This is a genomic window from Micromonospora sonchi (assembly GCF_014646235.1).
GTDB classification, from domain to species: Bacteria; Actinomycetota; Actinomycetes; order Mycobacteriales; family Micromonosporaceae; genus Micromonospora; species Micromonospora sonchi.
In genome coordinates, this window is the sequence record NZ_BMNB01000011.1 from 1 (window position 1) to 115343 (window position 115343).

The 115343-nt window shown below is 71.5% G+C and carries 105 protein-coding genes and 1 pseudogene (1 of these 106 running past the window's edge); 76 read left to right on the top strand and 30 right to left on the bottom strand.

The window, feature by feature from the left end:
* The first annotated feature begins 448 nt into the window (after nt 1–448).
* From IEY61_RS13525 to IEY61_RS13540, 4 genes are all read left to right on the top strand, one after another.
* Entirely contained in the window at nt 449–883 is a 435-nt protein-coding gene (locus IEY61_RS13525; protein WP_189044117.1) for a phage holin family protein, read from the top strand.
* Nucleotides 880–1209 carry a DUF3618 domain-containing protein gene (locus IEY61_RS13530; protein WP_189044119.1) on the top strand — a complete coding sequence of 110 codons (330 nt, stop codon included), beginning with the start codon at nt 880–882 and terminating at the stop codon, nt 1207–1209. Before IEY61_RS13525 ends, IEY61_RS13530 begins: the two co-directional genes overlap by 4 nt.
* On the top strand, nt 1206–1475 hold the full coding sequence (locus IEY61_RS13535) for a DUF4235 domain-containing protein (protein WP_189044121.1): 270 nt from the start codon (nt 1206–1208) through the stop codon (nt 1473–1475). The genes IEY61_RS13530 and IEY61_RS13535 overlap by 4 nt, the downstream gene beginning before the upstream one ends.
* Nucleotides 1476–1772: 297 nt before the next feature.
* On the top strand, nt 1773–1976 hold the full coding sequence (locus IEY61_RS13540) for a cold-shock protein (RefSeq protein WP_189044124.1): 204 nt from the start codon (nt 1773–1775) through the stop codon (nt 1974–1976).
* Between the two features lie 177 nt (nt 1977–2153).
* Here the strand turns inward: IEY61_RS13540 and IEY61_RS13545 are convergent, their stop codons facing one another.
* Together IEY61_RS13545 and IEY61_RS13550 are read right to left on the bottom strand one after the other, a co-directional pair.
* Nucleotides 2154–2348 (bottom strand): hypothetical protein, encoded by a 195-nt coding sequence (locus IEY61_RS13545; RefSeq protein WP_189044126.1) that lies wholly within the window; start codon nt 2346–2348, stop codon nt 2154–2156.
* 41 nt (nt 2349–2389) lie between these two features.
* A complete protein-coding gene (locus tag IEY61_RS13550) occupies nt 2390–3373 on the bottom strand; it encodes an aldo/keto reductase (RefSeq protein WP_189044128.1) in 984 nt (327 codons plus the stop codon).
* A 217-nt stretch (nt 3374–3590) separates the two neighbouring features.
* On the opposite strand from IEY61_RS13550, the gene IEY61_RS13555 reads away from it, so the two are divergent.
* Nucleotides 3591–4613, top strand: a complete 1023-nt coding sequence (locus tag IEY61_RS13555; RefSeq protein ID WP_189044130.1) for an adenosine deaminase — start codon at nt 3591–3593, stop codon at nt 4611–4613.
* Nucleotides 4614–4876: 263 nt separating this feature from the next.
* Here the strand turns inward: IEY61_RS13555 and IEY61_RS13560 are convergent, their stop codons facing one another.
* Both IEY61_RS13560 and IEY61_RS13565 read right to left on the bottom strand, forming a co-directional pair.
* Nucleotides 4877–6277, bottom strand: a complete 1401-nt coding sequence (locus IEY61_RS13560; protein ID WP_189044133.1) for a HAMP domain-containing sensor histidine kinase — start codon at nt 6275–6277, stop codon at nt 4877–4879.
* A 29-nt stretch (nt 6278–6306) separates the two neighbouring features.
* On the bottom strand, nt 6307–6996 hold the full coding sequence (locus tag IEY61_RS13565; RefSeq protein ID WP_189044135.1) for a response regulator transcription factor: 690 nt from the start codon (nt 6994–6996) through the stop codon (nt 6307–6309).
* Nucleotides 6997–7068: 72 nt separating this feature from the next.
* Between IEY61_RS13565 and IEY61_RS13570 the strand changes: the two genes are divergently transcribed.
* Entirely contained in the window at nt 7069–7989 is a 921-nt protein-coding gene (locus tag IEY61_RS13570; protein ID WP_189044137.1) for an ADP-ribosylglycohydrolase family protein, read from the top strand.
* Here IEY61_RS13570 and IEY61_RS13575 read toward each other — a convergent pair.
* On the bottom strand, nt 7969–8769 hold the full coding sequence (locus IEY61_RS13575; RefSeq protein ID WP_189044139.1) for a DUF1775 domain-containing protein: 801 nt from the start codon (nt 8767–8769) through the stop codon (nt 7969–7971). The two genes, IEY61_RS13570 and IEY61_RS13575, sit on opposite strands and share 21 nt — an antisense overlap.
* Nucleotides 8770–8970: 201 nt before the next feature.
* Here IEY61_RS13575 and thrS point away from each other — a divergent pair, with 201 nt between their 5' ends.
* The 3 genes from thrS to IEY61_RS13590 all read left to right on the top strand — a co-directional run bounded on the left by thrS (nt 8971) and on the right by IEY61_RS13590 (nt 12872).
* Nucleotides 8971–10974 (top strand): threonine--tRNA ligase, encoded by a 2004-nt coding sequence (thrS, locus tag IEY61_RS13580; RefSeq protein ID WP_189044141.1) that lies wholly within the window; start codon nt 8971–8973, stop codon nt 10972–10974.
* A gap of 62 nt (nt 10975–11036) precedes the next feature.
* Nucleotides 11037–11549: an HIT family protein gene (locus IEY61_RS13585; protein WP_189044393.1), complete on the top strand. Its 513-nt coding sequence runs from the start codon at nt 11037–11039 to the stop codon at nt 11547–11549.
* Nucleotides 11550–11813: 264 nt separating this feature from the next.
* Complete coding sequence (locus IEY61_RS13590; protein WP_189044143.1) at nt 11814–12872, top strand: aldo/keto reductase; 1059 nt, start codon at nt 11814–11816, stop codon at nt 12870–12872.
* Nucleotides 12873–12886: 14 nt separating this feature from the next.
* Here IEY61_RS13590 and IEY61_RS13595 read toward each other — a convergent pair whose 3' ends face one another.
* Nucleotides 12887–15037, bottom strand: a complete 2151-nt coding sequence (locus IEY61_RS13595) for an elongation factor G-like protein EF-G2 (protein ID WP_189044145.1) — start codon at nt 15035–15037, stop codon at nt 12887–12889.
* Nucleotides 15038–15281: 244 nt separating this feature from the next.
* On the opposite strand from IEY61_RS13595, the gene pgsA reads away from it, so the two are divergent.
* The 6 genes from pgsA to pdxT all read left to right on the top strand — a co-directional run bounded on the left by pgsA (nt 15282) and on the right by pdxT (nt 20316).
* Nucleotides 15282–15914 (top strand): phosphatidylinositol phosphate synthase, encoded by a 633-nt coding sequence (gene pgsA / locus IEY61_RS13600; RefSeq protein WP_189044147.1) that lies wholly within the window; start codon nt 15282–15284, stop codon nt 15912–15914.
* Between the two features lie 13 nt (nt 15915–15927).
* A complete protein-coding gene (locus IEY61_RS13605; protein WP_189044149.1) occupies nt 15928–16806 on the top strand; it encodes a phosphatidylinositol mannoside acyltransferase in 879 nt (292 codons plus the stop codon).
* Between the two features lie 14 nt (nt 16807–16820).
* Nucleotides 16821–17981 (top strand): glycosyltransferase family 4 protein, encoded by a 1161-nt coding sequence (locus IEY61_RS13610; protein ID WP_189044151.1) that lies wholly within the window; start codon nt 16821–16823, stop codon nt 17979–17981.
* A gap of 35 nt (nt 17982–18016) precedes the next feature.
* A complete protein-coding gene (locus IEY61_RS13615; RefSeq protein ID WP_189044394.1) occupies nt 18017–18514 on the top strand; it encodes a hypothetical protein in 498 nt (165 codons plus the stop codon).
* 134 nt (nt 18515–18648) lie between these two features.
* The gene (gene pdxS, locus IEY61_RS13620; RefSeq protein WP_373293151.1) at nt 18649–19584 is read left to right on the top strand and encodes a pyridoxal 5'-phosphate synthase lyase subunit PdxS; all 936 of its coding nucleotides are present in this window, start codon (nt 18649–18651) and stop codon (nt 19582–19584) included.
* A gap of 126 nt (nt 19585–19710) precedes the next feature.
* Nucleotides 19711–20316, top strand: coding sequence for a pyridoxal 5'-phosphate synthase glutaminase subunit PdxT (pdxT, locus tag IEY61_RS13625; RefSeq protein ID WP_189044153.1), 606 nt, complete (start codon nt 19711–19713; stop codon nt 20314–20316).
* An 89-nt stretch (nt 20317–20405) separates the two neighbouring features.
* On the opposite strand, the gene IEY61_RS13630 is transcribed toward pdxT, so the two are convergent.
* A complete protein-coding gene (locus IEY61_RS13630) occupies nt 20406–21257 on the bottom strand; it encodes a helix-turn-helix transcriptional regulator (protein WP_189044155.1) in 852 nt (283 codons plus the stop codon).
* Nucleotides 21258–21358: 101 nt separating this feature from the next.
* On the opposite strand from IEY61_RS13630, the gene IEY61_RS13635 reads away from it, so the two are divergent.
* The 3 genes from IEY61_RS13635 (at nt 21359) to IEY61_RS13645 (ending at nt 23243) form a co-directional block, all read left to right on the top strand.
* Nucleotides 21359–21973 carry an NADPH-dependent FMN reductase gene (locus IEY61_RS13635; protein ID WP_189044157.1) on the top strand — a complete coding sequence of 205 codons (615 nt, stop codon included), beginning with the start codon at nt 21359–21361 and terminating at the stop codon, nt 21971–21973.
* Nucleotides 21970–22272, top strand: a complete 303-nt coding sequence (locus IEY61_RS13640; protein WP_189044159.1) for a hypothetical protein — start codon at nt 21970–21972, stop codon at nt 22270–22272. The genes IEY61_RS13635 and IEY61_RS13640 overlap by 4 nt, the downstream gene beginning before the upstream one ends.
* A gap of 221 nt (nt 22273–22493) precedes the next feature.
* Nucleotides 22494–23243: a YebC/PmpR family DNA-binding transcriptional regulator gene (locus tag IEY61_RS13645; RefSeq protein ID WP_189044161.1), complete on the top strand. Its 750-nt coding sequence runs from the start codon at nt 22494–22496 to the stop codon at nt 23241–23243.
* A 154-nt stretch (nt 23244–23397) separates the two neighbouring features.
* On the opposite strand, the gene IEY61_RS13650 is transcribed toward IEY61_RS13645, so the two are convergent.
* Nucleotides 23398–23835: a nuclear transport factor 2 family protein gene (locus IEY61_RS13650; RefSeq protein ID WP_189044163.1), complete on the bottom strand. Its 438-nt coding sequence runs from the start codon at nt 23833–23835 to the stop codon at nt 23398–23400.
* 11 nt (nt 23836–23846) lie between these two features.
* Nucleotides 23847–24167 carry a hypothetical protein gene (locus IEY61_RS13655; RefSeq protein ID WP_229705881.1) on the bottom strand — a complete coding sequence of 107 codons (321 nt, stop codon included), beginning with the start codon at nt 24165–24167 and terminating at the stop codon, nt 23847–23849.
* A gap of 88 nt (nt 24168–24255) precedes the next feature.
* Here IEY61_RS13655 and IEY61_RS13660 point away from each other — a divergent pair, with 88 nt between their 5' ends.
* Both IEY61_RS13660 and IEY61_RS13665 read left to right on the top strand, forming a co-directional pair.
* Nucleotides 24256–24447 (top strand): hypothetical protein, encoded by a 192-nt coding sequence (locus IEY61_RS13660; RefSeq protein ID WP_373293152.1) that lies wholly within the window; start codon nt 24256–24258, stop codon nt 24445–24447.
* A complete protein-coding gene (locus tag IEY61_RS13665) occupies nt 24444–25076 on the top strand; it encodes a ribonuclease FAU-1 family protein (RefSeq protein ID WP_229705882.1) in 633 nt (210 codons plus the stop codon). Before IEY61_RS13660 ends, IEY61_RS13665 begins: the two co-directional genes overlap by 4 nt.
* An 80-nt stretch (nt 25077–25156) precedes the next feature.
* Here IEY61_RS13665 and IEY61_RS13670 read toward each other — a convergent pair whose 3' ends face one another.
* The 8 genes from IEY61_RS13670 to IEY61_RS13705 form a co-directional block, all read right to left on the bottom strand.
* Complete coding sequence (locus IEY61_RS13670) at nt 25157–26203, bottom strand: ABC transporter permease (RefSeq protein ID WP_189044165.1); 1047 nt, start codon at nt 26201–26203, stop codon at nt 25157–25159.
* Nucleotides 26200–27093, bottom strand: coding sequence for an ABC transporter ATP-binding protein (locus IEY61_RS13675; RefSeq protein WP_189044167.1), 894 nt, complete (start codon nt 27091–27093; stop codon nt 26200–26202). The genes IEY61_RS13670 and IEY61_RS13675 overlap by 4 nt, the downstream gene beginning before the upstream one ends.
* Nucleotides 27094–27175: 82 nt before the next feature.
* The gene (locus IEY61_RS13680) at nt 27176–27895 is read right to left on the bottom strand and encodes a response regulator (RefSeq protein ID WP_189044169.1); all 720 of its coding nucleotides are present in this window, start codon (nt 27893–27895) and stop codon (nt 27176–27178) included.
* Nucleotides 27892–29199, bottom strand: coding sequence for a sensor histidine kinase (locus IEY61_RS13685; protein ID WP_189044171.1), 1308 nt, complete (start codon nt 29197–29199; stop codon nt 27892–27894). Before IEY61_RS13685 ends, IEY61_RS13680 begins: the two co-directional genes overlap by 4 nt.
* 58 nt (nt 29200–29257) lie before the next feature.
* Nucleotides 29258–31249, bottom strand: coding sequence for a M48 family metallopeptidase (locus tag IEY61_RS13690; protein ID WP_189044173.1), 1992 nt, complete (start codon nt 31247–31249; stop codon nt 29258–29260).
* Nucleotides 31250–31263: 14 nt separating this feature from the next.
* A complete protein-coding gene (locus IEY61_RS13695; RefSeq protein WP_229705883.1) occupies nt 31264–31860 on the bottom strand; it encodes a LemA family protein in 597 nt (198 codons plus the stop codon).
* Nucleotides 31861–31993: 133 nt separating this feature from the next.
* On the bottom strand, nt 31994–32944 hold the full coding sequence (locus tag IEY61_RS13700; RefSeq protein WP_189044175.1) for a permease prefix domain 1-containing protein: 951 nt from the start codon (nt 32942–32944) through the stop codon (nt 31994–31996).
* Nucleotides 32941–33282 (bottom strand): PadR family transcriptional regulator, encoded by a 342-nt coding sequence (locus tag IEY61_RS13705; protein ID WP_189044177.1) that lies wholly within the window; start codon nt 33280–33282, stop codon nt 32941–32943. Before IEY61_RS13705 ends, IEY61_RS13700 begins: the two co-directional genes overlap by 4 nt.
* A 263-nt stretch (nt 33283–33545) precedes the next feature.
* Here IEY61_RS13705 and dnaE point away from each other — a divergent pair, with 263 nt between their 5' ends.
* Together dnaE and IEY61_RS13715 are read left to right on the top strand one after the other, a co-directional pair.
* Complete coding sequence (dnaE, locus tag IEY61_RS13710; protein ID WP_189044179.1) at nt 33546–37079, top strand: DNA polymerase III subunit alpha; 3534 nt, start codon at nt 33546–33548, stop codon at nt 37077–37079.
* Nucleotides 37080–37245: 166 nt separating this feature from the next.
* The gene (locus IEY61_RS13715; protein ID WP_189044181.1) at nt 37246–38283 is read left to right on the top strand and encodes an aminotransferase class V-fold PLP-dependent enzyme; all 1038 of its coding nucleotides are present in this window, start codon (nt 37246–37248) and stop codon (nt 38281–38283) included.
* Nucleotides 38284–38860: 577 nt separating this feature from the next.
* On the opposite strand, the gene IEY61_RS13720 is transcribed toward IEY61_RS13715, so the two are convergent.
* Nucleotides 38861–39721 (bottom strand): SPFH domain-containing protein, encoded by an 861-nt coding sequence (locus IEY61_RS13720; RefSeq protein WP_189044183.1) that lies wholly within the window; start codon nt 39719–39721, stop codon nt 38861–38863.
* Between the two features lie 260 nt (nt 39722–39981).
* Nucleotides 39982–40575 carry a hypothetical protein gene (locus tag IEY61_RS13725; RefSeq protein WP_189044185.1) on the bottom strand — a complete coding sequence of 198 codons (594 nt, stop codon included), beginning with the start codon at nt 40573–40575 and terminating at the stop codon, nt 39982–39984.
* Between the two features lie 484 nt (nt 40576–41059).
* Between IEY61_RS13725 and IEY61_RS13730 the strand changes: the two genes are divergently transcribed.
* The 3 genes from IEY61_RS13730 (at nt 41060) to IEY61_RS13740 (ending at nt 44082) form a co-directional block, all read left to right on the top strand.
* Nucleotides 41060–42622, top strand: coding sequence for an MFS transporter (locus IEY61_RS13730; protein ID WP_189044187.1), 1563 nt, complete (start codon nt 41060–41062; stop codon nt 42620–42622).
* A 19-nt stretch (nt 42623–42641) separates the two neighbouring features.
* On the top strand, nt 42642–43241 hold the full coding sequence (locus IEY61_RS13735) for a TetR/AcrR family transcriptional regulator (RefSeq protein ID WP_189044189.1): 600 nt from the start codon (nt 42642–42644) through the stop codon (nt 43239–43241).
* Between the two features lie 139 nt (nt 43242–43380).
* Entirely contained in the window at nt 43381–44082 is a 702-nt protein-coding gene (locus IEY61_RS13740; protein WP_189044191.1) for a DedA family protein, read from the top strand.
* Nucleotides 44083–44129: 47 nt separating this feature from the next.
* Here IEY61_RS13740 and IEY61_RS13745 read toward each other — a convergent pair whose 3' ends face one another.
* Nucleotides 44130–46040: a helix-turn-helix domain-containing protein gene (locus tag IEY61_RS13745; RefSeq protein WP_189044193.1), complete on the bottom strand. Its 1911-nt coding sequence runs from the start codon at nt 46038–46040 to the stop codon at nt 44130–44132.
* Between the two features lie 23 nt (nt 46041–46063).
* On the bottom strand, nt 46064–46846 hold the full coding sequence (locus IEY61_RS13750) for a 3-hydroxybutyrate dehydrogenase (protein ID WP_189044195.1): 783 nt from the start codon (nt 46844–46846) through the stop codon (nt 46064–46066).
* A gap of 183 nt (nt 46847–47029) precedes the next feature.
* Between IEY61_RS13750 and ruvC the strand changes: the two genes are divergently transcribed.
* The 8 genes from ruvC (at nt 47030) to IEY61_RS13790 (ending at nt 56383) form a co-directional block, all read left to right on the top strand.
* On the top strand, nt 47030–47557 hold the full coding sequence (ruvC, locus tag IEY61_RS13755; protein ID WP_189044197.1) for a crossover junction endodeoxyribonuclease RuvC: 528 nt from the start codon (nt 47030–47032) through the stop codon (nt 47555–47557).
* A complete protein-coding gene (ruvA, locus tag IEY61_RS13760) occupies nt 47554–48156 on the top strand; it encodes a Holliday junction branch migration protein RuvA (protein WP_189044199.1) in 603 nt (200 codons plus the stop codon). Before ruvC ends, ruvA begins: the two co-directional genes overlap by 4 nt.
* Complete coding sequence (gene ruvB, locus IEY61_RS13765) at nt 48153–49253, top strand: Holliday junction branch migration DNA helicase RuvB (RefSeq protein ID WP_189044201.1); 1101 nt, start codon at nt 48153–48155, stop codon at nt 49251–49253. The genes ruvA and ruvB overlap by 4 nt, the downstream gene beginning before the upstream one ends.
* A gap of 118 nt (nt 49254–49371) precedes the next feature.
* Entirely contained in the window at nt 49372–49728 is a 357-nt protein-coding gene (yajC, locus tag IEY61_RS13770; RefSeq protein ID WP_373293153.1) for a preprotein translocase subunit YajC, read from the top strand.
* A 272-nt stretch (nt 49729–50000) separates the two neighbouring features.
* A complete protein-coding gene (gene secD / locus IEY61_RS13775) occupies nt 50001–51866 on the top strand; it encodes a protein translocase subunit SecD (RefSeq protein ID WP_189044206.1) in 1866 nt (621 codons plus the stop codon).
* Nucleotide 51867: 1 nt separating this feature from the next.
* Entirely contained in the window at nt 51868–53064 is a 1197-nt protein-coding gene (gene secF, locus IEY61_RS13780; protein WP_189044208.1) for a protein translocase subunit SecF, read from the top strand.
* 104 nt (nt 53065–53168) lie between these two features.
* Nucleotides 53169–53735 (top strand): adenine phosphoribosyltransferase, encoded by a 567-nt coding sequence (locus tag IEY61_RS13785; RefSeq protein WP_189044210.1) that lies wholly within the window; start codon nt 53169–53171, stop codon nt 53733–53735.
* A 197-nt stretch (nt 53736–53932) separates the two neighbouring features.
* Nucleotides 53933–56383: a RelA/SpoT family protein gene (locus IEY61_RS13790; protein ID WP_189044401.1), complete on the top strand. Its 2451-nt coding sequence runs from the start codon at nt 53933–53935 to the stop codon at nt 56381–56383.
* Between the two features lie 235 nt (nt 56384–56618).
* Here the strand turns inward: IEY61_RS13790 and IEY61_RS13795 are convergent, their stop codons facing one another.
* Both IEY61_RS13795 and IEY61_RS13800 read right to left on the bottom strand, forming a co-directional pair.
* Nucleotides 56619–57452 carry a peptidylprolyl isomerase gene (locus IEY61_RS13795; RefSeq protein WP_373293154.1) on the bottom strand — a complete coding sequence of 278 codons (834 nt, stop codon included), beginning with the start codon at nt 57450–57452 and terminating at the stop codon, nt 56619–56621.
* A 57-nt stretch (nt 57453–57509) separates the two neighbouring features.
* On the bottom strand, nt 57510–58430 hold the full coding sequence (locus IEY61_RS13800; RefSeq protein WP_189044213.1) for a peptidylprolyl isomerase: 921 nt from the start codon (nt 58428–58430) through the stop codon (nt 57510–57512).
* A 250-nt stretch (nt 58431–58680) separates the two neighbouring features.
* Here IEY61_RS13800 and IEY61_RS13805 point away from each other — a divergent pair, with 250 nt between their 5' ends.
* Together IEY61_RS13805 and hisS are read left to right on the top strand one after the other, a co-directional pair.
* Entirely contained in the window at nt 58681–59400 is a 720-nt protein-coding gene (locus tag IEY61_RS13805; protein ID WP_189044215.1) for an MBL fold metallo-hydrolase, read from the top strand.
* Nucleotides 59401–59454: 54 nt separating this feature from the next.
* Nucleotides 59455–60780, top strand: a complete 1326-nt coding sequence (hisS, locus tag IEY61_RS13810) for a histidine--tRNA ligase (RefSeq protein ID WP_189044217.1) — start codon at nt 59455–59457, stop codon at nt 60778–60780.
* A 107-nt stretch (nt 60781–60887) separates the two neighbouring features.
* Here the strand turns inward: hisS and IEY61_RS13815 are convergent, their stop codons facing one another.
* Entirely contained in the window at nt 60888–61718 is an 831-nt protein-coding gene (locus tag IEY61_RS13815; protein WP_189044219.1) for an SGNH/GDSL hydrolase family protein, read from the bottom strand.
* A gap of 247 nt (nt 61719–61965) precedes the next feature.
* On the opposite strand from IEY61_RS13815, the gene IEY61_RS13820 reads away from it, so the two are divergent.
* The 13 genes and pseudogenes from IEY61_RS13820 to mltG all read left to right on the top strand — a co-directional run bounded on the left by IEY61_RS13820 (nt 61966) and on the right by mltG (nt 78652).
* On the top strand, nt 61966–63018 hold the full coding sequence (locus IEY61_RS13820) for a S1 family peptidase (protein ID WP_189044221.1): 1053 nt from the start codon (nt 61966–61968) through the stop codon (nt 63016–63018).
* A 204-nt stretch (nt 63019–63222) separates the two neighbouring features.
* Entirely contained in the window at nt 63223–65046 is a 1824-nt protein-coding gene (gene aspS, locus IEY61_RS13825) for an aspartate--tRNA ligase (RefSeq protein ID WP_189044403.1), read from the top strand.
* 68 nt (nt 65047–65114) lie between these two features.
* Nucleotides 65115–65829: pseudogene (locus IEY61_RS13830) on the top strand (sugar nucleotide-binding protein).
* 177 nt (nt 65830–66006) lie between these two features.
* Nucleotides 66007–66621 (top strand): ArsR/SmtB family transcription factor, encoded by a 615-nt coding sequence (locus IEY61_RS13835; RefSeq protein ID WP_189044223.1) that lies wholly within the window; start codon nt 66007–66009, stop codon nt 66619–66621.
* Complete coding sequence (locus tag IEY61_RS13840; protein ID WP_189044225.1) at nt 66618–67934, top strand: MFS transporter; 1317 nt, start codon at nt 66618–66620, stop codon at nt 67932–67934. Before IEY61_RS13835 ends, IEY61_RS13840 begins: the two co-directional genes overlap by 4 nt.
* Before the next feature lie 195 nt (nt 67935–68129).
* Nucleotides 68130–68339: a hypothetical protein gene (locus tag IEY61_RS13845; protein WP_189044227.1), complete on the top strand. Its 210-nt coding sequence runs from the start codon at nt 68130–68132 to the stop codon at nt 68337–68339.
* 75 nt (nt 68340–68414) lie between these two features.
* Nucleotides 68415–69932 carry a replication-associated recombination protein A gene (locus tag IEY61_RS13850; RefSeq protein WP_189044229.1) on the top strand — a complete coding sequence of 506 codons (1518 nt, stop codon included), beginning with the start codon at nt 68415–68417 and terminating at the stop codon, nt 69930–69932.
* Between the two features lie 2780 nt (nt 69933–72712).
* On the top strand, nt 72713–73312 hold the full coding sequence (locus IEY61_RS13855; protein WP_373293156.1) for a hypothetical protein: 600 nt from the start codon (nt 72713–72715) through the stop codon (nt 73310–73312).
* A 147-nt stretch (nt 73313–73459) separates the two neighbouring features.
* Nucleotides 73460–73921, top strand: a complete 462-nt coding sequence (locus tag IEY61_RS13860) for a DUF948 domain-containing protein (protein WP_189044232.1) — start codon at nt 73460–73462, stop codon at nt 73919–73921.
* A 25-nt stretch (nt 73922–73946) separates the two neighbouring features.
* Nucleotides 73947–74252: a hypothetical protein gene (locus IEY61_RS13865; protein WP_189044234.1), complete on the top strand. Its 306-nt coding sequence runs from the start codon at nt 73947–73949 to the stop codon at nt 74250–74252.
* Nucleotides 74249–76927 carry an alanine--tRNA ligase gene (gene alaS / locus IEY61_RS13870; RefSeq protein WP_189044236.1) on the top strand — a complete coding sequence of 893 codons (2679 nt, stop codon included), beginning with the start codon at nt 74249–74251 and terminating at the stop codon, nt 76925–76927. Before IEY61_RS13865 ends, alaS begins: the two co-directional genes overlap by 4 nt.
* 73 nt (nt 76928–77000) lie before the next feature.
* A complete protein-coding gene (ruvX, locus tag IEY61_RS13875; protein ID WP_189044238.1) occupies nt 77001–77462 on the top strand; it encodes a Holliday junction resolvase RuvX in 462 nt (153 codons plus the stop codon).
* Entirely contained in the window at nt 77459–78652 is a 1194-nt protein-coding gene (mltG, locus tag IEY61_RS13880; protein WP_189044240.1) for an endolytic transglycosylase MltG, read from the top strand. The genes ruvX and mltG overlap by 4 nt, the downstream gene beginning before the upstream one ends.
* Before the next feature lie 70 nt (nt 78653–78722).
* Here mltG and IEY61_RS13885 read toward each other — a convergent pair whose 3' ends face one another.
* A complete protein-coding gene (locus IEY61_RS13885; RefSeq protein ID WP_189044242.1) occupies nt 78723–79982 on the bottom strand; it encodes an endo-1,4-beta-xylanase in 1260 nt (419 codons plus the stop codon).
* A gap of 124 nt (nt 79983–80106) precedes the next feature.
* On the opposite strand from IEY61_RS13885, the gene IEY61_RS13890 reads away from it, so the two are divergent.
* Nucleotides 80107–80934 (top strand): shikimate dehydrogenase, encoded by an 828-nt coding sequence (locus IEY61_RS13890; protein ID WP_189044244.1) that lies wholly within the window; start codon nt 80107–80109, stop codon nt 80932–80934.
* A 356-nt stretch (nt 80935–81290) separates the two neighbouring features.
* Here IEY61_RS13890 and IEY61_RS13895 read toward each other — a convergent pair whose 3' ends face one another.
* On the bottom strand, nt 81291–81641 hold the full coding sequence (locus IEY61_RS13895) for a hypothetical protein (RefSeq protein ID WP_189044246.1): 351 nt from the start codon (nt 81639–81641) through the stop codon (nt 81291–81293).
* 233 nt (nt 81642–81874) lie between these two features.
* Here IEY61_RS13895 and IEY61_RS13900 point away from each other — a divergent pair, with 233 nt between their 5' ends.
* The 16 genes from IEY61_RS13900 (at nt 81875) to IEY61_RS13975 (ending at nt 103793) form a co-directional block, all read left to right on the top strand.
* Nucleotides 81875–82693 (top strand): DUF5753 domain-containing protein, encoded by an 819-nt coding sequence (locus IEY61_RS13900; protein WP_189044248.1) that lies wholly within the window; start codon nt 81875–81877, stop codon nt 82691–82693.
* Complete coding sequence (locus IEY61_RS13905; RefSeq protein WP_189044406.1) at nt 82690–82884, top strand: DUF397 domain-containing protein; 195 nt, start codon at nt 82690–82692, stop codon at nt 82882–82884. The genes IEY61_RS13900 and IEY61_RS13905 overlap by 4 nt, the downstream gene beginning before the upstream one ends.
* 39 nt (nt 82885–82923) lie before the next feature.
* A complete protein-coding gene (locus IEY61_RS13910) occupies nt 82924–83976 on the top strand; it encodes a glycoside hydrolase family 26 protein (RefSeq protein ID WP_229705884.1) in 1053 nt (350 codons plus the stop codon).
* A 193-nt stretch (nt 83977–84169) separates the two neighbouring features.
* Nucleotides 84170–86110 carry a YncE family protein gene (locus IEY61_RS13915; RefSeq protein ID WP_189044407.1) on the top strand — a complete coding sequence of 647 codons (1941 nt, stop codon included), beginning with the start codon at nt 84170–84172 and terminating at the stop codon, nt 86108–86110.
* Between the two features lie 50 nt (nt 86111–86160).
* Nucleotides 86161–87774: a Wzz/FepE/Etk N-terminal domain-containing protein gene (locus tag IEY61_RS13920; protein ID WP_189044250.1), complete on the top strand. Its 1614-nt coding sequence runs from the start codon at nt 86161–86163 to the stop codon at nt 87772–87774.
* Between the two features lie 3 nt (nt 87775–87777).
* Entirely contained in the window at nt 87778–89127 is a 1350-nt protein-coding gene (locus IEY61_RS13925; RefSeq protein ID WP_229705885.1) for an O-antigen ligase family protein, read from the top strand.
* On the top strand, nt 89124–90737 hold the full coding sequence (locus IEY61_RS13930) for a lipopolysaccharide biosynthesis protein (protein ID WP_229705886.1): 1614 nt from the start codon (nt 89124–89126) through the stop codon (nt 90735–90737). The genes IEY61_RS13925 and IEY61_RS13930 overlap by 4 nt, the downstream gene beginning before the upstream one ends.
* A gap of 5 nt (nt 90738–90742) precedes the next feature.
* On the top strand, nt 90743–91645 hold the full coding sequence (locus IEY61_RS13935; RefSeq protein ID WP_189044252.1) for a sulfotransferase domain-containing protein: 903 nt from the start codon (nt 90743–90745) through the stop codon (nt 91643–91645).
* Entirely contained in the window at nt 91642–92901 is a 1260-nt protein-coding gene (locus IEY61_RS13940) for a hypothetical protein (RefSeq protein WP_189044254.1), read from the top strand. The genes IEY61_RS13935 and IEY61_RS13940 overlap by 4 nt, the downstream gene beginning before the upstream one ends.
* A 90-nt stretch (nt 92902–92991) precedes the next feature.
* Nucleotides 92992–93474 carry a glycosyltransferase family 28 protein gene (locus IEY61_RS13945; RefSeq protein WP_189044256.1) on the top strand — a complete coding sequence of 161 codons (483 nt, stop codon included), beginning with the start codon at nt 92992–92994 and terminating at the stop codon, nt 93472–93474.
* Nucleotides 93471–94082, top strand: coding sequence for a glycosyltransferase (locus IEY61_RS13950; protein ID WP_229705887.1), 612 nt, complete (start codon nt 93471–93473; stop codon nt 94080–94082). The genes IEY61_RS13945 and IEY61_RS13950 overlap by 4 nt, the downstream gene beginning before the upstream one ends.
* A complete protein-coding gene (locus IEY61_RS13955; protein WP_373293157.1) occupies nt 94031–94996 on the top strand; it encodes a glycosyltransferase family 2 protein in 966 nt (321 codons plus the stop codon). The genes IEY61_RS13950 and IEY61_RS13955 overlap by 52 nt, the downstream gene beginning before the upstream one ends.
* A 410-nt stretch (nt 94997–95406) precedes the next feature.
* Nucleotides 95407–101604, top strand: a complete 6198-nt coding sequence (locus IEY61_RS13960) for an RHS repeat-associated core domain-containing protein (protein WP_189044260.1) — start codon at nt 95407–95409, stop codon at nt 101602–101604.
* A gap of 40 nt (nt 101605–101644) precedes the next feature.
* The gene (locus tag IEY61_RS13965) at nt 101645–101953 is read left to right on the top strand and encodes a hypothetical protein (RefSeq protein ID WP_189044262.1); all 309 of its coding nucleotides are present in this window, start codon (nt 101645–101647) and stop codon (nt 101951–101953) included.
* A gap of 143 nt (nt 101954–102096) precedes the next feature.
* A complete protein-coding gene (aroC, locus tag IEY61_RS13970) occupies nt 102097–103275 on the top strand; it encodes a chorismate synthase (RefSeq protein WP_189044264.1) in 1179 nt (392 codons plus the stop codon).
* Nucleotides 103272–103793 carry a shikimate kinase gene (locus IEY61_RS13975; protein WP_189044266.1) on the top strand — a complete coding sequence of 174 codons (522 nt, stop codon included), beginning with the start codon at nt 103272–103274 and terminating at the stop codon, nt 103791–103793. The genes aroC and IEY61_RS13975 overlap by 4 nt, the downstream gene beginning before the upstream one ends.
* Nucleotides 103794–104489: 696 nt before the next feature.
* On the opposite strand, the gene IEY61_RS13980 is transcribed toward IEY61_RS13975, so the two are convergent.
* Nucleotides 104490–104687, bottom strand: a complete 198-nt coding sequence (locus IEY61_RS13980) for a helix-turn-helix transcriptional regulator (protein ID WP_189044268.1) — start codon at nt 104685–104687, stop codon at nt 104490–104492.
* 648 nt (nt 104688–105335) lie between these two features.
* Between IEY61_RS13980 and IEY61_RS13985 the strand changes: the two genes are divergently transcribed.
* Nucleotides 105336–105671: a hypothetical protein gene (locus tag IEY61_RS13985; RefSeq protein ID WP_189044270.1), complete on the top strand. Its 336-nt coding sequence runs from the start codon at nt 105336–105338 to the stop codon at nt 105669–105671.
* Between the two features lie 127 nt (nt 105672–105798).
* On the top strand, nt 105799–106023 hold the full coding sequence (locus IEY61_RS13990) for a hypothetical protein (RefSeq protein ID WP_189044272.1): 225 nt from the start codon (nt 105799–105801) through the stop codon (nt 106021–106023).
* On the opposite strand, the gene IEY61_RS13995 is transcribed toward IEY61_RS13990, so the two are convergent.
* Both IEY61_RS13995 and IEY61_RS14000 read right to left on the bottom strand, forming a co-directional pair.
* Nucleotides 106020–106820, bottom strand: a complete 801-nt coding sequence (locus IEY61_RS13995; RefSeq protein WP_189044275.1) for a cytochrome c oxidase assembly protein — start codon at nt 106818–106820, stop codon at nt 106020–106022. The two genes, IEY61_RS13990 and IEY61_RS13995, sit on opposite strands and share 4 nt — an antisense overlap.
* On the bottom strand, nt 106817–107365 hold the full coding sequence (locus IEY61_RS14000; protein WP_189044277.1) for a DUF2243 domain-containing protein: 549 nt from the start codon (nt 107363–107365) through the stop codon (nt 106817–106819). Before IEY61_RS14000 ends, IEY61_RS13995 begins: the two co-directional genes overlap by 4 nt.
* A gap of 133 nt (nt 107366–107498) precedes the next feature.
* On the opposite strand from IEY61_RS14000, the gene aroB reads away from it, so the two are divergent.
* The 4 genes from aroB (at nt 107499) to nusB (ending at nt 110140) form a co-directional block, all read left to right on the top strand.
* Nucleotides 107499–108575, top strand: a complete 1077-nt coding sequence (aroB, locus tag IEY61_RS14005; RefSeq protein ID WP_189044279.1) for a 3-dehydroquinate synthase — start codon at nt 107499–107501, stop codon at nt 108573–108575.
* A gap of 58 nt (nt 108576–108633) precedes the next feature.
* Nucleotides 108634–109062 carry a type II 3-dehydroquinate dehydratase gene (gene aroQ, locus IEY61_RS14010; RefSeq protein ID WP_189044281.1) on the top strand — a complete coding sequence of 143 codons (429 nt, stop codon included), beginning with the start codon at nt 108634–108636 and terminating at the stop codon, nt 109060–109062.
* Between the two features lie 86 nt (nt 109063–109148).
* A complete protein-coding gene (gene efp, locus IEY61_RS14015) occupies nt 109149–109706 on the top strand; it encodes an elongation factor P (RefSeq protein WP_189044283.1) in 558 nt (185 codons plus the stop codon).
* 23 nt (nt 109707–109729) lie between these two features.
* A complete protein-coding gene (gene nusB / locus IEY61_RS14020; RefSeq protein WP_189044411.1) occupies nt 109730–110140 on the top strand; it encodes a transcription antitermination factor NusB in 411 nt (136 codons plus the stop codon).
* Nucleotides 110141–110236: 96 nt separating this feature from the next.
* Here the strand turns inward: nusB and bldD are convergent, their stop codons facing one another.
* Entirely contained in the window at nt 110237–110725 is a 489-nt protein-coding gene (gene bldD / locus IEY61_RS14025; protein WP_117229180.1) for a transcriptional regulator BldD, read from the bottom strand.
* Nucleotides 110726–111038: 313 nt separating this feature from the next.
* Here bldD and pyrR point away from each other — a divergent pair, with 313 nt between their 5' ends.
* The 5 genes in view from pyrR to carB are tightly spaced (at most 55 nt apart) and all read left to right on the top strand, a layout consistent with a single transcriptional unit that may run on beyond the window.
* Nucleotides 111039–111626 carry a bifunctional pyr operon transcriptional regulator/uracil phosphoribosyltransferase PyrR gene (pyrR, locus tag IEY61_RS14030; RefSeq protein ID WP_189044285.1) on the top strand — a complete coding sequence of 196 codons (588 nt, stop codon included), beginning with the start codon at nt 111039–111041 and terminating at the stop codon, nt 111624–111626.
* The gene (locus IEY61_RS14035; protein ID WP_189044287.1) at nt 111623–112549 is read left to right on the top strand and encodes an aspartate carbamoyltransferase catalytic subunit; all 927 of its coding nucleotides are present in this window, start codon (nt 111623–111625) and stop codon (nt 112547–112549) included. Before pyrR ends, IEY61_RS14035 begins: the two co-directional genes overlap by 4 nt.
* The gene (locus IEY61_RS14040) at nt 112546–113823 is read left to right on the top strand and encodes a dihydroorotase (RefSeq protein ID WP_189044289.1); all 1278 of its coding nucleotides are present in this window, start codon (nt 112546–112548) and stop codon (nt 113821–113823) included. The genes IEY61_RS14035 and IEY61_RS14040 overlap by 4 nt, the downstream gene beginning before the upstream one ends.
* 55 nt (nt 113824–113878) lie before the next feature.
* Nucleotides 113879–115036 carry a glutamine-hydrolyzing carbamoyl-phosphate synthase small subunit gene (carA, locus tag IEY61_RS14045; RefSeq protein WP_189044291.1) on the top strand — a complete coding sequence of 386 codons (1158 nt, stop codon included), beginning with the start codon at nt 113879–113881 and terminating at the stop codon, nt 115034–115036.
* On the top strand, nt 115029–115343 hold the 5' end (the start) of the coding sequence (carB, locus tag IEY61_RS14050; protein ID WP_189044293.1) for a carbamoyl-phosphate synthase large subunit. 3039 nt of this gene lie beyond the right edge of the window; only the first 315 of its 3354 coding nucleotides appear in the window; its start codon is at nt 115029–115031; its stop codon lies beyond the right edge, outside the window. Before carA ends, carB begins: the two co-directional genes overlap by 8 nt.

Here is a 115343-nt window from a genome sequence, read left to right on the forward strand (position 1 = left end):
ACACTCATCCCCTGTCCGACACCCAACCCGTCCTGCACATCACCAGTGGATCGCCCTGCTGCGGGCGTCTCCTTGACAAAGGTCATAGGGACACCCCCCACCCCCCACCCCCACCCCACCCCCACCCCCCACCCCCACCCCCACCCCCACCCCACCCCCACCCCACCCCCACCCCCCACCCCCTCGTTGATCATGAGGTTAGCGGCAGTTTGAAGATCAACCACTGCCGCTAACCTCATGATCAACGCTGGGCAGGGTGGGCAGGGTGGGCAGGGTGGGTGGGGTGGGCAGGGTGGGCGTGTGTGGTGGGCGAGCGGGTTTGGGGTGGGGGTTTGGGGGGAATGGCGGCGTGGGTGTGCGGGGTGGGGTTTTGGTTTCCTGTTCTCGGGACAGGATTGCCGGGCGGCGACTTCGGGCATACAGCGCGGGAACGAGGAGAGGGGGCAGCATGGCTGATGTGGCGAACGTCCGTACCTCCCGCAACGGGAGCGAACCGTCCACTGCCGAGTTGGTCCAGCGGGCGGCCGAGCAGGTGTCCCGCCTGGTGCGCGACGAACTCGCGCTGGCCCGCGCGGAGCTGACCGAGAAGGGCAGGCGGGCCGGTATCGGCGTCGGTCTGCTCGCCGGCGGCGGCGCGCTCGCCTTCTTCGGTCTCGGCGCGCTGATCACCGCCGCGATCCTGCTGCTGGCCCTGGTGCTGCCCGCGTGGGCGGCCGCCCTGATCGTGGCGGCGGCGCTGTTCCTGGTCGCCGGCGTGCTCGCCCTGATCGGCAAGCGGCAGGTCGGTCAGGCGATTCCGCCGGTGCCGCAGGCGACCGTGCACAGTTTGCGGGCCGATGTCGACGTGCTCAGCGCCGCGGTCCGGGACAGGGGGCGGGTATGACGCGCAACGGCACCGGCGACACGGAAGCGCTGCGGGAGGAGATCCGGCGTACCCGGGTCGAGTTGAGCGAGACGATGGAGGCGCTGGCCGCCAAGGCCGACGTCAAGAAGCGACTGAAGTCCTCGGCGGACCAGGCCCGGGAGCGGATGCGGGAACAGGCCGCGCAGACCGTCGCGCGGGTCCGCGCGCAGGCCGGGCTCCGCCACGAGCAGGCGCGGCCCGGCGAGATCGGGCTACGGCGAAGTCCGGCGCCGTTCGTGGCTCTCGCGGCCGGCGCGATGGCCGCCGCGGTGATTCTGCTGATCATCAGAGGGAGGCGTGGGTGAGCAAGGGGATCGGCAAGGTCGCCTACCGGCCGCTCGGCATCGTGGCCGGCATCGCCGCCGGTGCGATCGCGGGCGCGATCTTTCGCCAGGTGTGGAAGATGACCGGCGACGGCGACGCCCCCAGCCCCACCGACGAGGACCGTCACTGGGGAGAGATCCTCGCGGCGGCGGCCTTGCAGGGGGCCATCTTCGCCGTCGTCCGGGCCGCCGTGGACCGCGGCGGAGCGGTCGGCGTACGCCGACTCACCGGCCGCTGGCCGGACTAGTTACGAGGAAAAACGCGCCCAGGCCCGCTCATCGGTTCGCTGGTGAGGGGGCCTTTCATCGTACCGGGCCACCCCTGCCCGGCGGAACTGACGCAACCTTCAGGTCACATGTCGGAGAATTTCGTCGGGTAGACTGTGCGAAGTTTTTGCGTACGTGGTTTGCTGTTCCACGCCGTTGCGAGATGGCGTGGGTTGAGAGAAGTCTCCTTTACCGGGGGCCGCCTCAGGCACCGCTGCTCGAAAACGGCCAACCGGCCGCACGGCGTGCTCGGCCGCCAGTTTTAGAAGGAGATACACATGGCGCAGGGAACCGTGAAGTGGTTCAACGCTGACAAGGGCTTCGGCTTCATCACCGTCGACGGCGGGGGTGCTGACGTGTTCGTCCACTTCTCGGCCATCCAGACCAACGGCTACCGGTCGCTGGAGGAGAACCAGCGGGTGGAGTTCGAGATCGCCCAGGGCCAGAAGGGTCCGCAGGCCGAGCAGGTCCGCCCCCTCTGAACGACCCAGCCGGCGACCGCCGGCGACGGGTGATCCGGCCACTCGGATCACGCGAAGCCCCGCATCCCGCATGGGAGGCGGGGCTTTCCGCATTCACCGCCGTGTTGCCGGCCCACAAGTTTCACTGCCGGTGTGCCGGCCAGCAAGTCTCACGGCTGGTGTGCCGGCCAGCAAGTTTCACCGTCGGTTGCGGGCCCGCACGCCGAGCCAGAGCAGCGCCAGGCCGACCAGCATCAGCACCGGGCCGATCACGGCCCAGATCCGCTGGTCGGTCAGCACGCTGCCCTCGATGTAGCCGAGGCCCTGCACCGTCCACAGCGCTCCGACGACCACGGCCAGCAGACCGAGGGCGAGCCGGAACCAGCCCCCCATCGCGACCTCCCTCTGCCGAGTCCCGCCGACGGCTGCGCCGCTCACCACCGGTGATGCACCTGTGGACGGATCAGCTCGTCGTAGACGGTGCTCACCTCGGCCAGCTCCGCCGTGGACAGCGGCGGTTGGCCGGCCACGGCGGCGTTGGCGCGGGCCTGGGCCGCGTCGCGGGCACCGGGGATGACCACGGTCACCCCCGCCTGGTCGAGCACCCAGCGCAGCGCGAACTGCGCCGTCGTACGGTCGTCGCCGACCAGCGGGGTGAGCCGACGGACGGCGGCCAGCCCGGTGGAGAAGTCGACGCCGGAGAAGGTCTCGCCGACGTCGAAGGCTTCACCGCGCCGGTTGAACGAGCGGTGGTCGTCGGCGGGGAAGGTGGTCTGCTCGTCGTAGCGGCCGGAGAGCAGGCCGCTGGCCAGCGGCACGCGGGCGATGATGCCGACCCCGGCAGCGGCAGCGGCCGGCAGCACCCGCTCCAACGGCTTGTGGCGCAGCGCGTTCAGGATGATCTGGACGCTGGCCACCCCGGGCCGGGCGATCGCGGTGAGCGCCTCGTCGCAGGTCTCCACGCTGACGCCGTACGCGGCGATCCGCTTCTCGGCGACCAGGGTGTCGAGCGCGTCGAAGACCGCGTCGTCGGCGAAGACCACCGTCGGCGGGCAGTGCAACTGCACCAGGTCCAGGGTGTCCACGCCGAGGTTGGCCCGCGACCGGTCGGTCCACCGGCGGAAGTTGTCCAGCGTGTACGCCTGCGGGGTCTGCGGCACGCGGCGGCCCATCTTGGTGGCCACCGTCAGCCCGGCGTCGGGGTGCGCCGCGAGGAACCTGCCGATCAGCTGTTCGCTGCGCCCGTCGCCGTACACGTCGGCGGTGTCCAGAAAGGTCACACCGGCCTCGATCGCGGCGCTCAGCACCGCCATCGCGTCGTTCTCGGTGACCGTGCCCCAGTCGGCGCCGAGCTGCCAGGCGCCGAGGCCGACCACGCCGACCTGCCGACCGAGTCGAGGAAATGTGCGTTGCTCCATACGGGTGAGCCTAGTGACCAGCCTTGCCCCACCCGTGGCCGGGCCATACGTCAAACAAAACGAACGTACGGTTTCCTGCCAGGCGGGAGGGGTGGGCTGAAGGCGTACCCCCAGGGCGGCCCGGGCAGGTGTATTTTCCGTTCCGCCGGATCTTCGTCGTCGCCCGTACCGGCGCCGCGTCCCGGTGAGCCGCCGCACCCCACGTTCAGGAGAACCCGTGACCGAGCTGCGTACCTTCATCGCCGGACTGCCCAAGGTGGAACTGCACGTGCACCACGTCGGCTCCGCCTCGCCCCGGATCGTGGCCGAGCTGGCCGCTCGGCACGAGGGGCGCAGTCCGGTCCCCGCCGACCCGCAGCTGCTGGCCGACTACTTCGTCTTCCGCGACTTCGCACACTTCGTCGAGCTCTATCTCAGCGTCGTGGATCTCGTCCGCGACCCGGAGGACGTCTGGCTGCTCACCCACGAGGTGGCCCGGGAACTGGCCCGCCAGCAGGTCCGCTACGCCGAGCTGACGGTGACGCCGTACTCGCACGTCAAGCGGGGCATCCCGGCACCGGCGTTCTGCGAGGCGATCGAGGACGCCCGCCGGCGCGCCGCCGCGGACTTCGGCGTCGAGCTGCGGTGGTGTTTCGACATTCCCGGTGAGGCGGGCCTGCCGGCGGCCGAGGAGACGCTGCGGATCTGCCTCGACGAGAGCCCCGACGGGTTGATCAGCTTCGGCCTGGGCGGCCCCGAGATCGGCGTGCCGAGGCCGCAGTTCAAGCCGTACTTCGACCGGGCCCGGGCGGTCGGGCTGCACTCCGTGCCGCACGCCGGGGAGACCACCGGCCCGCAGACCGTCTGGGACGCGCTGCGTGAGCTGGGCGCCGAACGGATCGGCCACGGCATCTCCGCCGCCGAGGACCCGCGACTGCTCGCCCACCTCGCGGAGCGGCAGATCCCCCTGGAGGTCTGCCCGACCTCCAACGTGCGGACCCGCGCGGTGGCCCGCATCGAGGAGCATCCGCTGCCTCGCCTGATCGACGCCGGGGTGCTGGTGACCATCAACTCCGACGACCCGCCGATGTTCGGCACCACCCTCAACGACGAGTACGCGGTGGCCGCCGACCTGCTCGACGCCAACCCGCCACAGGTGGCGAACCTGGCCCGCAACGCGGTGACCGCCTCGTTCCTCGACGAGGCCGCCAAGCGGCGGATCACCGCGGAGATCGACGCCTACCTGACCACCCACGACTGAGACATCGGGAGACTGCGCGGGCGGACCGGAAGTGGCGCGCGGCGGGAGGTGTGGTGTGGGGGGACCGTCTCTCCCGCCGCGCGCACGGCTCCACCGGACCGGTCTGCGCTGGGAGCGAAGGGCCGGTGGAACTACTGGGTTCGTTGACGATCCTGGCAGCCGGAGGCCGTCTGTGGGGCGGCGTTAACTCGGATCTAAGGAAGACTTGCGCCGGCGCACAGTCTGCGCCGACGGGATCACCGTGCGCCACCGGCGCGGGTCGGTCAATCGTCCGACGGCCGCTGGCGGGGCCACCGGCGCCCGCTGCTCTTGGACTCCCGAGCCTCCCGGGCCATTCGGCCCACCAGGCCGAACCGGCTGACCTGGCGCGGCGTCGCCTCCGGGTCGGCGAGCAGCATCACCACACTGGCCCCGCCCAGCCGGGCCCGGTCGATGCTGACCGAACCATCGGCCTGCAACGCCACCCGCTTGGCGATGTCCAGCCCCAACCCGGTGGAGCCCTGATCGCTGGCGCCACGGCGCAGGGCGCGATCCGGGTTGGCGATGCCGGGACCGGCGTCGTCGATCCGGATGGCCACGTACCCGTCGCGGCGCGAGACCGCCACCTCGAACGCGGTGCCCTGCGGCGTGTAGCGGAAGACGTTGCCGATCACCGCGTCCAGCGCGGCGGCCAGCTCGGCCCGGGCCACCGGCACGGGGATGCGCAGCTGAGCACCGCTGACCCGGTGCGGACGGTTCTGGTCGCCCGCCAGGGCCGCCCAGAAGACCATCCGCTCCCGGACCACCTCGCTGACGTCGCAGAGCGCCGGGCCCGCCTCGGTGGCCACCGTCTTGCGGGTGGTCTTGATCAGGGTGTCGATCTCCCCCTCCAGGGTGACGATCGCCTGCCGGATCCGCCGGATGCCGCGCCGGTAGTCCAGCTCCGCCTGGCTGAACGAGCCCACGCTGGTGTCGTCGGACTCCAACGCCTCCGCGTCCAGCCGCAGCACGGTCAGCGGGGTCCGTAGCCGGTGCGACAGGTCCGCCACCAGCTCCCGCTCCTCGGTGCGGGCTGCGACCAACCGTTCCGCCATCCGGTTGAAGGCGTGGCCGGCCTCGGCCAGCTCGCGCGGGCCGCTCGGCTCGACGCGTACGCCAACGTCGCCGTCGCCCACCGCGAACGCCGCCTCGATCAGGCCCCGGGTGGCGTCCACCGTCCGGGCCGCGACCCGGTCCACCACCAGCACCGCCGCACCCACCAGGGCGAGCGCCACTCCGGCCAGCAGCAGCCAGCTGTCCCGGTCACCGCCGAGCGCGGAGTCCGGGACGAAGACCTCGACCACGGCGATCTGGTCGCCGAGCACCACCGGGTCCAGCCGCAACGCGCCACCGTCGACGTCGACGACCAACGACCGCCCCTGCGTTCGGGCCCGCTCCAACTGCCCGGCGTCGGCCCGGCCGGCGGAGGCGTCCACCGCCAGGCCGTGCACGACCGGCCGGGTGGCCGGGTCGTCGCCGCTGGCCTCGATGGCGCGGGCCACCACGTCCGGCTCGGTGCTCGCGGCGAGCGAACCGGTGACCAGCGCGCTGCGGCGGGCCGCGTCCGCGATCGCCTCCTCGCGGGCCTGTCCGTCGAGGACCAGCCCGAGCGGGATCAGGAAGGCCAGCGCCAGCAGCGTGCCCATGCCGGCCGTCAGCAGGGCCAGCGTCCGTCTCAGTCCGGCGCCACCAGCCGGAAGCCCACTCCCCGCACGGTGCGCAGGTAGCGCGGCTTCGCCGCGGACTCGCCCATTTTGCGGCGCAGCCAGTACAGGTGAACGTCGATGGTCTGGTCCTCGCCGACCGATGGCTGCCGCCATACCTCCTCCAAGAGTTCCCGCCGGGACACTACCCGGCCGGGGCGGGCGGCGAGATACGCCAACAGGTCGAATTCCTTGCGGGTCAGCGCCAGCGCCGTCCCGTCGAGGTGAGCGCTGCGTTCGCCGACGTCCACCCGCAGCCCGCCCACGCTGTGCACGGCCGGCTGGACCGCCCGGCTGGCCCGGCCGACCCGGCGCAGCACGGTGGTGATCCGGGCGTCCAGGTGCGCACCGGTGAACGGTTTGACCATGTAGTCGTCGGCACCGGCCCGCAGCAGCCGGACCACGGACTGCTCGTCGTCGCGGGCGGTGGCGATGATGATCGGCACGTCGGTGATCCCGCGCAGCATCCGCAGGGCGTCGGACCCGTCCAGGTCCGGCAGACCGAGGTCGAGCACGACGAGGTCGGGGGTCTCCGCGGCGACCCGGCGCAACGCGTCCAGAGCCGTGCCGACCGCGTGCACGGCGTGACCCCGGTCGGTGAGTGACCGAAGCATCGCGCCGCGTACGACGTGATCGTCTTCGACCAGGAGAACGGTGGCCACCCAAGAACGGTACTCGCAGCGAAGGGCGGCGTCATTGCGGCCCACCCGAGGATCTGCGCAAGATGGCATGACATGGCTTTCACCCTCTATCCGGACACCCGGCTGGCCCTGGCCCGCGACGCACTCGCCGGCCTGTCGGTCGGCGACGCCCTCGGATCCCAGTTCTTCGTGCCCGGCCGCCGCCCGTCCGACCTGGTCGCCGGCCGGCTGCCACCCGCGCTTTGGCAGTGGACCGACGACACCGAGATGGCCTGCTCGGTGCTGGCGGCGCTCGCCGAGGCCGGCCGGATCGACCGGGACGCCCTCGCGCTGGCCTTCGCCGAGCGCTGCGAGCCGTACCGGGGGTACGGCCCCGGCGCCGTGCGCATCCTGCGTCTGATCCGCACCGGCACGCCGTGGCCGGTCGCTGCCGCGGCCGCCTTCGACGGGCAGGGTTCCTGCGGCAACGGCGCGGCGATGCGGGTGGCCCCGTTGGGGGCGTACTTCGCCGACTCGATCAGCCGGGCCGCCGCGCAGGCCCGGGCGTCGGCCGAGGTGACCCACGCCCACCCCGAGGGAATCGCCGGGGCGGTGGCGGTGGCGGTGGCCGCCGCGCTGGCGGCCCGCGCCCGCCTGGACGGCGACCGGCCCGAACCGGCCCGCCTGCTCGCGGGGGTGGCGGCCGCGCTGGACCCGGCCAGCGAGGTGCACCGGGGCGTACGCCGGGTCGCCGGCCTGCTCGGCCGCCCACTGGACGAGATCGTGGCCGCGGTGGGCAACGGGTCAAGGGTCACCGCCCAGGACACCGTCGCCTTCACCTGCTGGGTGGCCGCCACCCACCTGGAGGACTACCCGGCGGCCGTGCGCGCCTGCGTCGAGGCGGGCGGAGACGTGGACACCACGGCCGCGATCGCCGGCGGGATGGTCGCCGCGTACACCGGGGTGGGCACACCCGGCGGGGTGCCCACCGACTGGCTGGCCGCCCGGGAGCCGCTACCCGACTGGGCCGGCTGACCCCGGCGACGCCGCGTCGAGCACGGAGCGGTCGATCTCCTCGGCGGTGCCCCGGCGTCGCCGGCTGATCAGCCAGCCCACCACCGCGCCGCCGCCGAGGCCGGCGACCAGGCCGGCGGCGAGCAGACTGTTGGCGTTCGGGCCGCTGTCGGTGGCCGCCGTGGCCGGCGGTTCGGCGGCTGGCGCACCGCCGCCAGCGGGGGACACGCGGTGTCCGGCGTGTCCGGCGTGTGGGTAGGCCGGGTCGCCCGGCGTCAGGGTCAGCGCGGGCAGCGGGCGCTGACCGGGGCGCTCGCCCCAGTGCACCTGCAAGCCGTCCGCGTACGTCTGGGTCAGTTCGAAGGCCAGCCGATCGGTCTGCGGCAGCGGGGCCATCGAGAAGACCAGCCGGGCGGGGCCGTCGTCCGCCTGACCCGCGGCGCGGGTCCAGGTCAGCGCGGCGGTCACCACATCGGTGGCGGGCCCGTGCATGCCGGTCACCGGCGTGTCCAGCTTGCGGGTGGTGATCGCCGGAGCCCACCCCGACACCGACAGCGGCCACACCTCGGCGACGGGTGTGTCCGTCGGCATCCGGATGTCGATCCGTTCGGTACGCACACCTGGCCGCTCGTCGGGCACCACGAACTCGAGCTTGACCGAGTTGCCCTGCTGGGCCTCGGTCGGCGTGAAAGTCACCCCGTCCGCCCACGCCGTAGCGGGCCAGAGCAACACCCCGACCGTGGCCAGGGCAGCCACCAGCCCGCCCCGGCGTCGACGGCTCCCGCCGCACGTCATCGCCATCCTGGGTTCCCCATCCTGCGTCGGCAGGGCCGGAACGGGCTCCGGCCACACCCGGTAGTTCGGATGCCGGCCCGGAAAGGTTCAACGCCGGCGGTGATCCGGTGCTGCCGATATCGGGCGGCAGCACCCGACGGGCGACCGATAGCATCGCGGGTGAGCCGACGTCGGCACCTACCGTCACATCTGCCAGAGGAGTCACCCGTGTCCGCACCCCGTACCCCCGCCGTGGCCGACCCCGTCGTCGTCGCCGCCGGGACGACGGCGGCCGACGCGGTGGCCGCGGCCGGGCTGCCCAGCGCCGGCCCCAGGGCGATCGTGGTGGTCCGCGACCCGCAGGGCGTGCTGCGCGACCTGGACTGGAAACCCGCCGAGGAGACCGTCGTCGAGCCGGTCGCGCTGGACTCGCCGGACGGGCTCAACGTGCTGCGCCACTCGACGGCGCATGTGCTCGCCCAAGCCGTGCAGGACATCTTCGGAGAGGCGAAGCTCGGCATCGGCCCGCCGATCGACAACGGCTTCTACTACGACTTCGCGGTGGACAAGCCGTTCCAGCCCGACGACCTGGCCAAGCTCGAGAAGCGGATGCAGGAGATCGTCAAGTCGGGGCAGCGGTTCCGCCGCCGCCGCTTCGACAGCCTGGACGAGGCCAGGGCGGAGCTGGCCGCCGAGCCGTTCAAGCTGGAGCTCATCGACGTCAAGGGTGAGGGGCTGGACTCCTCCGAGGTGATGGAGGTCGGCGGGGGCGAGCTGACCATCTACGACAACCTCGCCGCCGACGAGGACAAGGTCTGCTGGTCGGACCTGTGCCGCGGCCCGCACCTGCCGAACACCCGGCTGATCGGCGCGTTCAAGCTGATGCGCTCGGCCGCCGCGTACTGGCGCGGGTCAGAGAAGAACCCGCAGCTGCAACGGGTCTACGGCACCGCCTGGCCGACCCGCGACGCGCTCAAGGCGTACCTGAAGTTGCTGGAGGAGGCCGCCCGGCGCGACCACCGCAAGCTCGGCGCGGACCTCGACCTGTTCAGCTTCCCCGACGAGCTGGGCTCCGGCCTCGCGGTCTTCCACCCCAAGGGCGGCATCATCCGCCGCGAGATGGAGAACTACTCGCGGATCAAGCACGAGCAGGCCGGCTACGACTTCGTCAACACCCCGCACATCACCAAGGGCCACCTCTACGAGGTCTCCGGGCACCTGGACTGGTACGCGGACGGCATGTTCCCGCCCATGGAGATGGAGGGCGCGAACTACTACCTCAAGCCGATGAACTGCCCGATGCACGACCTGATCTTCCGCTCGCGCGGTCGTTCCTACCGGGAGCTGCCGCTGCGGATGTTCGAGTTCGGCACGGTCTACCGGTACGAGAAGTCCGGCGTGGTGCACGGCCTGACCCGGGTGCGCGGGATGACCCAGGACGACGCGCACATCTTCTGCACCGAGGAGCAGATGGCGGGGGAGCTGAAGTCGCTGCTCGCCTTCGTGCTCGAACTGCTGCGTGACTACGGGCTGGACGACTTCTACCTGGAGCTGTCCACCCGCAACCCGGAGAAGTCGGTCGGCACCGACGAGAACTGGGAGCGGGCCACCGAGGCGCTGCGCTCCGCCGCGGAGGAATCCGGCCTGCACCTGGTGCCTGACCCGGGTGGCGCGGCCTTCTACGGTCCGAAGATCTCGGTGCAGGTCAAGGACGCCATCGGCCGCACCTGGCAGATGTCCACCATCCAGGTCGACTTCAACCTGCCGGAGCGGTTCGGCCTGGAGTACCAGGCGGCCGACGGCACCCGGCAGCGGCCGGTCATGATCCACCGAGCGCTGTTCGGCTCGATCGAGCGGTTCTTCGGCGTGCTCACCGAGCACTACGCCGGCGCGTTCCCGGCCTGGCTGGCCCCGGTGCAGGTGATCGGCATCCCGATCCGCGACGACCACGCCGACTACCTGCACGGCTTCGTCGCCGCGCTGCGGGCCGAGGGTGTCCGGGCCCAGGTCGACGCCGGTGACGAGCGGATGCAGAAGAAGATCCGCACCGCGCAGCAGCAGAAGATCCCGTTCATGGTGATCGCCGGGGACGACGACGTGGCCGCCGGCACCGTCTCGTTCCGCTACCGCGACGGCTCCCAGCGCAACGGCGTACCGCTCGCCGAGGCCGTCACCCACGTCCTCGACGTGATCCGCTCCCGCACCAACACCGGCCCATCCGCCGACATGTGAGGACGGGCGCGGGTCGTAGGATCGCCGGTGTGACTGGGGCGCAGGAGCACACCGACAGGGACATGACCGACGGGCTGGACCGGCTCTGGACGCCCCACCGGATGACGTACATCTCCGGTGAGGACCGGCCCGAGGGCGGCTACGACAAGCCGTCCGCGTGCCCGTTCTGCCTGGGCCCGCAGCGGCCGCCGGAGGAGAGCCTGGTGGTCGCGCGGGGCGGGCACGTCTTCGTGGTGCTCAACCTGTACCCGTACAACCCGGGTCACCTGCTGGTCTGTCCCTACCGGCACGTGGCCGACTACACCGACCTGGACGGGCCCGAGACCGCCGAGCTGGCGTCGTTCACCCAGACCGCCATGCGGGTGATCCGCAAGGTCAGCAACGCGCACGGCTTCAACCTGGGGATGAACCAGGGCGGGGTGGCCGGCGCCGGCATCGCCGCCCACCTGCACCAGCACGTGGTGCCCCGGTGGGGCGGCGACGCCAACTTCATGCCCGTGATCGGACGCACCAAGGTCCTCCCGCAACTGCTCGCCGACACCCGCGACCTGCTCGTCCGCGCCTGGCCCGACTGAGTTGGCCAGGCCGGCGGCTCTGCGTGCCAGGCCGGCGGGTCCGAGGGGGCGACGGGGCTGGGTGACGTGGCCGGATACGCTCCGTCAGCGCCGAAGGTATGAGGTGACTCGACGCCCACGACCCTGAGCTGCGACGGCACGGCCGGGCCGGTACCGCTGCGAAACCGGGCAGGTCCGCCGGTGATCCGGCGGGCCGGACGACCCGTACGGATGATCGTGATGGAGCTCTGCCACACCCGGCCCGCGACATGGCACGATGCGCCGATGGCACAGTCGACGCGGACACTCGGCCGCAGCGGCATCCAGGTCAGCGCCCTCGGCATGGGATGCTGGGCGATCGCCGGCCCGTGGGCGGAGGGAAAAACCCCACTGGGCTGGGGTGCCGTCGACGACGAGGAATCCGTCCGTACGATCCGCCGGGCGCTCGACCTCGGCGTCACCCTCTTCGACACGGCCGACACGTACGGCGGCGGGCACGGCGAACGCGTCCTCGGGCGGGCGCTGGCGGGCCGGCGGGACGAGGCGGTCATCGCCACCAAGTGGGGCTACACGTTCGACGAGCGGACCCGGCAGGCCACCGGGGCGGACGCGTCACCGGCGTACCTGCGCCGGGCCGTGCGGGACTCGCTGCGTCGGCTCGACACCGACCGGATCGACCTCTACCAGCTGCACCTGCCCGACCTGCCGGTCCCCCGGGCGCAGGCGCTCGTCGGCACCCTCGAGGAGTTGGTGGCCGACGGCCTGATCCGGGCGTACGGCTGGAGCACCGACCGGGCCGACCGGGTCGCCGCCTTCGGCCAGGACGCCCCGGGCGCCGCCGCCGTGCAGCACAGCCTGTCGGTGCTGCGCGACGCCCCGGAGCTGCTCGACCTCTGCGAGAAGTACGACCTGGCCAGCATCAGCTGCGGCCCGCTCGGCATGGGGCTGCTCACCGGCAAGTACCACCCCGCCTCGACCCTGCCCTACGACGACGTGCGGGGCATCACCTCGGGCTGGCTGGAATGGTTCCGCGGTGGCCGGCCCGCCCCGGAGTGGCTGCGCCGGGTGCAGGCCGTCCGGGCGGCGTTGACCGCCGACGGGCGCACCCTGGCCCAGGGCGCCCTGGGCTGGATCTGGGCCCGCAGCCCTCGCGCGATCCCGATTCCCGGCTGCCGCAGCGTCGACCAGGTGGCGGAGAACGCCGCCGCGTTGGCCCTCGGGCCGCTGCGCCCCGACCACTTCGCCGAGGTGGAGCAGCAGCTCGCCGCCCTGCGTGCCGCCGCCCTGCGCGAGGTCGACCGGCCGTACTGGCCCAGTCCCATGCTCCCCACCGCCCGCCCCTGACCCGCCTCCCCGGGTCAGCTGCCGGACTTGACGATCTGGTCGGCCAGGTGACCGGGGAGCGGCTCGTGGCGGACGAAGTGCCGGCGGAAGGTGCCCGCGCCGGCGGTCATCGCGCGGAGCTCGACGGCGTAGCGCAGCAGTTCCAGGGCGGGCACCTCGGCGCGGACCAGCGTCCGACCCTCGGATGCCGGGTCCGGCTCGGTGCCGAGCACCCGGCCACGCCGGCCGGACAGGTCGCCCATCACCGCGCCCACGTTGCCGTCGGGCACCCGCACGGTCACCTCGTCGATCGGCTCCAGCAGCGTCGGCTGCCCCCGCTCGGCGGCGTCGCGCAGGGCCAGCGCCCCAGCGGTCTGGAACGCCGCGTCGGAGGAGTCGACGCTGTGTGCCTTGCCGTCGACCAGGGTCACCCGCAGGTCCACCACCGGGTGGCCGGCGACCAGGCCGCGCTCCATCTGGGCGCGTACCCCCTTCTCCACCGACGGGATGTAGTTGTGCGGGACCGCGCCGCCGACGACCCGGTCGACGAACTCGAAGCCGGCGCCGCGCGGCAGCGGCTCCACCTCGATGTCGCAGACGGCGTACTGGCCGTGCCCGCCGGACTGCTTGACGTGCCGGCCGTGGCCACGCGCCGGCACGGTCAGGGTCTCCCGCAGCGCCACCTTCACCGGCTCGGTGTCCAGCTCCACACCGCCGGCGCGCAGCCGGTCGAGGACCACGTCGGCGTGGGCCTCGCCCATGCACCACAGCACCAACTGGTGGGTCTGCGGGTTGCGCTCCAACCGCATCGTCGGGTCGCCGGCCACCAACCGGGCCAGGTTGCGGGCCAGGACGTCCTCGTCCGCGCGCGACTTCGCCACGATCGCCACCGGCAGCAGCGGCTCCGGCATCTCCCAGGGGGCGATCAGCAGCGGGTCGTCCTTGGTGGAGATGGTGTCACCGGTCTCCGCGCTGCCGGACTTGGTGATCGCGCAGATGTCGCCGGCCACCGCGACGTCGACCTCCCGCAGCGTGGCGCCCAGCGGACTGTACAGGTGGGCGATCCGCTCGTCGGCGTCGTGGTCGGGATGGCCGCGCTCGGCCAGGCCGTGCCCGGAGATGTGCACCGCCTGGTCGGGACGCAGCGTGCCGGAGAAGACGCGGACCACGCAGACCCGCCCGACGTGCCGGTCGATGGTGGTCTTCACCACCTCGGCGACCAGCGGCCCGGCCGGGTCGCAGGTCAGCGGTGGGCGGGGCGTACCGTCCACCCCGGTGACGGCGGGCAGCGCGTGCTCCGGCGGTGTCGGGAAACCGGCGGTGAGCACCTCCAACAGCGCGTCCAGCCCGACCCCGGTCGCCGCGCAGACCGGCACCACCGGGTGGAAGTGCCCCCGGGCGACGGCCTTCTCCAGATCCTCGATCAGCAGGTCGGCGTCGAGCTCCTCGCCCCCGAGGTAACGGTCCATCAGGGTCTCGTCCTCGCTCTCGGCGATGATCCCCTCGATCAGCTCGTTGCGGGACTCGACGATGGCCGGCAGATGCTCCGGGTCGGGTTCGCGTACCTGCGGCGGCAGGCCGTCGGTGTAGTCGAACACCCGCCGGGTGATCAACCCGAGCAGGCCGACGGTGGACACCCCGTCGTCGCCGAGCATGGGCAGGTAGAGCGGGACCACGTTGTCGCCGAAGACCCGCTGGCACAGCGCCACCGCCTCGTCGAAGTCGGCGCGCGGATGATCCAGCCGGGAGACCGCGACCGCGCGGGGCATGTCGACCGCGGCGCACTCCTCCCACAGCGCGGCGGTGGCGGCGTCCATCCCGTCGACGGCGGAGACCACGAACAACGCGGCGTCCGCGGCGCGCAGGCCGGCGCGCAGTTCCCCGACGAAATCGGCGTAGCCGGGAGTGTCCAGCAGGTTGACCTTGAAGCCGTCGTGCAGCAGCGGAGCGCAGGCCAGCGACACCGAGCGCTGCTGGCGTACGGCCGCCGGGTCGTGGTCGCAGACGGTGTTGCCCTCGGTCACCGAGCCGGCCCGGGCGATCGTGCCGGTCGCCGCCAGCAGCGCCTCGACCAGGGTGGTCTTACCCGCTCCCGAGTGCCCGACGAGCACGACATTGCGGATCCTCGCGGGATCGGTCACCGCCGGTACACCGGTGACCCCCCTGTCCTGGTTCTTCTGCGCCATCGGGCGCACCTCCTCAGCCGGTGGTGGGTGGCGACCGCCGTGCGCGGCGGGGCTGCGACCCGGGGCGGGTACTGCGGCGACATCCTCCGGTGGTTCGCTTCGAGCCGGGCGGTCAACGGGCGGTCGGGTGATTCGGGTCACCCGCCTGGCTCGATCTCACACCCGATGACGAACCGGCACAACCCTCCCTGCTCGGACCGGCGCTGTCGCCGGTCCGGGTGCCGACCGATATCGTGGGACCGCCATGGCGAAGATCTTCCAAGTGTCGGCTCGCGCGGGGATGACCCGTGTCGTGGAGCCGATCGCACGCCGCCTGCTGCGCGCGGGCGTGTCCCCCAACACGGTCACCGTCGCGGGCACCCTCGGGGTGCTCGTCGGTGCGCTCGGCTTCGGCGCCCGCGGCCACCTGGTCGCCGGAGCGTTGATCGTGACGGTCTTCGCGCTCACCGACCTGCTCGACGGGACGATGGCCCGGATGAGCGGCGGATCCACCCGGTTCGGCGCCTTCCTCGACTCCAGCATGGATCGGGTCGCCGACAGCGCGGTGTTCGGCGCGGTCGCCTTCTACCTGGCCACCCAGGGCGATCGCGCGGGCCTGGCCGCCGCGCTGATCTGCCTGGCCGCGGGCGGGCTCGTCTCCTACGTCAAGGCCCGCGCCGAAGGGCTCGGCATGAGCGCCAACGTCGGCATCGCCGAACGTACCGAGCGGCTCCTGATCGTCGGCGTCGGCGGCCTGCTCGCCGGCCTCGGCCTCGAGCCGGCCCTGCCGATCGCGCTGTGGTTGCTCGCGGCGGTGTCGCTGTTCACGGTGGGGCAGCGGATGCGGCACGTGTACCAGCAGGCCCGGCAGGTCGACGTGCCGGGCGGTCGTCGGTGAGCGGTACCTGCCCGTGAACCTCACCGAACTCGGCTTCGCCGCCGGTTGGCGGGTGGTCCGCGCGCTGCCCCGACCGGTCGCCGCCGCGGCGTTCACCGCCGTCGCGGACCAGGCCCACCGCCGTCGCGGCGCCGGCGCCAACCGGCTGCGGGCCAACCTGCGCCGGGTGGTCGGCCCGGAGTTGCCCGAGGCCGAACTCGACGAGTTGGTCCGCCGGGGCCTGCGGTCGTACGCCCGGTACTGGATGGAGGCGTTCCGGCTGCCCTCGCTGAGCCGGGAGCAGATCCTCGCCGGGTTCCGGCTGGACGGGGCCGACATGCTCGCCGCCGACGTGGCGGACGGCCGGGGCGCGGTGGTGGCGCTGCCGCACGCCGGCAACTGGGACCTGGCCGGTGCGTGGGTGGTGGCCAACGGCTGGCCGCTGTCCACCGTCGCCGAGCGGCTCAAGCCGGAGGGGGTCTTCGAGCGGTTCGTGGCCTTCCGGGAGGGTCTGGGCATGGAGATCCTGCCCGCCACCGGCGGCGATCGGCCGCCGCTCGAGGTGCTCACCGAACGGCTGACCGCCGGGGCGGTGGTGCCGCTGCTCGCCGACCGGGACCTGTCCGCCCGTGGCGTGGCGGTGGAGTTCTTCGGCGGCCGGACCCGGATGCCGGCCGGCCCGGCCCTGCTCGCGCTGCGCACCGGCGCGCCGCTGTACGTGGCGTCGATGTGGTACGAACCGGACGCGGCCGGCGCCTCGATCGAGGGCCCGCTGCCGTTGCCGGGGCCGCAGGAGGGCACGCTCGACATGCGGGTCCGGACGCTGACCCAGCGGATCGCCGACGGTCTCGCGGCGGGCATCGCCCGGCATCCGCAAGACTGGCACATGTTGCAGCGGATGTGGCTGGACTGAGGGGGACGGGCGCAATGCGGATCGGCATCGTCTGCCCGTACTCCTTCGACGTGCCCGGCGGGGTGCAGAACCACGTCATGGACCTCGCCGAGGCGTTGATCGGGCTCGGACACGAGGTGAGCGTGCTCGCCCCCGCGGACGAGGACTCGCCGCTGCCGCCGTACGTGGTGCCGGCCGGCCGGTCGGTGCCGCTGCCGTACAACGGCTCGGTGGCCCGGATCGCGTTCGGTCCCGTCTCCACCGCCCGGGTACGCCGGTGGATCACCCGGGGCGACTTCGACGTGCTGCACGTGCACGAGCCGCTGGCGCTGAGCCTGTCCATGCTCGCCGTGCTCTCCGCCCGGGGGCCGGTGGTGGCCACCTTCCACACCGCGATGACCCGCTCCCGGGTGCTCGCCGCCGCGCAGGGCGCACTCCAGATCGTGCTGGAGCAGATCACCGCGCGGATCGCGGTGAGTGCCCTGGCCCGCAAGGTGCAGGTCGAGCACCTGGACGGCGGCGCGGTGGAGATCCCCAACGGGGTCGCGGTGGCCAAGTTCGCCGGTGTCGAGCCGCTGCCCGGCTGGCCGGGCGAGTTGGCCACGGGCAGCGGCGGAACCCTCGGCTTCCTGGGCCGGTTCACCGAGCCCCGCAAGGGGTTCCCGATCCTGCGCGACGCCTTCGTCGAGCTGGCCCGGCAGCGCCCCGGGTTGCGTCTGCTCGTGGCCGGCCCCGGTGACCCGGACGACCTGTTCGACCGGTTTCCGGCCGACCTGCGGGACCGGGTCACCTTCCTCGGGTTGGTACCCGAGCAGGAGAAGGCGCGCATGCTGCGCAGCGTGCACCTGTATGTCGCGCCGAACACCGGTGGCGAGTCGTTCGGCATGATTCTCACCGAGGCGCTGGCCGCCAGCACCACCGTCGTCGCCAGCGATCTCGACGCCTTCCGCCGGGTGCTCGACGGCGGCCGGGCCGGCCGGTTGTTTCCCACCGGTGACGCGGTGGCCCTCCGGCAGACGATCGCCGAACTGCTGGACGATCCGGACCAGCGGGCGGAGTTGACCGCCTGCGGTGACCAGGTGGTGGCAAATTTCGACTGGCCCGTGGTTGCCCGCCGGGTTCTGGAGGTATACGCAGCGGCGATCGAGGCGACCGATGGGCGGGTGATCGACCAGGAGTGGGTGGGGCCGGACTGACCGGGAGGAACGTGAGCAGCACTACGATGCCGAGCATGTGGTGGGTGGTGGGCGCGACGGTGCTTGTCGCCCTGGTCGCGGCGTACCTGATCTGGACCGCCGGCCGGGTCGAACGGCTCCAGTCCCGTGCGCAGCTCGCCGCCCGTGCCCTGGACGCCCACCTGCTGCGCCGGGCCGCTGCGGCGGCGGTGCTGGCCGAACGCCGCTACGGCGTCGAGCTGTACGCGGCGGCGCGCATCGCGCTCGACGCCCGGCCGGAGGAGCGGGAGGCGGCCGAGAACGACCTGACCCGCCAGCTGCGCACGGTCGAACTGGACCCCACCGACCCGGACTGCGAGGCGGTGATCGCCGCCAGCCGCCGCCTGGCCCTGGCCCGGCAGGTGCACACCGACCTGGTCCGGGACGCGCGGTCGGCCCGTGGCCGACCGCTGGTGCGGCTGCTGCGGATGGGGCGGCGGCACACCTGGCCGCGCTACTTCGACATCGACGACCCGACCCTCGCTGTGCCGACCGTGGACGCCACCACCAGGTGATCCGTGGACCTTGTCGGCTGTGGTGACGGCGACCACAGCGCAGGCCACCACGGGTCCGATTGGCTGTCGGCACGGCGACTGGCCGGACGTAGCATGTCGCTGCCCGTCACGACAGCCCGAGGAGCGATGAGCCCGTGTCCGAGACGACTTCCCCGAACGTCGGTGCCACCCCGATCGTCGGTGCCACCCCGATCGTCGGCACCGCCCGCGTGAAGCGGGGCATGGCCGAGATGCTCAAGGGCGGCGTGATCATGGATGTGGTCACCCCCGAGCAGGCCAGGATCGCTGAGGACGCCGGCGCGGTCGCGGTGATGGCGCTGGAGCGGGTGCCGGCCGACATTCGCGCCCAGGGCGGGGTGTCCAGGATGAGCGACCCCGACATGGTCGACGGCATCATCAACGCGGTCTCCATTCCGGTGATGGCCAAGGCCCGCATCGGCCACTTCGTCGAGGCGCAGATCCTCCAGGCCCTCGGCGTCGACTACGTCGACGAGTCGGAGGTGCTCACCCCGGCCGATTACGCCAACCACATCGACAAGTGGGCCTTCACCGTCCCGTTCGTCTGCGGGGCGACCAACCTGGGCGAGGCGCTGCGCCGGATCACCGAGGGCGCCGCCATGATCCGCTCCAAGGGCGAGGCCGGCACCGGTGACGTCTCCAACGCCACCACCCACATGCGGAAGATCCGCCAGGAGATCCGCCGCCTGGCGTCGCTGCCGACCGACGAGCTGTTCGTCGCGGCGAAGGAGCTTCAGGCGCCGTACGAGCTGGTCAAGGAGGTCGCCGAGACCGGCAGACTGCCGGTGGTGCTGTTCACCGCCGGCGGCATCGCCACCCCCGCCGACGCCGCCATGATGATGCAGCTCGGCGCGGAGGGGGTCTTCGTCGGCTCCGGCATCTTCAAGTCCGGCAACCCGGCCCAGCGGGCCGCCGCGATCGTCAAGGCGACCACCTTCCACGACGACCCGGACGAGCTGGCCAAGGTCTCCCGCGGCCTCGGCGAGGCGATGGTCGGCATCAACGTCGACGACATCCCCGTCCCCCACCGCCTCGCCGACCGCGGCTGGTGACGTGTAAGGAAGGGCCCCTTATTAACGCCTGCGGTAGAGGAAGGGCCCCTTATTAACACCCGGCAAGCCGGTGTGGCGACGCGGTGAGCGATGGGTGACGCGCTCCGCTCGGCGGAAGGAACGCACGTGACAGCACCGGTGATCGGTGTGCTCGCCCTGCAGGGCGACGTCCGCGAACATCTCGCCGCGCTGGCCGCAGTGGGCGCGCAGGCCCGCCCGGTGCGCCGGCCGGCGGAACTGGACGCGGTCGACGGCCTGGTCATCCCGGGCGGGGAGTCCACCACGATCAGCAAGATGGTCGAACTCTTCGAGCTACGCGAACCGATCGACAAGCGGATCGCCGCCGGCATGCCGGTCTACGGCTCCTGCGCCGGCATGATCATGCTCGCCGCCGAGGTCCTCGACGGCCGGCCGGACCAGCGTGGCTTCGACGGCATCGCGATGACCGTACGGCGCAACGCGTTCGGCCGGCAGGTCGACTCGTTCGAGGCACCGGTGGAGATCAACGGGATCGACGGCGGGCCACTGCACGCCGTCTTCATCCGCGCCCCCTGGGTCGAGCGCGTCGGCCCCGACGTCGAGGTGCTGGGCACGGTCACCGAGGGTCCGGCCGCCGGCCGCATCGTCGCCGTACGCCAGAACAACCTCCTGGCCACCTCCTTCCACCCAGAACTCACCCACGACCGACGCCTGCACGCGTACTTCGTGAACCTGGTCCGCCACGCTCGTTGATCATGAGGTTGACGGCGTTTTGGAGATCAACGCTGCCGTCAACCTCATGATCAACGGGCTGGGGCGGGGACCGGGCGGGTGCGGGTCGGTCAGCTGGCGAGCGGGTGGAGGGTGCGGGGGCGGGGGATCAGGAGGCGGGCCAGGGCCGCTGTGGTGGGGGCATCGGCAGGCAGGTGTACGACCAGTCGCTGCTGATCGTCGGGGAGTTCCAGGGTCTCGTACGCCAGGCGCAGCAGGCCGACCTCCGGATGCCGCAACCGGCGCACGGCGCTGGGTTGGGCCGCGACCGGGCAGCGCTGCCACCGCGAGGTGAAGGCTGCCCCCACGGCGCGGCCGAGCCGTTCGGCGAAGGCATCCGTGGCCGGGTCACCCTGGCGCAGCCGGTGCAGTTCGGCGACCTGCTGGTCGGCCAGCTCCGCCCAGTCGGGAAAGTGCTCCCGGGCGCGTTCGTCGGCGAAGACGAACCACACCAGATTGGGGCGGTCGCCGTCGAGCAGCCCGAGCGCGCGGGCCAGCCGGTCGAACGGATCGTTCCAGGCCAGCACGTCACCGACCCGGTTGAGCAGGTACGCGGGCCGGTCCCGCAGCGCGTCCAGAAGACTGCGGATCTCAGGGCGGACGGTACGCGAGACCGCCGGACGTCGTCCCGTGCACAACTGCCGGTGGTTCTCGACCGACGCCAGTTGTTGCAGGTGCCGCCGGTCGGCCTCATCGAGGCGCAGCGCGTTGGCCAGCGCGGCGAGGATCTCCGGTGAGGGACGATTGTCGCGGCCCTGTTCGAGCCGGGTCAGGTACTCCACGCTGACCTGCGCCAGCGTCGCGACCTCCGCCCGGCGTAACCCCGGCGTACGACGTCGGGGGCCGACGGGCAGCCCCACCTGCTCGGGGCGCACGGCCTCTCGCCGGCTGCGCAGGAACACGCCCAACTCTCCGTCCAGCATGCCTCCCAGTCTGCCGCGACCGTCGCCGGCAAGGGTGGCCCCGCCAGGGCTACCCTCCGGCCGGCCTTCCCGGAACACCGGCCCGCCGGTGAGGTGGAGTCATGAGACAGCAACAACCTTTCGTCGTCGGCGTGATCGTGGGCAGCAGCCGTCCGGGCCGACGGGGGCCGGCGGTGGCCGGCTGGGTGACCGAGGTGCTGGCCCAGCACCCGGCGGTACGGGCCGGTGAGGTGACGATCGAGCTGATCGACCTCGCGGAGCACCGCCTGCCGCTGCTCGACGAACCGGTCCCGGCACGGTTCGGCGACTACCGGCACGAGCACACCCGCCGCTGGTCGGCGGCGATGGCGGCGTGCGACGCCTTCGTCTTCGTCACGCCGGAGTACAACCACTCGATCCCCGCCGTCCTCAAGAACGGCATCGACTACCTGGACGCCGAGTGGCGCGGCAAGCCCGCCGGACTGCTCAGTTACGGCGCAGACGGTGGCGGTCGGGCGGCCGGACACCTGCGGGACATCCTCACCGAGGTGGGGGCGAGGGTCGTGGACGATCACGTCGAGCTGGGGCTCTTCGTCGACTTCGAGTGGCCGGGCGAGGACCTGTCCGACCCGACGGCCGCGGCGCGGATCGCGCCCGGGGAGGACCGGGCCGCGGCGGTGACGGCGCTGCTCACCGACCTCCTCGACGCCGCCCGCGACCTGGTTGCGGTGGCATGAGCATGGAGACGATCCTGATCAGGTACCGGGTCCGCCCGGACCGGCTCGACGAGCACCTCTCCCTGCTCGGTGCGGTGCACGAGGAACTGGCCCGGCTCGGACCGCCCGGGTTCCGCTACCTGACGCTGCGGCTCGACGACGGGCACAGCTTCGTCGACGTGGCGATGGGACCGGAACTACCGGGACCGCTGGCGACACTGGAGTCGTTCCGGAGCTACCGGGCCGCCCTGGAGGAGCGCTGTGAGCAGCGGGACGTCTCGGAGTTCACCGTGCTGGGGTCGTACGGCATGGGGGAATAGCCTTCGTCCGTTATGAGTCGTTCTGCGGTGATTGGCGTGGCGCGTGGTGTGCGGCGGGTGACGGTCACCCGCCGCACCTCGGTAGGATTGCCGAGATTCGGCAGGGCCATCTGCCGCCACGGCTTCCACCAGAGCTGACCGGCACCACCGTGTGCGCCGGTGCGAAGCGGGGCGGGCACGGTGCGGTCGATGCAGGCGGCGGGTAGCAACGGAGGTAACAGATGGCCGGCCACTCAAAGTGGGCGACGACCAAGCACAAGAAGGCGGTCATCGACGCCAAGCGCGGCAAGATGTTCGCCAAGCTGATCAAGAACGTGGAGGTCGCGGCGCGGACCGGCGGCGGTGACCCGGCCGGCAACCCGACGCTCTACGACGCCATCCAGAAGGCCAAGAAAAACTCGGTCCCCAACGACAACATCGACCGCGCGGTCAAGCGCGGCTCCGGCCTGGAGGCCGGCGGCGCCGACTACCAGACGATCATGTATGAGGGGTATGGCCCGAACGGCGTCGCGCTGCTGATCGAGTGCCTGACCGACAACCGCAACCGCGCCGCCACCGAGGTGCGCACCGCGCTGACCCGCAACGGCGGCTCGTTCGCCGACGCCGGCTCGGTGTCGTACCTGTTCACCCGCAAGGGCGTGGTGATCGTGCCGAAGGCGGGCACCACCGAGGACGACGTGATGCTGGCGGTCCTGGACGCGGGCGCCGAGGAGGTCAACGACCTGGGCGAGGCGTTCGAGGTGGTCTCCGAGCCGGGTGACCTGATCGCCGTACGCACCTCGTTGCAGGACGCCGGCATCGAGTACGAGTCGGCGGAGTCCTCGCTCATTCCCAGCGTCAACGTGCCGCTGGACGAGGAGGGCGCCCGCAAGATCTTCAAGCTGATTGACGTCCTGGAGGACTGCGACGACGTGCAGAACGTCTACGCCAACTTCGACGTCAGCGACGAGATCATGGCTGCCGTCGGCTGACGATCAGTAGCTGAAACGCCTCCCGGACATCCCTTTGTCCGGGAGGCGTTCTTCTGCTTTCAGGACCTGGCCGACGCGGAAGGTTTCCACTTCGATCAGTCCGACGAACCCGCCCCCAGCCAGCCGAGTCGCCGCAGATCTTGGACAGGTTCCGTTAGCTCCTAACGGAACCTGTCCAAGATCTGCGCAGAGGCCGGGGGAAGAGGGTGGTGGGTGGGGGGATGTGGCCCTCCTGGGTGTGGGAGTAGTCGCGGGACTCGGTGACCAGGCCGGTGGCGTCGAAGCGCAGCACGGTGCAGCCGGACGTCGTGAGCGGCCTGCCGTACGGGTAGGTCACCGCCCAGTACTCGACCGTCGCCAGGTCACCGTCGACCTGTGGTTCGGCGAACCAGACCTCGGCCGGACAGGTCTCCTCCTCGAAGCACTCCATGACGTAGGCGCGTAGCCCGGCCCGCCCTCGGCACCGGTGGAACATCGACGCCCAGTGGTCGCCCTGCTCCGCGTACAGGTTGACGATGCTCTTCACATCCTTGGCGGGCCAGCCGCGGGACCAGGCCTCCGTCCACCGCCGGACCGCTTCGCGTACGTCCATGGTTTTGCTCCTCACGTCGATGGGTTCACGGTGACCGGGGGAGCGCCCGGGGCGTTCCAGGCCAGGAAGCGCTCGAACAGTTCGCCCGGGGTGGGTGGTGGGGTCTCGCGCATCAGGTCCTCGGTGGCGTCGAAGAGGACTCCGGCCAGGTAGACCGAGAGACCGACCCGATCGGGGCCGTACTCGGCCCGCAGCAGCATCCGGGCCATCGGGCACGGCCAGGCAGCGCCACACGCCCGGCACCGCCAGCCGGGCCGCTCCGGCAGGTGCTGGTGCACCGGGTGGAGTCGGCTGAGCGGCTCACGGCCCAGCGGAATGTTCGGCAGGGTCACCTACTCATCCTGCACCCGCTGTTGCCGACCGTCAACCCTGATCAGTGTTAGCGGTCGAGCTGCGACCGCCGGTGCCTACCGTCAACATGTGGGCGAGTTCGTGGGGATCGCTGAGATCCGGCAGATGCTGGGCGGAGTCAGCCGCGCCCGCGCATCCGTGATTGCGTCTCGACGCGATTTCCCGGCCCCTTACCAAGTGCTGATCATGGGCCAAATCTGGCGGAAGTCGGATGTGGAGGCGTGGATCAAGGTGCATCGGCCGGAGTTGGCGGGCGAGTGACCCCGGGAGCAGCCGAAAATCGCTTCGCGCCGGGTGACGTGGTGGTCCGGCGGGAGATCCTGCGTGGCGAGGTGTGGTTCGGCTGCCCGACGATCTGCGTCGAGGATTCGCCTGATCTGCTCGCGCTCTACCTGCCGCCGGGAGCCGAGTTCGGCTTTCCCGACACCGGGAGCTTCCCGTGCGGCCGGCACCCGTGGCAGGTCGCCGGCCATACCGCCTGGACGGGGCACGGCAAGCTGATGTTGCAGCGTCCCGGGGAGGCGCACTCGGTAGACGTGTTCTGGTCCGGCCCGGCCCGGAGCTTCGCCGGCTGGTACTTCAACCTCCAGGACCCGTTCCGGCGTACGCCCATCGGGGTGGACACCCTCGACCATGAGCTTGACCTGTGGTGGGTGGCGGACGCCGACCGGTACGTCTTCAAGGATGTGGAGATTTTCGCCCAGCGGCTGGTGGAGGGGCGCTACCCGGGGATGGGCGAGGCGATCCGGGCCGAGGGCGACCGGATCGCCGCGCTGCTGGACGCGGGTGAGCGCTGGTGGGACGAATGCTGGGCGGCCTGGCAGCCCGAGCCGACCTGGATCGTCCCGCGTCTGCCCGCCAACTGGGCAGCGATCCCGCCGCACCTGTGATCGTCTGCACTTCAGTGACCAGGACAGCGGCGTGTCGAGGCACTGAAGTGCAGACGATCAAGCAAAGGGTCAGCTCACCGTCAGCCGCGCCAGGCGGTGCGCAGCGAGGTGCGGCCGTTGGTGCGCAGCAGCGACCCCTCGTACACCCGGGCCCCGGCGAGCAGGAACCCGACCGACGCCACCAGCAGCAGGGCCAGCGACACGAACGGCTCCCAGCCGGCCGCGTCCCCGGTGAACAGCCGCAGCGGCATCGCCGTCGGTGCCGAGAACGGCAGGTAGGACAGCACCCGCATGCCAACGGCGTTGTCGTTGAGGAAGATCACCGCAAAGAACGGCAGCATCACCGCGAGCTGCACCGGCATCGACACGCCGCCGATGTCCTCCAGCCGGTTGACCAGGGCGCCGGCCGCCGCCCACATCGCCGCGATCAGCACGAAGCCGAGCAGGAAGAACGGGATGAACCAGCCGATCGCCGGGGCGAGCAGCGAAAGCAGCCCGCTGTCGCCGCCGGACGCCACGCCGGCCAGCGCGACCAGGGCTACCAGCCCGATCTGACCGAGCGCCAGGAGCGTGCCGGCGAGCATCTTGCCGGCCAGCAGCGCCCGGACCGGCACCGCGGCGACGAGGATCTCCACGATCCGGGTCTGCTTCTCCTCGATGATGCTCTGCGCGATCTGCACGCCGAAGGTCTGCGAGGTGATGAAGAAGACGAAGGCGAAGGCGAACGGCACGATGAAGGCCAGCGTCGGATCCACCGCGTCGGGATCCAGCAGCCGGACCGGAGGTTCACTGCTCAGCGCGGAGACCACCTCGCCGGGGGCCTCCTTCATGGCGAGCACGGCCGGGCCGGCGACGACCGCGGCGTCCACGTCCCCGTCGCGGACCGCCTGCTCGGCGGCGGCGTCATCGGCGACCGTACGCACCTGAAGCCCCGCCGCGTGCAGCGGTCCGGCCGCCGCCTCGGTCGCCGCCACGGTGGGCGGTCCGCCGGCCAGCAGCGGCGGTAGGAAGGTCGCCGCCGCGGCGATCAGGAAGAAGATCAGCGTGCTGATCAGGAAGGTACGGTCGCGCAGCTTGACCCGGATCTCCCGGGCGGCGACCAGGCGGGTGGCCTCGAAGGTGTTCACTGGGTGACCTCTCGGAAGATCTCGGCGAGGGACGGGCTGACCGGACGGAACGCGCGCACCGGGCCGCGCTCCAGCGCCGCCCGCAGCACCGGCTGCTCGTCCGCGCCGGGCGCGAGGTCGAAGACGGCGCGGGCGCCGTCCAGGTCGACCAGGCTCACCCCGGGCTGGTCCCGCAGCCAGCCGGCGTCGGTCTCCACCACCAGCTCGAACCGGGGCGTGGTGTACGCCGCGCGCAACTCCTCCCGGCTGCCGGCGGCGCGGATCGTGCCGTCCGCGATGATCACCAGGTCGTCGCAGAGCCGCTCGACGACGTCCAGTTGGTGGCTGGAGAAGAGCACCGGCGCCCCGGCGGCGGCCCGCTCGCGCAGCACGGCGACGACCGTGTCCACGGCCAGCGGGTCCAGGCCGGAGAAGGGCTCGTCGAGCACCAGCACCTCGGGCTCGTGCACCAGCGCGGCGGCGATCTGGGCCCGCTGCTGGTTGCCCAGCGACAGCGTCTCGAGCAGGTCGTCGCCCCGCTCGCCGAGCCCGACCCGCTCCAGCAGCGCGTCGGTGGCGCGGCGGGCGCCCTCGGCGGTCAGCCCGTGCAGCCGGCCCAGGTAGGTCACCTGCTCGCGGACGCTCATCTTGGGATAGAGGCCCCGCTCCTCGGGCATGTAGCCGAACCGTCGCCGAGCCTCCCGGCTCAGCGGGGCGCCCTGCCACGTCACCTCGCCCGCGTCCGCGGCGAGCACGCCGAGGATGATGCGCATGGTGGTGGTCTTGCCGGCGCCGTTGCCGCCGACGAAGCCGGTCATCCGGCCTGCGACGACCTCGAAGGACACCTCTTTGAGCACCTGACGGTCGCCGAAGCTGCGGTCGACGCCGTCGAGGCGGAGCACACTGGTCACGGCGTAGACGCTAGGCCGTCGATGGTCGGCTGCCGTCCGCCCGCCGACGGAGATCATGACTCCCTCTCGCGACGGAGGTCGCTCACCCGCCGGGACGGACCACCCCGTGTTCGTACGCGAAGACCACCGCCTGCACCCGGTCGCGCAGGCCCAGCTTGGCCAGCACCCGGCTGACGTGCGACTTCACGGTCGCCTCGCCGAGGTGCAGCGCGCCGGCGATCTCGGCGTTGCTGGCACCCCCGGCGAGAAGGACCAGCACCTCCCGTTCCCGGGGCGTGAGGTCGCGCAGCGCCGCCTCCGGCGTGGTCGCACCGACGCCGGGGCCGCCCGGACGGGCGAAGGTGGCGATCACCCGCCGGGTGAGTTCGGGGGCGAGCAGGCCGTCGCCACGGGCCAGCACCCGGATCGCCTCGACCAGCGCCTCCGGCGTGCCGTTCTTGAGCAGGAAGCCGCTGGCCCCGGCGCGCAGCGCGGCGAACAGGTAGTCGTCCCGGTCGAAGGTGGTGAGGATCAGCACCGCCGGACCGCCCGGCTGGTCGGCGTCCGCGCTGATCCGCCGGGTCGCCTCCAGGCCGTCGACCCCGGGCATCTCCACGTCCATCAGCACCACGTCCGGGCGCAGCGCCCGGGTCATGGCGACCGCCCGTTCGCCGTCCGCGGCCTCGCCCACCACCTCGATGTCGTCCTCCACCTCAAGGATGACCCGGAAGCCGGTGCGGACCAGATGCTGGTCGTCGGCGAGCAGCAACCGGATCGGCCGACCCGCCTCGGGCCCGGCGTCGTCTGGGGTGACCGCGCTCATGCCGGACTCCCCAGACCGGCAGGGTGGGGCGGCGCGCCGCCAGCGACCGGCAGCGGGAAGCGGACCCGCACCCGCCAGCCACCGCCGCTACGCGGACCGACCTCGAGTTCGCCGCCGTGGGTGCCGACCCGCTCACGCATCCCGATCAGGCCCAGCCCATCGGCGTTCGCCGGGCGGGTGACCCGGCCGTCGTCGGTCACCTCGACCTCCACCTCCTGTGCCAGATAACGGATCCGCACGTCGAGCATGCTCGCGCCGGTGGCGTGCTTGAGCACGTTCGTCACCGCCTCCTGCACCACCCGGTACGCGGCCTGGGAGAGCGACCCGGGCAGCGGCCTCGGCTCGCCGTACACCCCGAGGGTCGCCCGCAGGCCGGCCTCGCGCGCCCGGTCCACCACGGCGGCGATCTGGTCGACCCCGGCGGGCTGCCCGGCACCCTCGCCGTCGCCGTCGCGGGCGCGTAGCACGCCGAGCATACGGCGCAGCTCGTCCACGGCCGTGCGGGCGGACTCCTCGATCGCGGTCAGCGCGGTCCGGGCCTTCGCCGGGTCCTTGTCGAAGACCCGGCGGCAGGCCGACGCCTGCACCCCCATCACCGACACGTGGTGGGCGACCACGTCGTGCAGCTCGCGGGCGATCCGGACCCGCTCACCGACCACGGCGTGCTCCCGCATCTCGGCCTGCGAGCGGCGCAGCCGCTCCGCCTGCTCGGCCAGCTCGTGCTGCCGGCGGGCGGCGACCCAGGCGGTCTCCCCGAAGAAGTACGCGAACGCGAAGTACAGCCCGTTGACCAGGAGACCGGTGACGACCGTGGCGAGCACCGGCGGCACCGGCCCGAGCGCCCCCGCGAAGGTCCCCTCGGTGAGGACGTCGTAGTTGATCGCGTAGGCGATCGTGAGCCAGCCGAACATCGCGGCGATGATGCCGATCCGCAGCCGCCGGGACAGCCGGTGGTCCCGCCCCCAGGCGCCGAGGGTGTAGATGGCGGCGAACAGCGCCCACCCGGAGAGCTGCCACTCGGGGACGGCGCGGATCTGCGAACCGATGAACGCGGCCGACACGACCAGCGCGGTGGCGGCCGGGAAGCGCCGTCGCCAGATCAGCGGCAGGGGCACCGCGACGGTCCAGAGGAGCTGTTCGAGGCCGGACGGCGGTGGCCCGAGCAGGAACGCTCCGGTGCTGCGGGCCAGCGTGAGGCTGAGCAGGGCCAGGGCCGTCGCGGCCAGCCCGGCGTAGAGGTCCAGCCGCTGCTGCTCGCCAGTGGGGCCGGGCCGCCGCCAGTCGTCCCCTGTCTCGGTGCTCACCCTGGCCAGGATGCCACCCGACGCTACCGAGCGTGGCTACCGGGGCCGCCGGGAATGCTCAGCCGAGGCCGTGGCCGGCCATCGGCGGCAGCGGGCAGTGCAGCAGGCCACAGATCGTGCGCAACAGCTCGACCTCGGGCACCGTCATCATCCCGTCGTGGCTGATCACCGCCACCACTGCCGCGACCAGCCGCTCCTTGTCGCCCGGTCGCAACCCGTCCAGCACCGGCCAGGCGGTCTCCAGGGCGAGCACGCCGTTCTCCGGCGGCGCGTACGGCAGGGTGGTCCCGGGCATCAGGGCGGCGACGCCGGCCTGGAAGGCCCGTTCGGCCTCGGCCTGCTCGGGGTGCCCGACCTGGGCGAGGAGCGCCAGCAGGGCAGCCGCCGCCGAACGGGCGTCGGTGAGGGTGCGCCGGTCGGTGCGCCAGCGCGAGTCCGGCCGCAGCGACTCCTGGATCTCGGCCAGCAGCAGCCGGGACAGGCAGTACTCGGTCACGTCGATCGCACCGTCGGCGTGGATCAGCGTGAACACGACGGCGAGCAGCGCCTCCAGCTGTGGACCCGGTCGGTCGCGCAGCGCCGGGAAGGTCAGCTCGGCCAGCGGCAGCCGCAGCGACGGGTGCAGCCCGGCCAGGGTGTCCGCCGCGCGCAGGGCGCCGTCGGCCAGGTCACGGCCGTGCTGCTGGGCCAGTGCGGCGTACTGGTGCTGCCGGACCTCCGGCTCGGCGCTGAGCAGCAGGCCGAGCAGGAGCGGTACGGCCGCCTCCCGGTTACGGGCCTGGCCGAGCAGCGGCTCCGGGATCCGGTCGAGGATCGCGGCGGCGTGCGTGTAGGCGGTCTCGGTGGGGGCGGCGACCCGGCCCAGCACCTCGGCTGGCGCGACGCGTACCCGCGCATCCTGCTCGGGCAGCCCCGGCGCGGCCTGCCGCGCCTGACCCGCCGCGCCGCCCTGGTGGCCTGGGGCGCCCTGACCCGCCGCGCCCTGACCGGTCGGGGCCAGGCCGAGCGCGATGTCCTCCTGCCGGCCCGAGGGCGGGGCCGCCGCCCACTGCCGCGAAAGCCGTTGCAGCTCGGCCGGGTCGAACGACGGCTCCAGCGCCCTGATCCGGGCGGCCAGCGGGGGATGGGTGGCGAACCAGGAGGCCCGGGCCGCCTCGCCGAAGAGCATGTGCCCGACCTCGTCGCGTTTCGGCGACTTCAGCTCGGAGCCGTCGGTCAGCCCGCCGATCTTCTTCAGCGCCCCGGCGATGCCCCGCGTCTGCCGGGTGTACTGCACGGCCGAGGCGTCGGCGAGGTACTCCCGTTGCCGGGACACCGAGGCCTGGATGAGCCGTCCGGCGACGACCCCGACGTAGCCGGCCACCAGCAGCGCCAGCCCTACCAGCGCCAACGGGTTGGCGCCGCCGCTGTTGTTGCGCTGCCGACCGCCGCCGCCGATGATGCCGGCGCGGGCCAGGCCACGGCCGATCACGGTCAGGAAGAGGATGCCGAACAGCAGGCCCATCAGCCGGATGTTGAGCCGCATGTCCCCGTTGACGACATGGGCGAACTCGTGGGCGATGACCCCCTGGAGTTCGTCGCGGTTGAGCCGTTGCAGCGCGCCCCGGGTGACCGCCACGGCCGCGTCGGCGGGCCCCCACCCGGCGGCGAAGGCGTTGATCGACGACTCGTTCGGCAGGACGTAGACCTCGGGGACGGGTACGCCGGAGGCCAGCGCCATCTCCTCGACCACGTTGCGCAGCCGGCGCAGCTCCGGGTCGGTGGTGTCCGCCGGCACCGGCACCCCGCCCAGCTCGCGCGCCACCTGCCCGCCGCCGCCGCGCAACGTGACGGTACGCACCAGCGCGGCCAGCCCGATCGCCGCGACCGTGACTACGCTGACCACGGCGATCAGCCCGATCAGTTGTCCCGGCGGGCCGGCGGTGGCGTTGAAGGCGAACACCGCGGCGACGTTCACCACCACCACGATGCCGATCACGGCCAGCACGAACAGCAGCACCAACCGGGTCGACAGCCGGCGGACCTGGCGCTGCCGTTCGAAGAAGTTCATCGGTCGTCGAGCCTCTAGAAGGAGACCTGCGGTGCCTGGCGCTGCTGCGGGTCGTCCGGCTGGAACAGCGCGGCCGGCCCGAACGAGAACATCCCCGCGAGGATGCTGGAGGGAAAGACCTCGCGCTTGTTGTTGTAGGCCATCACCGCGTCGTTGTACGCCTGCCGGGCGAAGGCGACCCGGTTCTCGGTCGAGGTCAGCTCCTCCGAGAGCTGCATCATGTTCTGGTTGGCCTTCAGGTCGGGGTAGGCCTCGGAGAGCGCGAAGAGCCGGCCCAGGGTGGCGGTGAGCGCGTTCTCCGCGCCGCTGAGCTGCTGCATCGCGGCCGGGTCACCGGGGGCTGCCGCGGCCGTGGCCTGCGCGTTGACGGCGGCGTTGCGGGCGGTGATCACCGCCTCCAGCGTCTCCCGCTCGTGCTTGAGGTAGCCCTTGGCGGTCTGGACCAGGTTGGGAATGAGGTCGTGCCGGCGGACGAGCTGCACGTCGATCTGGGCGAACGCGTTGCGGTACGCGTTGCGGGCCCGGACCAGCCCGTTGTAGATCGAGACGCCGAAGCCGAGGACCGCCACGACGATCAACGCCAGACACACCAAACCGATGATCAGTTCCACGGCCGCTCCCTCGGTACGCGTCGGTCCTGCCGTTCGTGATCGTACGTTCACGTGTCCAGACCTGCCCATTCTCCCTTCGGCGGACCGTCGGCGAGGACGGGATCTGCCTCCCGCCCTCGCCCGGCGCCGGCGGTCAGCGCGCGGCCCGGCGTGCCTTGATCACGCTGTCGACGGTGTCCCAGAGCACGACCAGGATCGTGGTGACCACCACCACGGTGGTGACGGTCTTCAGGTTGTGGCCCTCCCGGAGCCACTCGAAGCGGGCCACGAGGTCGGGGTTCAGCAGCCGGTCGGCCGACATCAGCCAGACCACCGGCACCGCGAACGCCAGGTTGAGCACCGCGTTCACCGCGACCAGCGGCCAGGTGAAGCGTCCGGCCCGGTACTTGGCGAACTCCAGCCCCACGGAGGCGACCAGCACGGCGATCAGGAACGGCAGCCAGAAGCTCCACAGCGCCGGGTCGAGGACCGGCAGGTTGCCGGCACCGTCGGCGGGGACGAACGACCGGAAGTGCTGCAGCGGCAGGTAGGCGATGAAGAGCGCCAGGAAGCCGATCGCCGCGGCCGTGTCGGTGAGCGTGATCTGCCGTTCGACCGGGGCCTCCGGGAGTTGGTCGACGCTCCAGTCGGGCAGGTGCAGGGGGGTGTTGGTCCGCTCCAACACCGCGAAGACCAGGGTGACCCAGAACGCGATCTGGACCGCGACCTCGAAGGCGCTGGCGAAGCCGGCGCCGACGGCGGCGCCGACGCTCTTCCCGTCGGTCGCCGCCACGAGGCCGACCACGAGGCCGACCATCGCCGGGATGAAGGAGAGCAGCAGCTTCAGCAGCCGCTCCCAGGCCAGGTAGTACCTCGGGCCGATGAGTTGCAGACGGCGGTCGGCGTAGCGGGCGGCGAGCTGCGCCGGGTCGCCCAGCTCGGTGAGCACCTCGCGCTCGGCGGCGGCGGTCTCCTCCCCGCCGTCCGTGCGGCCCTCGATCATGTCCTGGATCGAGGCGCGCAGCTCGGTGGCGATCTCCTCGCGGCGGGGGGCGGGCACCGAGCGCAGGGTGGCGGCGACGTAGCGGTCGGCCAGGGTGGTCATCGGTCGACTCCTTCGAGCAGGGCGGTCATGGAGGTCTGGACGGCGGTCAGGTCGGCGAGGAGTCGGTCGAGCATGGCTTCGCCGTCGGGGCTGGTCCGGTAGAACTTGCGCGGTCGGCTCTCTTCGGTGTTCCACTCGCTGGTCAGGAGCCCCTGCTCCTCCAGCCGGCGCAGCAGGGGGTAGAGGGTGTTGGCGTCGACCGGGAAGCCGTGCCCGGTGAGCCGTTGCAGCAGCGCGTAGCCGTAGTCGGGCCGGCGCAGGGCGATCAGGCTGGCCACCACGACCGTGCCCCGGCGTAGCTCCTGAAGGTGTGTCCGCAGGACGTCATCGCTGACCATGACACACACTATAGTGTGTGTCACACAGCATTGTCGAGGGCTGCAATACAGTCCGCCACCCAACACAGTCCGCCACCCCCCGTCGATCTTGCACTTCCTGTTGGGGCAAAGCCGTCTAAAGGGGATGTTTCGGCGACCAAAGTGCAAGATCGACGGGGAGTGGGGTGGCTTGGCGGGTCCGGGCGCGGCGCGGTGGAGTGGCGGCTGCGGCGGGGATAGGGTGGGCCCGACCGACTCGATCATCCGACCCGGGGGGCCTCCGCATGGGCGATTCGTTCGCGCATCTGCACGTGCACACGGAGTACTCGATGCTCGACGGGGCGGCCCGGCTGAAGGACCTGTTCGCCGAGGTCAAGCGGCAGGGCATGCCGGCGGTGGCGATGACCGACCACGGCAACATGCACGGCGCGAACGACTTCTACAAGCAGGCCATGGCCGCCGGGGTGAAGCCGATTCTGGGCATCGAGGCGTACGTGGCGCCGGAGTCGCGCTTCCACAAGCAGCGGGTGCGCTGGGGTCGACCGGAGCAGAAGAGCGACGACGTCTCGGGTAGCGGTGGCTACACGCACATGACGATCTGGGCCAAGAACCAGACCGGCCTGCACAACCTGTTCAAGCTCACCTCGCGCTCGTTCACCGAGGGCTTCTTCGTCAAGTGGCCCCGCATGGACGCGGAAGTGCTCGCCGAGCACGCCGACGGGCTGATGGCGACCACCGGTTGCCCGTCGGGCGAGGTGCAGACCCGGCTGCGGCTCGGCCAGTACGACGAGGCGCTCAAAGCCGCGGCCAAGTACCAGGACATCTTCGGCAGGGAGAACTTCTTCCTGGAGATCATGGACCACGGCATCTCGATCGAGCGCCGGGTCCGCGACGAGCTGATCGACATCTCCCGCAAGCTCGACATCCCGCCGGTCGTCACCAACGACTCGCACTACACCCACGAGGCGCAGGCCGAGGCGCACGACGTGCTGCTCTGCGTACAGACCGCGGCGAACGTGGCGGATCCGAACCGGTTCAGGTTCGACGGCAGCGGCTACTACATCAAGTCCGCCGACGAGATGCGTGGCGTGGACAACTCCGACATCTGGCTGGAGGGCTGCCGCAACACCCTGCTGGTCGCCGAGAAGGTCGACCCGGCCGGGATGTTCGAGTTCCACAACCTGATGCCGCGCTTCCCGGTGCCCGAGGGGGAGACCGAGGAGTCCTGGTTCCGCAAGGAGACCTTCGCCGGACTGGCCCGCCGCTTCCCCAACGGGATTCCCGAGGGGCACGTCGTGCAGGCCGAGTACGAGCTGGGCGTCATCATCCAGATGGGCTTCCCCTCGTACTTCCTCGTGGTCGCCGACTTCATCGGCTGGGCCAAGTCCCAGGGCATCGCCGTGGGTCCGGGCCGGGGCTCGGCGGCCGGTTCGCTGGTCGCGTACGCCCTGGGCATCACCGACCTGGACCCGATCCCACATGGACTGATCTTCGAGCGGTTCCTCAACCCCGAGCGGGTCTCCATGCCGGATGTCGACATCGACTTCGACGAGCGCCGGCGCGGTGAGGTGATCAAGTACGTCACCGACAAGTGGGGCGAGGACAAGGTCGCCCAGATCGCCACCTTCGGCACCATCAAGGCGAAGGCCGCGATCAAGGACTCGGCCCGGGTGCTGGGCTACCCGTACGCGGTCGGCGACCGGATCACCAAGGCGATGCCCCCGGCGGTGATGGGCAAGGACATCCCGCTCGAAGGCATCTTCGACCCGAAGCATCCCCGCTACGCCGAGGCCGGCGAGATCCGCGGCATGTACGAGTCGGAAGCCGACGTCAAGAAGGTCATCGACACCGCCCGGGGCATCGAGGGGCTGATTCGGCAGACCGGGGTGCACGCCGCCGGCGTGATCATGTCCGCCGAGCCGATCATCGAGCACGTCCCGCTGATGCGCCGGGACTCCGATGGGGTGATCATCACCCAGTTCGACTACCCGACGTGCGAGTCGCTCGGGCTGCTGAAGATGGACTTCCTCGGCCTGCGCAACCTGACCATCATCGACGACGCGGTGAAGAACATCGGGCTCAACCACGGCAAGGAGCTGGACCTGCTGGCCCTGCCGCTGGACGACAAGGCCGCCTACGAGCTGCTGTCCCGCGGTGACACGCTGGGCGTGTTCCAGCTCGACGGCGGGCCGATGCGCTCGCTGCTGCGAATGATGAAGCCGGACAACTTCGAGGACATCTCCGCCGTACTGGCGCTGTACCGGCCGGGCCCGATGGGCGTGGACTCGCACACCAACTACGCGCTGCGCAAGAACGGCCTCCAGGAGATCACCCCGATCCACCCGGAGCTGGAGGAGCCGCTGCGCGAGATCCTCGCCCCCACCTACGGCCTGATCGTCTACCAGGAGCAGGTGCAGCGCGCCGCGCAGATCCTCGCCGGCTACACCCTCGGCCAGGCCGACCTGCTGCGCCGGGCGATGGGCAAGAAGAAGAAGGAGATCCTGGACAAGGAGTTCATCCCGTTCCGGGACGGCTGCCGCGAGCGCGGCTACTCCGACGAGGCGATCCAGAAGGTCTGGGACGTGCTGGTCCCGTTCGCCGGGTACGCCTTCAACAAGGCGCACTCCGCCGCGTACGGCCTCGTCTCGTACTGGACGGCGTACCTGAAGGCGCACTATCCGGCCGAGTACATGGCGGCGCTGCTCACCTCCGTCGGCGACGACAAGGACAAGATGGCGCTCTACCTGTCGGAGTGCCGGCGGATGGGCATCCAGGTGCTGCCGCCGGACGTGAACACCTCGGCCGGCCCGTTCACCCCGGTCGGCAAGGAGATCCGCTTCGGTCTCGGCGCGATCCGCAACGTCGGCGCGAACGTGGTCACCTCGATCATGCGGTGTCGCGAGGAGAAGAGCGAGTACGCCGACTTCTACGACTTCCTGTCCAAGGTGGACGCGGTGGTCTGCAACAAGAAGACCATCGAATCCCTGATCAAGGCCGGCGCGTTCGACTCGATGGGCCACCCGCGCAAGGGGCTGCTCACCGTGCACGCCGACGCCATCGACGCGTACGCCGACGTCAAGCGCAAGGAGGCCGTCGGCCAGTACGACCTGTTCGGCGCGGGCTTCGGCGACACCGAGACGACGACCACCACCACGGTCATGCCGACCATCGCCGAGGGGGAGTGGGACAAGCGCGACAAGCTCGCCTTCGAGCGGGAGATGCTCGGCCTGTACGTCTCCGACCACCCGCTGTTCGGCCTGGAACACATCCTCGGCCCGGCGGCCGACTGCACCATCGCCGCCCTGTCCGAGGAGGGCAGCGTGCCCGACGGCGCGGTCGTCACCCTCGCCGGCATCCTCTCCGGCGTGCAGCGGCGGGTCACCAAGCAGGGCCGGGCGTGGGCCTCGGCCACCCTGGAGGACCTTGCCGGCGGGGTGGAGACCCTGTTCTTCCCGAACACCTACGAGGTGATCGGGCAGTACATCGCCGAGGACGCCATCGTGGTGGTCAAGGGGCGGGTCGACCGGCGCGACGACACCCCGCGCATCATGGCGATGGACATGTCCCTGCCCGACGTCAGCGCCAGCGCGACCAACAAGCCGGTCACCCTCACCATCCCGGTGACCCGCTGCACCCCGCCACTGGTGCAACGGCTGAAGGAAACCCTGGTGCTGCACCCGGGCGACGCCGAGGTGCACGTCAAGCTGCTCAACGGCAGCCACACCACCACCTGGCGGCTCGGGCCGGTGCGGGTGGCCGCGACCACCGCGCTGATGGCCGACCTGAAGAGCGTCCTCGGCCCGGCCAACGTCACCTGACCCGGGCGGATCGAGGTTGCCGCTCGCGCCGCCGCGCGTCGGGCTCGGGCGTTAAGAAGGGGCCCTTCCTCTACCGCAGGCGTTAAAAGGGGGCCCTTCCTTTCGTGCCACGAGGGTGGGATTGGCGCTCTGGGGGAGGGTGTCCGGGCGGCTAGCGTCGGTGGGCATGAAGCTGGAACAGGCGCAGCAGCTGTGGCAACCGCATCCGGGATGGTTGAACACCGCAACCTACGGGCTGCCACCCGACCCGGCCTGGGACGCGTTGCAGGAGGCGCTCGCCGACTGGCGTGTGGGCCAGGGAGCGTGGGAGGGCTGGAGCGAAGCGGCCGGCCGGACCCGGGACGCGTTCGCCCGGCTGGCCGGCGTGCCACCGGCCGACGTGGCGATCGGGGCCACCGTCTCCCAGTTGCTGGCGCCGGTCGCCGCCGCGTTGCCCGCCGGTGCCCGGGTGGTCGTCCCCGAGGTCGAGTTCACCTCCAACCTCTTCCCCTGGATGGTGCAGGAGATCCGGGGTGTCGAGGTCCGCACCGTGCCGCTGGACAAGCTGGCCGCATCGGTCGACGACGGCACCGACCTGGTGGCGTTCAGCCTCGTGCAGTCCGCCGACGGCACGGTGGCCGCGTACGACGACATCGTCGCGGCGGCGCGGGCGCACGGCGCGCTCGTCGCCGTCGACGCCACCCAGGCGTGCGGCTGGCTGCCGTTCGACGCGGCCCTGGCCGACGTGATGGTCGTCGGCGGCTACAAGTGGCTGATGGGTCCCCGGGGCACCGCCTTCGCCTACCTCGATCCCGCGCTGCGGGAGCGGCTGCGCCCGGACGCCGCCGGTTGGTGCGCCGCCAGCGATCCGCACACCTCCTACTACGGGCCGCCACTGCGGCTGAGCGACGACGCCCGCCGGTTCGACATCTCGCCGGCCTGGTTCGCCTGGGTCGGGGCGGCCCCGGCCCTGGAACTGTTGCTGAAGATCGGGGTGCCGGCGGTGCACGCGTACGACGTGGGGCTGGCCAACCGGTTCCTGGCCGGGCTGGGACAGCCGTCCGGGCACAGCGCGATCGTCAGCGTGGAGGTGCCCGGCGCGCGGGAGAAGCTCGAACGGGCCGGCGTCCGCGCGGCGGTCCGCGCCGGCCGCGTCCGGGCATCCTTCCACCTCTACACCACCCAGCAGGACGTAGACCTCGCACTCGACGCGCTGACCGGGTGAAAGGAAGGGCCCCTTATTAACGCCTCGTGTAGAGGAGGGGCCCCTTATTAACAACCGGCGCCGGCGCCGGCGCGACCAGCATCGCAGCTTGCCTCGTCGCTCACCGGCTCAGGCGACGGCGCGGGCATGTGAACGGTCTGCCCTTCATGTCCGTCCTCGGCGACCTGTGGCAGGGCCGGCCCTGTCGAGCTGACAGCGTGAACGGATCGCGGCCTTCGAACCGACAGTGACCGCAGTGACCGACAGTGACCGCAGTGACGGGCACCGACGAGCGCCGACCGGCAGTGACGGGGGCAGCGGCGGGCAGTGACAAGCGGAGCGACGGGCAGCGACCGCATCGACGGGCAGCGACGAGTGGCCCTTGCGTGATGGCGCCAACGGTTCAGCTCGACAGGGAGGCAGACGAGCATCCGGGGGCCGGGACCTGCGGGGAACCGATCGGCCCGGCAGCAGCAGCCCTCAGCCGTACGTTTCTCGCCAGCACCCATGGCGACCCGCGCAACACCGCAGGGCTCGACATTGCTTGCCGACGGGTGGACGTCCGCCCCCGCCATCTCGGATGGCGGGGGCGCGGAGTTTACTTGCCGGTGCCGGTGATGATGCCCGGGTTGATGCACAGCCCCGGGGCGCTGCCGTTCTTCTCGGAGATCTCCAGGCAGCGGGTCACCTTGTCCACCTTGGCGTTGGTCTCGGTGATCTGCTTCTGGATCTCGGCGTTGCGGCGGTCCTGTTCAAGATTGCGGGTCTGGGCGAGCTTGTCCTGGAACGCCTTGATGTTGCCCTCGGTCTTGTCGTCGTGGTTGACCCGGGTGATGGTGACCGACAGGATGTCCACGTCGTCGGCGAGGCGGCCCTCGGCACCGGTCTTGATGCTCTCGGAGAAGGGCTTGAGGTCGACGTTCAGGCTGCCGGTCTTCGCGTCGATGCGCTCCAGCGGGTTGTAGGAGGCGAACGCGTCGTTCACCGCGCTGTCGAGTTGCACGCCGACCCGCTGGCCCCGGAAGCTGTCGAAGTCACCCTTGTAGTCCATGAACTGCTGTGGCGCGTTCTCGGGCCGGACCTGCCACTCGACCAGCACTTCGACGCAGGCGTCGGCGAGCGTGCCGGTGCGCACCCGGACGCAGTTGGTGTCGCCGATGTGGTCGTACTTCTGCCGCCCGGCGTCCCACTCGCCGACCCGCTGCCACGGCGCGACCCACTTCAGTCCGGAGCCGGTCACCTCGCCGGTGGGCTTGCCGAAGCTGGTGACGATTCCGACCGACCGGATCGGCACCGAGTGGGCGCTCGACGTGACCGTGAGCACGAGCGTCACGATCAGGGCGGCGGCCGAGATCAGCGCGGCGCTCTGCCGCACGCTTCGTGCGCTGAGCAGGGCGACGGCGACGCTGATGGCCGCGATGACGGCGGTGGCGATCGCGAGGATGAAGCCGAAAGGCATGAGCGCCGAAACCTTCCATCGGAATGACCTGTTGAGTTGATCATCAACATAGTCGTCCGGGGCAAGGGCTCCGGATCCGGCATCTGGGGCAGCGGGATTGCCGTTGCGCAGCGCCGGGGCCGCCCCGGCCGAGGCGCAGCCGCCGTCGGGGCGCCCCGACGGCGCAGGACGACCCTCGCCGGAGACGCCGCTGGCCGGCACCCGGGTTCGGGTGCCGGCCAGCGGTTCCTGCTCCCCCTGTAGAGGAATGTCTTGTCGGGTCAGCTGTTCCAGTGCTGGGCGACCAGGTCGGCGGCCTGCTGCTCCCACTGGGCGTAGTGGTCGGGGTACGCCGATACCTGCACGGTCTGGGCGGCCATGGTCAGCGGCATGTCCTGCCAGCCGTTGACCTGCTTGAGGCCCTTCAGGAAGGCGGTGGTGGAGTACTCGGGGTCGGTGATCTGCTCGACCGTGCCCCACCCGCTGGACGGGCGCTGCTGGAACAGGCCCTGCGAGTCGTGGTCGTTACGGGCACCGAGGTGGCCCAGGTTCTCCAGCTTCGACTCCTGGAACGCGGTGGCGATGGCGACCACGGCGGCACGCTCGTCCATGCCGGTCTTCTTGGTCGCGGCGATGATCGCCTTGGCGTTGCCGACCTGCTCGTCGTTCAGGTCGATGCGCGACTGCTTACCCTGCACACCGTGCGGCATCAGCTTGCCGGCGTCCGGCTTGTCGGCCTGGGCGACGGCGGTGACCGGGTTGGTGGTGGTCGGGGTGGTCTCGGTCGTGGCGTGGTTCAGTGGGCCGGCGGCCAGACCACCGGCAACAGCCAGACCAGCGATACCCAGCACGGTCTTACGGATCATCGTGTTCATGAGAGAGGCTCCATTCGGGGGTTGGCGCACCCGCCGATGGGGGTCGGCTTTTGGATGCGCAAGCACCGTCCGGCGCTCAAAGAAAAAGGGGGGGGAAGGTCGTCCAGCGCGCGGGGCCAGGGCCTCTTCGCGGCGCCGGGACCATGTGTAACGACTGACCGGGGGCGGTGATTCCCAGGGGGCTGGCATCGGCCGCGTTTTCCGGGGGCATCGGCCGCCGCCGTGAGCGGAGCCGGTGCGGTCAGCCACCCGATCCAACGCCGCCGAGCCACCCGACATTCCGGCGAGGCCGTGGTCGAGAATGCGTATCATATCCGACATTCGGTGCAGGCGGTGCGAGGCTTCGTGCTTGGGTGGTCAGTTTGGGGGGGCGGTGTGTCGGCCGTCACAGTCGATACGGAACGGTTCCGTATCGTTAATGCCCACCCTACGCTCGAAGGGCGATTACGGACGAAGCCGTATCGAAAACCGGGGGGTGCCGGATATGCCACCGAATGAGAACACGGGACACCCGAGGAGGTGGGCGATCCTCGGGGTGCTGGTGATCAGCCTGCTCGTGGTCGTCCTGGACAACACCATCCTCAACGTCGCGCTGCGTACCCTCGCCGACCCGGTGCGCGGTCTCGGGGCCAGCCAGGGCGAGCTGGAATGGTCCATCAACTCGTACACACTGGTCTTCGCCGGGCTGCTGTTCACCTTCGGCGTGCTCGGCGACCGGGCCGGGCGGCGCCGGATGCTGCTGATCGGGCTGGCGCTCTTCGGCCTGGCCTCGCTGCTCTCGGCGTACGCGCAGAGTCCGGCCCAGCTGATCGCGGCCCGCGCGCTGATGGGGGTTGGCGGCGCGGCCATCATGCCGGCCACCCTGTCGATCATCTCCAGCGTCTTCGACCCTCGGGAACGCGGGCGGGCCATCGGGATGTGGGCCAGCGCGGTCGGGTTGGCGGTGGCCATCGGCCCGATCCTCGGCGGCCTGCTGCTGGAGCACTTCTGGTGGGGCTCGGTCTTCCTGATCAACGTGCCGGTCGTCGCGTTCGGCGTGCTCCTGGTGGCGCTGCTGGTGCCCGAGTCACGAGACCCGGCCCCGGGCCGGATCGACGCGTTCGGCGTACTGCTCTCGGTGGTCGGCCTGGTCACCCTGACGTACGGGATCATCGACGGCGGCGAGCACGGATTCGGTCGGCCGCTGGTCTGGGCCGCTCTCCTCGGTGGCCTCGGGGTGCTGGGCTGGTTCGTCTGGTACGAGCGCCGCAGCAGCCACCCCTCGCTGGACGTACGGCTGTTCCGGATGCCGCGCTTCGCCGCGCCGGTGGCGATGATCGGGCTGGTCTTCTTCGCCGCCATGGGCGTGATGTTCTTCAGTTCGTTCTACCTGCAACTGGTGCGCGGCTACAGCCCGCTGCAGACCGGCCTGCTCTTCCTGCCCTTCGCCGTCGCCCAGCTCTTCTTCGCCCCGCGCAGCGCGGCCATGGTGCGCAGGTACGGGGCCCGGGCGGTCTCGACGGTGGGGCTGGTGCTGACCGCGGTGGCGCTGGGCGCGTTCGCCTTCGTCGACGCGGCCACACCCATCTGGGTGGTGCTGGTCTTCTTCTTCCTCCAGGGCGCCGGAATGGCCAGCATCATGCCACCGGCCACCGAGTCGATCATGTCTGCGCTGCCCCGGGAGAAGGCCGGCGTCGGCTCGGCGATCAGCAACACCATCCGCCAGGTGGCCGCCGCCCTCGGCGTGGCGGTGATCGGGTCGGTGCTGGCCGCCGGCTACCGTGCCGGCATCGGCCCGGCCCTGGCGGACCTACCGCCGGCGGCGCGCGAGGCGGCCGGGGAGTCGATCGCCGGGGCGTACGCCGTGGCCGGGCAACTCGGGCCGGCGGCGCCGGGGTTGGTCGCGGCGGCCGACGACGCCTTCGTCTCGGCGATGCACTGGTCCGCGGCGTTGGCCGCGCTGGTGGCGGCAGCCGGCGTCCTGGTGGCGTTGCGCTGGCTGCCGGGGCGGCCAGGCCCCGTCACACCGCCGCCCGTCGGCGAGCCCGAGTTGGCCGGTGCGGCCTGACTTCGGCGAGAATGGCGAGATGACAGGCACGACGGATGCTCCGCGGTCGCCGGGTCGGCCGCGGAGCACCCGCGCGGCCGAGGCGATCATCGAGGCCACGCTGGACCTGCTCGCGGAGGGCAGCACGATCGAGGCGATCTCGATCGAGGCGATCGCCGCGCGGGCCGGGGTCGGCAAGGCCACGATCTACCGCCGCTGGCCCGGCAAGGGGGCCCTGCTGCACGACGCCCTGCGTACGCTCAAGGGCGCACCGCCGCAGCCGGTCGGCCGTTCCGTCCGGGAGGACCTGATCCTGCTGGTCGGCGCGGTCGGGCACAACCTCGACCCGCGTGCGGCGAAGATCATGCCGTGCCTGGTGCCCGAGGCGCAGCGCAGCCCCGAGCACTACGCGCTCTACCAGAACATCATCGAGCCCCGCCGGGCGGCGATGCGGGAGGTGCTGCGGCGGGGCATCCGTGCCGGTGAGCTCCGGGCCGACCTCGATGTCGAGGTGACCATGGCGATGCTCACCGGCCCGATGCTCATCCAGCGGGTGATGAACTGGAACCCTGACCTCGACGAGGCCGGCCTGCCCGAGAAGGTCGTCGACGGACTTCTGGCGGGCATCCGCGCCCGCTGACCGGCGACGCCGCGCTGAGGGCCGGCGACGCCGCGCTGAGGGCCGCTGACCGGCGACGCCGCGCCGGGGCCCGTTGCCGCCGTAGACTACGGGCGTCCCGAGCCGTGGGGCGGCTCGCCACAGTCATCGGAGGTCCCTCGTGTCGACGCCCGTCACCACCCTGGCCCTCGGGCCGGACTGGCTCGCCCCGGAATGGTTGATCTCGACGTTCGGGCTGCTCGGCATCCTGGCCATCGTCTTCGCCGAGTCCGGTCTGCTGATCGGGTTCTTCCTGCCGGGTGACTCGCTGCTGTTCACCGCCGGGCTGCTCGTCGCCGACGGCAGGTACATCACCTATCCGCTGTGGTTGGTGTGCCTGCTCATCACCATCGCCGCGATCGCCGGCGACCAGGTGGGCTACCTGTTCGGCCGGAAGGTCGGGCCCGCCCTGTTCCGCCGCCCGAACTCGCGTCTGTTCAAACAGGAGAACCTGCTCAAGGCGCACGACTTCTTCGAGAGGTACGGCGCCCGCTCGGTCGTGCTGGCGCGGTTCGTGCCGATCGTGCGGACGTTCACCCCGATCGTGGCCGGGGTCAGCCGGATGAACTACCGCACCTTCGTCACCTACAACATCATCGGCGGCGTCCTCTGGGGCACCGGGGTGACCGTCCTCGGCTACTTCCTCGGCCAGGTCCCGTTCGTCAAGACGAACATCGAGTTCATCCTGATCGCCATCGTGGGGATCTCGGTCCTCCCGATCGCGGTGGAGCTGCTCCGGGCACGTATCGCCGCCAAGCGGGGCGTCACGCCGCAGGAGCGGGCGGCGGCCGAGGCGGCGATCCACGAGACCCGCGAGCACTGAGCGGCGATCCACGAGACCCGCGAGCACGCAAGCACTGAGCAGGCGGCTCAACCCTCGGCGGTACGCAGCCGGTGCAGGCGCAGCGCGAGCTGTACCTCCAAGGCCCGGTCGGGGCGCTGCCAGTCCGGGCCGAGCAGCTGCCCGACCCGTTCCAGCCGCTGGGTCACCGTGTTCACGTGCACGTGCAGCTGCTCGGCGGCCCGGGCCAGGCTGCCACCCACCCCGAAGTACGCCTCCAGCGTCCGGACCAGGGCGGTGCCCCGCCGGGTGTCGTACTCGATCACGGGACCGAGGGTGGTGGTGAGGAAACGGCGTACGTCGGCCTCTCCGTCGTCGGCGACGGTGCCCAGCAGCAGACCGACGAAGCCCAGCTCGGCGCTGCTCGCCCCCTGCCCGGCCCGGCCCAGCGCGACCAGCGCGGTCAGGCAGCGGTCGGCCTCCCGGAACGCGGCGGCCGGCGACGCCGGCCCGCTGGACGGCCCGCTCGCCCCGGCGGTCACCGGCCGTCCGGTGATCCGCGACAGGTCCCGGGCCACCGCGCGGGCGCTGTCTCCGGCGTCCTGCCCGGGCAGCATCAGCGCCACCCGGCCGTCGCGCGCCGCCGCCAGCCCGCCCCGGGCCGAGGCGTACGTGGTGGCCCAGGAGAGCACCCGCTGCCGGGCCGAGCCGGTCGCCGCGATGGCGTCCTCGCCGACGGCCACCAGCACGTGCGGGGCGTCCAGGTCCACGCCGAGGCGGCGGGCCCGGCTGCGCAGGGCGTCGGCGTCGCGCAGCGGCCGGGCGATGAGGTCGTCGAGCAACTCGCCCCGCACCCGCCCCTCCGCCTCGGCGACGGTCCGCCGGAACAGCAGCAGCAACGCGGTCACCAGGGCTGCCCGCTCCAGGATCCGCTGGTCGGCGTCGGCGAGTTCGTCCTCGGGGTGCAGCACCAGCGCGCCCAGGTTCTCCGCGCCGGCCACCACGGCGGCGTACCACAGCGTGCCCCGGCGTACGCTGCGTCCCTCGGTCCGGGACGCGGCCACCGCCTCGATGATCTCCGCCCGGTCCGGCTCGTCGATCTCGCCGACCCGGGCCAGCCGCCGGCCCTCGGCGTCCAGCGCCAGCAGCGACCCGCCCAGCACATCGGTCACCGCCGCCGTCACGTCCTCCACCCCGCCGCCGCGCAGCACCAGCGCGGTCATCCGGTCGTGCGCCGCCGCGGCCCGCTCCACCGAGCTGCTGTGCGCCCGGATGGTGGTGTTGGCGGCGGACAGTTCGGCCAGCGCCGCGCGGGTCTCGGCCAGCAGTCGCGCGGTGTCGATCGCCACGGCGGCGTGCGCGGCCAGCGAGAGCAGCAGCGCCACCTCCTCGCGGGCGAAGGGCCGGGCCGAGCGGTTCGCCGCGTAGAGCACGCCGATGCTGGTGGAGCCGAGCCGCAGCGGCACCCCGAGGATGGCCACCAGCCCTTCCTCGCTCACCCCGGCGTCGATCTCCCGGGTGTGGTGGAAGCGCTCGTCCTGCGGGTAGTCCGCGGTCACGTAGGGGGCGCCCGACTGGGCCACCAGGCCGCCGAGACCGGCGCCCATGGGCAGCCGCAGCTGCTGGAACCGGGCCGAGACCGAGCCGTCGGTGACCCGCATGTAGGTGTCGCCGCGCTCGGCGTCGTTGAGGGTCATGTAGGCGACGTCGGCGTCGAGCAGGTGCCGGGCCCGGTGCACGATCGCCCGCAGCACGTCGTCCAGGTCCCGCAGCCCGGCCAGGTCGCGGACCGTGTCGTACAGGCCGGAGAGTTCGCTCTCCCGACGGCGGCGGCGTTCCAGCAGCGCGCGGACCCGCAGCGCCACGGTCTTGGCCCGCTCCAGTTCGGCGATCCGGTCGGTGCTAAGCCCGGCGGAGCGGGCGGCGACCAGCGGCCCCTCGAACTCGACCGCGGCCGCCTCCCGGGCGAGCAGTTCCAGGAACTCCACCGGCGACGACATGACGACATTGTCCGCACGCGTGATCAGTTCGCCGTCCACCCCCCGTCGAGTGCGATCGAGGCGCCGGTGAGGAACGCGGCGGGCGGCGAGCAGAGGTAGGCCACCAGCTCCGCCACCTCCTCGGGCTCGATCAGTCGTTTGATCGCCGCCCGGGCCAGCATGATCTTCTCGATCACCTCGGTCTCCGGGATGCCGTGGGTGGCCGCCTGATCGGTGATCTGGCTCTCCACCAGCGCGGTGCGCACGTACGCGGGGTTGATGCAGTTGGCGGTGACGCCGTGCGGCGCTCCCTCCAACGCCACCACCTTGGACAGCCCTTCCAGCGCGTGCTTCGCCGAGACGTACGCGGCCTTGTAGGGCGAGGCCCGCAGCCCGTGCACCGAGGAGATGTTGACGATGCGGCCCCACCCTTGGGCGTACATGTGCGGCAGCGCCCGCCGGACGAGCAGGAACGGCGCCTCGACCATCACCCGGTGGATGTACTCGAAGCGTTCGACGGGAAACTCCGGCACCGGGGCGACGTGCTGCAGCCCGGCGTTGTTGACCACGATGTCCACGTCGGCGTCGAGCCGGTCGACCGCCTCCCGGTCGGCCAGGTCCACCCCCTCGACCCGGCCGCCGGCCTCGGCCGCCACCAGCCTGGCCGCCGCCACGTCGCGGTCCACCACCAGCACGGTGGCGCCGGCCGTGGCCAGCCGCAGGGCGCAGGCTCGGCCGATGCCGCTGCCGCCGCCGGTGACGAGGGCGGTACGACCAGCGAGGTCGACGTTCACGACGTGGCGGACCGCCACGGGTTCTGCCGTCATGGCGCATCAAATTACGAGCTGTGCTGCCGGGCGCACATGGGGTCGTGGCACATACTCGTGCCGCACTCTGTGGCCGGAGCGGACATCAGGCGGCGGCGGGCGTGTCCCGGGGCGCGGCGGTGTCGCGGCCTCGGTAGGGTGTCGAACACATGTGCTGCCCGGGGCGGCGGGGAGGAGGGGCGCGTGCGGGTGCTCGGCGTCGACCCTGGGTTGACCCGGTGTGGGGTCGGCGTGGTCGAGGGGGTGCCCGGGCGACCGTGCACACTGGTCGCCTACTACGTCGTGCACACCGACCCGGCCGACGAGCTGCCGCTGCGTCTGCTGCACCTGGACCGCTCCCTCACCGACCTGGTCGCCGAGCACCGGCCGGACAGCGTGGCCGTGGAGCGGGTGTTCAGCCAGCACAACGTGCGTACGGTGATGGGCACCGCCCAGGCCAGCGGGATCGCCGTGCTCGCCGGGGCGCGCGCCGGGCTGCCGGTGCAGACGTACACCCCGAGCGAGGTGAAGGCGGCGGTGACCGGTTCCGGCCAGGCCGACAAGGCGCAGATGACCGCGATGGTCACCCGGCTGCTGCGGCTGCCCGAGCCACCCCGTCCGGCCGACGCCGCGGACGCCCTGGCGCTGGCCATCTGCCACGTGTGGCGCGGTGGCACGCGCTCGAAACTGGCCGCCGCCGCGGACCGGGTGAGACGAGGAGGCACGAGATGATCGCCAGTGTGCGTGGCGTGGTGACCGCCACCGGTGGAGACCATGCGGTGATCGAGGTCGGTGGGGTCGGCCTGGCCGTGCAGTGTGCCCCCGGCACCATCGCCGAGCTGCGGGTCGGCCAGCCGGCGCGGCTGGCCACCAGCCTGGTCGTCCGGGAGGACTCGCTCACTCTCTACGGCTTCGCCGACGACGACGCCAAGTCCCTGTTCGAGCTGTTGCAGACCGCCAGCGGGGTCGGCCCCCGGTTGGCGCAGGCGGTGCTCGCCGTGCACACCCCGGACGCCGTACGCAAGGCGATCGCCAACGCCGACACCGCCGCCCTGACCCGGGTGCCCGGGATCGGCAAGAAGGGCGCCGAACGCCTGGTGCTCGAGCTGCGTGACCGGATCGGCCCGGTGCCCGTGGGCGCCGACGGCGCGGCCGGGGTCACCGGCGGCGCCTGGCCCGAGCAGGTGCGCCAGGCGTTGATCGGGCTCGGTTGGACGGCCGGGCAGGCCGACCAGGCGGTGGCCGCCGTGGCGGAGACCGTCGACGGTCCCACCCCGCCGGTGCCGGTGCTGCTCAAGCAGGCCATCCGGCTGCTGGGCCGGACCCGATGACCGCGTCCGGCTCGCTCGGGCCGGCTGCGGCCGGGGCCGAGAGCAACCTGGTCTCGGCGTACGTCAGCGAGGCGGAACGGGACGCGGAGGTCAGCGTCCGGCCGAAGCGGTTGGACGAGTTCATCGCCCAGCACCGGGTCCGCGACCAGCTCGATCTGCTGTTGCAGGGCGCGATGCGCCGAGGCTCTCCGCCCGACCACATCCTGCTGTCGGGCCCGCCGGGCCTCGGGAAGACCACGCTGGCCAACATCGTCGCCGCCGAGCTGGGCACGGGCATCCGGGTGACCAGCGGCCCGGCGATCGAACGCTCCGGGGACCTGGCCGCGATCCTGACCAGCCTCGCCGAGGGCGACGTGCTCTTCATCGACGAGATCCACCGTATCGCCCGCCCGGCGGAGGAGCTGCTCTACAGCGCGATGGAGGACTTCCGGGTCGACGTGGTGGTCGGCAAGGGGCCCGGCGCCACCGCCATCCCGCTGGACGTCGAACCGTTCACCCTGGTCGGTGCGACCACCCGGTCCGGCCTGCTGACCGGCCCGATGCGGGACCGCTTCGGCTTCGTCGCCCACCTCGACTTCTACACCCCCGCCGAGCTGGAGGTGCTGCTGCGCCGCTCGGCGCGCATCCTCGGCGTACCGACCACCGACGAGGGGGCGGCGGAGATCGCCGGCCGGTCCCGGGGCACGCCGCGGATCGCCAACCGTCTGCTCCGCCGGGTGCGGGACTTCGCCGAGGTACGCGCCGACGGCGTGGTCACCGTGGAGACCGCCCGCGCCGCGTTGACCGTGTACGACGTGGACGCGCTCGGGCTCGACCGGCTCGACCGGGCGGTGCTGACCGCCCTGGTCGACTCGTTCCGGGGCGGCCCGGTCGGCCTGTCGACCCTGGCGGTGGCGGTCGGGGAGCAGCCGGACACGGTGGAGGAGGTCTGCGAGCCGTTCCTGGTGCGGGCCGGTCTGCTGGCCCGTACGCCGCGCGGCCGGGTGGCCACCGAGGCGGCCTGGCACCACCTGGGGCGTATGCCGCCGAATGGTACATTTGGCTCCGAAGCTCCTCCGACGCCCGATCTTTTCTCGATGGACACCGATGAGACGTGATCTGTTCGTGATCTGCGCCGCATTCGGCGTTCCCAGGTGGAGCGACTAGACTCGCCGCGGTCTGTACAGGATGTGAAAAGCCGCCTCCGCCCGGTGCCCAGTGCCGGCTCGGAGGCCAATGGGAAGGTCGACAACCGTGCACTACGCAGCAGACGGCGGAGGAGCGGGGAGCTTCACCCCGATCCTCATGATCGCCCTGCTCTTCGGCGTCATGTACTTCATGATGATCCGCCCGCAGCAGAAGCGCCGCCGCGAGGCCGAGGCGATGCAGTCCGACCTGTCGCCGGGCGACGAGGTGGTCACCATCGGCGGGCTGTACGGCACGGTCACCGGTATCGAGGACGACAGCGTCCTGCTCGAGGTCGCCCCCGGAGTGCAGACCCGCTACGCCCGCCCGGCGATCGCCCGGGTCGTGACCAAGGCGGAGCGCCCCGTCGAGCCGGCGGTCGAGGAGACCGACGCCGTCAAGGAATGAGCACCGCACCCACCCGGTTGGGCTCGACCGGGTGGGGGATCGCCCGCACGCGTCCCCGGCGGGCGACCGAGCAGCGGTGAGACAACTGGATAGCAGGCCGACGCCCGGCGTCGGAGCGCGCCGGTTCGGTCCGGTCCACGCACCCGCGTCGACCACCCCAGGCGGCGGCGTCAGCCCCGGGCGCCGCCATGTAGGCAGATCGTCGGCCGGAGTACCCGGCCGAACCGCCGCCGCGCCGCGGCGGCGCGACCGTACAGGGAGACAGGACAGCCGTGGCACCACCTCAGGGACAGATGCGCCCGGGACGGCAGTTGGCCGTCCTCGCGGGCATGCTCGTCGTCCTCTACCTTTTGGTGTTCTTCTCGGGCGATGCCAGCGGCGGCTGGAAGGACCGGCTCGAACCCCGTCTCGGTCTCGACCTCGTCGGCGGTACCCGGCTGACGCTGGAGGCGACCAACAGCATCGACGGCCGGGCCCCGACGGCGGCGAACCTCGAAGAAGCGCGTCGGATCATTCAGGGCCGGGTTGACGGCTACGGCGTCGCGGAGGCCGAGGTGGTCACCGAGGGCGACCGCAACATCGTCATCTCCCTGCCCGGCGAGAACCGCGACCTCACCGAGGTGGGCAGCGCCGCCGAGCTGCGGTTCCGTAAGGTCCTGAAGATCGCCGACGGCAGCGGTGCTATCCCGTCGCCGGCGCCCAGCCCGACCGCCGAGCCGACGCCGTCCGGCACCACCAGCCCGACCCCGGAGGCCGAGGTCAGCTCGTCGCCCTCCGCCGGCGGCCAGGCCGGCGGTGCGCCGACGCCCACCCCGGCCGCGACGCCGAGCGCCGCCCCGTCGCCGACGGCCAGCGAGGAGCCGGTGCCGCAGAGCATCGAGGAACAGCGCAAGGCCGTCGAGCAGAAGGTCGGCGCCGAGGCGTGGGCCGCGGCCAACGGGTTGCAGGCACCGGCCGACCTGAGCGCCGACCCGGCGCTGGCCGAGAAGCTCAAGCCCTTCGCCGAGCTGACCGGCCGCGAGGTGGCGGTGCTGCCGGCGCTGATGCAGTTCAACGTGCCGACCATCAACTGCGTCCAGCTCGACGATCGGCCCCCGGCGTCCATCTCCAACCCGGAGGTGCAGGTCGTCTCCTGTGAGGGGGGCTACGCGAAGAACCTGCTGGACGCGGCGAAGGTGCTCGGCACCGACGTCTCGGACGCCACCGCGGTGCGCGACCAGACCAGCCAGTGGGTGGTCAGCCTGAACTTCACCGGCTCCGGCCAGGAGAAGTGGACCGCGCTGACCCGGGAGGCGTTCAACAACGAGGGCCAGGCGTGTGACGCCTCCGCGCTCGGCGACGAGGGCAAGTGCCGGGTCGCGGTGGTGCTGGACAACGAGATCATCTCGTCGCCGCAGATCCAGGGCGTGCTCACCGGTAACTCCCAGATCACCGGCAACTTCGACAACGCCGAAGCCGCCGACCTGGCCGCGAAGCTGCGCTACGGTGCCCTGCCGATCACCTTCGATCAGCAGGAGCAGCAGAACGTCACCGCCACCCTGGGCGAGAGCCACCTGCGGGCCGGTCTGCTCGCGGCCGGTATCGGCATGCTGCTGGTCATCATCTACTCGTTCTTCTACTACCGGCTGCTCGGCTCGGTCATCTTCGCGAGCCTGGTGCTCTCCGCGCTGCTGCTCTTCGGCGCCCTGGTGGTGCTCGGCCGGCAGATCGGTTTCACGCTCACTCTCGCCGGCATCGCCGGCATCATCGTCTCGCTCGGTGTGGCGGCGGACTCGTTCGTCATCTACTTCGAACGACTCAAGGACGAGATCCGCGAGGGCCGCAGCCCACGCAGCGCGGTCAACCGCGCCTGGGTCCGGGCCCGCCGGACGATCATCTCGGCGAACCTGATCACGATCCTGTCGGCCCTCACGCTCTACATCGTCTCGGTCGGTACGGTGAAGGGCTTCGCCTTCGCCCTCGGCCTGGCCACCGTGCTGGACCTGGTCGTGGTCTTCCTCTTCCGGCACCCGATGATGACCATGCTCGCCCGCAGCCGGGCATTCCTGTCCCCGCGGGTCAGCGGTCTCGGCCGGGTCCTGCCGGCCCGGTCGGAGCAGGCCCAGTCCCGCAACCCGCGCGTCGTCAAGGAGGCCTGAGATGGCCGCTGCTGAGAATTCTCTGGCAAGCCGCCTCTACCGGGGCGAGGCCGGCCTCAACATCGTCGGCCGGCGCAAGATGTGGTTCACCGTGGCCGCCGTTCTGGTGGTGATCGCGCTGGGCAGCGTGATCTTCAACCGGTTCAGCCTGGGCATCGAGTTCGCCGGCGGCAACTCGTTCCAGGTCCCGACCAGCGTCGGCACCATGGCCGATGCGGAGGCCACCGCGGACCGGGCGCTGAGCGCCGCGGACGCGCACGTGGTCACCGCGCAGCAGGTCGGCGGTCCCGGCGGCGAGTTCTACGAGCTGCGGACCACCCAGCTCGACGCCGAGCAGGCCGAGGCGGTCCGGCACGCGATGGCCGAGCAGTTCGGCATCGACCCGGCGCAGATCAGCGCCAACCGGGTCAGTGAGGCGTGGGGCAGCCAGGTGACCAGCCGAGCCCTGCTCGGTCTGGTCATCTTCCTGGCGCTGGTGACGACCTACCTGGCCTTCCGGTTCGAGTGGAAGATGGCCGTCGCGGCCCTCTTCGCCCTGGTGATGAACCTGATCCTCACCGCCGGCGTCTACTCGATCGTCGGGTTCGAGGTCACCCCGTCGACGATCATCGGTTTCCTCACCATCCTGGGCTTCGCGCTCTACGACGTGGTGGTGGTCTTCGACAAGGTGCAGGAGAACACCAGAGGAATCACCGCGAACAACAACCAGACGTACGGCGAGGCGGCCAACCTGGCCGTCAACCAGAGCCTGATGCGTTCGCTCAACACCTCGGTGGTGGCTCTGCTTCCGGTCGGCGGCATCCTCTTCATCGGGGCCGGCCTGCTCGGCGCGGGCACCCTGAAGGACCTCGGCCTGGTGCTCTTCGTCGGTATGGCCATGGCGTTCCTCACCTCGATCCTGCTGGCCACCCCGCTGCTGGTGGTGCTGAAGAACCGCGAGCCGCGGATCCTGGCCCACAACAAGCGGGTGGAGGCCCGCCGGGGCACGGTGGGCGAGACGCCGGCCACCGGCAAGATCGCCGACGCCCCTTCCGACGAGCAGGAGGACGAGGAGGAGCCGGAGCCGGTGGAGAGCGGCGCCCTGGCCGGCGCCGCCGCTCCCAAGGCGGGTGCCCGGCCGGCCGGCAAGCGCTCGGTCGGTGCCCGGGGTGGACGTCCCCGGGGCGGCAACCGGCCCGGCGGCGGAAAGCGGCGCTGAGCCTCCGGGGCCGACCCGGTAGGAACGGATCCGACGGCGTCCGGCATGCTGTGCGAGCAGCGTGCCGGACGCCGTTGACGTGTGAAAAGGGGAGCGGAACTGCCGTGACGGAGACCCACAGCATCGGGGTGCGCGGAGACAGCGGCCCGCAGGTGGCCCGGCTGGTCGCCAGCCGGGTGCTCGACGTGCCCGACTTCCCCAAGCCTGGCGTCATGTTCAAGGACCTCATGCCGTTGTTCGCCGACGGTGACGCCTTCCGGGACGTGGTCGACGGGATCGTCGCGCACCACGGGCGCGACTCGTTCGACACCGTGGTCGGCATCGAGGCGCGCGGCTTCGTGATCGCCGCGGCCATCGCGTACGCGACCGGGGTCGGTGTGGTGCCGGTCCGCAAGGCCGGCAAGCTGCCCCGGCCCGCCTACGCCGCCTCCTACGCGCTGGAGTACGGCGAGGCCACCCTGGAGGTGCACCAGGACGCCTTCACCGCCGGGCACCGGGTGCTGGTGGTCGACGACGTGCTCGCCACCGGGGGCACCGCCGGGGCGACGCTGGATCTGGTGGAGCGGGCCGGTGGCACGGTGGCGGGATTCACCGTGGTGCTGGAGTTGTCCTTCCTCGGCGGCCGGCAGCGACTGGCGCCGCGTCCGGTGCATGCCCTGTTGACCGTTTGAGACGACGCCGCCACCGGGCGGAGCCGGCACGGACCGTCCGGCGGAGCGGCAGGGCACCTCCGGTGCGGGTAGCATTGCCCATTGCTGAGGCGGACGGTCACCCGTCCGAGCGGCGTGAGATCAGGCCGGCCGGCGGACGGTCGGTTCATTTCCGGCGAGCGGTGAGGAGGCCGGTGTCCCACGATGTCGCCCCTCCGGTGGAGGGCACGGTGCACCCGACAGGCGACGCGGACGGCTCGGTGACCGATCACAGCAGCGTCGCCCCGGCGTCCGGCGTCGGGCCCGGCGTGGTCCAGCCCACCGGCGATCTGGCACGTACAGCCGTCGGCGCCGACGTGGTGCCCACCGGGAGCACCGGTGACCCGTCGCCGAGCGGTGGCTTCGGGTTGTCCCACGCGCCCACCGGCCGGCGGGTCCGGGCGCGGCTGGCGCGGTTCAACGCGCCGTGGCAGTCGTCGCAGGTCAGCGAGGTGCTGGAGCCGCTCATCGCCTCGCACCGGGAAAACCACCCCAAGGCCGACGCGCGGCTGTTGCAGCGGGCCTTCGACACCTCGGCGCGCTGGCACTCCGGCCAGTACCGCAAGTCCGGTGACCCGTACATCACCCACCCGCTCGCGGTGGCGACGATCCTGGCCAACCTGGGCATGGACACCACCACGCTGGTCGCCGCGCTGCTGCACGACACCATCGAGGACACCGAGTACACCCTCGACCAGATGCGCGCCGACTTCGGTGGCGAGGTCGCCCTGCTGGTCGACGGGGTCACCAAGCTGGACAAGGTCAAACTCGGTGACGCTGCCAAGGCCGAGACGATCCGCAAGATGGTCGTCGCCATGGCCAAGGACCCGCGGGTCCTGGTGATCAAGCTGGCCGACCGGCTGCACAACATGCGTACGCTCTCCTTCCTGCCTGCGCCGAAGCGGGAGCAGAAGGCCAAGGAGACGCTGGAGATCCTCGCCCCCCTGGCCCACCGCCTCGGTATGAACACCATCAAGTGGGAGCTGGAGGATCTGGCCTTCGGCACGTTGTTCCCGAAGCGGTTCGAGGAGATCAACCGGCTGATCGGGGAGCACCAGCCGCAGCGGGAGGCGTTGCTGCGGCAGGTGACGCAGAAGGTGCAGATCGACCTGAAGGCCGCCAAGATCAAGGCGGAGACCACGGGCCGGCCGAAGCACCTGTACTCGATCTACCAGAAGATGATCGTGCGGGGTCGGGACTTCAACGACATCTACGACCTGGTGGGTGTGCGGATCCTGGTGGACACGGTGCGGGACTGCTACGCGGCGTTGGGGGTGATCCACGCGAACTGGCAGCCGGTGCCGGGCCGGTTCAAGGATTACATCGCCATGCCGAAGTTCAACATGTACCAGTCGTTGCACACCACGGTGATCGGGCCGACCGGTAAGCCGGTGGAGATGCAGATCCGCACGTACGCGATGCACCGTACGGCGGAGTTCGGCATCGCGGCGCACTGGAAGTACAAGGAGCACAAGGGCACCCAGATCGTCGGCCCGCCGGCGCACATCGACGAGATGACCTGGCTGCGGCAGTTGCTGGACTGGCAGCGGGAGGCGGCGGACCCGAGCGAGTTCCTGGACGCGTTGCGGTTCGACCTGTCCAGCCAGGAGGTGTACGTCTTCACCCCGAAGGGCGACGTGATCCCGTTGCCGACGGGGTCGACGCCGGTGGACTTCGCGTACGCGGTGCACACCGAGGTGGGGCACAAGTGCATCGGGGCGCGGGTCAACGGCAAGTTGGTGCCGTTGGAGTCGACGCTGTCCAACGGTGACGTGATCGAGATCTTCACGTCGAAGTCCGAGACGGCCGGCCCGACGCAGGACTGGTTGGGTTTCGTGAAGAGCCCGCGGGCGCGGACGAAGATCCGGCAATATTTCAACAAGGAGCGCCGCGAGGAGGCGATCGAGGAGGGCAAGGACTCGATCGTCAAGGCGATGCGCAAGCAGGGCATGCCGTTGCAGCGGATGCTCACCTCCGACAATCTGATGGCGATCGCCCGGGACCTGCACCTGCCCGACGTGGCGTCGCTGTACGCGGCGGTCGGCGACAGTCAGGTCTCCGCCCAGTCGGTGGTGCAGAAGCTGATGGCCACCTACGGCGGCGAGGAGGGCGCGGCCGAGGACATCGCCGAGACCGCCGTGGCCACCCGGCCGCCGCGCAGTCGGGCCAACAGCCACGACCCGGGTGTGGTGGTCCGCGGCGTCAGCGACGTGTGGATCAAGCTGGCCCGCTGTTGCACGCCGGTACCGCCGGACTCGGTGTTCGGCTTCGTGACCCGCTCCGGCGGGGTGAGCGTGCACCGCGACGACTGTGCCAACGCCGAGGACCTGCGCACCCAGGGGGAGCGGGTGGTCGAGGTGAACTGGAGGCTCACCTCCGCCTCGACCTTCCTGGTCGCCATCCAGGTGGAGGCCCTCGACCGGCACAAACTCCTGGCCGACGTCACCCGGGTGCTCTCCGAGGAGCGGGTCAACATCCTCTCCGCCACCGTCACCACCACCCGCGACCGGGTGGCGGTGAGCCGGTTCAGCTTCGAGATGGCCGACCCCAAACACCTGGGCCACCTCCTGGCCGCCGTCCGCAAGGTCGACGGCGTCTTCGACGCCTACCGCGTAACCTCCGGCTCCTAACCCTCACCCCCGCCCCCCTCGCCCCCGCCCTCACCCCCTGCGCCCCACCCTCGCCCCCGCGATCTTGCACTTTTGGTCGCCGCATATCGGGACAACAGGCCCATAAAGGCGACCGGAAATGCAAGATCGCCGCGAGCTGGGGTGGGTGGGTGGAGTGGGTGGGATGGGCCTCGCGGTGGGGAGATGTGGAAGCGCCCGCCGGGGGAGCCGGCGGGCGCTTGGGGATGCTCGGGGGTCAGGCGTCGGCCATGGTGAGGTCGGTGATGACGACCTCCTTCTTCGGGTGACCGCCGCCGGCGCTCTGGGCGAACGCGCCGTCGTCGCCGGCCTTCGCGACGTCCTCGACGATGTCCATGCCGCCGGTGATCGTGCCGAGCACGGTGTAGTCCGGGGGCAGCGGCGAGTCGCCGTAGACGATGAAGAACTGGCTGCCGGTGGTGGCGGGCTGATCGGACTTGGCCATCGCGATGACGCCCGCCGGGTATGGCGGACGCATCTCGGTCGGCAGATTCTCCTCGGCCATCCGGTAGCTCGGGCCGCCCATGCCGTCCGTGTCCCGCCAGCCCTTGCCGGTTGCGCTCGGGTCGCCGCACTGGAGCACCTGGATGCCCTGGGTCACCAGGCGGTGGCACTTGGTGTTGTCGAAGAAGTCCTTCTCGGCCAGGTGGGTGAAACTGCCCGCGGTGCAGGGCACCGCCGCCCGGTTGATCCGGGCCGTGATCGGGCCGAGGTTGGTGTTGATCGTCATGGTCTGGGTGCCGACCCGGCTCTGCTGGGTGTCCGGCAAACCGACATCCTTGGTCTGCGGGGTCCGCTCACCGGCCGGGAACTCGATCCAGTCACACTGCACCGAGGTCGCGTCCTGGGCGGCGTTGTCGGTGCCGCTGTCGTCGCCGGTCAGACTGCTGACCAGCCAGACCGTGCCGGCGACCACCAGCAGCAGGGCCGCGCCGCCCCCCACGATCGCCTGCGTCTGGCGGCGCTTGCGGGCCCGGGCGGACCGTTCGGCCATCTCCTTCTCGAGCCGGGCGCGGGCCGCCGCGCGCTGCCGCTCTCTGGTGGACGTCACGCCTCGAACCTCCTGGGACGGTATGTGGATGCCGCTGCTGTGCTGGGATTCGCTGGGTCAGCCGGCGTTCGCGCTGGCCTCGGGCGCGCCGGAAGCCTCGGAGCTCGGCGTACCCGTGGGGGTGGGATCGGCGGGCGATGCCGGGTCCAGCACCGGCTCACCGACGGTCAGGCTCTGGACGATCACGTCGTCGTTCTTCGGCTTGACCTTCTCCCCAGCCCCATTGTCTACGGTCGGCAGGGCCCCGATCTTCTCCACGACGTCGAGTCCCTCGGTGACCCGACCGATGATCGGGTACTGCGGCTCGTCGGTGGTGGTGTGGTCCTTGAAGAAGATCAAGAACTGGCTGCCGTTGGCGCCCGGCGGGTTCGAGATCATGGCGACCGTGCCCTTGGGGTAGGTCGGCGGCGCATCCGGGGCCGGGCTGGCGCTCGGCGACGCCTCCGGCGCGGTCGGCAGGTTCTCGCTGTGGAACGAGTACGTCGGGCCACCCAGCCCGGTGCCGCTGGGGTCGCCGCAACGCACCGCGCCCTCGGGCCTGATCTCGTGACACTTGGTGTTGTCGTAGAACGACTGGCTCGCCAGGTGGGCGATGCTCGCGGCGGCGCACGGGGCACTCGCCAGGTCCAACTCGATGGAGATCGGCGAACCCTGGTTGGTGACGACGGTCATCGGCCGGGTGCCGGTGACCGGCAGCCCGGTGGTGGCCGGCTCGCCCACGTCCTTGAGGTTGCTGTTGCCCGCGGTGTTCTGCGGGGTCCAGAGACAGACCTCGTCGGCGGCGTTGGTGTCCGTCGGCTCGGAGTCGAACGCGCCCAGCGCCCAGGCCGTGCCGGCGACGACCAGCACCAGGATCAGGGCGGAGCCGACCCCGGCGCGGATCTGCCGGCGGCGTTTGGCGGCGGCGGCCCGGCGGGCCAGTTGCCGGTCGAGCTTGGCCCGCGCAAGTTTGCGCTGCCGGTCCCTGCTGGAAGCCACCCGTGCTCCCCTTTCCTCTACCCTGGTCGTCAGCCGGTGGTCGCGTACCCCTCGGGCGGCAGGTGCGCCACGCCACACGCCCGCCAGAGTGTACGGGTACCGGCTGGGAAAGTGGTGTACGAGGTCGCCGCCGATGTGCGTTGAGGTAGTCCGGTGCCGGTTGGTGCAGCTGGGACGGATGTGCGGTCACCGGTCGGGACGCCGGTTAGGCTGCGGCAGGACGACAGTACCGACGGAAAGGGGAGCGGACGTGCTCGTGGCCGGCTTTCCCGCGGACGCCTTCGGCACCAACTGCTACGTGGTCGCCACCGCGCCGGGGGAGCAGTGCGTGGTGGTCGACCCCGGCATCGGGGTGATCGACCGGCTCGACGCGCTGCTCGCCGAGCATCGCCTGCACCCGGCCGCGGTGCTGCTCACCCACGGGCACCTCGACCACACCTTCTCCGTGGCGCCGGTCTGCGGGGCCCGCGGGATCACCGCGTACGTGCACCCCGACGACCGGGAGTTGCTGGCCGACCCGGCAAAGGGCCTGTCGGCGGACCTGGCCCAGCTGTTCGGCGGCCGGCTGCCGTACGCCGAGCCGGAGGACGTGGCCGAGCTGGCCGACGGCACGACGCTCACCCTCGCCGGGTTGGAGATCACCGTCGACCACGCGCCCGGCCATACCGGCGGGTCGGTGCTGTTCCGGCTGCCCGGCGCCGGCTCACCTTTTGAGGCGGAGCAGGTCTGCCTCTCCGGTGACGTGCTCTTCGCCGGCTCGATCGGCCGCACCGACCTGCCGGGCGGCAGCATGCCGGCGATGCTCACCAGCCTGCGGGACAAGATCCTTCCGCTCGCCGACGACACCGTCGTACTGCCCGGCCACGGCCCCGCGACCACCATCGGCCGCGAGCGCGCCACCAACCCGTACCTCGCCGAAGTGGCCGGGATGGGCGGCGCGCGACCGGCGGCCCCCACCCGCGGCCTGTAGCGGCCGCGCCCACGCTCACCCGCGCGGACCGTGCGGGTTTCCGAACGGAGCATCATGAGCAAGCCCACGCCCATCTCCGGCTTCCCGGAGTGGACGCCCGCCCAGCGGATGATCGAGCAGTTCGTCCTCGACCGGATCCGCGCCACCTTCGAGCTGTACGGCTTCGCGCCCCTGGAGACCCGGGCCGTCGAGCCGCTGGACCAGCTGCTGCGCAAGGGGGAGACCTCGAAGGAGGTCTACGTTATCCGGCGGCTGCACGGCGACCCGGAGGGCTCGGCCGGCGACGACACCCTCGGCCTGCACTTCGACCTGACCGTGCCGTTCGCCCGCTACGTGCTGGAGAACGCCGGCAAGCTTCCGTTCCCGTTCCGCCGCTACCAGATCCAGAAGGTGTGGCGCGGTGAGCGGCCGCAGGAGGGGCGCTACCGGGAGTTCCTCCAGGCCGACATCGACATCGTCGACCGGGACACCCTCGCGCCGCACCACGAGGCGGAGATGCCGCTGGTGATCGGCGACGCGCTGCGCTCGCTGCCGATCCCGCCGGTACGCATCCAGGTGAACAACCGCAAGATCTGCGAGGGCTTCTACCGGGGCATCGGGCTGACCGACCCGGAGGCGGCGCTGCGCGCGGTCGACAAGCTCGACAAGATCGGCCCGGCCGGGGTGACGGAGCTGCTGGCCGCCACGGCCGGGGCGAGCGAGGCGCAGGCCAAGGCCGTGCTGTCCCTGGCCGAGATCTCCGCGCCGGACGCGTCCTTCGCCGACGCGGTGCGCGCGCTCGGGGTCAGCGACCCGCTGCTGGACGAGGGCGTCGAGGAACTGGTCCGGGTGGTGGAGACCGCCGCCGCGCACTCGCCCGGCCTCTGCGTGGCCGACCTGCGGATCGCGCGGGGCCTGGACTACTACACCGGCACGGTCTACGAGACACAGATGATCGGGTACGAGCGGTTCGGCTCGATCTGCTCCGGCGGCCGGTACGACAACCTGGCCAGCGCCGGCAACGTCCGCTTCCCCGGGGTCGGCATCTCGATTGGGGTGACCCGGCTGCTCGGGCTGCTCTTCGGTGCGGGTGCCCTGTCGGTGTCCCGGGAGGTGCCGACCTGTGTGCTGGTGGCGGTGACCAGCGAGGAGTTGCGGGGCGTCAGCAACCGGGTCGCCGAGGGACTGCGCTCGCGGGGCATCCCCACCGAGGTGTCGCCGAGCGCGGCGAAGTTCGGCAAGCAGATCAAGTACGCGCAGCGGCGCGGCATCCCGTACGTCTGGTTCCCCGGCACCGACGGTGCCCCCGACGAGGTCAAGGACATCCGCTCCGGCACCCAGGTCGCCGCCGCCGGCGAGTGGACACCCCCCCGAGCGGACCTGAAGCCCCTGGTGAGCTGACCCCGCCCACCTTTCGCGATCTTGCACTTTCGGTCGCCGTTACGAGGCTTGTGCCCTGCTTTGGGCCGACCAAAAGTGCAAGATCGCGGGTGGGGTGGGGTGGGGGGCTACCAGGCGAAGCCGGCGGGGTAGGAGACGGTGGCCAGGACCTGTTGGCCGGTGGCGTTGGGGTGGAAGTAGTCCCAGCCGGAGAGCTGGGCGAGGGTGAACGGGTAGCCGAAGACGGCGTTGCCGTCGTACCTGCAGTTCGACCCGTAGGCGGCGCAGGCCGCGGCGAGCTGGCCGTTGAAGTCGATCACCCGCTGTCGGACCCGGTTGCGCCGGTCGACGTCGGCCTGGGCGGTCGAGGTCGGGTTGGCCAGGATGGACTGGCAGATGCCAAAGAGCGACCAGGCCGTACGGGCGCTGCTGCTGCCCTTGCCGGCCGACCAGAGGCGGTGCACGTCCGGGATGCTGATCACGTAGACCTTGGCGTTCGGCAGGCCGGACTTGAGGCGGGCCAGCGCGGAGTCGATGTTGGACCGGAAGGTGGTCGGCGAGGTCATCGTCGACTCGGCGCCGGTGCAGGCGTCGTTGGCGCCGATCAGGATGGTCACGTAGTCGACCCCCTGGCTGACCGCGGTGCCGGCCTGGCCGTACAGGTCGGCGGACTTTGCCCCGGTGCGGGCGGCGTTGTGGTTGCGGCCGTTGACGGCCGGGTTGACCCGGCGGATGCGCAGGTAGTGGCTGTTCACGGCGGAGTCGTCGCCGGTGCTGAACGAGCGGCTGGTGCAGTCGACGTACCACCCGCAGGCGTTGAAGCCCCGGGTGATGGAGTCGCCGAGGCTTGCCATCGAGGTCGGTGGTGGGCCGGGGTCGGCGGTGGCGGGACTGGTGGCGAGCAGGACGAGGGCGGTGACGCCGGCGAGGGTGGCCAGCGTGCGTCGGACGAGGGTCATCGTGGCCTCCGGGTGACGGTTGCCGGACTTGCGACGGTGACCTGAGCGTATAGACGACTGTCTGTGTCCACAATGTTGCGGAGTGATTACCTGGAGCCGGGGAGTGAATCCGGGCAAACAGGGGTCTTGCTTAGAATCTTAAATATGTGAATACTTGCCCTCGCTTGGCCATTTCCCCAGGTGGCTGAGTTGCCCCCTGCCCTGTCGCCATGACAGGGCCCCCAACCCCCAACCGGGAGGCTGTTACATGCGACCCACAAGGTCAATGCTGCGTCGTGTCGCCACCGTCGCCGCCGCCGGAACCCTGGTGGCCGGCGCGCTGGCCGGCGCGCCGGCCCAGGCGGCGCCCGCGTCCGCCTCGCCCGACGCCGCGGCCACCCTCGCCGAGCGGCCCGGCGACCGTGCCGCCGGCGCCTACGCCGACGCCGCCGGCACGATGGTCGTCGCGGTGACCGACAGCCTGGCGGCCCGCCAGGTGGCCACCGCCGGCGCGACTCCGAAGCTCGTCAAGCGCGGCGCCGCGGAGCTGAACCGGGCCACCGCCGAACTGGACCGCTCCGCCGCGATCCCCGGCACCGCCTGGTGGGTCGACCCGGCCACCAACCAGGTCGTCGTCTCCGTGGACAGCACCGTGACCGGCGCCAAGCTGGAGCAGGTCAAGGCCGCCGCGGCGCGTACCAACGGCGCGGTCCGCATCGAGGCCGAGGCCGGCGTGCTGAGCACCCGCATCTCCGGCGGCGAGGCCATCTACGCCCAGGGCGGCGGACGCTGCTCGCTCGGCTTCAACGTGCGGGCCGGCAGCACGTACTACTTCATCACCGCCGGGCACTGCACCAACATCGCCGCGAACTGGTACAGCAACTCGGGCCAGACCGCCCTGCTCGGCTCGCGTACCGGCACCGCCTTCCCGGGCACCGACTACGGCATCGTCCGGTACAGCAACCAGAGCACCGTGCAGCCGGGCAACGTCTACCTCTACAACGGCAGCTACCAGGACATCACCAGCTCCGGCAACGCGTACGTCGGCCAGTCCGCCCAGCGTTCGGGCAGCACCACCGGCCTGCGCGGCGGCTCGGTGGCCGCGCTCAACGCCACGGTCAACTACGCCGAGGGGCAGGTCCGGGGCCTGATCCGGACCAACATCTGCGCCCAGCCGGGTGACAGCGGTGGTTCGCTGTTCAGCGGCAGCGTCGCCCTCGGCCTGACCTCCGGCGGCAGCGGCAACTGCTCGACCGGCGGCACCACCTACTTCCAGCCGGTCGGCCCGGTGCTCAGCCGGTACGGCGTGAGCGTCTACTGATCTCGTCCTAGCACTTGACCCTCCGCCCGCGGGCCGCCGGATTCCTCCTCCGGCGGCCCGCACCACGTCCCTCGGGTTGGGGTGTTAAGAAGGGGCCCCTCCTCTACCGCAGGCGTTAACAGGGGGCCCTTCCTTACACCCGGGAAGTGGGGGCGGGCAGAATGCCGAGAGGCAACCGTGGAGCAGATGAGGGAGACACACGCCGTGATCCGTACCCATGACGCCGGCAGCCTGCGCGCGACGGACGCCGGCAGCACGGTGACGCTGGCCGGGTGGGTGGCCCGCCGGCGCGACCACGGCGGGGTCATCTTCGTCGACCTGCGGGACGGCTCCGGCGTGGTCCAGGTGGTGTTCCGCGAGGAGGACGCGCACGCGCTGCGCAACGAGTACTGCGTCAAGGTCGTCGGCGAGGTGACCCGCCGGCCCGAGGGCAACGAGAACCCGGAGCTGCCCACCGGCGAGGTCGAGGTGACCGCGACCGAGTTGGACGTGCTCTCCGAGGCGGCGCCGCTGCCGCTGCCGGTGGACGACCAGGTGACCGCCGGTGACGACGTCCGGCTCAAGTACCGCTACCTCGACCTGCGCCGCAGTGGCCCGGCGGCGGCGATGCGACTGCGCTCGCGGGCCAATCAGCTGGCCCGCACCGTGCTGCACGAGCGGGACTTCCTGGAGATCGAGACCCCGACGCTGACCCGGTCCACGCCGGAGGGCGCCCGCGACTTCCTGGTCCCGGTGCGCCTGCAGCCCGGCAGCTGGTACGCGCTGCCGCAGTCGCCGCAGTTGTTCAAGCAGCTGCTGATGGTCGGCGGCATGGAGCGCTACTACCAGATCGCCCGCTGCTACCGCGACGAGGACTTCCGGGCCGACCGGCAGCCGGAGTTCACCCAGCTCGACATCGAGATGTCGTTCGTGACCGAGGACGACGTGATCGACCTCGGCGAGGAGATCGTCACCACCCTCTGGTCCGACCTGGCCGGTCACCAGATCCCCCGGCCCATCCCGCGGATCACCTGGCACGACGCGATGGCGCGGTACGGCTCGGACAAACCGGACCTGCGTTACGGCGTCGAGCTGACCGAGCTGACCGACTACCTGCGCGGCACCCAGTTCCGGGTCTTCGCCGGCGCGATCGACGCGGGCGGGTACGTCGGCGCGGTGGTGATGCCCGGCGGCGCGTCCCAGACCCGCAAGGAGCTGGACGGCTGGCAGGACTGGGCCAAGGCGCGCGGCGCGAAGGGCCTGGCCTACGTGGTGCTCGACGCCGAGACCGGCGAGGCGCGCGGGCCGGTGGCGAAGAACCTGTCGGCCGAGCACCTGGCCGGGCTGGCCGACGCGGTCGGCGCCAAGCCGGGCGATGCGATCTTCTTCGCCGCCAGCCCGAACACCCGCGAGGCGCAGGAGCTGCTCGGCGCGGCCCGGATCGAGATCGCCAAGCGGGCCAACCTGGTCGACGAGAGCGCCTGGGCGTTCTGCTGGGTGGTCGACGCGCCCATGTTCGAGCCGGTCTCCGACCAGGAAGCCGGCGGGGCGGAGGGCTGGACGGCCGTGCACCACCCGTTCACCTCGCCCAAGGCCGAGTGGGAGGGCCGGTTCGAGGAGGCGCCGGACCGGGCCCTGGCCTACGCGTACGACATCGTCTGCAACGGCAACGAGATCGGCGGCGGCTCGATCCGTATCCACCGCCGCGACGTGCAGCAGCGCGTCTTCGACCTGCTCGGCATCACGCCCGAGGAGGCGCAGGACAAGTTCGGCTTCCTGCTGGAGGCCTTCAGCTACGGCCCGCCGCCGCACGGCGGCATCGCGTTCGGCTGGGACCGGGTCTGCATGCTCCTCGCCGGCGCCGACTCGATCCGCGAGGTGATCGCCTTCCCGAAGACCCGCGGCGGCTACGACCCCCTCACCGGCGCCCCCACCCCCATCACCGGCCAGCAGCGCGCCGAAGCCGGCATCGACGCCAAGCCCAAGCCCCAACCGGCTCCCCACACCGGCACCGCCGGCCCCGCCGCCCCCGTAGCCGACCCCACCTGACCCCAAGCCCTTTCCCGTTGATCATGAGGTTAGCGGCGATGTTGATCGCGAAACGTGCCGCTAACCTCATGATCAACAAGGCGGGAGGGGGTGGGGTGGGGGTGGTTGTGGTGGTGGGGGGTAGTGGGTTTTTGGGGGCGGAGGTTTGCCGGCGGGCGGTCGCGGCCGGACGGCGGGTGGTGGGCACGTACCACTCGGGGGCCGTCGGGGTGGCGGGCGTGGTGGCGCGGGAGCTCGACGTGACCGACCGGGCCGCGGCTGGTGTACATCTCCAGCGACGCGCTGCATGCGGGGCGCCCCGAGCCGTACGCCGACGACGATCCGCCCAGCCCGATCTTCCCGTACGGCGCGGCGAAGGCCGCCGCGGAGACGGCGGTACGCGCGCTCGACCCCGGTGCCGCGCTGGTGCGTACCTCGTTGATCGTGGGGGAGGGCAGCCCGCAGATCCGGCTCTGCCGGGACGCCCTGGCCGGGCGGGGAGCCCTCTTCACCGACGAGCTGCGCTGCCCGGTCGACGTCACCGACCTCGCCGCCGCCGTGCTCGAACTGGCAGCCTCGGATTACGCCGGCCCGCTCAACGTGGCCGGCCCGGACGGAGTCAGCCGGGCGGAACTCGGCCTGCTGGTGGCCCGCCAGGCGGGCCTGGACCCAGGTGCCCTGACCACCACCACCGCCACCGAGCGCGGTCTGGTCCGCCCCGCCGAGATCCGCCTCGACATCACCCGCGCCGCCGCTCTCCTGCGTACTCGCCTACGCGGCATCACCGAGCTCCTCACCCCCTGAACCTGCCCCGCCCCCTCTCTCCCCCTCCCTCCCTCCCTCTCCTCCGCGATCTTGCACTTCTCGTCGGAATGAATGCCGCAAAAAGGGGCATTTCGGCGACCAAAAGTGCAAGATCGACGGGCCGGGGTTGGGCGTAAAGGCTTGTGCATAGAAGTTGTGCATAACTATTGTGCAGGCATGGGGCGTGTGGAGCGGGGTGCGGTGCGGCGGGTGCGGATCGATCAACGGCAGGTGCGCGCGCTGGCGCATCCACTGCGTACCCGACTGCTCGGCGCGTTGCGAGTGAAGGGACCGGCCACGGCCACCGACCTTGCCGCGCTGCTCGACACCAACACCGGGGCGACCAGCTACCACCTGCGGCAGTTGGCCGAGGTCGGGCTGGTCGTCGAGGAGCCCGACCGGGGCACCGGTCGGCAGCGCTGGTGGCGGGCCGCGCACGACGTCACCAGCTGGGAGAACACCGACTTCGACGATGACCCGGACGCGCGGGCCGCGATCGAGTGGATCCAGGCCGAGCAGATACGCCACTTCGTCGAGCACGCCGAACGGTGGTTCGCCGTCCGCGACCAGTGGTCGCCGCAGTGGCGTGACGCGTTCGGCACGGGCGACATCTTCATGACCGTTCCGGCGGCCCGGCTGGAGGCGCTCAAGGCGGAGCTGTGGCAGGTTCTCGAGCGCTACCGCGCCGAGGCCGACCCAAAGGAGCCCGACGCCGAGCAGGTGCAGATCTTCCTGACCGCTCTGCCGCTGCTGCTGGGCGAGAAGTTGGCGCCGCCGAGGGGGAAGCCATGACGCGCGCCCTGTCCGTACGTCAGATCCGGCGACGCTATCTCGTCCTGCACGGCCTGCGCTGGCTGCCGGCTGGTCTGGTGATCCCGGTGAGCATCCTGCTCATGCAGGAGCGCGGTCTCACGCTGACCCAGATCGGGCTGGCCGTCGCCGCACAGGGGGTGGTGGTGCTCGCCTTGGAACTGCCGACCGGCGGCTTCGCCGATGCGCTGGGCCGCAAGCCCGTGCTGGTGGTGGCCACCCTGGTCGGTCTCGTCTCGACCGGGCTGCTGGTGGTGGCCGACTCGTTCGCCCTGCTGGCTGCCGTCTGGGCGTTGCAGGGGGTGTTCCGCGCCCTGGACAGCGGCCCCCTCGAATCCTGGTACGTCGACACCACCCTGGCTGCGGACCCGGATGACGCCTACGAGAAAGGGCTGGGCCAGGGCGGGACCGTGCTCGGGGTGAGCGTGGCCGCCGGTGCCCTGCTCAGTGGTGCCCTGGTGGCGCTCGGCCCAGTGGGCCCGGTCAGCGCGCTGACCGGGCCGGTGGTGGTCGCCGCCGGCTTTCAGGTGATCTCTCTGGTGGCGCTGCTGATGCTGCTGGTGGAGCGGCGACCGGTGACGGGCGCGGGTGCGCTGCACGCGTCGGTGCGGGCCGCCCCACGGATGATCGGCGAGGCGTTCGGCCTCCTGCGCCGGTCCCGGGTGCTGCTCGCCCTGGTCGCGGTCGAGCTGTTCTGGGGCTTCGGCATGGTCACCTTCGAGGGCCTGCTGCCGATCCGGCTGGCCGAGGTGATCGGCGACGCCGACCGGGCCGCCGCGCTGCTCGGACCGGGTAGCACCGTGGCCTGGCTCGCCTCGGCCGGCGGGGCGGCGCTCACGCCGCTGCTCATCCGCTGGCTCGGTGCCGCTCCGGGCGCCGCCCTGCTGCGCATCGTGCAGGGGATCACCGTGGTCGGCATGGCGCTGGTCGCCGGTCCGACCGGGATGCTGATCGCCTTCTTCGCCTGCTACGCGGTGCACGGTGCCGCCAACCCGCTGCACATGGGGCTGCTGCACCGCCAGGTCGACGGCCCGTACCGGACCAGCGTGATCTCGGTGAACTCGATGGTGGCCCTGCCCGCCGGCGCGCTGGGTGGAGTGCTGCTCGGCTACCTCGGCGACCGGGCCGGGGTGAGCACGGCGATGCTGGTCGGCGCGGTGGTGCTGGCCGTCGCCGCGCCGTTGTACCTGCCGGCCTGGCGAGCCGCCCACCGGCCCGTGGAAGGTGGGCGGCAGCAGCCAGCCCACGGCACCGTCGCGTCGCCAGCCCCGAATCGGTTGGTCGGGCGGCAGTGAGTGCCGGACGAAAGGGTGGTGGTCCACGGCCGCCAGGATGTTCTCCCGCCCGTCGAGCACCTCGTCGACGCCGGTCATGGCGGGCAGCCTGGTCGCGACGCCGGGAGGGCCGGGCGATCCACGGTGGAGATTGGCGGGCCGACCGATCGGGTACATCCCGCGCCAACCTACTGGAACCCCCACCGGAGGAACGCCATGTTCGCCATCGCCGCCGCCGCGGTCTTCGGCTTCGCGCTGCTGCTGGACCTGCTGGACACCAACCTCGGAGCGCCGGGCCTGTTCAACTGGAACACCCTCGTGCTGATCGGCCTGCTGCTGCTCTCGCTCTATTTCGCCGGCGTCGGCCGGGGCGCGGGCGGTGGCGGTGGCCGCTGGTACCGGGGCCGCCGACCGGGACGCGGCTGACCGAAAAGGATCATCTCGGGCTCGGTCGGTGGCGCGATTCCGGCGCTGTCGGCCGAGCCCGGTACTGTTCTCGTGATGGAGTCTGATGCCCTCTTCACCCTCGGTGAACCCGCCGCAGCGCCCAGTGCGCAGACGGGTTCCGGTGGCGTCGGCGGCTTCACCGCGGTCGGGCCGGACGCGCCACTGCCCGTCCGGATGCGCCCGGCGAATCTGGACGAGCTGGTCGGCCAGGAGCATCTGCTCACCCCCGGGTCGCCGCTGCGGCAACTCGTCGCCGGCAACGCGCCCATGTCGGTCATCCTCTGGGGGCCACCGGGCAGCGGTAAGACCACCATCGCCCACCTGGTGGCCGGAGCCACCGACCGACGCTTCGTCGCCATGTCAGCGCTGTCGGCGGGGGTGAAGGACGTCCGGGCCGTCATCGACACCGCCCGGCGGCAGCGGCGCTCCGGTGGCCCGCCGACCGTGCTCTTCATCGACGAGGTGCACCGGTTCAGCAAGACCCAACAGGATTCGCTGCTGGCGGCGGTGGAGGACCGCACCGTCACGCTGCTCGCGGCCACCACGGAGAACCCGTACTTCTCCGTCATCTCCCCGCTGCTGTCGCGATGCGTGCTGCTGACGCTCCAGCCGCTCGACGACGCGGCGGTCCGCGCCCTGCTGCGCCGCGCGTCGACCGACGAGCGGGGCCTGGCCGGGGCGCTCACCCTCGACGCCGATGCCGAGGAGCACCTCGTGCGGCTGGCCGGCGGCGACGTACGCAAGGCGCTCACCGCGCTGGAGGCGGCCGCGGCGTCGGCCACCGCGCTCGGCGCCGGGCGGATCGACCTGACCACCGCCGAGCGTGCGGTGGACACGGCGGCCGTCCGCTACGACCGCGCCGGTGACGCCCACTACGACGTGACCAGTGCCTTCATCAAGAGCATGCGGGGCTCGGACGTGGACGCCGCGTTGCACTGGCTGGCCCGGATGCTGGTCGCCGGGGAGGACGCCAGGTTCATCGCGCGTCGGCTGGTCATCTTCGCCAGCGAGGACATCGGCATGGCCGACCCCGGTGCCCTCGGCGTGGCCACCGCCGCCGCCCAGGCCGTCGAGTACGTCGGCCTGCCTGAGGTACAGCTCAACCTCGCTCAGGCCGTGATCCACCTGGCCACCGCGCCCAAGTCGAACTCGGCGACCACGGCGATCGGCGCCGCGATCGCCGACGTACGGGCCGGCCGGGGCGGCCCGGTGCCCCGCAGCCTGCGTGACGCGCACTACGCCGGCGCCCGCGGGCTCGGCCACGGCACCGGGTACCGCTATCCCCACGACGACCAGCGGGGCGTGGTCGGTCAGCAGTACGTACCGGACGACCTGGTCGGCGTCGACTACTACCGGCCGAGTCAGCACGGCGCGGAGCGATCGGTGGCCACCCGGCTGCCGTTGCTGCGCCGGATCGTCCGCGGGCTGCCCACCCCCGCGGTCAGGGAAACGTCGACGGCGAACGGCCGGGCGCCGACGTCGCCCGCAGGCGACGGCGGCCGGCCGACGGCCACGCAGGTCGACGCGGCCGATCAGATCGGTGGCAGCGCCGACGGAAAGGGTCAACAGTGAGATCGCCTGGTTCGGAGCGACCGGAGGACGGCCCGGACGAGCGGCGTGGCAAGGGCCGCCGCTGGGGCCGGGGCAGGCCCGAGGCCACCCCGGAGGAACCAGCAGCCGGCGAGGACCTCGGCTGGATCGACGACCTGCGATCGGCCAAGCAGCAGCGCGGCGATCTCGGCCCCGGCGGTACGCCGGCACCGGACACGCCGCCCGGCCCCGAGTTCGCCGGCCAGATGCCACCCGGTCGTCCCGTCCCGCCCCCCGTCGGCCGCCCGGCGCCGGAGCCGCCCGGCGGCCCCGTCCCGCCGGTGGCCCCCGGTGGTCGTGCGGCGGGGCCGGGTGGGCCGGTTCCGCCCGGCGGTCGAGTACCGGTGGGGCCCGGTGGGCCTGTCCCGCCTGCGGGCCCCGGTGGTCGCGCGCCGGGGACGCCGAGCCGTTCCGTGCCGGTGGAGCCGACCGCTGGCCCGCCCACCACTCCCCCGCCGACCACCGCCCCGCCGACCACCGCCCCGCCGCGCCGGGGAGTCGCCGAGCCGCCCCGGGCTCGGCCGGTCGATGGTCCCTGGCCGGGTGCCCCGGGCCCGCACCCTCCGGCTGTCCCCCCGAACGTCGGTGGCCCCCGACCGGCCGCCGGACCTGTGCCCGCTGGTGCCGGGCCCCGGCCGGACGCCACTGGCCGGCAGCAGCCACCCGTCGCCCCGCCATATTCCGGTCCGCCGCCGGCCGGTCCGCCGCCGGCCGGTCCGCCGCCGGCCGGTCCCGTCGGGCGTCGCGACACCGGCGCGCCGAACACTCCGCCTGGCGGTTGGCCGGCGGCTGACGCCGCTGCGCCCGCCCGGCGGACGCGTTCCGGTCCGCCCGCCGAGCCGGCCTCCGGTCCGCCGACCGGCCCGATCTCCGGTCCCCCCGTCGGGCCCTTCTCCGGGGTGCCGGCCGGTCCCGTGTCGGGCCCGCCCGCACCGCGCCGGATGCCCGACCGTCGGCCGGACGGGGTGCCCGCCGGCTCTCGGCGGGCGGCGCCCGGCGGAGTCGAGTCTCCCCGCATCCCGGCGACCCGCGAATCCGACGCCGGGGGGTCGCCGGCCGGCCCTCCGGACCCGCTGGCGGCTCGACGCGGCCGACGCGCCGCGGCAGAGCCCACGCCCGCCACGGACCAGGTGGGCCGCGGTCCGGGTCGTCCGGTGCCGGGGATGACGTCCGCACCCGAGGGCCCGACCGACGGCCGACATGCCGGCCGTCGGCGCGCCCCTGACGACGGCCAACCGGTGGTGCCGCTCTCCGGCAACGCACCGCCGATCCCCGGTGTGCCGTCCGGCGGCGCCACTGCCGCCTCCGATGGCGGTGCCGGGGTACGCAGTGGCCGCCGTGGCCTGCCGGAGGATCCGGCGATGCCGGTACCGGGCGACCGGACGGGGCCGCGGGCGCCGGACGCCGGACGCCGTTCGGCCGATGCCACGGACCTGCCGTCACGGGGTCAGCACGGGACCGACGCCGGTTCGCCGTCGCGGGACACGGGGCCGACGCCGGGCCGCGAGCGGCGGGCCGCCGAGGAACCGTTGCCCGGAGGGGGTCGGACGGGTGGTGACACCGCCGAACGCTCGACCGTGCCCCGGTCCGGCGCCGGCCGCGCCGGCCGCCCCGAGCGACCGGCCGACTGGCTGCGACAGGCCGGCCGTACCCACCACACCGATCCGGCACTGTCGACGATCAAACGGCGCGGGACATCACCCGGAGACCCGGCCGGGCGTGCCGGCGGAACACCGTCGGGCGGCATCCCGGTGCTCGGTGAGCGCGGCGCGGAGCCGCCCACCGGCCCCGCCACCGTCCGGCCGGACGGTGGCACCGTGCCTGGCCGTCCCCTCGGTGACGGACGCTCCGCCGGCCCCGGCCCCGGCCCCGGCCCGGGACGTGCGGGTGCCGCCGTGCCGCGCCGTGCCGAGGAACCGCCCACCGGGCGGGGGCGTGCCGTGCCCGACTCCGGGCCACCCACCACCGGCCCGGCGACGAACGAGCTACCGGGCGGGCGCGCCGGATCCGAGGCGCCCCTCGGGCGCCCCCGGGCGTCCGCCCGACCCGACGGTGCGCCGGCTGGCCCGCCGCGCGGTGCCGTCCGCCCGGATGGTGCGCCGGCTGGCCCGTTGCGCGGTGCCGTCCGCCCGGACGGTGCGCAGGCCGGCCCGCGCGGTGCAGCCCGACTCGACATGCCGCCGGCGGGGCCGCCGAGGGCGAGCCGTCCCGACGGTCCGCCGCGCGGTGCCGCCCAGCCCGAGGGCCCGATCGGCGGTCCCGGCCGCCCGGGCGGCATGCCACCGGGTCCCGCCCGCGCTGCGGCCCGCCCCGGGACCGACCCGGCCCGGCCCGACGCGGGTCCGCCCCGGTTGGATGCGGGCCTGCCCCGGCCGGGCGCTGCCCCGCCGATCGGTCCCGCCCCGGGACGTCCGGCCGGCGTCGCCGCGGAACGGGGCGAACCGTCACCGACCGTGGCCCGTGCGGCCACCCCGCCCGTGCGACCCGATGACCGGCTGGCCGGGCGGGCCGCGCCACCCCATCGGACCCCTGAGCCCGCCGGCCCACCGGGGCCCCCGCCGCCGCGTGCCGGTGAGAACCCGGCGGTGGCCCGGGCGGCCGTGGCTCCCGTCGACCCGGTCGGGCAACGGTCCGGTCCGGAACCGTCGCTGCGGCGGCCCACCGAGCCGGAGCAGCCGGACTCCGACCGGCCCGGGGACGAGCTGTCCGACGTCGGCCCGGAACCGCGCCGGCAGGCCGGTGGCGAGCAGCGGGTACGGGCGATCATCCTGGCGGTGGTCAGCGTGATCCTGCTCGGCGGTGTCCCGGCCTTCTTCGGCGTACAGGCGATGAGGCAGGATCCGGTCTTCGTCTCGCTGGACGAACTGGACGTGCCAGACTGGGCCGCCGTCGAACCGGTCGACGACGTCAGTGGCAGCCGCTGGTGCCTGCTCGACTGCCGGCTGCGGGAGCGCACCGTCAACTCCGAGCGGTCGCCGGAGGATACGGCCGAGGTCTACGAGGCCGCGCTGAGCCAGGATGGTTGGCAGCGGTGGACGCCGGCCTACTGCCCCGAACAGGAGGAGAAGGGCAGCTACACCTGCTGGCGACGGGACGAACTGACCCTCGACCTCTGGGTCCGGGCACCCGCCTGCGTGCCGCCGCCGGTGGACGGCGAGCCGGCGGTGGTGCCGGAGCCGGACCCGTCGACCGCGGCGGAGGAGTGCGCCGGATCGTTGGTGTCGGTGAAGGTGCGTAACGCGATCGACGACGAGCGGACCCGGCCACAACCGACCACGGACCCCTCGCTGACCGGTGTGGATCCCTATCCGACTCTGGGCGAGGACCCGCTGGGCGAGTTGACCTCGTCACCACCGTCCTGAGCCGATTGTCATCACGGACGGTAGGGTCTGCTTCTGGCGGCCCGTGTGCGTGCGCTGGTCCGGGCCTGCCGGGCGTTGTCGTGGGCGAGACGGTCGTGCGTCTCGGGACCGTCGAGGTCCCGGGGCATCTGCTTGAGGAGGACAGGCGTGGGCTTTCTGGAAGTCGCGGCGTTGGTCGCGGCGATCGCGTTCGCGATGCTGGTGCTGATCCTGACGCTGCCCATCCTGCGGTTGCGACACACGGTGGACGCCACCACCCGGATGATCAACGACCTCAACGACCGGACCGGCCCGCTGCTCGGTGACGTCAACGCCACCGTCCGCAACGTCAACATCACGCTGGAGCAGGTTCAGACGTCGCTCGACGGCGTGAACCTGCAACTGGCCAAGGTCGACACGATGACCAGCCACGCGCAGAACATCAGCGCCAACGTCGCCAACCTGGTCACCGTCGTCTCGGCCGCCGCGGCCAACCCGTTGGTCAAGGTGGCCGCGTTCGGCTACGGGGTGCGCAGGGCGGCCGCCGCCCGGCGGCACGCGGAGACCGAACGCGAGGTCCGCGACACCATCAAGGCTCAGCGGCGCGCCAACCGGCGCGGGAACCGCTGACCGACGCGAAAGCGGAGGTACGAGCATGAGGCGCCTGTTCTGGCTGGGCATCGGGCTGGCCGTCGGCGTGGTGGTGGTCCGCAAGGCGACCCGCGCCGCACACGCGTACACCCCGGCCGGCATCGCCGACAACCTGTCACAATCCGCTGGCGGTCTGGTCGAGGAACTGCGTAGCTTCGTGGCGGACGTACGCGCCGGGATGGCCGAGCGGGAGCAGGAGATCCACGAGGCGTTCGCCCAGGGTGAGGCGTTCGACGACCAGTTCGCCGAGTTGCGGGAGGACCCGCGGATCGGTGACCGAGAAATCTTTCCGGAGGAACCCCAGCGATGAAGACGGCGGAGATCAAGCGGCGGTACCTCGCCCACTTCGAGGCGAACGGCCATGCCGTGGTGCCGTCCGCTCCGCTGCCCGCCATCAGCGACCCGAACCTGCTGTTCGTCAACGCCGGCATGGTGCAGTTCGTTCCCTACTTCCTCGGCCAGCAGACGCCACCGTACTCGCGTGCGGTGAGCGTGCAGAAGTGCATCCGTACGCCGGACATCGACGAGGTCGGCAAGACCAGCCGGCACGGCACGTTCTTCCAGATGAACGGCAACTTCTCCTTCGGTGACTACTTCAAGGACGGGGCGATCCCGCTCGCCTGGGACCTGGTGACCAAACCGGTCGATCAGGGCGGCTTCGGGCTGGACCCGGAGCGGATCTGGGCGACGGTCTACCTCGACGACGACGAGGCGTACGACATCTGGCGCCGCACCGGCGTGCCGGCGGAGCGGATCGTGCGACGCGGCAAGGCGGACAACTTCTGGTCGATGGGCATCCCGGGGCCGGCGGGCCCCTGCTCCGAGCTGTACTACGACCGGGGCCCGGCGTACGGCGCCGAGGGCGGTCCGGAGGTGGACGAGGACCGGTACCTGGAATTCTGGAACCTCGTCTTCATGCAGTACGAGATCGCGGACGTGACCAGCAAGGAGCACTTCCGCATTGTCGGTGACCTGCCGAAGAAGAACATCGACACCGGCATGGGCCTGGAGCGGATGGCCTCGATCCTGCAGGGCGTCGACAACCTCTACGAGATCGACGAGGTCCGGCCGATCCTGGACCGGGCGGCCGAGCTGACCGGCAAACGGTACGGCGTGCACTCCGGCCAGGCCGCCAACCAGTCGCACCCGGACGACGTACGGCTGCGGGTGGTCGCCGACCACGTGCGTACCGCGCTGATGCTGATCGGTGACGGGGTGACCCCGAGCAACGAGGGCCGGGGCTACGTGCTGCGGCGGATCATGCGACGGGCGATCCGGGCGGTGCGGCTGCTCGGTTGGCAGGAACGGGCGCTGCCGGAGCTGCTGCCGGTCGCCCGGGACTGCATGGCCGCGTCGTATCCGGAACTGGCCACCGACTTCGAGCGCATCTCGGCGTACGCGTACGCGGAGGAGGACGCCTTCCTCGCCACGCTGCGCGCCGGCACCACGATCCTGGACACCGCGATCGCCGAGACCCGCACCGCGGGTGGCCGGGCGCTCTCCGGTGACAAGGCCTTCCAGCTGCACGACACGTACGGCTTCCCGATCGACCTGACCCTGGAGATCGCCGCCGAGCAGGGGCTCGACGTCGACCAGGAAGGCTTCCGCCGGCTGATGGCCGACCAGCGGGCCCGGGCCAAGGCCGACGCACAGGCCCGTAAGACCGGGCACACCGATCTGTCGGCGTACCGCTCGGTGCTCGACGCCGGCGGGCCGGTGACCTTCACCGGCTACACCGAGACGACCCGCGAGTCGACGGTACGGGCGGTGCTGGGCACCGCCGGTCCGCGCGCGGCGGCAGTCGAGGGCGACGTGGTGGAGCTGGTGCTCGACACCACCCCGTTCTACGCCGAGGGCGGCGGGCAGCAGCCCGACCACGGAATGATCACCGTCGGTGGCGGTCAGGTCGAGGTCCTCGACGTGCAGCAGCCGGTGCCGGGGCTGATCGTGCACCGGGCCCGGGTGATCCGGGGCGAGGTGCGGGCGGGGGAGACCGGCTACGCCGAGATCGACACCAGCCGTCGGCGGGCCATCTCCCGGTCGCACACCGCCACCCACCTGGTGCACCAGACGATGCGCAACTTCCTCGGCGAGTCCGCCACCCAGGCCGGCTCGCTGAACGCCCCGGGTCGGCTGCGCTTCGACTTCAACACCGCGACCGGGGTGGCGCCGAGCGTGCTGCGCGACGTCGAGCAGCAGGTCAACGAGGTGCTCCTGGCCGACCTGGAGGTGCACGCCTTCGTCACCTCGCTGGAGGAGGCGCGCCGCATCGGCGCAATGGCGCTGTTCGGCGAGAAGTACGGCGAGCAGGTCCGGGTGGTGGAGGTCGGCGACTACGCCCGCGAGCTGTGCGGTGGCACCCACGTGTCCCGTTCCGGCCAGCTCGGCCTGGTCAAGATCCTCTCCGAGGCGTCCATCGGGTCCGGCGTACGCCGGGTCGAGGCGCTGGTCGGCATGGACGCGTTCAACTTCCTGGCCCGCGAGCACCTGCTGGTCGCCCGCCTCGCCGAGCTGTACCGGGTCCCCTCCGAACAGGTCGCCGAACGGGTCGAGCAGACGGTCACCCAGCTGCGCGACGCCGAGAAGGAGTTGGAGAAGCTGCGCGCCCAGCTGGTGCTCGGCGGCGCCGCGGCGCTGGCCGCCCAGGCCAGGGACGTGCGGGGGGTCGCGTACGTCGGCACCGAAGCGCCCGAGGGGGCGGCCGGCAACGATGTGCGGACCCTCGCCCAGGAGATCCGGGGCCGGATCGATCCCGCCCGGCCCGGAGTGGTCGCGGTGGCGGCCCGCTCGAACGGCAAGGCGTCCCTGGTGGTGGCGGTGAACCCGGCCGCCCGCAGCCGAGGGCTGGCCGCGAACAACCTGGTCAAGGCCGCGTTCTCGGGGCGCGGCGGCGGCAGCCCGGATCTCGCCCAGGGCGGCGGGCTGCCCGAGTCGGAGGCGCCGAACCTCCTGCTCACGGTCGAGAAGGCGATCGCCGAGGCGTGAGCCACCAGCGAGGCGGGTCAGGGCGGGCCAATCCGGTCCGCCCTGACCCGTTTTTTGCGAAAGGTGACGCGGCGTGACTGATTTGCCTCGTGGCGTGCGGCTGGGCGTGGACGTCGGTCAGGTCCGGGTGGGGGTGTCCCGGTCCGATCCGCACGGGGTGCTCGCCACCCCGCTGGTCACCCTCGCCAGGGAGCAGAACCCCAGGTCAGACGCGGTGCCGTCGGACATCGCCGAGCTTGCCGCGCTGGTCGCCGAGCACGAGGCGGTCGAGGTGGTGGTGGGTCTTCCGATCAACCTTGCCGGCAAACATGGACCCGCGGCGGAGCACGCGAAGGCGTACGCTCGACTTCTGGCTGGTGTGATTTCGCCGGTACCGGTGACGCTGACCGACGAGAGGATGTCCACGGTCGTGGCGAGCCGCAGGCTTGCCGAGCGGGGTGTCCGGGGGAAGAAACAACGCGCGGTGGTCGACCAGGCCGCCGCGGTGGAGATTCTGCAGAGCTGGCTGGATGCGCAGCGGAGGCCGACGCGATGATGGACGAGCTGGATCTCGGGTTCGACGAGCGTGAGAGGGGCGACAAGGGCAAACACCGACGCGGCCGTAAACGCGACGGCCGATCCGGTGGTGGTCGGGGCAAGACCATCTTCGCCCTGCTGCTGGCGCTGGTGCTGCTCGGCGGCATCGGCGGCGGTGCCTTCTACGGTTTCGACCGGATCCAGAATTTCCTCACCACCCCGGACTACGACGGTGCCGGCACCGAGGAGGTGACGGTCCAGATCCCGCAGGGCGCGTTCCTGGCCGACATGGCCGTGGTGCTCTACGAAGCCGACGTGGTCAAGAGCACCAAGGCGTTCACCAACGCCGCCAACGACAACTCGCGCAGCCGCAACATCCAGCCCGGCACGTACAAGCTGCGCAAGCAGATGAGCGGCGAGAACGCCCTGGCCGCGATGCTCGATCCGGCCAACCGGATCGTCAACGGGATCACCATCCCCGAGGGGCGCTCCGCGACGAGCATCTTCAAGCTGCTCAGCAAGCACACCGACATTCCGGTCAAGCAGTTCGAGACCGCCGCGAAGAACCCGGAGAAGCTCGGCGTGCCGGACTGGTGGTTCAAGCGCACCGACGGCAAGAAGTCCAAGAAGTCGATCGAGGGTTTCCTCTTCCCGGACACCTACGAGATTCCGCCGGACGCCACCGCCGAAACCATTCTCAAGCAGATGGTCGACCACTTCCTCACCGTCACCGGGCAGATGGAGTTCGCCGACCGGGTGGAGAAGGAACGCGGCGGGATCAGCCCGTACGAGGCGTTGATCGTCGCCTCCCTCGCCCAAGCCGAGGCCGGCACCAAGAAGGACCTCGGCAAGGTCGCCCGGGTCGCCTACAACCGGGCCTACGGCGAGTTCCCATGCAACTGCCTGGAGATGGACGTCACGGTCAACTACTACCTGGAGATGACGGGGCAGAAGACCAAGACGTCGGCTGAGATGACGCGGGACGAGCTGCTCGACACCAAGAACCCGTACAGCCGCAAGCTGCGGGGGATGATCCCCACCCCGATCAACAATCCGGGCAAGGACGCCCTCGAAGGCGCGATGGATCCGCCGAAGGGGAATTGGTTCTACTTCGTGGCCGTCGACAAGGAGGGCAACTCCGAGTTCGCCGAGACCTACGAGCAGCACGAGAAGAACAAGGCGAAGGCCCGGGAGGCCGGGATCATCTGATCCGGCGGCGGCTCATGCGGTGGGGTGGAGATGATCTGCACCCCACCGCACGTCGGGGCCTGAGTCGTGGTCAGGCCAGGTCGATGGTTGCCGCGGTGTCGGCGGCATCGATGGTGAAGCGCGCGGTGCGGTCGCCTGCCGAGACGGTGTAGTCGCCGAGGAAGCCCTCGACGGTGACGGTGCCGTCCGCGTCGGTGCGCATGGTGGTGGGCGGCAGCCACCACTCGCCCTTGATGAGGGCTTCCAGGGCGTCGTACGACGGCTTGCGGCTGCCGTCGGCGCGGACCAGGCCGGCGGGGGCACCGAGCCACGCGCCCCGGTCGGTGAGCCCCCAGTAGTTGATCGACTCGACGGCGGGGTGGGCGAGCAGCGACCGGTAGTGCCGGGCGATGTCGTCGGCCTGCCGCGCCTCGCCCTCGGGGGTGCTCGGCCACTCCGGGATCTGGTAGTCGTTGAGGTCCACGATCTCGGGCGGCATGAGGTGGCCGGAGACCAGCGTGGTCTCGGTCAGGTGCAGCGGCAGACCGTAGCGCGCGAACCGGTCGAGCAGCTGCTGCATCTGTTCCTCGCCCCGGTACCCCTGGTGCATGTGGGTCTGCAGCCCGATCGCGTCGATGCGGATCCCGGCTTCGAGCACCCCCTCGATCAGGCACTCGTAGGCCGAGCTGAGGTCGAAGTCGTTGAGCAGCAGGGTGGCCGCCGGGTTGGCCGCGCGGGCCTCCTCGAACGCCATCCGCACCATGTGGATGCGGCCCCGGGCCCGGGCCAGGGGGGTGATGGCGTTGTCCCCGTTGGCGAAGACGGGCATGATGACCGCCTCGTTGATCGCGTCCCAGGTGTCGATCAGGCCGGCGAACCCGCCGACCAGGTCACGGATGCGGGCCCGTTGCAGCCGTTCGACCTCGTCGAGGTCGACGCCGAGCAGCCACGGCGGCTGCACGGTGTGCCAGACGAGCGGGTGACCCTTGACCGTCACGCCGCGCTCGGCCAGCCACCGCGCCGTCTTCGTCAGGCGCTCGGTGTCGGGGGCGCCGCGCCGCGGCTCGTAACTGCCCCAGTAGAACGGCAGGGTCGCGGTGTTGAACAGGTTGAGCCACAGCTCGCCCAGCCGCTCCAGGTCCACCTGGTCGGTACCGCCGAAGGGCTGGCCGTCCGCCTCGGGGCGGGGGCCACCGACCAGGTCGACGAAGTCGAAGCCGATGTTGCCGAAGCCGAAGGCGTGCCGCTGCTGGGCGACCGTCACCGGCTGCTCGGGGAGCGGCTGCCCTTCCGGCCCCCGGACGACGAGCGTGGTCTTTCCCCTGCGATGCCGCAGGCTGGTGTCAGACATGCCTCTCCTTCGCGTGGCCCGGCCGTGAACGACGTTCATGATCCCGCAGAGCGGGGGCCTGCCGCAGCGGTCGGTTCGGTGTTGAATACCGTTGACGGTTGGCACTGCGGTTTGGGGAGGATCGTTGGCTGTGTCGGCGCACAAGGCGGCGGTGGTGGGCAAGCCGATCGCGCACTCGCTCTCCCCGGTGATCCACAATGCCGGCTACGCCGCCGCCGGGTTGACCGGGTGGTCGTACACCCGGATCGAGTGCGCGGCGGAGGAGTTGGCGGGCCTGGTCGCGGGCCTGGGGCCGGAGTGGGCCGGGTTGTCGGTGACCATGCCGAGCAAGGAGGCGGCGCTCGCGGTTGCCGCCGAGGTCTCGCCGGTCGCCGCCGCGGTGGGTGCGGCCAACACGTTGGTACGCCGCCCCGACGGTTCCTGGTACGCCGACAACACCGACGTCTCCGGCATGGTCGAGGTGCTGACCGAGGCGGGCGTACGCTCCGGTGCCACGGTGACCGTGCTGGGCGCGGGCGGCACCGCGCGGGCGGCGCTGGCGGCGGCGGCCCGGCTGCACGCATCGGCGGTGGCCGTGGTGGCTCGCCGACCGGCGGCGGTCGCCGAGCTGGCCCCGGTGGCCGGCCGGCTGGGGCTGGCCATGACCGCCGCCGGCTGGTCCGAGGCGTCGACGCGAGCCGAGGCCGACGTGGTGATCTCCACGGTGCCGAAGGGCGCCGCTGACGACCTTGCGGACACGGTGTGCTGGCGGCCGGGCACCGTGCTCTTCGACGCGATCTACGACCCCTGGCCGACCCCGCTGGCCGCCGCGGCGGGCGCGGCCGGCTGCCGCATCGTTTCCGGCCTGGACCTGCTGCTGGCCCAGGCGATCGGCCAGTTCGAACAGTTCACCGGCGTCGCCGCCCCCCGCCCCGCCATGTCCGCCGCCCTCGCCGCCGCCCGCGCCGGCTGACCCAGTTCGGATCGAGCGGTCGTCCGCGCGGATGCGCTGCTGAAGCGTGTCTCCGGGAGACCCCTTCTATGCCGACCTGGAAGCCGACCAGCGCCAGTCAGCTGTCCGTCCTGGTCATGAGCCGGGCAGCGGACGCGCCATCGCCGCACCAAGCCGAACGCTGGCGGCGACGCGCTGCGGGCGGCCGATCCGAGATCTTGGACAGTTGCCGTTAGCAGCTAACGGAAACTGTCCAAGATTGACACTTAGATCGCCGTTTCGCCGTAATGGTGGTGTCCCGACCGCTTGGACACGGCCGTACCGACGAAACGGAGTCGATCCGCCTCGGCCCTATCGCCGCCCTATTGCCGGTCGCTTCATCGGGGCTCGAAATTGGTGTGGCGGGACCAGGCGAGGAATCGGGTGAAGAGGGCGGCCGGGTCGGGGGCGTCGTGTGGGTTGAGGTGGTAGAGGTCGCGCATGGCCTCGTACATCAAGCCGGCGAGGTAGATCGACAAGCCGGCCAGATTGCCGTCGTACTCCACCCTCAGCAGCAGTCGAGCCTCGCCGCAGGGCCAGGGCTGCCCGTCGGCCCGGCAGCACCACATCGGCCGCATCGGGGTGTGCGGCAACCCGCCACCGGTGACGTGCGGACGATCGGGGTGAGGGCCGCGCTTCGGTGGCGACAGCCGGTTGGTGATCACCGCTGGCCTATACACACCCGCCATGGTTGGCCTCCATTCCGCATCTGGATGGGGTCGCCCGTGCACGGGGGAAGTTCGCGGGCGACCCCGATGCAGGAACCACCCCGTCCCTTCCTGGATAGGAGCGGCTCCGCTGCGTGACAGTTTGGATAGAACGCCCTACTGTCGGTAGGCGCGCACGGCATCCGCGCATGCACCAGGGGTAACTGGGCGTAACTGGCGAATCGTCGAGCGGAAACGGGCAGGAGTGAGGATCGATGGGCAGCGCTGTCGATTACGTCCGCGAGGAACTGCGGCTGCTGCGAGTGCATCTCAGGTTGAGTCAGGACGACTTCGGTCGCGGCATCGGCTATTCCGGGTCGCACGTCAGCTCGGTCGAGACCGGTGGTCGACCACCCACCAGGGATTACATGGTCTCCGTCGACCGTGCCCACGACCCGGCCTTCGATGCGGAAGCTGGGGAGGGACGCTTCACCCGGATGCTGCGGGAACTGTCGAAACTGGAGCAGACGCCCGCCTGGCTGCGTGAGTGGATCGAGCTGGAACGCGAGGCAGCGCTCCTGCGCTGGTACGAACCGGCGTTCGTCCCCGGTCTTCTTCAAACGGAGACGTATGCGCGAGGCATGATGAACAACGGCCTGCTCCTTCCGGGCCAGATCGATCAGATGGTGGCGTCCCGGCTGGATCGGCAGGCGATCCTTACCCGCGACGTGCCGGTACCGCTGGTGGCGATCATCGATGTGATGGTGCTCCGCCGGCCGGTCAATCAGCAGCCCGACATCATGCGGGAACAGCTCGAACACCTGGTCAAGATGTCCGAGCTGCCGCACGTCCAGATACTCGTGGTGCCCGAGGAGGCGGGGATTTACCCTGGCTTGCAGGGCGGCTTCATCGTGGCGACCCTCGGCGACGGCTCGCTGGTGGCACACCTCGATCACCAGGTGCGCGCGCAGGTGGTCAGCCAGACCGATGACCTTGCTACCCTCCAGCGGACGTGGGAGGCGGTCCGAAGTGAAGCACTCCCGCGCCGGCAGTCACTCGAGCTGATCAAGGAAGTGGCGCAGACATGGACATGACCGGGGCCAGTTGGCGCACGTCGACCTACTCGGGCACCAACGGCGGATCCTGTGTCGAGGTTGCCGACAATCTGCCCGGCGCGGTGCTGGTGCGCGACACCAAGGACCGGGACGGCGGCACCCTTGCGTTCACGCCAGGCTCCTGGCAGTCCTTCGTCGACCTGGCGAAGCGGATCGCTCCGACGAGCTGACCCGCACTGGCGGTGAGAGCGGGCCCTCGGCGTACCGCCATGGTCCTCGGCATCCTGGGCGCGGTGTTCAGGGTGGCGGTCGTGGGCTTGGTGGCGCTGCTTGCGGCCGACGCCGCGCCCGGCCGTCCGCTGGCCGGGTCGGACGGCTCGGGGCGGTGCGGGAGGGTCTCGGCGAAGCTGGTTCCGTCGTGCGGCGCCTGGTGGGGGATCTACTCGCCGACCGACCCTGCGACCTGGGACCACGGCCGGGCGGTGACCGACGTGGAGGCGCAGGTCGGGCGGCGCTTCGACATCGTCCGCCGCTACCACGACTTCTCCGACGTCGGCAGCAACGGCGCCTTTCCGGACGCCTACCAGCAGCGGCTGATGCGCGACGGGCGGATCATGTTCTTCGCCTGGGAGACCCGGATCTTCTCCTCCGGTGCCGTGTTGACCTGGCGGGACGTCCACAGTGGCCGGTACGACGCGACGATCGACGCGGTCGCCGGGCGGATCCGGGCCGCCGGGGTGCCGGTCTTCCTCGGCTTCGACCACGAGCCGGAGGACGAGCCGGCCAAGGGGAGCGACGCGGACTTCGTCCGGGCCTGGCGGCACGTGCACGACCGGTTCGCCGCGGCCGGGGTCCGCAACGCGGTCTGGGTCTGGACGGTGATGGGCTGGTCCGGCCACTACCACCGGTACGCCGGGCTCTACCCCGGTGACCGCTACGTGGACTGGGTGGCCTGGGATCCGTACAACTTCCACGTCTGCACCGGCAGCCCGGTCTGGAAAAGCCCGAGCGACACCATCGGCCCGTTCTATCGCTGGTTGGACGAGCGCGGCATCGGTGCGGGCAAGCCGCGCATGCTGACCGAGTTCGGCACGAACTTCGACGCCGGTGACCCGAGCGCCAAGCGGCGCTGGTTGGAGCAGTTCCCGGCGGCGTTGCGCGCCCACCCCAAGATCAAGGCGGCGATCTACTTCAACTCGCCGGGCGTGACCCGGACGACGAGCACCTGCGACATGACCATGAACCACGACGCGTCGGCGCTGGCCGGGTTCACCGCCGCCGGGCGCGACGGCTACCTGCGTCAGCCCACGAGAGGGCGCTGACCGGGTGCGCAACGTGGACCGGATGGAGAAGTCGACCCGCCCCGCTGTCTGATTCCGGATCCGCTAAACGGCCAATCGGCTGATATCGCCCTCCGTTGCCGACGGGGGACGCTACGTGAATCGTAGTCCACTCTGGAGGCGTAGCGTGCCCAGAATCTCCTTCCCGTGGCGTCCGGCCCGGTTCCGAGCCGGACTGATCGCGGTGGTGACCGTGGCGGCCGTGCTGGCCGTGTCCGCCGCGACGGCCACGGCGGCCGTGGTGCCGGTGCCGACGCCGGGCACGCTGGTGTCGACGGATCCGGCCAACCACACCCCGCACGCCCGCGACGGTGAGGCCCGCGCCTTCGCGCAGGTGGGCGAGGTGGTCTTCGTCGGCGGCAGCTTCACCCAGATCCGGCAGACCGCCAGCTCGCCGTGGGTCGCCCGGGCCTACCTGTTCGCGTACCACCGCTCCACCGGGGCGATCTCCACGACCTTCCTGCCGGTGCTGGACGGCGCGGTCAACGCGCTCGTCGCCGGGCCCGGTGGGACGTTGATCGTCGGCGGGGCGTTCAAGAACGTCAACGGCGTCGCCCGGCGCAACCTGGTGGCGCTCGATCCCGCCACCGGCGCGACCGTCGCCAGTTGGGTCGGCCGCTCGGACGGCGGGATGATCCGCGACATGGTGCTGCACCAGAACCACCTCTACCTGGCCGGTGCCTTCAACTGGATCAACGGCACCGCCCACTCCGGGCTGGCCCGGCTCAACGCCACGACCGGCGACGTCGACCCGACCTTCACTGTCGACGCGACCGTCGGCCGGCACGGCACCGGGTCGTACGCCTGGGCCATCGACATCACCCCGGACGGCCGTACCCTGGTCGCCGGGGGCAACTTCCAGTACGTCGGCGGCCTGTCCCGCAACCAGCTGGCGCTCATCTCCCTCACCGGGACGCCGAGCGTGATCGACTGGAGCAGTGACAAATTCGTGCCGCCGTGCGCGGCCCCGGAGACGTTCACACACTACGTGCAGGACGTCCGCTTCGGCGGGGACGGCAGTTGGTTCGTGGTCGGCACCAACGGCGGCGCCGGCTGGCCGGCGGCGTACTGCGACGTGCTGGTCCGCTTCGAGACCGCCGCCCGCGGCGCCAACCAGCTCGGCACCTGGGTCAACTACACCGGCAACGACACGATCACCTCGGTGGAGGTGGCGGACAACGTCATCTACCTCGGCGGGCACTTCCGCTGGCTGAACAACCCCAACGCCAGCGACGCGGCCGGTCCGGGCGCCGTCGACCGGCTCGGCATCGCCGCGGTCACCCCGGCCACCGGCATGCCGGTGAACTGGAACCCCGGCCGCCGGGGCGGTAGCTCGCTGCCGGCGGGCGCCAGCAACTGGGGCTCCCAGGTGCCGGTGCTCTGGCGGGGCAGCGACGGCCTCTACTTCGGGCACAACTCCGACGGGATGGGCAACGAGTACCACGGCCGGCTCGGTGTCTTCCCCCTGGCCGGCGGGCGCGGCGTGGTGCTGCGGAACCCACCCACCGCGACCACCGGTCACCTCTACCTGAGCGTCGGCGAGGGACGGCTCGCGAAGGTGCCGTTCAACGGTACGACTCTCGGCGCCGCCACCACCGTCAGCCAGCCGAACTACACGCAGGCGGGGGCCACCTGGCGGGTGGACGACCGGATCTACTGGTCGCACCGGGTGGCGGGCACGCCGACCGGTAGTCGGATCGACATCTCGATGTTCAACGGTGGTGACATCGGGGTCCCGTGGGAGTCCTCCGGCTACAACGACTGGTTCAACCCGGCCCAGCTGACCGGCGCCTTCTATCTCGACGGGCGCCTCTACTACACCCGCAGCGGCGCGAACCAGCTGTATTACCGCTACTTCGAGCCGGACGGCAACTACCTCGGCGCCACCGAGTTCAGCCTGCCCACCACCGGCGTCACCTGGTCGTCGGTGCGGGGCATGGCCTGGGTCGGCGGGCGGATCGTCCACGGCGGCGCCGACGGTTCGCTACGCAGCGTCCCCTTCGACCCGACCGCGGCACCGGCGGCGGTGGTGAACGGTACGCAGAGCACGGTACTCAGCACCGGGAGTTCGGGGTTAAGCTGGTCCACCCCATCGATGTTTTTCTCGGTGCAGTGAGCAGCGTCGGAGACCTCCGCACCGGAAGACCTGACCGACGGTGAAGCCGGATGACTGACCCCTCGCACGGCCCCTGGCCCGCTGGCCCGCCCGCCGTCGAGGGGGCGTCGGAGCGGACGCTGACCCTGGGCGACCTGCTCCGCGTACCGCTGCAGCGGATCGGACTGGTGGCGGCGACCGCCGCGGTGGGCCTCGTCGTGGCGCTCGGATATCTGTTCCTGATGCCCGGCCGGTACACCGCGAGCGCGGTGGTGGCGGTCCGTCCGGTCGTCACCGACGCCTTCAGCCCCAGCGGGGCCGCCGCCGACCGGGCGGTGAACATGAACGTGGAGAGCGGCATCGCCACCGGAACCGAGGTGGTACGCCGGCTGGCCGAGCGCAGCGGGCAGGACCAACGGGACGTGCGGGACGCCCTCGACGTCGAGGTGCCGACCGGCGGACAGATCCTGCGCTTCTCCTACCGGGCGAGTTCGCTGGACGAGGCGGTGCGCAGCGTCAACCTGGCCGCTGAGTCCTATCTGGACATCCGCCGGACGATGTACGAGCGGCAGCGCACCGAGATGCTCCGCTCGTACGACGAGAGCATCGCCAAGGTGGCCGCGCAGCAGGCGGCGGTGCGCAAGCGGATGGCCAACGCCGGCTCGGGCGGCAACGAGGCGGCGGCGGCCGAACTCACCGGGATCAACAATCAGCTGACCCAACTGAACTCCGCGCGTACCGAGATCGCCGCGGTGGACGTCAACCCGGGCTGGGTCACCCGGGCCGCCGAGCCGGCGATGGCTTCCTCCGGCGGCGGCCGGCAGGCGCTGTTCCTGCTGGCCGGTCTGCTCGGCGGAGCGCTCGTCGGCGGGGTGCTCGCGTACGCCTGGGAATCGGTGGACCGGCGGATCCGCTCCGTCGACGACGCCCGGCGGGTGAGCGGTCTGACCCTGCTCGGCACGGTCCGTGGCCGGGGCGGCATCGCCGGCCGTCGAAGCCCGGACGACGCCGACGTCAGATACGTCGCCATGGCGATCGCGGAGCGGATCCACCAGCCGGCCCGGGTCACCCTGCTGAGCGCGCAGGAGGATCCCACCCCGATCACCGCCCGGCTGGCCGTCGCGCTCGCGGTCGCCGGTCGGGAGGTCTTCGTCGCCGACGACAGCGGTCGTCTGGACCGCCTCCGCGACGCGGTGCTCGCCGACCGGGAGCGGCTGCCGGCGTACGTGGACCCGACGCGGCAGCCCCTGCCGAGACCGCGCCCGCCGACCGACGCCGACCCGATCACCGAACGGATCCAGGCCGTGCGTCGCCGCCCGTCGCCCCACCCGATCGGTACGCGTACCCCGGCCGACCCGGACGCCACCCTCACCCTGCCCAAGGCGGCGACCGCCGAGGGCGGGCCGAACGGCCGGGCCGCCCGTGACGACGGGCTCCGGGTGGGCGCCGGACGGATCCTGCTCGGCACGTTCCGGCACGGGGCCCGCCACCCGCTGCTGCTGTTCAACGCGCCGCCGGCCGAGTCCGACGAGCGGGGAGTCGCGGCCGCCCGCCAGGGCAGCGCGGTGGTGGTGGTGGAACGGGACCGGACCCGACAGCGCGAACTGCGCCGGCTGGTCGAGCGACTGCGGGCCGCCGGGGTGAACACGCTGGGCATGGTGCTGACCCGCGACGGGCGGGGCTGATCCGTGCCCGTCACCCGCGCGCCGGCGGCGACCGACCCGGCCGGCGACGGGTGGCCGGATCCCCCGCGCCCCGAGCCGCCCGCTGCGGTGCCCCGGCTGCCCGGCTGGCCGCTGATGCTGATGTTCGGCCTGGTGCCGCTCTGGTGGTTGCTCGGCGCCTTCTACCTCGGCTGGTCGCTGCTCGGCGCGCTGCTGTTCGCGATGCTGCTGGTGCGGGGGCGCGTACCGCTGCCGCCGGCCACCGGGCTCTGGCTGCTCTTCCTGGCGCTCGTCGTGATCAGCGCCACCCGCCTGCCGGCACCGGCCGCGCTGGCCCCGTTCGGACTGCGGCTGGGCTTCTACGTCACCGCCCTGGTGGTCGGCGTCTACGTGTACACCCGGGCCCGGGAGACCGCCGACCTCGCGCAGGTGCTCGTGCCGCTCTGCGTGTTCTGGTTCGGTCTGGTCGCGCTGGGTTGGCTGGGCGTGCTGGCGCCGCGGTTGGCCCTCACCACCCCGGTGGAGCTGCTGCTGCCCACCGGGCTGGCCGACAACGACTACCTCCGTGACCTGGTGCACGTCACGGCCTCCGAGTACAGCCTGCGGGCAGCGGATCCGGTCTACCGGCCGGCGGCGCCCTTCCCGTACACCAACAACTACGGCAGCGCGTACGCGATGACGCTGCCCTGCGCGGTGGCGTTCACCATGCTGCGCCGGCGGGGTGCGCTGCGCTGGGCGGTGCTGGCGTCACTGCCGCTGTCGCTGGCACCGGCCTTCCTCACCCTGAACCGGGTGATGTTCGCCAGCCTCGGGGTGGGCCTTGCGGTGCTCGGCGTCCGGGCCGCGCTGCGCGGCAACGTGCGGGTGGGTTTCTCCGTGCTGGGCGTGCTGTGCGCGGCGCTGCTCACCGCCCTGTTCATTCCGGTCGCCACGTTGATCGGTGACCGGGTCGCGGCCAGCGACACCAACGCCGACCGGTTCGCGCTCTACGCCGAGGTGGTGCGCCGGATCGGCCACTCACCGTGGCTCGGTTACGGCGCGCCGGTCAGCGCGGACACCGTCGCCGCGCAGGTGCCGGTCGGCACCCAGGGCCAGCTCTGGATGGTGCTGTTCAGCCATGGCGTACCGGCGCTGGTCTGCTTCCTCGCCTGGTTCGTGGCGGCCACCGTGATCTGCGCCCGCGCCTCCTGCGCCGCCGGGCAGTGGCTCGCCGTGGTGCCGGTGATCTGCCTGGCGCAGCTTCCGTTCTACGGGATGGCGAGCCCGACCATCTCCGTGGCCTGCTTCGCCGTGGCCCTGTCGATGGCGCTCGTCGCGCGCCAGGCAGCGGCACGCCGGCGTACGCGCACCGACGCGGTGGCGGTGCCCGGATGATCGGCGCGACCCGGAGCCCCGCCGCCGTCACGCCGCACCTGCCCGGGGACGACCACGCGTCGGCACCCGAGTCCGTGCGGGAGACCCGGCGCAGCGCGCGCGCCGCCTCGGCCGCTCTGCTCGGCGCAGCGGTCAACGGGCTCCTCGGCTTCGTCCTGGTGGTGGTCATCACCCGCGGCTACGGTCCCAGCGGGTCGGGGGCGTTCTTCGCGGCGATCGGAGTGGTGACGGTGGCCGCCGCCGTCTGCACCCTGGGCGCGGAGACCGGGCTGATCTGGATGCTGCCGCGACGGCGTACCGGCGCGGCGGGCGACGCGGCGCGGCTGCTGCCGGTGGCGCTGATTCCGCCGCTGTCGGTCGCCCTCCTGGTCGGCGTGCTCGGGGTGCTCGGGGCGACGCCGGTCGCCGCCCGGCTGCTGGACACCTCCACCGGCGACGGTGCCGTGCTCGTCGCGCTGAGCTGCGCCGCGATCCCCGTGGTGGTGGCCATGACGCTGCTGCTGGCCGCCCTGCGCTGCGTCCGGCCGCTGCGCGCCTACCTCGCCGTGCAGTCGGTGCTGCTCCCGCTGGCCCGGCCCGCGCTGGTCGGCCTGGCGGTGCTGGCCGGCTGGGGGCTGGTGGCCGGGCTGGCCGGCTGGCTGGTGCCGGCGGCGCTGGCCCTCCTGCTCTGCCTGGCCCTGGTCGCCGGCCCGCTCGGCGTCGGCCGGGGCGCCGCGCTCCGACCTGCCCCGGGGGACTGGCGTACGTTCTGGCGTTTCGCGCTGCCCCGGGCCGCCTCGGCGGCGATGGACTCCGGTGCCGTCTGGGTGGGCGTGCTGCTCACCTCGATGCTCGCCGGCCCGGCCGAGGCGGGTGTCTTCGGCGCGGTCGGCCGCTACATCCTCGCCGGCCAGTTGGCCATGCACGGGCTGCGGGTGGCGGTGTCACCCCAGTTGTCCCGGCTGCTCGGTCAGGGGCGGCGGGCCACGGCGGCGGCGGTGCACCGGCAGATGACCGCCCTCGCCGTGCTGCTCTGCTGGCCGGTCTACCTGCTGCTGGCGCTGCACGGCGCGACGTTCCTGGCGGTCTTCGGGGCGGATTTCGCCGCCGCCGGCACCACCGGCGTGGCTGTGCTCGCGGCGGCCATGCTGGTGAACACCGGGGTGGGCAACGTGCAGAGTCTGCTGCTGATGAGCGGGCGCAGCGGGCTGCATCTCGCCGCCACCTCGGCCGGGCTGCTGGTCACCGTCTCACTCGGCCTGCTGATGATCCCCGGTCGGGGGGCGACCGGCGCGGCGCTGGCCTGGGCGACCGGGATCGTGGTGGAGAACCTGGTCGCGTACTGCTGTGCCCGGACGGTGGTCGGCCAGCCGCTCGTCGACGCCGCGCTGGTCCGCGTCGCCGGGCTGGTCGTCCTGGCGGTGGGTGCCGCGGCGCTGCTCGGCCTGCTCGTGCCGGGAGGTGGCCCGGTCGGCCTGGCGGTGGCGGTGGGCCTGCTGGCACCCGCCTCCCTCGGCCTGTTGACGCTGCCCCGGGTACGCGCCCGCATCGGCGTTGCCCTGGCACAGATTCGTGAGCGCGAGCCGGCTGGGCCTGCCGCCGCGCCAGAGCCGTCGATGAAGGGTAGGTGAGGGTCGTGCCGCCGCTGCGGGACCGGGTGAAGCAGGTGATCCCCCGCCAGGTGACCAACCGGGTACGGGAAAATCTGGTCGACTACGGCGTACGCACCAGCGACCGCCGGCCGCTGCCGGACTTCCTCATCATCGGCACCAAACGGGGCGGCACCACCTCGCTGTGGAACTACCTCATCCGGCATCCGCTGGTGCCCCGGCTCTTTCCCGCCTGGAACACGAAGTCGTCGCACTACTTCGAGGAGAACTGGCGGCGTGGCGAGGCGTGGTACCGCTCGCACTTCCCGACCGTGCGCCAGCGGGAAGGGCTGGAGGGTCGCCACGGCGGGCCGGTGCGGGTCGGCGAGGCGGCGCCGCTGTACATGTTCCACCCCCTCGTCGCGGGGCGGGTCGCCGCGCTGATGCCGTCGGTGCGCCTGATCGTGCTGCTGCGGGACCCGGTGGAACGGGCGTACTCGCACTGGAAGGAACGGCGTGTCAACGGCGTCGAGCCGTTGGACTTCGCCGCCGCGCTGGCGGCCGAGCCGGAGCGTACGGCGGGGGAGCGGGATCGGCTGATCGCCGAGCCGGAGTACGTAAGCGCGCCCTACGACTGGTACACCTACCGGGCCCGGGGCCGCTACCTGGAACACCTGGCGCCGTGGCTGGAGCGTTTCGACCGGTCCCAGTTCCTCTTCCTGCCCAGCGAGGACCTCTACCGCGACGCGCGGGCGGCGTTCCGGCGGACCCTGCAATTCCTCGGCCTGCCCCCGGTCGAGCTGCCCGACTTCACGGTCCACAACCGCACCCACTCCGCGCCGTTGGACCCGGCGTCGCGGGCGGAGCTGACCGAGTACTACCGCCCGCACAACGAGGCGTTACGCCAGCGGCTGGGGCTGGCCCTCGACTGGCCGGACCGGGTGGCGTGACGGTGGCCGGCCGCGCCTCGACCGACCCCCGATGCCGGGACGACGGGCTGGGCTGGGTGAGCCGGGCGCTCTTCGGCGACGAGCGGATCGCGTTGACCGTGGGCGTCGAGCCGCCGGCCGGGTCCGCCGTCGCGGCGCGGTACGCGGTCGTGCCGTCGGTCGCCCGGGCACGTTTCCTGCTGCCGCTCGGGGCACCCCGGGTCACGGCGGCGGCGCTGCTGGCGTACAACGGGCTGCGGCCGGCCACGATCCGCCTGATCCGCGCCGCGCTCGGCGTCGCGGCCCGGGTCGGCGCGGTGGACCGGGCGCCGTTCCCGGTCCTGACCGTCGCCCTGCCCGCCGGACTGCACCCGGCCGAGGTGCTCCTCGCCGACCGGCTCGCCGCCCTCCTCGGCGGCGGCGCGCGGTACGCGGCGTGCGGCGTCCGCCCGCCGGACCCGAACCACAAACCCACACTGCAACTGTTCGACGGTGCCGGACGGCCACGCGGGTACGCCAAGATCGGGTGGAATCCGGCGACCCGGGCGCTCGTCGCGGCGGAGGCGGCGGCGCTGCGGGAACTGTCCGGGGTGGCCGGAATCGACGGCCATCCCCGGGTGCCCCGGCTGCTCGCCGAGGCCGACTGGGACGGGCGGGCGGTCGCGGTGGTCGAACCGCTGCCGCCGCAGGTCCGGCGGGTGCCGGCGGGCGCGGCACCCGATCCGGTGGCGCTGCTCGCGGTGGCCCGCCGCCACCGGCCACCGGCCGAACCCCGGCCGCTGGCCGGCTCGCCCTTCCTGAGCCGGCTGACCGCCGAGGCGCGGCGGTCAGCCGCCACGACCCCCGGCGGGTCCCGGGCGGTGCGGGCCGTCGCCGCGCTGACCCGCCGACACGGCGACGTCGCGGTCGAGTTCGGGCACTGGCACGGCGACTGGGTGCCGTGGAACCTCGGCCGGCAGGGCGGTGACCTGGTCGCCTGGGACTGGGAACACAGTGGGCCGGACGTGCCGGTCGGCTTCGACCTGGCCCACGACGCCTTCCACCGCGCGCTGGTGCTGCGTGGTGAGCCGGTCGCCCCCGCGGTCGCCCGGATGGCGGCGGCGCTGGCCCGGCACGGCGCGCGCCTGGGCCTGGACCTGCGGCGACAGCGGCTGGTGGTCGACGCGTACCTGCTGGAGCTGTGGCTGCGCGCCTGGCGCCTGGCCGATGCCGGCGCCGGCTGGAACCGGCGACTGCATCCCGCGCTGCTGGACGTCGTCGAACAGTCCGGCGACTGATCGGCGACAGCACAGGGTGGAAAGAATTCTGTAAATGCGATAAGTGTCGATGACCTGACGGAATCCAAGCGAACTTTTGTGGGGAGTCGCATGGACGCGAAGACTCGGAAGCCCGGCCAACCGCCAGTGTTGCTGCTGGTCGGCTCCAGCGGTGGGCACCTCGCCCAGCTGCTGGCGCTGCGGCCCTGGTACGAGAAGTGGCGGCGCTGCTTCGTCACGTTCGACACGCCGGACGCGGTGTCGCTGCTGGCCGGCGAGGAGATGGTCCTGGCCCACCATCCGACCACCCGGAACCTGCGCAACCTGCTGCGCAACGGGGTGCTGGCGGCCCGGGTGCTGCGCCACCGGCGGGTCGCCGCGGTGGTCACCACCGGGGCGGGCGTGGCCGTCCCGTTCGTCGTGCTCGCCCGGCTGCGGGGCATCCCGACCGTCTACATCGAGGTCTACGACCGGATCGACACGCCGACGCTGACCGCCCGGCTGTGCCGCCCGTTCCTGTCCACGATGCTCGTGCAGTGGGAGGAGCAGCGCCGCCAGTACCCGGAGGCGACCGTCGTCGGGACGCTGCTGTGAGCGGTACGCTGCCGCCCGTCGACGCCCGGCCGCAGCTGCTGGTGACCGTGGGCGCCGACCGGCATCCCTTCGTCCGGCTGGTCGACTGGCTGCAACAGTGGTACGCCGAGGTGGCCGGTGAGGTCATCCTGACCGTGCAGCACGGCTACACCCCGGTCGCGGACCTGCCGGACGCGGTGCAGTTCCTCGGGCACGCCGAGTTGCAGAAGGCGATGGACCAGGCGGATCTGGTGGTCTGCCACGGCGGGCCGGCCACCATCCTGGAGGCCCGCCGGCACGGGCACCTGCCGATCGTGGTGCCCCGGGACCCGGCCCACGGCGAACACGTCGACGACCACCAGCAGCGCTTCGCCCGCCGGCTCGGCGCGGCCGGGCTGATCGCGCTCTGCGAATCCCGGCAGGCCCTGCGGGACGCGCTCGCCGCCGGCCTGTCCGACCGGTCGCGGTTCACCGTGGCGGCGGACCCCGAGTCGGTCGACCGGCAACAGGCCGCGGCATACCGGGTGGGACTGATCGTCGACGACCTGGTCGCCACCGCGCAGCGCCGGCACCGACCCTGGTGGCCGCCGTGGCGGGGACCGGGACGCGACGAGGGACGACAGCCGTGACCCGGTACCCGAGGGTGAGCGTCGTGATACCCACCCGCGACCGCCCGGAACTGCTGTCCGCCGCTATCCGGGCCGTCGTGACGCAGGACTACCCGGGGTCGGTCGAGGTCATCATGGTGTACGACCAGTGCGAGCCGGACCGCCCACCGCCCGCGCCCGCCGCACCGCACCGGTCGGTTCGGGTGCTCGGCAACACCCGTACCCCGGGCCTGGCCGGCGCCCGCAACACCGGTGCCCTGGCCGCCACCGGCGAGCTGATCGCCTTCTGCGACGACGACGACGAGTGGCTGCCCGGCAAACTACAGGCCCAGGTCGACGCCCTGGCCGCGTCCGGCGCCGCGTTCGTCACCTGCGGCATCCGGATCAGCTACCAGGGGCACACCGTCGAGCGGGTGCTGGACCGCGACTCGATCACCCTGGCCGACCTGCTGCGGGACCGGATGACCGAACTGCACCCGTCGACCTTCCTCGTCCGGGCCACCGCGCTGCGCGACAGGATCGGACTGGTCGACGAGGAGATCCCGGGCGGCTACGCCGAGGACTACGACTTCCTGCTCCGGGCCGCCCGCGCCGCCCCGCTGGTCAACCTGCCCGCCGCGTACGTGCTGGTGCGCTGGCACCGGCGGTCGTACTTCGCCCAGCGCTGGGACACCATCGCCGAGGCGTTGCAGTGGCTGCTGGAGCGCCATCCCGAGTTCGCCACCCAGCCGGCGGGCCAGGCCCGGATCGCCGGGCAGATCGCCTTCGCCCGCGCCGCGTGCGGCGATTCCCGCTCCGCGCTGCGCTGGGCCCGGCGCACTCTTCGCGGCAACCCGCGCGAAGCGCGTGCCTACCTGGCCCTGGCCGTGGCCGGGCGGATGCTCCGCCCCGACACGGTGCTCCGCACCCTGCACCGCCGAGGTCGAGGAATCTGACCGGGGTGGTTCGCTGGCCTTCAGCGGCCTGTGTCATCGTTGGCGATGAATGACCCGGCATCCCTCTGATTTGTCCGTTGCGTGACACGCTTGATTGATTGCGGTCGGTCGTGGTCGATGAAATTTTGTCTGGCCGCATCGGCGACGAAGCATCACCGAAAGTGTTCGCGGACGCGGCTTCAGGCTTGTCGCCTGCTCGAATATTGGCGAGTCCAGCGGTGCGTCCTAGCTCAAAGTTACGATGTACCAGACGGCTTCTCTCTGCCTATGATCCCTCATCATGCCTGCACGGGGGAAGTTGGTCCGCAGTGACACCTACGCATTTTCGAACGAAAAATTCCATCGGTGATGGCCTAAGGGTGGTCCGATCCCGTTCGGAGCGGATCCTGGCCGCGAGTTTAGCTGTCGTCATGGCGCTCACCATTTCCGACATTCCCGTGGAATCAAGTGCTGCGGCGGCGGCGACCAAGCCGGCTGCCGACGAGATTTTGGAGCGGCCCGATGAAATGGCGGCGCTCGTAACGGCACGCACGTCCGGCAAGAAGGTCCGGATTTCCGGCATGACGACCGACTCCGCCGAATATGTGGCGCACCCGGACGGGAAAATCGAGGCCACGGTCCACGCCGGACCGGTGCGCATGCAGCGGGACGGCGGTTGGGTCGAGATCGATCTGACGCTACAGCCGGCCGACGACGGCTCGGTACGCGCAAAGGCCCATCCGCTGAACCTCTGGATCTCCGGTGCCCGGGGCAAGGGCGGTGACCTGGCCGCCGTCGGCGAGGGGGACCGCCGACTCACGCTCGGCTGGCCGGGAGAGCTGCCGGCTCCGGTGCTGCTGGACAACAGGGCGACGTATCCGGAGGTGGCACCCGGCATCGACCTCGTGGTGGAGGCCACCCGGACCGGGTTCTCCCAGTACCTCACGGTCAAGAGCCGCTCAGCGGTGGATCGGCTGCCGGCACTGGATCTTCCCTTGACCGGGAAAGGGTTCGCCTCGTTCCACCAGGGTAGTGGCGGTGAGCTGACGCTGAAGGACGGGAAGGGCCGGTCGATCGCGGTCGTCCCGGCGCCGGAGATGTGGGACGCCCGGCGTGCCGCCGGGACGGAGCAGCCCACTCGCCGGACCCTGGTCGGTGCGCGTTCCGAGCGAGCGAAGGGTGCCCGCGACGGCGGCCTGGTCATGCGGCTGCGGCCCGACCTGACCTGGTTGAAGGACCCGGCCACCCAGTACCCGGTGACCATCGACCCGCAGATCAACCCGCTCTACACCTCCTTCGACACCTATGTGAAGGAAGGAGACAGCGTGGACCGCAGCGGTGCGAGCGACCTCCAACTCGGTCTGCTCGCGACCACCCCGGCCGTGAAGACGCGCTCCTTCGTGCACTGGCCGGTGTCCGCTCTCGCGGGCAAACAGATCACCGCAGCCACCGTTTACTTCTGGAACTGGTGGTCGCACAGCTGCACGGCGAGCTCGTGGGAGATCTGGACCACCGGTTCCGCCTCCTCCGCCACCCGATGGGGAACGCAGCCGACCTGGATCCAAAAGGAGGCGACCTCGACCCAGACGAAGGGCTACTCGTCGGCCTGCGACGACGGCTGGGTCAGCATCAGCGGCACCAACTTCTTCCAGCGCGCCGCCACCGCCGGCCAGACCACGGCCTACATGGGCGTACGCGGCACCGACGAGACCTCGACCAACAGCTTCAAGCAGTTCCGCTCGCGGAACGCGGCCAGTTCGAGCCAGGTGCCGTACGCGACGGTCACCTACAACTCGTACCCGACCGTCGGCACCCGCTCCACCGTGCCGGCCACGGCCTGCGTCACGGGATCCTCACGGCCGAAGATGAACACCGCCACCCCCCAGCTACGGTCGGTCATCGCCGATGCCGAAGGATCGCCGGTCACCGCGGAGTTCGAATGGTGGACGCTGACCGGTACCACCAAGCTCGGTAGCGTGATCACCTCGGCCGGCGCCTCCGGTACGACCTTCACCGCCACCGTTCCCGCCGGCGTCCTGGCCCACGGCAGCTCCTACCGGTGGCGGGTGCGCGGCAACGACGGCACGGTCAACGGCACCTGGTCCTCGTTCTGCGAGTTCAACGTCGACACGTCGATCGGCAGCCCGCCGATCATCACCTCCGAGACGTACCCGGAGAACGCCTGGGGAGGGGACGCGGGGGTGGCCGGGCAGTTCACCTTCGACGCGAACGGGGTCGCGGACGCGGTCGCCTACGAGTACAGCCTGGACGTGCAGCCACCGAACCGCGTGGTCAACACCACCGCGCCAGGCGCCCCGGCGACGGTGAACATCACTCCGCTGACCCCCGGCTGGCACAACATCTGGGCCCGGACCCGTGATTCCGCCGGTAACGTGACCCAGTTGCGGTCATATCCGTTCAAGGTGGGCTCCGCGGCGATGACCTCACCCAAGACGGGTGACATCAGTGGGGCGAAGAGCGTGCTCAGCTCCATCTCGGCGTCGTCGTTCACGGAGGTCACCTACCAGTGGCGCCGCGCAGGCTCCGACAGTTGGGTCCAGATCCCGAACTCGCACGTGACCTACACCGCTGGTGGTGGCGCGGTCACCTGGCCCGTCCCGGTCACGGGAGGCACGGTTCCGAAGCTCAACTGGGACATCGCCGCCACCCTCGCCGCGGTCGACGGGCAGGGCGTGCCACGCGACGGGCCGCTACAGGTGCGCGGCTACTTCAACCCCAACAACAACGGTGCGCCCAGCGACCCGGTGAAGATCCGCTTCGATCGCAACCTCGCCTCCGCGACCACGGCACAGGTCGGACCCGGATCGGTCAACCTGATCACCGGCAACTACCAGCTCTCGCACGCCGACGTCTCGGTGGCCGGACTGGTGGTGTCCCGGACGCTCAACAGCCGTCGGCCCTCGGGTAACGCGGATCCGCTCTTCGGACCGGGCTGGATCTCCGGCACCGTGGTCTCGGACGCGCAGGCCCCCTACACGCGGCTCACGACGTTCGGGAGCCTCGTGCAGGTCAAGCTCCCGGACGACTCGACGATCGGCTTCACGAGGATCGACGCCGGCGGGACCAGGTACGAGCCGGAGGTGGGCTCGGAGAACCATGTACTGACCTTCAACAGCGGTACCAGCACCTTCACCCTGGCCGACCGGGACGGGAACGTCGTGACGTTCACCCGGGCCGTCAACGATCCGCCCAACGTCTACACGCCGACGGCCGCCACTGCCCCAGGGTCGGGCAACACCACCACCTACTCCTGGGAAAAGGTCGTCCTCGGATCGAGCGAGGTGATGCGCCCGACGCGGCTGTTGGCGCCCGTTCCCAGCGGTGTCACCTGTACCACGCTGGTCCGTGGTTGCCGGGCCATCACCTTCACCTATGCGAACACGACGACCGCGACCGGCTTGGCGGACGGCACGTGGGGTGACTACTCCGGCCGGGTCAAACAGATCTCGTACATCGCCTGGGACCCGGACCTTCCGACGCCTGCCATGCGCACGGTCGTCCTGGCCCGCTACACCTACGACAGCGGCGGGCGGTTGCGTACCGTCTCCGACCCGCGACTCGACCACCAGAGCGGTGGCAGCAGCCACCAGGTGCGCACCGTGTACTACTACAACGGCGACGGCATCATCACCTCGATCACGCCGCCGGCACAGGAGCCGTGGCTGTTCTCCTACACCACCGTCCCGGGTGATCCCGGTAAGGGCCGCCTGCACAAGGTCACCCGCTCCGCCCTGTCGGCGGGCACCGCCGTGCAGACGGTGGTGTACCAGGTACCCGTCTCGGGCAGCGGAGCACCCTACAATCTCGCTGCCGGTGAAACCGCGCGGTGGGGCCAGGCGGATGCGCCGACGGACGCCACGGCGATCTTTCCGGCCACCCAGGTACCGGGCGGCGATCCGTCCACCGGTGTCCTGCCCGGTTCCTATGAGCGGGCCACGATCAGCTACATGGACAGCAACGCGCGGACGGTGAACACGGCCGAGCCGAACGGCCACATCGACGCTGTCTGGTACGACCTTTCCGGCAACGTGATCGGTGAGCTGACGGCCGGCAACCGTAAGCGGGCGTTGGAGGCATCCGGCACCGACAGCGCCGCGGCGGAGGCCGAGATCGCCTCTCGGCTCTCGACCGTCACCCGGTACTCCGACGACGGCCAGACGATTCAGGAGATCTTCGGTCCCGAGCACGACGTGCTGTTGTCGACCGGAACCGTGGTGCGAGGCCGCGCGCACACCTCGTACACCTATGACGAAGGTGCCCCGTCAGGTGGTGAGGCTCCTGGCCTACCCACCACGGAGCGGGTCTCGGTCAGCCACGTGGTCGGCGGGCAGACGGTGGACGAGGATGTCCGCACCACCAAGACGGAGTATGACTGGACCCTGAAGCTGGCCACCAAGACGATTGTCGACCCCGGCGGTCTGGACCTGGTGAACCGGACGGAGTACGACGCCTCGGGCCGGGTGGTTCGCAGTACCCAACCTGCCGGCGGCAGCGCCGACTCCACACCAGCCACCCGGGTGAGCGTTTACTACGGTGCCGGGGCCAACGCCAGCCATCCGGAGTGTGGGGGACGGGCTGAGTGGGCGGGGCAGGTATGCCGCACCCATGCGGGTGGCCCGGCGGAAAGTGCGCCCGAGCTGTTGGCGATGGTGACGACGTACGGTTTCTATGGACAGAACCGGGTCGTCACCGAAAAGAACACCGCGGGCGTGCAACGGACGAACAGCACCTCATACGACGAGGCGGGACGACCGTTCGAGTTGGTGGTTTCCGGCCCGGGTACACCGGTCAACCGCAGCCGCAACATCTACGATCCCGTCAGCGGGGATCTGGTCCGGACGCAGAGCGTCGACGCCGGTGGTGCGGTGGTCGCGGAGGTGATTCGTGGCTACGACAGCCTTGGCCGACAGACCAGCTACACCGACGCTGACGGCAATCAGACCACGACGGGCTTCGGCGTGGCGGGCACGGTGGTGTCAATCGGTGATCCGGTCGCCAGCCAGGCCGTGACGTACGACGGTGCAACGGAGCGGCGTGGCCTGCCCACCACCCTGGTGGACTCCCAGGCGGGGACCTTCCAGGCGACCTACGACGCCGACGGCAACATCGTCACGCAGAGCATGCCGAACGGCGTACAGGTGACGCTCACCATCAACGAGATCGGTGCGGCTACCGGCATCCGGTACGACCAGCCGGGGTGTGGCCAGCCGTCCTGCTCCCTCTTCGTGGACAGTGTGGTGCCGTCGGCCGCCGGGCAGTGGGCGGCGAGGGCGACCAGTCTGTCCGAGCAGAAATTCACCTACGACCAGGCTGGACGGATTTCGACCGTGTCCGACACGGTCAATGGCCACTGCGTCGTACGGCAGTACGAGTTCGATGCCGGCGCCAACCGCACACGACTGATGCAGTCCGCAGCCGGAACCGGCGGCTGTCAGGGGGCAGTTCCAGCCGACGAGAAGGTCTGGGCGTACGACAACGCCGACCGAGCCACTGGCGACGGCTACACGTATGACGTGCTCGGACGGACTCTGACGCAACCCGGAGTGGACTCCGCCATCGCCGGCGGCGGACCGGCGACCATGTCTTACCACGCGAACGACATGGTGCGGACGATCTCGCAGGCGGGCCGTACGGCCACGTACACCGTGGACGTGGTGAACAACCGCATCAGGTCGTGGGTCACGACCACGCCCGGCGGTCCGAGTGTCACCAAACGCCATCACTACTCCGCGGACGACGATTCGCCGGTCTGGACGGATGAGGGTGGTGGCAGCATCACCCGTCCGATCGGAGCCCTGCTCGGCCTGGTCGGCATCTTCGCCACGGGTGTCGGCGTCACCTGGCAACTGGTGGATCTGCACGGCAACGTCGTTGCCGGGATGGCACAGAGCGGGACCGGGCTGCTCTACACGCGGGAGTTCCTCGAGTACGGACAGCCACGTGATGCGGCTGCCGCGAACCCGCCCCGGTACGGCTGGCTGGGCTCGGCGCAACGCGCCGCCGACACCCCGAGCGGGGTCATCCTGATGGGGGCCCGGCTCTACAACCCGGCCACCGGTCGGTTCCTGTCGGTCGACCCAATTGTCGGCGGCAACCTGAACGCCTACGAATACTGTGGGGGAGATCCCACGGGTTGCACCGACACATCGGGTATGGCAAGCAACACCTGCCGCGACAGTTGGTGGAGCCAGCACTTCACCGACAGGTGGACGACGAATTATCCGAAATATATGCCGTACTACAAGATTTCGAACAAGCGGGTCGGCAAGACGCTCAACATCAGGTGCAGCCTGACTCACAACACGACGCTGCGGATGTTGGGTTATGGAACTCCCGCGATCGGAGGGGCGATCGGTGCATTGCTCGGCTTCCTGTGTGGTCCCTGGTGCGGCGTCGGCGGAGCGGTCGTCGGAGTTTTGATCGGGCAGATTGGGCCAGTTGAGTACTCAGCTCGCTGCAAGAAGCAGCGCGGAATCAAAGTGCGGGCCACCCTCAAGACCAGAATCACGTACACCACGATTTATTGGCGCTGGTGGGCAGGGGGTGGCACGAGCTCGTTCGCCACGCCGTACTCCTACGGGTGGCCGCTGGGCTGGCAGTGTCTATGAGTGGTTGCTCTCTTCGAGGACCGGGGTAGGTGACGATCGGATGGCAGGAAGGCTGGCCGTGATCGTGGTGCTGGCGGCACTGGTGGTACTTCTGGGTGCGCTGGTCCGGACCGGGAGGATCGTGCCGGGAGCGCGGGGCGACACCGCCGCTGCCCGTCGTTCCGGGGCCCTGATCGTCGCCGCTGGTCTGCTGGGAATTCTCCTGGCGGTGGTCACCCTGGTGCAGAAGTGGATGTCCTTGCCGGCGAACGTGGGATCGGCTGTCCGGATCGCCCTGGCGGTGGCGATGGGAGGGGCGATGATTCGAGCGGCCTGGATCCTCCGGCGCAGCCGGGAGGGCAGCCGCTAGCTGCACGGGAGTGGTGCGGTGGGTAGTGGACCCGACCGAAATGGTTGCGGGCTGCTACCCACCGCTGCCGTTGTCGTGTCCGCAGGGCGGGACGCGCCGGGCGGTGCGGGGCGGCGGGCACCGGGCGTGACAGACTGACCGCTGTGTTGCGCTGGTTGACCGCAGGAGAATCGCACGGACCCGCCCTCGTCGCGTTGCTGGAGGGGGTGCCGGCCGGCATCGAGGTGACCTCCACCGAGATCGCCGGGGAGTTGGCCCGCCGCCGGCTCGGCTATGGCCGGGGCGCGCGGATGGCCTTCGAGCAGGACGAAATCGAGATCATCGGCGGCCTGCGGCACGGTGTGACGCTGGGCAGCCCGGTCGCGATCCGGGTCGGCAACTCCGAGTGGCCCAAGTGGCGCACCGTGATGGCCGCCGACCCGGTGGACGCCGACGAGTTGGCCGGGCAGGCCCGCAACGCCCCGCTCACCCGACCCCGGCCCGGCCACGCCGACCTGGCCGGCATGCAGAAGTACGGCCACACCGATGCCCGGCCGATCCTGGAGCGGGCCAGCGCGCGGGAGACCGCCGCCCGGGTCGCCGTCGGCACCGTGGCCAAGGCGCTGCTGCGCCAGGCGCTCGACGTCGAGATCGTCTCGCACGTGGTGGAGTTGGGCCCGGTCGCCGCCAAGCCGGGGCTGCGGCCCCGCCCGGAGGACGCCGAGCGGATCGACGCCGACCCGCTGCGCTGCCTCGACCCGGAGGCCAGCGCCCGGATGGTCGCCGAGGTCGACGCCGCGAAGAAGGCCGCCGACACCCTGGGTGGCGTGGTCGAGGTGCTGGCGTACGGCGTACCGCCCGGCCTGGGCAGTCACGTGCAGTGGGACCGCAAGCTCGACGCCCGGCTGGCCACCGCGTTGATGTCGATCCAGGCGATCAAGGGTGTGGAGATCGGCGACGGCTGGCAGCAGGCCCGGTCCCGGGGCTCCGAGGCGCACGACGAGATCATGCCCACCGCCACCGGGGTCCGTCGGGTCACCGACCGGGCCGGTGGTCTGGAGGGCGGCATCACCACCGGCGAGCCGCTGCGGGTCAAGGCGGCGATGAAGCCGATCTCCTCCCTGAACCGTGCCCTCGCCACCGTGGACGTCACCACGGGCGAGCCGGCCACCGCGATCAACCAGCGCTCCGACGTCTGCGCGGTGCCTGCCGCCGCCGTGGTCGCCGAGGCGATGGTGGCGCTGGTGCTGGCCGAGGCGGCGGTGGAGAAGTTCGGCGGTGACTCGATCGCCGAGATGCGCCGCAACCTGGCCGGCTACCTCGACGCGCTGGTGATCCGGTGACCGGTAGGACCCGCCCGGTCTGCGTCCTGGTCGGGGCGCCCGGCTCGGGCAAGACAACCATCGGCGAGATCCTGGCGAAGACCTTGGGCGTCGAGTTCCGGGACACCGACGCCGACATCGAGCGCCTCGCCGGCAAGCCGATCCCGGAGATCTTCATCGACGAGGGGGAGGCGCACTTCCGTACCCTCGAACGGGCGGCGGTGGCGGCGGCGCTGGCCTCCTGCTCCGGGGTGCTGGCCCTCGGCGGCGGCGCGGTGCTGGCCGAGGAGAACCGCGCTGCCCTGGTCGGGCACCGGGTGGTTCATCTCGACGTCGGACTTTCCGACGCGGTGAAGCGGGTCGGTCTCGGTGTCGGTCGGCCGCTGCTGGCGATCAATCCTCGGGCCACCCTCAAGCACCTGATGGACCAGCGCCGCCCGCTCTACGCCGAGGTCGCCACCCTCACCGTGCACACCGACGGCCGCACGCCCGAAGAGATCGCCGCCGAGATCGCGCAGTTGCTGCGCACGGATAGCTAGGCCCCGGCGGACGAGGATCCCGACCTGGATCCCGGTCGGCGAGCGGCCGTACGACGTCCTGGTCCCGACCTGCTCGATGCGCTGCCCGGTCTGCGCCACGCGGGTGGCGGTGCTGCACGCGCTGCCGCCGAGGAGTTGGTCGACGCGGTGGTCGCCTCAGCCGCCGCGGCCTGGCTGCCCATGACCTTCTCGATCGTTGGCAGCTCAGCAGCGCGACACGCCGGTTATCGGTGCTGCTGAACTGCCAACGATCAAGGTTCACTCGATCTCCTCGGGCCGGCGGGCGGTGATCGGGACGGAAAGCCTTCCTCGAAGTGCCCGACAGGCTCTTTCGGATCGCCTCTGCGAGTTGCGCGGGCTGACGATCGATCCCTGGCATCTCTACCTGCTGTCGCGGACTCACGACTGGTTTATTGTGTCCGGCATTCCGCTGTGGGCCGAGCCCTTGGGGGATCTTGGTACGAGAACGCCTCAAACATCGGCTGGTCGAGGGAAGCGTCGGCCCGACGACCCTGACGGAGTGGATGGGTCAGCGCCCGCCCACCCACCCCCTCCGCTGCCTCCTTTGCTCTGCTTCAACCCATGCAACGGTTTCGGCAGCAACCGGTGCGTGGGTTGAAGCAGAGCAAAGCGGCCACAACAAACACAGCTGAGAACCTCGTCGGCAGCCACCCACTTTCGCCCGGTGCCGCGTGACTAGTCCGCTTGCTGGTGCGGGCGGTGTTCCCGGATCCACGCGATCACGTCGGCCCGGTCCCAGATCCGGCCGGTCGCCAGGATGTCGATCGGTTCGGGAAACGTCGGCCGCCGGATGATCTCGGACGCGCGCTGGCGGGAGACGCCGCCGAGTAGTTCGGCGATCTCGGCCAGGCCGGCGAGCCGCTGACGCTCCATGCACCCGGACAGCAGGCACCCGCACCCCTGCAGGGTGCCTACTCCCCATGCATTCAACTTGAAGGGTTGACAGTTGGCACCCATCAAGGGGAGGCTGATGGGGTCGCCGGGCTTTGGGGCTAATCACGTGATATCGGAGGTTGTCTTATTTCTAGATGATAGGCGGCCATCGATTAAGATGTCCGGTTCGCTCGAGTCGGCGATTGATCGATGGAGCGATGCGAGATGACTGTCGTGAACGAGGCTTCCGAAGCCACGGTGACCGAGGCCGAGGAAACCCGACCCAGCCGACCGAAGTCGAGAACGGTGAGAACGAGCAGGCCGCGGAGAGCCCGCCGGCCGATGACGAGGCGGGCAAGAAGGCGCGGATCGAGGCAGGCGAGCAGCCTGATCCGCCCAGGCGACAACGGCGAACCGGTCGTAACGATCATGCACCCGCACGAGGACTAGTGATGAATCGATAGCGGTCCGGGACCGGAGTTCGCCGCTCTGGTCCCGGACCTAGATCCACTGCGAAGGAGTGGACCCATGAGCAACCGTATGTTGCACCCGAGGTGGTGTGCACCAGGGTGTCAGGTCAACCCAAACCATCCGTCAGGGCCACACGTCTCACGTCCCGTCACGATCACCGCCAGCAACCAGGAGCTCGTGCATCTCCGGCTGGCGTTGAACATCGCGCACACGCCGATGGACGCGCCGCTGCTGGTCCTGCTGGAGACCTACGACACCAATCCTGAGGTCAGGCAGCCAGCCTCAGCGTTCCCGCTGTCGATCCGGCAGGCTGGCGAACTGTCTCGTGGGATCACGGGACTGCTGCGGCTTGCCCAGCACACCACCTGGTGCGACCAGCCACAGGGCAGTGCTCAACTGCTGTTCACCAAGCTGGTCGAGGCGCAGCGAGGGCTGTCTGACGAGGAGATCGAAAAGTTCCTGGCAACGGGTCGAAAGCCTGACCTGTCCGAGTCAGCGGAGGATGACCAGTGAACCTGCGTCCGCCGTACCCCGACCAACGAGCGCAACTTCTACCTGACCGGCATCCCCTGTCTGACCTTCAGCCTGGGGTGTACGCCCTCAGGTCGATCGTCTAGTGGACCTGCCTCCGGGGGTAAACGTGCCAACCTACCCACTTCCGTACTACGAGGGCGACCAGCGGCTGTCATTCGCGCTGCTGGTGGACGTACGAACCGCTGTCCTGCGTCACGGGTTCCCCGAGCTGACACGGGTGGACATGGAGACGCTGTACGTCAGCCTGCGGCTGTTCCTGTACGGCGAGATGGGCCGGGTGCCCCTGGACCCGCCGGTGAACTCGCCGACGACGCAGTTGCCGATCTGTTAACGGCTGCCGGTGAGCGCGGCCGCCGGCGCGGGGTGTCGGCGGGGCTGCGGACGCCAGCTGACCAATAGCGCGAGCGCGAGCAGGATCTCGGCGAGGTCGCCGCCGTAGTACATGACCGTGGCGCCGGCGCGCAGCTGCTCCGCCGGGGCGGGCACGTCGACGAGCAGTCCCGCGTACAGGAGTTGGGCCAGGCCGGCGTGGGCGGCCACCGCGATCCCGAGCACCACGAGCCGTACCGGGACTCCGGGCCGGTGCCCGGTGGGCTCCGGACCGGCGATCGACCAGGTGAACAGCAACCCGCTGAGCAGGAAGTGCAGGTTGACCAGGTCGTGCAGGGCCGGGCTGGCGAGGGTGGCCCGGTACAGCGGGGTGAGGTGGAGCAGCCACAGCCCGCCGGCGGTGAGCAGCAGCCCGGTGACCGGGTGGGTGAGCGTTTGCGCCGCCGGATGACGCAGCACCCGCAGCGCGGCCCGACCGGCCCGCCGGTCGACGGTACGTAACGCCAGCGTGCCCGGCGCGCCGAGCACCAGCCCCAGCGGAGCCAGCATGCCGAGCAGGAGATGCTGCCACATGTGTGTGGCGAAGCCGTCCATCGGCAGCAGCAGGGCGACGGCGAGCAGGGCGCATCCGACGGCGAAGGCCGCCGTCCGCCCGTGACTCCAGCCGGCGCGGCCCGGGGCGCGTTGCCGCAGCGCCGCCGCCAGGTAGAGCCAGCCGACCAGCAGCGGTACGAGCAGCGCCGGCCCGACGGTCGTGGCGTGCTCGGTGCCGTGCGCCGAGACCACGATCGGGCTCATCCGCGTCGGTCCCGGGTCGGCGTCTGCCGCTGGTCGGCGCAGACGTCCACGGCGGTGGCGCGGCGCTGCACCAGCCAGCCGACGACGATCAGCACCACGCCCAGCGCGAGGAAGCCGAGATCCCACCAGAGCTGGTACTCCCCGGACCGGACGTGGTGGATGGCCAGGATGTGATGGTCGATGATGCCTTCCACCAGGTTGAACAGCCCCCACCCGATCAGCGCCCAGCCCCACAGCATGGGTGAGCGCCACAGCCGGCCCCGGGAGCGGGTCACCCGGGAGTACAGCATCGCCAGCCCGATCAGCACCGCCACCCAGGTCAGCACGTGGAACAGCCCGTCCCAGACGGTGTTCATCTGCAGTCCGGAGAGGGTGTCCACCGGGTAGTCGCGTACCCCGATGTTGTCGTTGCCGGTGTTGCTGAGCATGTGGTGCCACTGGAAGACCTGGTGCAGCAGGATGCCGTCGACGAAACCGCCGAGACCGACGCCGAGGATGGTGGCCGGCAGCCGGATGTCGGCGCCGTCGATCGTCCGCTGCGCCATCCCGCCTCCTGGCCCGTCCGGTGGTCGTGGCTGCCGGTGCCCGTTCCACGCCGCGGTAAACGTCGGTTCCAGCCCTCGGCACGCGGTGGGCGGGGACGGCCGGAACGGCGGCCGGTGGGCTAGGCTCCCGGCGATGGACGAGGTGACCCGGATCCCGGTCGGCGGCGAGCGGCCGTACGACGTGCTGGTCGGACGCGACCTGCTTGACACGCTGCCCGGCCTGCTGCCGGACGTCACCCGGGTGGCGGTGCTGCACGCCCCGCCGCTGAAGGAACGGGCCGACGCCACCGGCGCTCGACTGGCCGCGGCCGGGATGACGCCGCTGCCGATCGAGGTGCCCGACGCCGAGGCCGGCAAACATGTCGACGTGGCGGCGCAGTGCTGGGACCGGCTCGGCGCGGCCGGGTTCACCCGCACCGACGCGGTGGTCGGCCTGGGCGGCGGCGCGGTGACCGACCTGGCCGGGTTCGTGGCCGCCTGCTGGCTGCGCGGGGTGCGTTGGGTGCCGGTGGCCACCTCGCTGCTCGGCATGGTCGACGCGGCGGTGGGTGGCAAGACCGGGATCAACACCGCAGCCGGCAAGAACCTCGTCGGCGCTTTTCATCCGCCGGTCGGGGTGCTGGCCGACCTCGCCACGCTGGACACTCTGCCCCCGGCGGACCTGGCCGCCGGCCTGGCCGAGGTGGTCAAGTGCGGCTTCATCGCCGACCCGGTCATCCTCGACCTGGTCGAGCGGGACCCGGCGGCGGCCACCGACCCGACCGGGCCGGTGGCCCGGGAGCTGATCGAACGGGCGATCCGGGTGAAGGCCGACGTGGTCGGCGGTGACCTGCGCGAGTCGGGCGTACGGGAGGTGCTCAACTACGGGCACACCCTCGCCCACGCGATCGAGAAGGTGGAGGAGTACCGCTGGCGGCACGGCCACGCGGTCGCGGTCGGCCTGGTGTACGCCGCCGAGTTGTCCCGCCTGGCCGGCCGGCTGGACGCCGCGACCGCACGCCGGCACCGCGACGTGGTCACCGCACTCGGCCTGCCCACCGGCTACCCGGCCGATGCCTGGCCCCGGCTGTTGGCCGCGATGCGGGTCGACAAGAAGGCCCGGGGCAGCACGTTGCGTTTCGTGGTGCTCGACGGGCTGGCCCGGCCGGCGATCCTGGCCGGCCCCGACGACGACCTGCTGCACGCGGCCTACCGGGCGGTGGCCCGGTGAGCGCGAGGAGTGAGCCGGGTTTGCGAGCCCCGCAGTCGCGAACGAAAGGCAGCCCAGCATGAAGGTGTACGTGCTCAACGGGCCGAACCTGGGCCGGCTGGGCACCCGCCAGGTCGACGTGTACGGCGTGACCAGCTACGCCGATCTGGTCGAACTCTGCGAGTCGACCGGGCGGGCGCTCGGGCTGGAGGTCACCGTCCGGCAGACCGACGCGGAGCACGAGCTGATCGGCTGGCTGCATGCCGCGGCGGACGAGCAGGCTGCGGTGGTGCTCAACCCGGCCGCCTGGTCGCACTACTCGATCGCCGTGCGGGACGCCTGCGCGCTGCTGCGCGGCCCGCTGGTGGAGGTGCACATCTCCAACATCCACGCCCGGGAGGAGTTCCGGCACCACTCGGTCGTCTCGGCGGTGGCCACCGGGGTGATCTGCGGGCTCGGCGTCGACGGCTACCGCCTCGCCCTGCACCACCTCGCCGCCCGCCGCTGACCCGCCCTCATCGGGCGGGCGGTGGGTTGTGGGGGCGACTAGTAGACTTCACAGGTCTGTCCGCCAAATTATGATCAAGGCAGGAAATGGCCACCACCAACGACCTGAAGAACGGCCTGGTACTCAACCTCGACGGAGAGCTCTGGTCCGTCGTCGAGTTCCAGCACGTCAAGCCCGGTAAGGGTGGTGCGTTCGTGCGTACCACGCTGAAGAACGTGCTCTCCGGCAAGGTGGTCGACAAGACCTTCAACGCGGGCACCAAGGTCGACACTGCGACCGTGGACAAGCGCACGATGCAGTACCTCTACGCCGACGGCGAGGACTACGTCTTCATGGATCTGGAGACGTACGACCAGATCACGGTGCCCGGCGGGACGGTCGGCGAGGCGGCCGACTACCTGTTGCCCGAGGCCGAGGTCATCGTGGCCACGCACGAGGGCCTGCCGCTCTACGTCGAGATGCAGGCCTCCGTCGTGCTGGAGGTCACGTACACCGAGCCGGGGCTGCAGGGCGACCGGTCCACCGGCGGCAACAAGCCGGCGACCCTGGAGACCGGCGCGACCGTGCAGGTGCCGCTCTTCATCACCACCGGCGAGAAGATCAAGGTCGACACCCGCGACGGCCGTTACCTCGGCCGCGCCTGATGGCCGAGGGTGCGAAGCAGCAGATGCCGGCGCGCCGCAAGGCGCGCAAGCGGGCGCTGGACGTGCTCTTCGAGGCCGACCTGCGGGATCGTCCGCCCGTCGAGGTGCTCGCCGGCTACGTCGAGCGGATCGCCGTGCCACGCCCCGAACACCTGGGCTACGCGGTCGGTCTGGTCGAGGGCGTGGCCGGGCACCTGGACCGGATCGACGAGTTGATCGCCAGCTACGCCGAGGGTTGGACGCTGGACCGGATGCCGGTGGTCGACCGCAACCTCGCCCGGATCGCGGTCTACGAGCTGCTGTACGTCGACGAGATCGACGACGCGGTGGCGATCAGCGAGGCGGTCGAGCTGGCCCGGCAGATGTCGACCGACGACTCGCCCCGCTTCCTCAACGGGCTGCTCGGCCGGATCGCCGAGTACGCCACCCGCTGAGGCGCCGCTGACGGCGGAGCCCCCTCGGCCGAGTGACACGAGCGGAAACGAGTAGGGCCCGTGCCGTCCCCGGCACGGGCCCTTTCCGCTCGATGCTCAGCTGGCGAAGAACGCCCGGGGGTCGGCGACCAGTACGCCGTGCTCGGTCAGCCGCTCGATCAGGCCGGACGGCGAGGCGTCGTAGACGATCGCGAGGGCGCGCAGGTCATCGGCGCGGATCGAGAGCACCCGGCCGTTGTAGTCACCCCGCTGCTGCTGGATGGCGCGGGCGTACCGGGCCACGTAGGCGAGTTCCTCGCTGGCCTCGTCGTAGAGCCGCTCCAGGTCCAGCACGATCTTGCTGGTCGGCTCGTGCCGCACGCCGCTACCGTCGGGCAGCAGTTCCGAGACGGGAACGCGGTAGAACTCGGCCAACTCGGCCAGGCGGGACACCGTGACGGCGCGGTCGCCGCGCTCGTACGAGCCGACCACCACCGCCTTCCACCGCCCGTTCGACTTCTCCTCCACACCCTGCAGGGACAGGCCCTGCTGCTGGCGGATGGAGCGCAGGCGGGCGCCCAGAGACTTGGCGTATTCAGAGGGCATTCGGACACTCCCAGTGCTGCTCGGGGTTCTCCCCGCGATCGCTACGGAGCGTGACGGTACGGGGATTCGCACACCTGGTCAAGTGGTGGCGACCTTCCCATTGGTGCCTCGTGCGAGTTGTCCCGTTTCGGGGGCTGAATCGATACGCTGTCCGGTGACGCTCCGGCGTGTTCAGGGCCACTCGGTCCCAGCCCTGATCGCGATGCCGACCACTGGTAACGTGGCCGCAGCCTCCGCCGGCCGTCAGCGAATGGTCCGGAGGATCCGACATCCTTTAACGACCCGTCCCGTGAGGCGGAAAAGGAGGTCCGCCGTGGCCCAGCCGTCGGCTGCCCGCTCGTCGCCGCCGCGACAACCCTCGGTGAAGGTGATCCTGACCAGCGCTGACGTTCAGCGCGTCGTCGACCGGATCGCCCACCAGATTCTCGAGAAGACCCAGGGCGCCGCCGACACCGTGCTGCTCGGCATCCCGACCCGTGGCGCCCCCCTCGCCCGGCGGCTCGCCGCCCGGATCAGCGCCTTCGAGGGTGTCGCCGTGCCGGTCGGTGTGCTCGACATCACCCTCTACCGGGACGACCTGCGCCGGCACGCCACGCGCGCGGTCGGCCCCACCCAACTTCCCCCCGGCGGGATCGACGGCCGGCGGGTGATCCTCGTCGACGACGTCCTCTTCTCCGGTCGTACCGTCCGGGCGGCCCTCGACGCGCTGGGCGACCTCGGAAGGCCGGCGTCCGTGCAACTCGCTGTGCTGGTCGACCGGGGGCACCGGCAGCTGCCGATCCGCGCCGACTACGTGGGCAAGAACATTCCGACCGCGCTCGCCGAGAACGTGAAGGTCACGCTGGGCGAGACTGACGGCGCGGACGAGGTCCGCCTCTACGCGGGGGTGGCATCTTCGTGATCCGGCACCTGCTCTCCGGCGCCGACCTCGACGCCGACACCGCCACCCAGATCCTGGACACCGCCGCGGAGATGGCGGCGGTGGCCGGCCGCGAGGTCAAGAAGCTGCCCGCGCTGCGTGGCCGTACGGTGGTCAACCTCTTCTACGAGGACTCCACCCGCACCCGGATCTCCTTCGAGGCGGCGGCCAAGCGGCTCTCCGCCGACGTGATCAACTTTTCCGCGAAGGGGTCCAGCGTCGCCAAGGGCGAGAGCCTGAAGGACACCGCGTTGACCCTTCAGGCGATGGGTGCCGACGCGGTCGTCGTCCGGCATTCCGCCTCCGGCGCCCCGCACCGGCTCGCCGGCTGGGTCGACGGTTCGGTGATCAACGCCGGCGACGGCACCCACGAGCATCCCACCCAGGCGCTGCTCGACGCGTACACCATGCGCTCCCGACTGGGCCGGCTGGCCGGCCTGTCGGTCGTGGTGGTCGGCGACGTGCTGCACTCCCGGGTGGCCCGCTCCAACGTGCTGCTGCTCTCCACGCTCGGCGCCAAGGTGACCCTGGTCGGGCCGCCCACCCTCATTCCGGTCGACATCGCCGCGGCCCTCGCACCGGGCACCGACGTCTGCTACGACCTGGACGCGGTGCTGCCCTCAGCGGACGTGGTGATGATGCTTCGGGTGCAGCGGGAGCGGATGAACGATTCCTACTTCCCCTCCGCCCGGGAGTACGCCCGCCGCTACGGCCTGGACGGTGCGCGGATGCGTCGGATGCCGGGTCACGCGATCGTCATGCACCCCGGCCCGATGAACCGGGGCATGGAGATCACCCCGGAGGTCGCCGACTCGCCCCGCTCCACCATCGTCGAACAGGTCGCCAACGGGGTCTCCGTCCGGATGGCCGTCCTCTACCTGCTGCTCGGGGGGAACAACCGGTGAACTCGTACCTGATCAGGAACGTCAGCGTGCTCGGCGCCGCGCCGACCGACCTGCTGCTGCGCGACGGCGTGGTCGCCGAGGCTGGCCCGGGGCTGTCCGCGCCGGGCGCCACGGTGGTCGACGCCGACGGGCTGGTCGCCCTGCCCGGCCTGGTCGACCTGCACACCCACCTGCGCGAGCCGGGCCGGGAGGACGCCGAGACCGTCGAGACCGGTTCCCGGGCGGCGGCGCTGGGCGGCTACACGGCGGTCTGCGCGATGGCGAACACCTCGCCGGTGGCGGACACCGCCGGCGTGGTCGAGCAGGTCTGGCGGCTCGGCCGGGAGGCCGGGCTGGTCGACGTGCAGCCGATCGGCGCGGTCACCGTCGGGCTGGCCGGCGAGCGCCTGGCCGAGCTGGGCGCGATGGCCGACTCCGCGGCGCGGGTGCGGATCTTCTCCGACGACGGGCACTGCGTCGCCGATCCGCGGCTGATGCGCCGCGCGCTGGAGTACGTCAAGGCGTTCGACGGGATCATCGCCCAGCACGCCGAGGAGCCCCGGCTGACCGAGGGCGCGCAGATGCACGAGGGGGAGGTTTCCACCCGGCTGGGCCTGACCGGTTGGCCGGCGGTGGCCGAGGAGGCGATCATCGCGCGGGACGTGCTGCTGGCCGAGCACGTCGGCAGCCGGCTGCACGTCTGCCACGTCTCCTGCGCCGGCAGCGTCGAGGTGCTTCGCCAGGCCAAGGCCCGGGGGGTACGCGTCACCGCCGAGGTGACCCCGCACCACCTGCTGCTCACCGATGCCCGGGCCGAGACCTACGACCCGGTGTACAAGGTCAACCCGCCGCTGCGCACCGCCACCGACATCGCCGCCCTGCGCGCCGCGTTGGTCGACGGGGTGATCGACATCATCGCCACCGACCACGCCCCGCACGCGGTGGAGGACAAGGAGTGCGAGTGGGCGTACGCCCGGCCGGGCATGCTCGGGCTGGAGACGGCGCTGTCGATCGCGCTCGACGTGCTCGGCCCCGAGTGGGATCTGATCGCCGAGCGGATGTCGCGCACCCCGGCCCGGATCGCCGGGCTGACCGAGCACGGCCACGATCCCGCTCCCGGCGCGCCGGCCAACCTGACCCTGGTCGACCCGGCGGCCCGCCGGGTGATCGACCCGGCGGAGTCGGCCAGTCGCAGCCGCAACACCCCGTACGCCCGGATGGCGCTGCCGGGTCGCATCGTGGCGACCTTCCTGCGCGGCGAGGCGACGGTCCTGGACGGAAAGGCAGTCAAGTGATCCGAGCGAGGAGCGCAGCGGAGCGGAGCACCACAGTCCGGATCGGAGAGACGGCATGAAACGCAGATCCGCGATCCTCGTCCTGGAGGACGGGCGCACGTTCCCCGGCGAGGCGTACGGCAGCGTCGGGGAGAGCTTCGGCGAGGCGGTCTTCAACACCGGGATGACCGGCTACCAGGAGACGCTGACCGACCCGTCGTACCACCGTCAGGTGGTGGTGCAGACCGCCCCGCACATCGGCAACACCGGCGTCAACGGCGAGGACGACGAGTCGCGACGGATCTGGGTGGCCGGTTACGTGGTGCGTGACCCGGCCCGGGTGAGTTCGAACTGGCGGGCCACCGGCAGCCTGGAGGACCGGCTGGCCACCGAGGGGATCGTCGGCATCAGCGGGGTGGACACCCGGGCGCTGACCCGGCACCTGCGCGAGCGCGGTGCGATGCGGGTCGGCATCTCCAGCGTCGACGACGACCCCCGTGCGCTGCTGGCCCGGGTGCGCCAGTCACCGCAGATGCTCGGCGCGGACCTCTCCGCCGAGGTGACCACCGCGACGCCGTACGTGGTGGCCGCCGAGGGCGAGCACCGGTTCACCGTCGCCGCCCTCGATCTGGGCATCAAGCGCAACGTGCCGCGTCGGCTCGCGGCCCGTGGTGTGACCACTCACGTCCTGCCAGCGGAGTCGACCATCGAGGATCTGCTGGCCACCGGTGCCGATGCCGTCTTCTTCTCGCCCGGCCCGGGTGACCCGTCCACCGCCGACCGGCCGGTCGCGTTGGCCCGGGACCTGCTGCGTCGGGGGGTGCCGCTGTTCGGCATCTGTTTCGGCAGTCAGATCCTCGGCCGGGCGCTCGGCTTCGGCACGTACAAGCTCGGCTACGGCCACCGGGGCACCAACCAGCCGGTGCTCGACCTGGCCACCGGCAAGGTCGAGGTGACCAGCCACAACCACGGCTTCGCGGTCCAGGTCCCGGGCGTCGCGGTCGGCACGGTGCCCGACCAGGTGATCGAGACCGAGTTCGGCGGGGTTCAGGTCTCGCACGTCTGCCTCAACGACAACGTGGTCGAGGGGCTGCGGGCCCGGGACGTGCCCGCGTTCACCGTCCAGTACCACCCGGAGGCGGCGGCCGGTCCGCACGACGCGGACTACCTCTTCGACCGGTTCGCCGAGTTGATCGAGGGCCGGAACCACAGCGAGAGGCGTACGAATGCCTAAGCGGAGCGATCTCAAGCACATCCTGGTGATCGGCTCCGGGCCGATCGTCATCGGGCAGGCGTGCGAGTTCGACTATTCCGGCACCCAGGCGTGCCGGGTGCTGCGCGAGGAGGGGATCCGGGTCAGCCTGGTCAACTCGAACCCGGCCACGATCATGACCGACCCCGAGTTCGCCGACGCCACCTACGTCGAGCCGATCACCCCGGAGTTCGTCGAGCTGGTCATCGCCAAGGAGCGCCCGGACGCGGTGCTGCCCACCCTCGGCGGGCAGACCGCGCTGAACACCGCGGTCGCGCTGCACGAGGCC

Excerpts from the sequence above, each read along its gene's own strand:
- IEY61_RS13720 (WP_189044183.1), bottom strand. The coding sequence starts at position 39,721 with ATGCCTTTCGGCTTCATCCTCGCGATCGCCACCGCCGTCATCGCGGCC.
- IEY61_RS13630 (WP_189044155.1), bottom strand. The coding sequence starts at position 21,257 with ATGCTGGACGGAGAGTTGGGCGTGTTCCTGCGCAGCCGGCGAGAGGCC.
- IEY61_RS13730 (WP_189044187.1), top strand. The coding sequence starts at position 41,060 with ATGCCACCGAATGAGAACACGGGACACCCGAGGAGGTGGGCGATCCTC.
- ruvA (WP_189044199.1), top strand. The coding sequence starts at position 47,554 with ATGATCGCCAGTGTGCGTGGCGTGGTGACCGCCACCGGTGGAGACCAT.
- alaS (WP_189044236.1), top strand. The coding sequence starts at position 74,249 with ATGAAGACGGCGGAGATCAAGCGGCGGTACCTCGCCCACTTCGAGGCG.
- IEY61_RS13575 (WP_189044139.1), bottom strand. The coding sequence starts at position 8,769 with ATGGCGATGACGTGCGGCGGGAGCCGTCGACGCCGGGGCGGGCTGGTG.
- pgsA (WP_189044147.1), top strand. The coding sequence starts at position 15,282 with ATGGCGAAGATCTTCCAAGTGTCGGCTCGCGCGGGGATGACCCGTGTC.
- IEY61_RS13530 (WP_189044119.1), top strand. The coding sequence starts at position 880 with ATGACGCGCAACGGCACCGGCGACACGGAAGCGCTGCGGGAGGAGATC.
- IEY61_RS13610 (WP_189044151.1), top strand. The coding sequence starts at position 16,821 with ATGCGGATCGGCATCGTCTGCCCGTACTCCTTCGACGTGCCCGGCGGG.
- IEY61_RS13945 (WP_189044256.1), top strand. The coding sequence starts at position 92,992 with ATGGACGCGAAGACTCGGAAGCCCGGCCAACCGCCAGTGTTGCTGCTG.
- IEY61_RS13640 (WP_189044159.1), top strand. The coding sequence starts at position 21,970 with ATGAGCATGGAGACGATCCTGATCAGGTACCGGGTCCGCCCGGACCGG.
- IEY61_RS13895 (WP_189044246.1), bottom strand. The coding sequence starts at position 81,641 with ATGGCGGGTGTGTATAGGCCAGCGGTGATCACCAACCGGCTGTCGCCA.
- IEY61_RS13735 (WP_189044189.1), top strand. The coding sequence starts at position 42,642 with ATGACAGGCACGACGGATGCTCCGCGGTCGCCGGGTCGGCCGCGGAGC.
- dnaE (WP_189044179.1), top strand. The coding sequence starts at position 33,546 with ATGGGCGATTCGTTCGCGCATCTGCACGTGCACACGGAGTACTCGATG.
- IEY61_RS13750 (WP_189044195.1), bottom strand. The coding sequence starts at position 46,846 with ATGACGGCAGAACCCGTGGCGGTCCGCCACGTCGTGAACGTCGACCTC.
- secF (WP_189044208.1), top strand. The coding sequence starts at position 51,868 with ATGGCCGCTGCTGAGAATTCTCTGGCAAGCCGCCTCTACCGGGGCGAG.
- IEY61_RS13820 (WP_189044221.1), top strand. The coding sequence starts at position 61,966 with ATGCGACCCACAAGGTCAATGCTGCGTCGTGTCGCCACCGTCGCCGCC.
- IEY61_RS13650 (WP_189044163.1), bottom strand. The coding sequence starts at position 23,835 with ATGGACGTACGCGAAGCGGTCCGGCGGTGGACGGAGGCCTGGTCCCGC.
- IEY61_RS13960 (WP_189044260.1), top strand. The coding sequence starts at position 95,407 with ATGGCGCTCACCATTTCCGACATTCCCGTGGAATCAAGTGCTGCGGCG.
- IEY61_RS13525 (WP_189044117.1), top strand. The coding sequence starts at position 449 with ATGGCTGATGTGGCGAACGTCCGTACCTCCCGCAACGGGAGCGAACCG.
- IEY61_RS13560 (WP_189044133.1), bottom strand. The coding sequence starts at position 6,277 with ATGGGCACGCTGCTGGCGCTGGCCTTCCTGATCCCGCTCGGGCTGGTC.
- IEY61_RS13715 (WP_189044181.1), top strand. The coding sequence starts at position 37,246 with ATGAAGCTGGAACAGGCGCAGCAGCTGTGGCAACCGCATCCGGGATGG.
- IEY61_RS13705 (WP_189044177.1), bottom strand. The coding sequence starts at position 33,282 with ATGGTCAGCGATGACGTCCTGCGGACACACCTTCAGGAGCTACGCCGG.
- IEY61_RS13585 (WP_189044393.1), top strand. The coding sequence starts at position 11,037 with ATGACCGACGGGCTGGACCGGCTCTGGACGCCCCACCGGATGACGTAC.
- IEY61_RS13865 (WP_189044234.1), top strand. The coding sequence starts at position 73,947 with ATGAGGCGCCTGTTCTGGCTGGGCATCGGGCTGGCCGTCGGCGTGGTG.
- mltG (WP_189044240.1), top strand. The coding sequence starts at position 77,459 with ATGATGGACGAGCTGGATCTCGGGTTCGACGAGCGTGAGAGGGGCGAC.
- IEY61_RS13920 (WP_189044250.1), top strand. The coding sequence starts at position 86,161 with ATGACTGACCCCTCGCACGGCCCCTGGCCCGCTGGCCCGCCCGCCGTC.
- yajC (WP_373293153.1), top strand. The coding sequence starts at position 49,372 with ATGGGAAGGTCGACAACCGTGCACTACGCAGCAGACGGCGGAGGAGCG.
- IEY61_RS13845 (WP_189044227.1), top strand. The coding sequence starts at position 68,130 with ATGTTCGCCATCGCCGCCGCCGCGGTCTTCGGCTTCGCGCTGCTGCTG.
- IEY61_RS13995 (WP_189044275.1), bottom strand. The coding sequence starts at position 106,820 with ATGAGCCCGATCGTGGTCTCGGCGCACGGCACCGAGCACGCCACGACC.
- carA (WP_189044291.1), top strand. The coding sequence starts at position 113,879 with ATGAAACGCAGATCCGCGATCCTCGTCCTGGAGGACGGGCGCACGTTC.
- IEY61_RS13835 (WP_189044223.1), top strand. The coding sequence starts at position 66,007 with ATGGGGCGTGTGGAGCGGGGTGCGGTGCGGCGGGTGCGGATCGATCAA.
- IEY61_RS13905 (WP_189044406.1), top strand. The coding sequence starts at position 82,690 with ATGACCGGGGCCAGTTGGCGCACGTCGACCTACTCGGGCACCAACGGC.
- IEY61_RS13550 (WP_189044128.1), bottom strand. The coding sequence starts at position 3,373 with ATGGAGCAACGCACATTTCCTCGACTCGGTCGGCAGGTCGGCGTGGTC.
- IEY61_RS13570 (WP_189044137.1), top strand. The coding sequence starts at position 7,069 with ATGGCTTTCACCCTCTATCCGGACACCCGGCTGGCCCTGGCCCGCGAC.
- ruvB (WP_189044201.1), top strand. The coding sequence starts at position 48,153 with ATGACCGCGTCCGGCTCGCTCGGGCCGGCTGCGGCCGGGGCCGAGAGC.
- IEY61_RS13540 (WP_189044124.1), top strand. The coding sequence starts at position 1,773 with ATGGCGCAGGGAACCGTGAAGTGGTTCAACGCTGACAAGGGCTTCGGC.
- IEY61_RS13690 (WP_189044173.1), bottom strand. The coding sequence starts at position 31,249 with ATGAACTTCTTCGAACGGCAGCGCCAGGTCCGCCGGCTGTCGACCCGG.
- IEY61_RS13930 (WP_229705886.1), top strand. The coding sequence starts at position 89,124 with ATGATCGGCGCGACCCGGAGCCCCGCCGCCGTCACGCCGCACCTGCCC.
- IEY61_RS13590 (WP_189044143.1), top strand. The coding sequence starts at position 11,814 with ATGGCACAGTCGACGCGGACACTCGGCCGCAGCGGCATCCAGGTCAGC.
- IEY61_RS13885 (WP_189044242.1), bottom strand. The coding sequence starts at position 79,982 with ATGTCTGACACCAGCCTGCGGCATCGCAGGGGAAAGACCACGCTCGTC.
- nusB (WP_189044411.1), top strand. The coding sequence starts at position 109,730 with ATGCCGGCGCGCCGCAAGGCGCGCAAGCGGGCGCTGGACGTGCTCTTC.
- IEY61_RS13700 (WP_189044175.1), bottom strand. The coding sequence starts at position 32,944 with ATGACCACCCTGGCCGACCGCTACGTCGCCGCCACCCTGCGCTCGGTG.
- IEY61_RS13635 (WP_189044157.1), top strand. The coding sequence starts at position 21,359 with ATGAGACAGCAACAACCTTTCGTCGTCGGCGTGATCGTGGGCAGCAGC.
- IEY61_RS13595 (WP_189044145.1), bottom strand. The coding sequence starts at position 15,037 with ATGGCGCAGAAGAACCAGGACAGGGGGGTCACCGGTGTACCGGCGGTG.
- IEY61_RS13545 (WP_189044126.1), bottom strand. The coding sequence starts at position 2,348 with ATGGGGGGCTGGTTCCGGCTCGCCCTCGGTCTGCTGGCCGTGGTCGTC.
- IEY61_RS13725 (WP_189044185.1), bottom strand. The coding sequence starts at position 40,575 with ATGAACACGATGATCCGTAAGACCGTGCTGGGTATCGCTGGTCTGGCT.
- IEY61_RS14000 (WP_189044277.1), bottom strand. The coding sequence starts at position 107,365 with ATGGCGCAGCGGACGATCGACGGCGCCGACATCCGGCTGCCGGCCACC.
- IEY61_RS13980 (WP_189044268.1), bottom strand. The coding sequence starts at position 104,687 with ATGGAGCGTCAGCGGCTCGCCGGCCTGGCCGAGATCGCCGAACTACTC.
- aroQ (WP_189044281.1), top strand. The coding sequence starts at position 108,634 with ATGAAGGTGTACGTGCTCAACGGGCCGAACCTGGGCCGGCTGGGCACC.
- IEY61_RS13850 (WP_189044229.1), top strand. The coding sequence starts at position 68,415 with ATGGAGTCTGATGCCCTCTTCACCCTCGGTGAACCCGCCGCAGCGCCC.
- bldD (WP_117229180.1), bottom strand. The coding sequence starts at position 110,725 with ATGCCCTCTGAATACGCCAAGTCTCTGGGCGCCCGCCTGCGCTCCATC.
- hisS (WP_189044217.1), top strand. The coding sequence starts at position 59,455 with ATGAGCAAGCCCACGCCCATCTCCGGCTTCCCGGAGTGGACGCCCGCC.
- aroB (WP_189044279.1), top strand. The coding sequence starts at position 107,499 with ATGGACGAGGTGACCCGGATCCCGGTCGGCGGCGAGCGGCCGTACGAC.
- efp (WP_189044283.1), top strand. The coding sequence starts at position 109,149 with ATGGCCACCACCAACGACCTGAAGAACGGCCTGGTACTCAACCTCGAC.
- IEY61_RS13645 (WP_189044161.1), top strand. The coding sequence starts at position 22,494 with ATGGCCGGCCACTCAAAGTGGGCGACGACCAAGCACAAGAAGGCGGTC.
- IEY61_RS13745 (WP_189044193.1), bottom strand. The coding sequence starts at position 46,040 with ATGTCGTCGCCGGTGGAGTTCCTGGAACTGCTCGCCCGGGAGGCGGCC.
- IEY61_RS13815 (WP_189044219.1), bottom strand. The coding sequence starts at position 61,718 with ATGACCCTCGTCCGACGCACGCTGGCCACCCTCGCCGGCGTCACCGCC.
- IEY61_RS13615 (WP_189044394.1), top strand. The coding sequence starts at position 18,017 with ATGTGGTGGGTGGTGGGCGCGACGGTGCTTGTCGCCCTGGTCGCGGCG.
- IEY61_RS13680 (WP_189044169.1), bottom strand. The coding sequence starts at position 27,895 with ATGAGCGCGGTCACCCCAGACGACGCCGGGCCCGAGGCGGGTCGGCCG.
- IEY61_RS13900 (WP_189044248.1), top strand. The coding sequence starts at position 81,875 with ATGGGCAGCGCTGTCGATTACGTCCGCGAGGAACTGCGGCTGCTGCGA.
- IEY61_RS13965 (WP_189044262.1), top strand. The coding sequence starts at position 101,645 with ATGGCAGGAAGGCTGGCCGTGATCGTGGTGCTGGCGGCACTGGTGGTA.
- IEY61_RS13840 (WP_189044225.1), top strand. The coding sequence starts at position 66,618 with ATGACGCGCGCCCTGTCCGTACGTCAGATCCGGCGACGCTATCTCGTC.
- IEY61_RS13910 (WP_229705884.1), top strand. The coding sequence starts at position 82,924 with ATGGTCCTCGGCATCCTGGGCGCGGTGTTCAGGGTGGCGGTCGTGGGC.